The 115343-nt window shown below is 37.3% G+C and carries 112 protein-coding genes (2 of these 112 running past the window's edge); 10 read left to right on the forward strand and 102 right to left on the reverse strand.

Translation table 11 applies throughout. The annotated features are described in order from the left end of the window. Nucleotides 1-494, reverse strand: the 5' end (the start) of a protein-coding gene (locus tag ACMKPP_RS08370) for a branched-chain amino acid aminotransferase (protein ID WP_004697304.1). It extends 529 nt beyond the left edge of the window; the window shows 494 of its 1023 coding nt (coding positions 1-494); its start codon is at nucleotides 492-494; its stop codon lies off the left edge, out of view. A gap of 285 nt (nucleotides 495-779) precedes the next feature. Here ACMKPP_RS08370 and ACMKPP_RS08375 point away from each other — a divergent pair, with 285 nt between their 5' ends. After that, a complete protein-coding gene (locus ACMKPP_RS08375; protein WP_418369596.1) occupies nucleotides 780-1442 on the forward strand; it encodes a fumarylacetoacetate hydrolase family protein in 663 nt (220 codons plus the stop codon). 172 nt (nucleotides 1443-1614) lie between these two features. Here ACMKPP_RS08375 and ACMKPP_RS08380 read toward each other — a convergent pair whose 3' ends face one another. The 15 genes from ACMKPP_RS08380 to ACMKPP_RS08450 all read right to left on the reverse strand — a co-directional run bounded on the left by ACMKPP_RS08380 (nucleotide 1615) and on the right by ACMKPP_RS08450 (nucleotide 13412). Continuing rightward, the gene (locus tag ACMKPP_RS08380; protein ID WP_195394927.1) at nucleotides 1615-2112 is read right to left on the reverse strand and encodes a methylated-DNA--[protein]-cysteine S-methyltransferase; all 498 of its coding nucleotides are present in this window, start codon (nucleotides 2110-2112) and stop codon (nucleotides 1615-1617) included. A 102-nt stretch (nucleotides 2113-2214) separates the two neighbouring features. Next, nucleotides 2215-2994: a protein-ADP-ribose hydrolase gene (locus ACMKPP_RS08385; RefSeq protein ID WP_195213249.1), complete on the reverse strand. Its 780-nt coding sequence runs from the start codon at nucleotides 2992-2994 to the stop codon at nucleotides 2215-2217. A 108-nt stretch (nucleotides 2995-3102) separates the two neighbouring features. Then, nucleotides 3103-3870 carry a putative quinol monooxygenase gene (locus ACMKPP_RS08390; RefSeq protein ID WP_418369597.1) on the reverse strand — a complete coding sequence of 256 codons (768 nt, stop codon included), beginning with the start codon at nucleotides 3868-3870 and terminating at the stop codon, nucleotides 3103-3105. Nucleotides 3871-3884: 14 nt separating this feature from the next. Next, nucleotides 3885-4370, reverse strand: coding sequence for a prolyl-tRNA synthetase associated domain-containing protein (locus tag ACMKPP_RS08395; RefSeq protein WP_418369598.1), 486 nt, complete (start codon nucleotides 4368-4370; stop codon nucleotides 3885-3887). A gap of 123 nt (nucleotides 4371-4493) precedes the next feature. Then, nucleotides 4494-5516 carry a DMP19 family protein gene (locus tag ACMKPP_RS08400; RefSeq protein WP_118091496.1) on the reverse strand — a complete coding sequence of 341 codons (1023 nt, stop codon included), beginning with the start codon at nucleotides 5514-5516 and terminating at the stop codon, nucleotides 4494-4496. Between the two features lie 126 nt (nucleotides 5517-5642). Next, a complete protein-coding gene (locus ACMKPP_RS08405; protein WP_418369599.1) occupies nucleotides 5643-6221 on the reverse strand; it encodes a hypothetical protein in 579 nt (192 codons plus the stop codon). 196 nt (nucleotides 6222-6417) lie between these two features. Further along, entirely contained in the window at nucleotides 6418-7929 is a 1512-nt protein-coding gene (locus ACMKPP_RS08410; protein WP_418369600.1) for an SMI1/KNR4 family protein, read from the reverse strand. Nucleotides 7930-7972: 43 nt separating this feature from the next. Continuing rightward, nucleotides 7973-8431, reverse strand: coding sequence for a glycosyl transferase family 4 (locus ACMKPP_RS08415; RefSeq protein ID WP_278466704.1), 459 nt, complete (start codon nucleotides 8429-8431; stop codon nucleotides 7973-7975). A gap of 20 nt (nucleotides 8432-8451) precedes the next feature. Continuing rightward, entirely contained in the window at nucleotides 8452-8850 is a 399-nt protein-coding gene (locus tag ACMKPP_RS08420) for a bacteriocin (RefSeq protein WP_302010214.1), read from the reverse strand. A 28-nt stretch (nucleotides 8851-8878) separates the two neighbouring features. Further along, nucleotides 8879-9940 (reverse strand): ankyrin repeat domain-containing protein, encoded by a 1062-nt coding sequence (locus ACMKPP_RS08425; protein WP_418369601.1) that lies wholly within the window; start codon nucleotides 9938-9940, stop codon nucleotides 8879-8881. Nucleotides 9941-10063: 123 nt separating this feature from the next. After that, the gene (locus tag ACMKPP_RS08430) at nucleotides 10064-10708 is read right to left on the reverse strand and encodes a DUF4304 domain-containing protein (RefSeq protein ID WP_302010238.1); all 645 of its coding nucleotides are present in this window, start codon (nucleotides 10706-10708) and stop codon (nucleotides 10064-10066) included. Between the two features lie 398 nt (nucleotides 10709-11106). After that, nucleotides 11107-11586, reverse strand: a complete 480-nt coding sequence (locus tag ACMKPP_RS08435; protein ID WP_302010239.1) for a pyridoxamine 5'-phosphate oxidase family protein — start codon at nucleotides 11584-11586, stop codon at nucleotides 11107-11109. A 16-nt stretch (nucleotides 11587-11602) separates the two neighbouring features. Beyond that, complete coding sequence (locus tag ACMKPP_RS08440) at nucleotides 11603-12241, reverse strand: hypothetical protein (protein WP_418369602.1); 639 nt, start codon at nucleotides 12239-12241, stop codon at nucleotides 11603-11605. Between the two features lie 41 nt (nucleotides 12242-12282). Beyond that, nucleotides 12283-12837: a hypothetical protein gene (locus ACMKPP_RS08445; protein ID WP_302010241.1), complete on the reverse strand. Its 555-nt coding sequence runs from the start codon at nucleotides 12835-12837 to the stop codon at nucleotides 12283-12285. A gap of 8 nt (nucleotides 12838-12845) precedes the next feature. Further along, nucleotides 12846-13412, reverse strand: a complete 567-nt coding sequence (locus ACMKPP_RS08450) for a hypothetical protein (RefSeq protein WP_302010242.1) — start codon at nucleotides 13410-13412, stop codon at nucleotides 12846-12848. Between the two features lie 456 nt (nucleotides 13413-13868). On the opposite strand from ACMKPP_RS08450, the gene ACMKPP_RS08455 reads away from it, so the two are divergent. The 5 genes from ACMKPP_RS08455 to ACMKPP_RS08475 all read left to right on the forward strand — a co-directional run bounded on the left by ACMKPP_RS08455 (nucleotide 13869) and on the right by ACMKPP_RS08475 (nucleotide 18012). After that, entirely contained in the window at nucleotides 13869-14957 is a 1089-nt protein-coding gene (locus ACMKPP_RS08455; RefSeq protein WP_302010243.1) for a hypothetical protein, read from the forward strand. Nucleotides 14958-14970: 13 nt separating this feature from the next. Beyond that, nucleotides 14971-15174 (forward strand): helix-turn-helix domain-containing protein, encoded by a 204-nt coding sequence (locus ACMKPP_RS08460; protein WP_302010244.1) that lies wholly within the window; start codon nucleotides 14971-14973, stop codon nucleotides 15172-15174. Nucleotides 15175-15291: 117 nt separating this feature from the next. Further along, nucleotides 15292-15537: an NUDIX domain-containing protein gene (locus ACMKPP_RS08465; protein ID WP_302010245.1), complete on the forward strand. Its 246-nt coding sequence runs from the start codon at nucleotides 15292-15294 to the stop codon at nucleotides 15535-15537. Between the two features lie 117 nt (nucleotides 15538-15654). Continuing rightward, entirely contained in the window at nucleotides 15655-17190 is a 1536-nt protein-coding gene (locus tag ACMKPP_RS08470; RefSeq protein WP_302010246.1) for a hypothetical protein, read from the forward strand. Between the two features lie 12 nt (nucleotides 17191-17202). After that, nucleotides 17203-18012 (forward strand): LlaMI family restriction endonuclease, encoded by an 810-nt coding sequence (locus tag ACMKPP_RS08475; protein ID WP_302010247.1) that lies wholly within the window; start codon nucleotides 17203-17205, stop codon nucleotides 18010-18012. Nucleotides 18013-18139: 127 nt separating this feature from the next. Here the strand turns inward: ACMKPP_RS08475 and ACMKPP_RS08480 are convergent, their stop codons facing one another. The 7 genes from ACMKPP_RS08480 to ACMKPP_RS08510 form a co-directional block, all read right to left on the reverse strand. Further along, nucleotides 18140-18607 (reverse strand): hypothetical protein, encoded by a 468-nt coding sequence (locus ACMKPP_RS08480; RefSeq protein WP_302010248.1) that lies wholly within the window; start codon nucleotides 18605-18607, stop codon nucleotides 18140-18142. Between the two features lie 9 nt (nucleotides 18608-18616). Beyond that, nucleotides 18617-19774 carry a DNA (cytosine-5-)-methyltransferase gene (dcm, locus tag ACMKPP_RS08485; protein ID WP_302010249.1) on the reverse strand — a complete coding sequence of 386 codons (1158 nt, stop codon included), beginning with the start codon at nucleotides 19772-19774 and terminating at the stop codon, nucleotides 18617-18619. Nucleotides 19775-19797: 23 nt separating this feature from the next. Next, nucleotides 19798-20841, reverse strand: coding sequence for a DNA (cytosine-5-)-methyltransferase (gene dcm / locus ACMKPP_RS08490; RefSeq protein ID WP_418369603.1), 1044 nt, complete (start codon nucleotides 20839-20841; stop codon nucleotides 19798-19800). A gap of 65 nt (nucleotides 20842-20906) precedes the next feature. Further along, entirely contained in the window at nucleotides 20907-21101 is a 195-nt protein-coding gene (locus ACMKPP_RS08495) for a helix-turn-helix domain-containing protein (protein ID WP_302010251.1), read from the reverse strand. 329 nt (nucleotides 21102-21430) lie between these two features. Beyond that, nucleotides 21431-22915, reverse strand: coding sequence for a 23S rRNA (uracil(1939)-C(5))-methyltransferase RlmD (gene rlmD, locus ACMKPP_RS08500; RefSeq protein ID WP_418369604.1), 1485 nt, complete (start codon nucleotides 22913-22915; stop codon nucleotides 21431-21433). Then, a complete protein-coding gene (locus tag ACMKPP_RS08505; protein ID WP_101928184.1) occupies nucleotides 22915-23583 on the reverse strand; it encodes a TerC family protein in 669 nt (222 codons plus the stop codon). Before ACMKPP_RS08505 ends, rlmD begins: the two co-directional genes overlap by 1 nt. 200 nt (nucleotides 23584-23783) lie before the next feature. Further along, the gene (locus ACMKPP_RS08510; protein WP_287540622.1) at nucleotides 23784-24443 is read right to left on the reverse strand and encodes a TerC family protein; all 660 of its coding nucleotides are present in this window, start codon (nucleotides 24441-24443) and stop codon (nucleotides 23784-23786) included. 270 nt (nucleotides 24444-24713) lie between these two features. Here ACMKPP_RS08510 and ACMKPP_RS08515 point away from each other — a divergent pair, with 270 nt between their 5' ends. After that, entirely contained in the window at nucleotides 24714-26081 is a 1368-nt protein-coding gene (locus ACMKPP_RS08515; RefSeq protein WP_155086266.1) for an MATE family efflux transporter, read from the forward strand. Nucleotides 26082-26236: 155 nt separating this feature from the next. Here ACMKPP_RS08515 and uvrC read toward each other — a convergent pair whose 3' ends face one another. The 20 genes from uvrC to ACMKPP_RS08615 all read right to left on the reverse strand — a co-directional run bounded on the left by uvrC (nucleotide 26237) and on the right by ACMKPP_RS08615 (nucleotide 49382). Next, nucleotides 26237-28063: an excinuclease ABC subunit UvrC gene (gene uvrC, locus ACMKPP_RS08520; RefSeq protein WP_418369605.1), complete on the reverse strand. Its 1827-nt coding sequence runs from the start codon at nucleotides 28061-28063 to the stop codon at nucleotides 26237-26239. A gap of 134 nt (nucleotides 28064-28197) precedes the next feature. Continuing rightward, nucleotides 28198-31050 (reverse strand): excinuclease ABC subunit UvrA, encoded by a 2853-nt coding sequence (uvrA, locus tag ACMKPP_RS08525; RefSeq protein ID WP_155086267.1) that lies wholly within the window; start codon nucleotides 31048-31050, stop codon nucleotides 28198-28200. 134 nt (nucleotides 31051-31184) lie between these two features. Next, nucleotides 31185-33362 carry an excinuclease ABC subunit UvrB gene (gene uvrB / locus ACMKPP_RS08530; protein WP_418369606.1) on the reverse strand — a complete coding sequence of 726 codons (2178 nt, stop codon included), beginning with the start codon at nucleotides 33360-33362 and terminating at the stop codon, nucleotides 31185-31187. Next, nucleotides 33362-33745, reverse strand: a complete 384-nt coding sequence (locus tag ACMKPP_RS08535) for a hypothetical protein (protein ID WP_008600675.1) — start codon at nucleotides 33743-33745, stop codon at nucleotides 33362-33364. Before ACMKPP_RS08535 ends, uvrB begins: the two co-directional genes overlap by 1 nt. After that, nucleotides 33735-34670, reverse strand: coding sequence for a signal recognition particle-docking protein FtsY (gene ftsY, locus ACMKPP_RS08540; protein WP_004693455.1), 936 nt, complete (start codon nucleotides 34668-34670; stop codon nucleotides 33735-33737). The genes ACMKPP_RS08535 and ftsY overlap by 11 nt, the downstream gene beginning before the upstream one ends. Further along, nucleotides 34670-38224, reverse strand: coding sequence for a chromosome segregation protein SMC (gene smc / locus ACMKPP_RS08545; RefSeq protein WP_287529488.1), 3555 nt, complete (start codon nucleotides 38222-38224; stop codon nucleotides 34670-34672). Before smc ends, ftsY begins: the two co-directional genes overlap by 1 nt. Before the next feature lie 45 nt (nucleotides 38225-38269). Continuing rightward, entirely contained in the window at nucleotides 38270-39460 is a 1191-nt protein-coding gene (locus tag ACMKPP_RS08550; protein ID WP_039964890.1) for an elongator complex protein 3, read from the reverse strand. Nucleotides 39461-39561: 101 nt separating this feature from the next. Continuing rightward, the gene (gene rnc / locus ACMKPP_RS08555) at nucleotides 39562-40302 is read right to left on the reverse strand and encodes a ribonuclease III (protein WP_118091481.1); all 741 of its coding nucleotides are present in this window, start codon (nucleotides 40300-40302) and stop codon (nucleotides 39562-39564) included. Next, on the reverse strand, nucleotides 40302-41546 hold the full coding sequence (gene fabF / locus ACMKPP_RS08560; RefSeq protein WP_418369607.1) for a beta-ketoacyl-ACP synthase II: 1245 nt from the start codon (nucleotides 41544-41546) through the stop codon (nucleotides 40302-40304). Before fabF ends, rnc begins: the two co-directional genes overlap by 1 nt. A gap of 35 nt (nucleotides 41547-41581) precedes the next feature. Then, the gene (locus tag ACMKPP_RS08565) at nucleotides 41582-42538 is read right to left on the reverse strand and encodes an NAD(P)H-dependent flavin oxidoreductase (protein WP_008600668.1); all 957 of its coding nucleotides are present in this window, start codon (nucleotides 42536-42538) and stop codon (nucleotides 41582-41584) included. 77 nt (nucleotides 42539-42615) lie between these two features. Then, nucleotides 42616-42846 carry an acyl carrier protein gene (locus ACMKPP_RS08570; protein ID WP_004693441.1) on the reverse strand — a complete coding sequence of 77 codons (231 nt, stop codon included), beginning with the start codon at nucleotides 42844-42846 and terminating at the stop codon, nucleotides 42616-42618. A 51-nt stretch (nucleotides 42847-42897) separates the two neighbouring features. Then, nucleotides 42898-43641, reverse strand: a complete 744-nt coding sequence (gene fabG, locus ACMKPP_RS08575; protein ID WP_105086565.1) for a 3-oxoacyl-[acyl-carrier-protein] reductase — start codon at nucleotides 43639-43641, stop codon at nucleotides 42898-42900. Nucleotide 43642: 1 nt separating this feature from the next. Further along, nucleotides 43643-44584: an ACP S-malonyltransferase gene (gene fabD / locus ACMKPP_RS08580; RefSeq protein WP_004693437.1), complete on the reverse strand. Its 942-nt coding sequence runs from the start codon at nucleotides 44582-44584 to the stop codon at nucleotides 43643-43645. Nucleotides 44585-44595: 11 nt separating this feature from the next. Then, nucleotides 44596-45540, reverse strand: coding sequence for an enoyl-[acyl-carrier-protein] reductase FabK (gene fabK / locus ACMKPP_RS08585; RefSeq protein ID WP_004693435.1), 945 nt, complete (start codon nucleotides 45538-45540; stop codon nucleotides 44596-44598). Nucleotides 45541-45555: 15 nt separating this feature from the next. Further along, nucleotides 45556-46551 (reverse strand): beta-ketoacyl-ACP synthase III, encoded by a 996-nt coding sequence (locus ACMKPP_RS08590; protein ID WP_287529491.1) that lies wholly within the window; start codon nucleotides 46549-46551, stop codon nucleotides 45556-45558. Beyond that, nucleotides 46535-47563: a phosphate acyltransferase PlsX gene (plsX, locus tag ACMKPP_RS08595; protein WP_004693432.1), complete on the reverse strand. Its 1029-nt coding sequence runs from the start codon at nucleotides 47561-47563 to the stop codon at nucleotides 46535-46537. Before plsX ends, ACMKPP_RS08590 begins: the two co-directional genes overlap by 17 nt. Nucleotides 47564-47566: 3 nt before the next feature. Next, a complete protein-coding gene (gene fapR, locus ACMKPP_RS08600) occupies nucleotides 47567-48127 on the reverse strand; it encodes a transcription factor FapR (protein WP_004693429.1) in 561 nt (186 codons plus the stop codon). A gap of 305 nt (nucleotides 48128-48432) precedes the next feature. Beyond that, nucleotides 48433-48609, reverse strand: a complete 177-nt coding sequence (gene rpmF, locus ACMKPP_RS08605) for a 50S ribosomal protein L32 (protein WP_004693428.1) — start codon at nucleotides 48607-48609, stop codon at nucleotides 48433-48435. 25 nt (nucleotides 48610-48634) lie between these two features. Beyond that, nucleotides 48635-49147 carry a YceD family protein gene (locus ACMKPP_RS08610; protein ID WP_004697400.1) on the reverse strand — a complete coding sequence of 171 codons (513 nt, stop codon included), beginning with the start codon at nucleotides 49145-49147 and terminating at the stop codon, nucleotides 48635-48637. Nucleotides 49148-49247: 100 nt separating this feature from the next. After that, nucleotides 49248-49382: a rubredoxin gene (locus ACMKPP_RS08615; RefSeq protein WP_004693422.1), complete on the reverse strand. Its 135-nt coding sequence runs from the start codon at nucleotides 49380-49382 to the stop codon at nucleotides 49248-49250. A 548-nt stretch (nucleotides 49383-49930) separates the two neighbouring features. Between ACMKPP_RS08615 and ACMKPP_RS08620 the strand changes: the two genes are divergently transcribed. Both ACMKPP_RS08620 and ACMKPP_RS08625 read left to right on the forward strand, forming a co-directional pair. After that, the gene (locus ACMKPP_RS08620; RefSeq protein WP_287528658.1) at nucleotides 49931-50884 is read left to right on the forward strand and encodes a nitronate monooxygenase; all 954 of its coding nucleotides are present in this window, start codon (nucleotides 49931-49933) and stop codon (nucleotides 50882-50884) included. Between the two features lie 21 nt (nucleotides 50885-50905). Beyond that, the gene (locus tag ACMKPP_RS08625) at nucleotides 50906-51454 is read left to right on the forward strand and encodes a gamma carbonic anhydrase family protein (protein WP_004693416.1); all 549 of its coding nucleotides are present in this window, start codon (nucleotides 50906-50908) and stop codon (nucleotides 51452-51454) included. 92 nt (nucleotides 51455-51546) lie between these two features. Here ACMKPP_RS08625 and ACMKPP_RS08630 read toward each other — a convergent pair whose 3' ends face one another. The 58 genes from ACMKPP_RS08630 to ACMKPP_RS08915 all read right to left on the reverse strand — a co-directional run bounded on the left by ACMKPP_RS08630 (nucleotide 51547) and on the right by ACMKPP_RS08915 (nucleotide 112953). After that, on the reverse strand, nucleotides 51547-52785 hold the full coding sequence (locus ACMKPP_RS08630) for a chloride channel protein (RefSeq protein ID WP_287528660.1): 1239 nt from the start codon (nucleotides 52783-52785) through the stop codon (nucleotides 51547-51549). Nucleotides 52786-52787: 2 nt separating this feature from the next. Beyond that, on the reverse strand, nucleotides 52788-53285 hold the full coding sequence (nrdG, locus tag ACMKPP_RS08635; protein ID WP_004697282.1) for an anaerobic ribonucleoside-triphosphate reductase activating protein: 498 nt from the start codon (nucleotides 53283-53285) through the stop codon (nucleotides 52788-52790). A 248-nt stretch (nucleotides 53286-53533) separates the two neighbouring features. Further along, a complete protein-coding gene (gene nrdD, locus ACMKPP_RS08640; protein WP_004693410.1) occupies nucleotides 53534-55684 on the reverse strand; it encodes an anaerobic ribonucleoside-triphosphate reductase in 2151 nt (716 codons plus the stop codon). A 244-nt stretch (nucleotides 55685-55928) separates the two neighbouring features. Next, nucleotides 55929-56732: a tyrosine-protein phosphatase gene (locus ACMKPP_RS08645; protein WP_101928174.1), complete on the reverse strand. Its 804-nt coding sequence runs from the start codon at nucleotides 56730-56732 to the stop codon at nucleotides 55929-55931. Nucleotides 56733-57020: 288 nt separating this feature from the next. After that, complete coding sequence (locus ACMKPP_RS08650) at nucleotides 57021-57455, reverse strand: VanZ family protein (protein ID WP_024061190.1); 435 nt, start codon at nucleotides 57453-57455, stop codon at nucleotides 57021-57023. Between the two features lie 36 nt (nucleotides 57456-57491). Next, nucleotides 57492-58658, reverse strand: coding sequence for a nucleotide sugar dehydrogenase (locus ACMKPP_RS08655; RefSeq protein ID WP_101928173.1), 1167 nt, complete (start codon nucleotides 58656-58658; stop codon nucleotides 57492-57494). After that, the gene (locus ACMKPP_RS08660; protein WP_418369608.1) at nucleotides 58659-59756 is read right to left on the reverse strand and encodes an NAD-dependent epimerase/dehydratase family protein; all 1098 of its coding nucleotides are present in this window, start codon (nucleotides 59754-59756) and stop codon (nucleotides 58659-58661) included. A 22-nt stretch (nucleotides 59757-59778) separates the two neighbouring features. Then, on the reverse strand, nucleotides 59779-61233 hold the full coding sequence (locus tag ACMKPP_RS08665) for a lipopolysaccharide biosynthesis protein (protein ID WP_101928171.1): 1455 nt from the start codon (nucleotides 61231-61233) through the stop codon (nucleotides 59779-59781). Next, the gene (locus ACMKPP_RS08670; protein ID WP_418369628.1) at nucleotides 61233-62366 is read right to left on the reverse strand and encodes a CapA family protein; all 1134 of its coding nucleotides are present in this window, start codon (nucleotides 62364-62366) and stop codon (nucleotides 61233-61235) included. Before ACMKPP_RS08670 ends, ACMKPP_RS08665 begins: the two co-directional genes overlap by 1 nt. Continuing rightward, nucleotides 62350-63282 carry an ATP-grasp fold amidoligase family protein gene (locus tag ACMKPP_RS08675; RefSeq protein ID WP_101928169.1) on the reverse strand — a complete coding sequence of 311 codons (933 nt, stop codon included), beginning with the start codon at nucleotides 63280-63282 and terminating at the stop codon, nucleotides 62350-62352. Before ACMKPP_RS08675 ends, ACMKPP_RS08670 begins: the two co-directional genes overlap by 17 nt. Then, nucleotides 63260-64501: an O-antigen ligase family protein gene (locus tag ACMKPP_RS08680; RefSeq protein ID WP_101928168.1), complete on the reverse strand. Its 1242-nt coding sequence runs from the start codon at nucleotides 64499-64501 to the stop codon at nucleotides 63260-63262. Before ACMKPP_RS08680 ends, ACMKPP_RS08675 begins: the two co-directional genes overlap by 23 nt. Nucleotides 64502-64520: 19 nt before the next feature. Further along, the gene (locus ACMKPP_RS08685) at nucleotides 64521-65588 is read right to left on the reverse strand and encodes a glycosyltransferase (protein WP_101928167.1); all 1068 of its coding nucleotides are present in this window, start codon (nucleotides 65586-65588) and stop codon (nucleotides 64521-64523) included. Beyond that, nucleotides 65585-66634: an NAD-dependent epimerase/dehydratase family protein gene (locus ACMKPP_RS08690; RefSeq protein WP_418369609.1), complete on the reverse strand. Its 1050-nt coding sequence runs from the start codon at nucleotides 66632-66634 to the stop codon at nucleotides 65585-65587. The genes ACMKPP_RS08685 and ACMKPP_RS08690 overlap by 4 nt, the downstream gene beginning before the upstream one ends. After that, entirely contained in the window at nucleotides 66627-67349 is a 723-nt protein-coding gene (locus tag ACMKPP_RS08695) for an IspD/TarI family cytidylyltransferase (protein ID WP_418369610.1), read from the reverse strand. The genes ACMKPP_RS08690 and ACMKPP_RS08695 overlap by 8 nt, the downstream gene beginning before the upstream one ends. A gap of 9 nt (nucleotides 67350-67358) precedes the next feature. Beyond that, nucleotides 67359-68225 carry a LicD family protein gene (locus ACMKPP_RS08700; RefSeq protein WP_101928164.1) on the reverse strand — a complete coding sequence of 289 codons (867 nt, stop codon included), beginning with the start codon at nucleotides 68223-68225 and terminating at the stop codon, nucleotides 67359-67361. Nucleotides 68226-68236: 11 nt separating this feature from the next. Further along, on the reverse strand, nucleotides 68237-68923 hold the full coding sequence (locus ACMKPP_RS08705) for a sugar transferase (RefSeq protein ID WP_004693385.1): 687 nt from the start codon (nucleotides 68921-68923) through the stop codon (nucleotides 68237-68239). After that, nucleotides 68917-70116 carry a DegT/DnrJ/EryC1/StrS family aminotransferase gene (locus ACMKPP_RS08710; protein ID WP_004697277.1) on the reverse strand — a complete coding sequence of 400 codons (1200 nt, stop codon included), beginning with the start codon at nucleotides 70114-70116 and terminating at the stop codon, nucleotides 68917-68919. The genes ACMKPP_RS08705 and ACMKPP_RS08710 overlap by 7 nt, the downstream gene beginning before the upstream one ends. A 77-nt stretch (nucleotides 70117-70193) precedes the next feature. Beyond that, nucleotides 70194-70805, reverse strand: a complete 612-nt coding sequence (locus ACMKPP_RS08715; protein ID WP_101928163.1) for a CpsD/CapB family tyrosine-protein kinase — start codon at nucleotides 70803-70805, stop codon at nucleotides 70194-70196. Nucleotide 70806: 1 nt separating this feature from the next. Further along, nucleotides 70807-72252, reverse strand: a complete 1446-nt coding sequence (locus ACMKPP_RS08720) for a GumC family protein (RefSeq protein WP_418369611.1) — start codon at nucleotides 72250-72252, stop codon at nucleotides 70807-70809. 150 nt (nucleotides 72253-72402) lie between these two features. Continuing rightward, complete coding sequence (locus tag ACMKPP_RS08725; protein ID WP_287528667.1) at nucleotides 72403-74229, reverse strand: polysaccharide biosynthesis protein; 1827 nt, start codon at nucleotides 74227-74229, stop codon at nucleotides 72403-72405. A 37-nt stretch (nucleotides 74230-74266) separates the two neighbouring features. Next, nucleotides 74267-75010 carry a polysaccharide biosynthesis/export family protein gene (locus ACMKPP_RS08730; protein WP_287528668.1) on the reverse strand — a complete coding sequence of 248 codons (744 nt, stop codon included), beginning with the start codon at nucleotides 75008-75010 and terminating at the stop codon, nucleotides 74267-74269. A 408-nt stretch (nucleotides 75011-75418) separates the two neighbouring features. Continuing rightward, on the reverse strand, nucleotides 75419-76129 hold the full coding sequence (locus ACMKPP_RS08735) for an ABC transporter ATP-binding protein (RefSeq protein ID WP_004693374.1): 711 nt from the start codon (nucleotides 76127-76129) through the stop codon (nucleotides 75419-75421). A 1-nt stretch (nucleotide 76130) separates the two neighbouring features. After that, complete coding sequence (locus ACMKPP_RS08740) at nucleotides 76131-76892, reverse strand: ABC transporter ATP-binding protein (RefSeq protein ID WP_004693372.1); 762 nt, start codon at nucleotides 76890-76892, stop codon at nucleotides 76131-76133. An 11-nt stretch (nucleotides 76893-76903) separates the two neighbouring features. Beyond that, a complete protein-coding gene (locus ACMKPP_RS08745; protein WP_024061205.1) occupies nucleotides 76904-77917 on the reverse strand; it encodes a branched-chain amino acid ABC transporter permease in 1014 nt (337 codons plus the stop codon). Further along, nucleotides 77917-78798, reverse strand: coding sequence for a branched-chain amino acid ABC transporter permease (locus ACMKPP_RS08750; RefSeq protein ID WP_287528669.1), 882 nt, complete (start codon nucleotides 78796-78798; stop codon nucleotides 77917-77919). Before ACMKPP_RS08750 ends, ACMKPP_RS08745 begins: the two co-directional genes overlap by 1 nt. A gap of 16 nt (nucleotides 78799-78814) precedes the next feature. After that, nucleotides 78815-79963, reverse strand: a complete 1149-nt coding sequence (locus tag ACMKPP_RS08755) for an ABC transporter substrate-binding protein (protein WP_418369612.1) — start codon at nucleotides 79961-79963, stop codon at nucleotides 78815-78817. Nucleotides 79964-80084: 121 nt separating this feature from the next. Continuing rightward, nucleotides 80085-82004 carry an ABC-F family ATP-binding cassette domain-containing protein gene (locus ACMKPP_RS08760; protein WP_287525325.1) on the reverse strand — a complete coding sequence of 640 codons (1920 nt, stop codon included), beginning with the start codon at nucleotides 82002-82004 and terminating at the stop codon, nucleotides 80085-80087. A gap of 28 nt (nucleotides 82005-82032) precedes the next feature. Beyond that, nucleotides 82033-83331 (reverse strand): type II secretion system protein GspD, encoded by a 1299-nt coding sequence (locus tag ACMKPP_RS08765; protein ID WP_008600616.1) that lies wholly within the window; start codon nucleotides 83329-83331, stop codon nucleotides 82033-82035. Continuing rightward, nucleotides 83313-84161: a hypothetical protein gene (locus tag ACMKPP_RS08770; RefSeq protein ID WP_278466756.1), complete on the reverse strand. Its 849-nt coding sequence runs from the start codon at nucleotides 84159-84161 to the stop codon at nucleotides 83313-83315. Before ACMKPP_RS08770 ends, ACMKPP_RS08765 begins: the two co-directional genes overlap by 19 nt. 125 nt (nucleotides 84162-84286) lie before the next feature. Continuing rightward, complete coding sequence (gene galE, locus ACMKPP_RS08775; RefSeq protein WP_325305774.1) at nucleotides 84287-85276, reverse strand: UDP-glucose 4-epimerase GalE; 990 nt, start codon at nucleotides 85274-85276, stop codon at nucleotides 84287-84289. 9 nt (nucleotides 85277-85285) lie between these two features. Beyond that, the gene (locus ACMKPP_RS08780; protein ID WP_287525318.1) at nucleotides 85286-86722 is read right to left on the reverse strand and encodes a glucose-6-phosphate isomerase; all 1437 of its coding nucleotides are present in this window, start codon (nucleotides 86720-86722) and stop codon (nucleotides 85286-85288) included. An 83-nt stretch (nucleotides 86723-86805) separates the two neighbouring features. Continuing rightward, the gene (locus ACMKPP_RS08785; RefSeq protein WP_008600612.1) at nucleotides 86806-87084 is read right to left on the reverse strand and encodes a DUF1294 domain-containing protein; all 279 of its coding nucleotides are present in this window, start codon (nucleotides 87082-87084) and stop codon (nucleotides 86806-86808) included. Nucleotides 87085-87104: 20 nt separating this feature from the next. Further along, nucleotides 87105-88028 carry an NAD-dependent epimerase/dehydratase family protein gene (locus tag ACMKPP_RS08790; RefSeq protein WP_412198713.1) on the reverse strand — a complete coding sequence of 308 codons (924 nt, stop codon included), beginning with the start codon at nucleotides 88026-88028 and terminating at the stop codon, nucleotides 87105-87107. 22 nt (nucleotides 88029-88050) lie between these two features. Continuing rightward, complete coding sequence (locus ACMKPP_RS08795; protein WP_287525314.1) at nucleotides 88051-88776, reverse strand: ribonuclease H1 domain-containing protein; 726 nt, start codon at nucleotides 88774-88776, stop codon at nucleotides 88051-88053. A 9-nt stretch (nucleotides 88777-88785) separates the two neighbouring features. Next, nucleotides 88786-89277: a Cys-tRNA(Pro) deacylase gene (gene ybaK / locus ACMKPP_RS08800; protein ID WP_287525806.1), complete on the reverse strand. Its 492-nt coding sequence runs from the start codon at nucleotides 89275-89277 to the stop codon at nucleotides 88786-88788. 81 nt (nucleotides 89278-89358) lie between these two features. Further along, the gene (locus ACMKPP_RS08805) at nucleotides 89359-90357 is read right to left on the reverse strand and encodes a nucleoid-associated protein (protein ID WP_287525312.1); all 999 of its coding nucleotides are present in this window, start codon (nucleotides 90355-90357) and stop codon (nucleotides 89359-89361) included. 26 nt (nucleotides 90358-90383) lie between these two features. Further along, nucleotides 90384-91679 (reverse strand): AMP-binding protein, encoded by a 1296-nt coding sequence (locus ACMKPP_RS08810; RefSeq protein WP_123138046.1) that lies wholly within the window; start codon nucleotides 91677-91679, stop codon nucleotides 90384-90386. Nucleotide 91680: 1 nt separating this feature from the next. Beyond that, nucleotides 91681-92787 carry an acetyl-CoA C-acyltransferase gene (locus tag ACMKPP_RS08815; RefSeq protein ID WP_418369613.1) on the reverse strand — a complete coding sequence of 369 codons (1107 nt, stop codon included), beginning with the start codon at nucleotides 92785-92787 and terminating at the stop codon, nucleotides 91681-91683. Nucleotides 92788-92849: 62 nt separating this feature from the next. Beyond that, a complete protein-coding gene (locus ACMKPP_RS08820) occupies nucleotides 92850-93362 on the reverse strand; it encodes a biotin transporter BioY (RefSeq protein WP_004693338.1) in 513 nt (170 codons plus the stop codon). Nucleotides 93363-93370: 8 nt separating this feature from the next. Then, a complete protein-coding gene (locus tag ACMKPP_RS08825; protein WP_123138048.1) occupies nucleotides 93371-93937 on the reverse strand; it encodes a hypothetical protein in 567 nt (188 codons plus the stop codon). A gap of 173 nt (nucleotides 93938-94110) precedes the next feature. Next, complete coding sequence (gene galU, locus ACMKPP_RS08830) at nucleotides 94111-94974, reverse strand: UTP--glucose-1-phosphate uridylyltransferase GalU (RefSeq protein WP_060918985.1); 864 nt, start codon at nucleotides 94972-94974, stop codon at nucleotides 94111-94113. Nucleotides 94975-94987: 13 nt separating this feature from the next. After that, nucleotides 94988-96541, reverse strand: coding sequence for an LPS-assembly protein LptD (locus tag ACMKPP_RS08835; RefSeq protein WP_120054615.1), 1554 nt, complete (start codon nucleotides 96539-96541; stop codon nucleotides 94988-94990). Between the two features lie 37 nt (nucleotides 96542-96578). Then, on the reverse strand, nucleotides 96579-97691 hold the full coding sequence (locus ACMKPP_RS08840) for a hypothetical protein (RefSeq protein ID WP_004693331.1): 1113 nt from the start codon (nucleotides 97689-97691) through the stop codon (nucleotides 96579-96581). A 108-nt stretch (nucleotides 97692-97799) separates the two neighbouring features. Next, nucleotides 97800-98246, reverse strand: coding sequence for a hypothetical protein (locus ACMKPP_RS08845; RefSeq protein WP_004693328.1), 447 nt, complete (start codon nucleotides 98244-98246; stop codon nucleotides 97800-97802). Between the two features lie 261 nt (nucleotides 98247-98507). Next, nucleotides 98508-99515, reverse strand: a complete 1008-nt coding sequence (hypE, locus tag ACMKPP_RS08850) for a hydrogenase expression/formation protein HypE (RefSeq protein WP_077708299.1) — start codon at nucleotides 99513-99515, stop codon at nucleotides 98508-98510. A 1-nt stretch (nucleotide 99516) separates the two neighbouring features. Further along, entirely contained in the window at nucleotides 99517-100635 is a 1119-nt protein-coding gene (hypD, locus tag ACMKPP_RS08855; protein WP_024061220.1) for a hydrogenase formation protein HypD, read from the reverse strand. Further along, nucleotides 100595-100846, reverse strand: coding sequence for a HypC/HybG/HupF family hydrogenase formation chaperone (locus tag ACMKPP_RS08860; protein WP_004693324.1), 252 nt, complete (start codon nucleotides 100844-100846; stop codon nucleotides 100595-100597). The genes hypD and ACMKPP_RS08860 overlap by 41 nt, the downstream gene beginning before the upstream one ends. 233 nt (nucleotides 100847-101079) lie before the next feature. Continuing rightward, on the reverse strand, nucleotides 101080-103359 hold the full coding sequence (gene hypF, locus ACMKPP_RS08865; protein WP_418369614.1) for a carbamoyltransferase HypF: 2280 nt from the start codon (nucleotides 103357-103359) through the stop codon (nucleotides 101080-101082). Between the two features lie 35 nt (nucleotides 103360-103394). Next, on the reverse strand, nucleotides 103395-104804 hold the full coding sequence (gene scfB, locus ACMKPP_RS08870; protein ID WP_039964878.1) for a thioether cross-link-forming SCIFF peptide maturase: 1410 nt from the start codon (nucleotides 104802-104804) through the stop codon (nucleotides 103395-103397). Between the two features lie 166 nt (nucleotides 104805-104970). After that, nucleotides 104971-105114, reverse strand: coding sequence for a six-cysteine ranthipeptide SCIFF (scfA, locus tag ACMKPP_RS08875; RefSeq protein WP_004693318.1), 144 nt, complete (start codon nucleotides 105112-105114; stop codon nucleotides 104971-104973). Nucleotides 105115-105214: 100 nt separating this feature from the next. Further along, nucleotides 105215-105976 carry an ECF transporter S component gene (locus tag ACMKPP_RS08880; protein WP_418369615.1) on the reverse strand — a complete coding sequence of 254 codons (762 nt, stop codon included), beginning with the start codon at nucleotides 105974-105976 and terminating at the stop codon, nucleotides 105215-105217. A gap of 49 nt (nucleotides 105977-106025) precedes the next feature. Further along, nucleotides 106026-106868 (reverse strand): hypothetical protein, encoded by an 843-nt coding sequence (locus ACMKPP_RS08885; RefSeq protein ID WP_412198699.1) that lies wholly within the window; start codon nucleotides 106866-106868, stop codon nucleotides 106026-106028. Further along, on the reverse strand, nucleotides 106861-107265 hold the full coding sequence (locus tag ACMKPP_RS08890; RefSeq protein WP_008600576.1) for a hypothetical protein: 405 nt from the start codon (nucleotides 107263-107265) through the stop codon (nucleotides 106861-106863). The genes ACMKPP_RS08885 and ACMKPP_RS08890 overlap by 8 nt, the downstream gene beginning before the upstream one ends. A gap of 116 nt (nucleotides 107266-107381) precedes the next feature. Further along, nucleotides 107382-109520, reverse strand: coding sequence for a heavy metal translocating P-type ATPase (locus ACMKPP_RS08895; protein ID WP_418369616.1), 2139 nt, complete (start codon nucleotides 109518-109520; stop codon nucleotides 107382-107384). A 14-nt stretch (nucleotides 109521-109534) separates the two neighbouring features. Further along, nucleotides 109535-109795 carry a DUF6110 family protein gene (locus ACMKPP_RS08900; RefSeq protein WP_005376730.1) on the reverse strand — a complete coding sequence of 87 codons (261 nt, stop codon included), beginning with the start codon at nucleotides 109793-109795 and terminating at the stop codon, nucleotides 109535-109537. Nucleotides 109796-109899: 104 nt separating this feature from the next. Then, on the reverse strand, nucleotides 109900-110106 hold the full coding sequence (locus ACMKPP_RS08905) for a FeoB-associated Cys-rich membrane protein (protein ID WP_060918993.1): 207 nt from the start codon (nucleotides 110104-110106) through the stop codon (nucleotides 109900-109902). Nucleotides 110107-110337: 231 nt separating this feature from the next. Further along, entirely contained in the window at nucleotides 110338-112710 is a 2373-nt protein-coding gene (feoB, locus tag ACMKPP_RS08910; RefSeq protein WP_060918994.1) for a ferrous iron transport protein B, read from the reverse strand. A 9-nt stretch (nucleotides 112711-112719) separates the two neighbouring features. Continuing rightward, nucleotides 112720-112953: a FeoA family protein gene (locus tag ACMKPP_RS08915; protein ID WP_021147945.1), complete on the reverse strand. Its 234-nt coding sequence runs from the start codon at nucleotides 112951-112953 to the stop codon at nucleotides 112720-112722. A 537-nt stretch (nucleotides 112954-113490) separates the two neighbouring features. On the opposite strand from ACMKPP_RS08915, the gene ACMKPP_RS08920 reads away from it, so the two are divergent. After that, entirely contained in the window at nucleotides 113491-114789 is a 1299-nt protein-coding gene (locus ACMKPP_RS08920) for a DEAD/DEAH box helicase (RefSeq protein ID WP_412198692.1), read from the forward strand. Between the two features lie 212 nt (nucleotides 114790-115001). Here the strand turns inward: ACMKPP_RS08920 and ACMKPP_RS08925 are convergent, their stop codons facing one another. Further along, nucleotides 115002-115343, reverse strand: the 3' end of a protein-coding gene (locus ACMKPP_RS08925) for a DNA topoisomerase 3 (RefSeq protein WP_413085370.1). It continues 1968 nt past the right edge of the window; the window shows 342 of its 2310 coding nt (coding positions 1969-2310); the start codon falls outside the window, past its right edge — the gene reads right to left on this strand; the stop codon is at nucleotides 115002-115004.

Below are 115343 nucleotides of genomic sequence, written 5' to 3' on the forward strand. Positions count from 1 at the left end.
TTGATTGGTTTAGCACCACCTTTAAAGTAAGGGCCTACTGGTGTTGTAAACACACGGAATTGATATTCATCAGCAGGTTTTACACCGATAACGGAGTTTGTACCCATCATGTAAGGACGAATATAAAGGCTTGCACCATGACCATATGGAGGAACAAAGTCTTTATTTGCTTTTACAACTTCTTTTACAGCTTCGAGGAAACGACCTTCAGGTAATGTAGGCATTACAAGGCGTTCACAGGATTGATTCAAACGTTCTGCATTCAAATCTGGACGGAAGCATACGATGTGACCATCTTTTGTATAGTATGCTTTCAAACCTTCAAAAACAGTTTGAGCGTATTGGAATACACCAGCACATTCATTAAGGACAACGTTAGCATCAGTAATTAGACCACCTTCGTCCCATTTACCATCTTTATATGTAGTCAAATAACGGTAGTCGGTTTCTACATAACCAAAACCGAGATTATCCCAATCGATATTCTTGCTCATAACAATAACCTCCATTTATATTGATATACACTTAATCTTATCACTATCATCTTGTATTTTCAATAGATTCTATAGAGATGATAAATTATATATACAGATATAGTATCTATTAAGATATATCATCTATATATAGGTAACATATTAATAGATATGTATATTATCAAATAGGCCCCTAGCTATACTATCGTTGAATATAAAAATTGTTTTTTACAGTATAGCTACCGCCCTATTTATATTATAATAATTTCAGATATACATTATCTTATTTTACTAGAGGTCCCTATTATGAACGAAAATAAAAATTTTTTAATTCCTAATCCTAAAAGTATCATTTGTATCGGCCTTAACTATGCTGATCATATTGCTGAAACTAGTCTAGCTACACATAATTTTCCAGAAATCTTTATGAAAACATCAAATGCTCTTGCAGGTAATCATGATACAATTACTATTGAAGACGAAACTTTCCATTACGATTATGAAGGAGAATTAGTTATCATCATCGGTAAATCTGGTAAAAACATATCTCCTGAAAAGGCAATGGAACATATCTTAGGCTATACCATTGGTAACGACGTATGTGCCCGTACATTACAGTTTAGAGGTTCTCAATGGATCCTTGGCAAATCGCTTGATCACTTTGCTCCTATTGGTCCTAATATTGTATCTCCTGATGATTTTGACTTTGAAAGTGCTACTATTACGACAACAGTAAATGGTGAAATACGTCAACAAGCAAAGCTAGAACAAATGATTTTTAAGCCTTATAACATTATTGCCTTCTTATCAACATATATGACACTCCAAGAAGGTGACATTATCTTTACAGGTACGCCTAGTGGTGTAGTATTAGGTAAAAATGAAAGTAAGTATTCTTGGTTAAAACCAGGAGATATTGTTACAGTTTCCATAAGCGGTATTGGTACCTTAGAAAACAAATTTATTTAAAATAAGTACATTGTAAAAGTATTGTATTTGCTCATATTCTAATTATTACGATATCTATTTACATTACAACTAAATATATCTAAACACAAAAAAAGATTACTTCTATATATGTCTAACTATACATAGAAGTAATCTCTTTTATTATTATCTATGTTTTATATTTACTATTACTTTATTTATGCTCCGACTCTAGGTCTAGCATATATTTCTTGCGTTCAATGCCCCCTGCATATCCTGTTAACTGGCCATTACTACCAATAACACGGTGACAAGGAACGATGATAGAAATTGGATTATGCCCTACAGCCCCTCCTACGGCTTGAGCAGAAAATTTCTCTTTACCTTGTTGCTGTGCAATTTGTTTACCAATATCTCCATATGTTGTAGTTTCACCATAAGGAATTGTCTGTAATATAGACCATACGGATTTACGGAACTCTGTACCTTCTAACTGGATAGGCGGTGTAATAAAGGGCTTTTTACCATTAAAGTATTGATTTAGCCACATAATTGTTACTTCAAATGGACCTGTTAGTTGCTCTATATACTCCGCATCATCATAACTAGGTGCATGAGCTTCATCAATAAAAAATAAATCTGTTAAGTATGATAATGTACCAAGCATAATCATTGTCCCTAATGGACTTTCATAGGTATATTTATAGTTCATAGTACATTAACTCCTTCTTAAGATAACAAATCATTCAATACCTTTTGTATGTCATTATTAAATGATACAGCATTTTTATGAATTTCAAAAGGAGTATGTTAGTTATCCCAATAGTTTGTTGTAGATGTCATAATCTATATCCTTAAATACGTTAAATACCACTTGTATTTTACTATTTGTTTCTTTTAAATACCTACGTACCGTATCGATAGCAATTTGGGCCGCCAATTCATTAGGAAATCTAAACTCACCTGTAGAAATGCAGCAAAATGCAATGGACTTCAAACTATAAGCATTAGCTAGCTCCAAGCAAGATCTATAGCACGATGACAATTGTTCTTTTTCTAAGTCTGTAACAGTATCATAAACAATAGGCCCTACCGTATGGATAACATGACTGGCAGGTAAATTAAAACCATAGGTCATACGAGCTACACCTGTCTTTTCAGGCATATCCATATACTCAGTCATCCTAGCACAGGCCATACGTAACTCAATACCAGCAAAAGTATGAATGGCATTATCAATACATTTGTGATTCGGTAGAAAACAACCGAGCAACTGCTCATTAGCTGCATTGACTATAGCCTTTACCGCTAGACGCGTTATATCCCCTTGCCACAAATATATCTGAGGTTCTCGCTCTTCCATATCGTTAATCGTAACGATGCCTTTTTCATGAGCCAATGTATTTAAGTATTCATCCTGTATCTTCATCCATTCCGCGGGCATGGCTCCTGCTGGACGAATATTACATAGTGCTCTAAATAGAGTAAATTGTTCTTCTTCATTTACGGGAATATCTATATGTTCGTTATATTTCTCTTTATATTCTGCTACCAATCCCTCTAAAAGATAGCTCAATCGTTCTTGTTGTGTCATATATAACTCCTAAATAGAATTAACTAGATTATAACCTATTATATAGCAAAAAACTGCTAGCACATAATATGCTAGCAGTAACTTTACTGATTAGTATTTTATCAAAAACTAAGGTCTTACAAAAGCTTGTCCACCATGGTTAACGAGGATATCCCCATCTAATACTTTAGTAGTAACCCCTTGTAGACTACCTTGGATTTGGCTCATCATAAAGCGATAGCCTGGACTATTCAAGTGTTTAGTAAGGGCTTCTTGATCGCTATAGATTTGAATGACGTACCAGCGATTTTTTGCATTTCTTTCACGAAGCACATAACCAGCCTTATAACCCGCATCATCCCGAACGGCACGTTCCATATCGAGTTGATATTGTCGTTGTACCGTATCGATTTCATTGCTATCAACAGTAAACTCAGTTAAGGTCACCACTGCCTTACCATCATTTACGATAGATAATGCATCTTTCTTTTCAAATAAAAGAACAGACTGTACATCGTACATCTTACGATTTGTTAATTTAGAACCAACTTCATTAACAAATGCTTGATAATGGTCAGATTTGCGATGTGTTTCAATAGCTGCTAAATCTTTATAGATTTCAACTACATAAGACTCCGAAGGATTACCCTTTACATGCGCCACATTCATGGACAATGTATTAGGTTCTTTTTCCATAGATGCTGTCAGATTAGCTACACCTACACTATTATAAGTTCCTTGTAACTCTACAGGTACTTCGAAACGATACATACCTACGCTAGGTGCAGTATCTACAGATTGATCTCGTTCCATAACAAGAGCTGCAAAAGATGTGCTTACACCTAATACGGCAATAGCAGATGTTAATACAATACGTTTTAACAAATTTTTGTTCATAAAAGACTCCTAAATCACAATGTAATATATTCTAATATTGTACCATGCTCTTCAATGAGTTTAACTAGTTCTTTACCTTGAAGCCACACAGTCGCATCATTTTGGTTCGGATGTATGCCGATTAAATTATTCTCGTAGTCCGCGTCAATATAGTAATGGACCTTGCGTTCCTCATCATGGAGCAAGCAAAATGGAGATACGTGACCTGGTTTAATCTTCAATATATTCCATAGCTCTTCTTCAGAGCCAAAGGAAATCTTTTTCAACTTATGGTCCTTACGGAACTGTTTTAGATCCACACGCTTTGAACCACGAACGGTAATTAAATAGTAATGCTCTCGTTTATAATCTCGTATAAATAAATTCTTCGCATCCCACTCAGGATAGGGCAACTGCACATTTGGCTTATCGTCCATACTAAATAATGGTGCGTGATCTGTAATTTCAAAATCGATATGATGGTCACGTAAACAATCATATACGCCTTGTTTATCTAACATGTAATACCTCTAATATATCGTTTCTACTTGGTGAAAGTTACTACATAATAAAATCGATTAACATAGTGAAAGTACCAGTTGTACCGGTTACATCGATTATATCTTGTTAAATATATCCCAAGCTTATTCTGGAATCGTATAGGTACCATCAAATACAAATAATTCAGGATGTTCATGTACGAATGTATCTTCATAAATTCCATCATATTCATACACTACATCATCTTTTTTATCGAGAAAATCGAACAATTCCTCTTCATTTTCCCAGTCTTGTAAAATAGTCCATCGTTCAGCTCTATCAAATGGAACTGAACCACCAAAGTAATCGATAACTGATTGTAAATTATCTGCTAGCTCATCCATCTTGAAGAGGCGTAAGCCAGCAAGAGCATCTTCCCATACAATGCCTGTTGAGTTATATAAAAATTGATGATGACCACCATTATTGACCTCGGCAAAATACCAACATATTGCATTGAGGTATCGTTGCTCTAAAGTGAAAGGTTTTCCAGATTCTAAATAATCATCGTAAGAACCATATATATTGATAGACCAATACATGGGCTCATTAATGGTCCACATATCATCTGCAGATTGGATTTCTTCAATAGTAATGGTCCGATGACGAGGTACACCTTCTCGTTTCTTCTTTTTCTCTGCTACATAATTGCTATAAGCTTTACATAACTCAGGATACTCTGCTTCACACTGTTCAAAGTCCATCTGCATATAGCACATATCAATGACTTCAAAACAGTACGATTTTATATCATCCAGATTCTTTTCCTGAGCTAAACGTACGCCCTGATCTACTAATCTTAGCATCTGTTTCATAATATCTGATGTATACGATTCATTATTGTCTGAAGCAATGGCTCCATACGCATAGGCACAACGATAATACCACACCGCATCACGATATTCTTCATCAATAGACTCTAATACCTTAATTGCCTCTTTTTCATTGCCATTATTATTATAAGCTCTACCGAGCTCACCTAACAGAGATATAGATAAGTTTTCTATGCCTACACTAGTTAACACATCAATAATAGTTTTTACATTTCCAGTATCATTAAGCTCTTTAACAGTTTGTAATTGCTCACTTTCAGAAAAAGATAAAAACTGTTCAACAGTCATAGACATACAATACACTTCCCCTCATATTATCAATATGTATATGAACTCATCTTAGCATAATAATAACAAACAACACAAAACAATAAATTACAGATTTTAAAATAATAGTTTATGACAAAAAAGACTATTTAACTAGCTACCAAGCCATACAACAAATACAGGAATACCTTCATCATTATCGTCAATATCTTCAATTTCATCAGCTTCAAATTCGTGATCATCATAGACTAGATTTTCAAAGAATACATGATCACCGAGCTCTTTATTGGCCATTAAGTTATGTATCTTGAAAAGAAGCTCTTCAGTAGTAAAGTACTGACCATTATCTGCTTTAAGGCGAGCATAGATTTCAACTTGCCACATATCATCTTCTTTATCGTCTTCTAGTAATTCATCTACCTCGTATAAGTGTTCATTAGGGTGAAGCTGACTTTTGCTTTCAATCCAAGCTTCATAGCTTACAAAAATTTCAGGCTCTACTAATGGCGGTAAATTATCAGGATTAACTTTATGCTCTTCTAAGCATGTATAAAACTCCTTAGCAAACTCTTCTTTAGTATAGGTAGTTTTATTAAAAACCCAGGGAATTCCCTTAAACTCATGATAATAACCTTCATATATTTTATTACCATCTTTATCAACACCAAGATATTCAATCTTTTTCGTGTTCTCATTTTTGTTAAAAAGGTTTTTGATCATTTCAAAAATCATAATATAATCCTCCTTGTAATCTTTTAAACAATGCTTTGATTTTATTATACCTAACATATTTCTCAATATTCTACATTAATCCCCTATAAAATAACGTAGCCCGAAGCACAAAAGTATATAATTTCTACGTATATAGTAAAAGCCCCTCGCATAGCGAAGGGCTAATCTATTATTTTCTTATATTGTTTTATAATAACTAGCTACCACAAACAATGAAGAATACAGGTATGCCATCTTCAGTATCTATAAGTCCGTACCCCTCACATTCATGACCTTCGTATTCAATGCCTTCAAAGAATACATGATCTCCTAATTCTTTATTAGCCATCAAATTGTGCAATTTAAAGAGCAATTCTTCTCTAGTAAAATATGTACCATTATCCGCTACAAGATGAGCCATAATTTCTACCTGCCACATGCCATCTTCTTTATCTTCTTCCAGCAATTCTTCATCGGTAACACGTTCATTATTAAAAAGTTGGTCTTCACTTTCAATCCAAGCTTCATAGGTTACTAGAATTTCAGGTTCTTCTAATCTATCGTCGTCATCTGCTTCATTATCTACATATTTCTTTACATTTTCATTGTATTCTTTGGTAAACTCTTCTCTGCTATATGTTTGCTTATTAAATACCCAATGCACTACATCATATGTAGGATAGTTATCCTCTTCGCGTTCATTAATGTCTCCAGTAGCTTTACCTTCTGTAGTAATTTTACTATTTTTCTTATCAAATAGATTCTTAATGGTATCAAAAATCACAGGGTAATCCTCCTTGTAATCTTTTGGCTTGATTTGAGTTAATAAGTATTTTACAACTTCGCAACACCAGCCCAGCTGTTTATCTAAATGGGACTCTTTCGCCATTTTCATACCTGCTTCTATTAACTGTAATGCTTGCTGCACATGTTCAGATTCGTAGCTTTCACCACATCCCAAAAATGCATGAGCATAGCCACAACGATAATACCAAGACCAATCGCGATATGCCTCATCAATACGATTAAATAAATCAATAGCCTCTGCTGCGCGGCCATTATTGTTATACATACGTCCTAAGGTGCTTAACAGTATAGGAGACAAATTATCGATACCCATATTAGTTAACAGTTCCATCGCACGCTTGATATCAATACCCTCTTGTTCATTAAGGAGCTTAACCTTTTCCGCATCACTTAACGATTGAAACTCTTCATCCGTAATTTCTTCTATACTGATATATAAGTTCTTAATAAAGTCACCAAAATTATCTGCTAAGAGAGTAATTGAATAATCACCTTCTTGGTCTACACGTACAACCTTAGGTTCACCGCTAGGACCACAGTCACGATAATCAAGGAAAATCATATCGTGACCACCAGAAATCGTATCGGCTACAACGACACCGATAGGGGGATATTTTACTTTCGAAATCCAAAATTCATTCCCCATCTCACCTAAAAGAGAGTATTTTTTATCTCTATCGATGCCATATATTCCTGTTATATATACACAATCGTCATCATCATTAATAAAACAATTTTTCTTTACTACACCACCATTATGGTTTTTAAGTAGCTCAATATATGCAGCAGGCAATGTATAACCTAATTCTGCTTCAGCTGCTTTAATATCCTTATCAGTAACCGGTTTACCAATATAGGATTCAAATGCATAGTCAACATCGTTCCAAAATCCAGTCCAATCAAAGTCTTTCAGATTACTCATAATACCCTCTCCTAGTTTAAACCGATATAATCTAAATTCTTAATTACTCATTTATAGAATAAGTTTTGATTAAAGCTTTTACCTCATGTCGTATCAAAATAGTATCTACAATATAGGAAATAATGATATAAGGAGATGCATTTATAATCGCTATAGGCGCTAATATAATTGCTACCCATAATAGATCCAGAGGATATGCATACCACTTAATATCTATGGTATTTAAAATGGGTATCACATAGTCTATCACACTTAATTCCCATTGCATTAACGGATTTAATTCCTCACTTGTTCCTACTAGCCAAGCGAAAATAACCCCAAAAAGCAAAAAATATAATATGCCAACGGGAATTAATATCTTCGCCCTCTTTTTTAATAGATTACGACAAATCTCATCTTCTTCCTCCGGTGCTATATCATATAACATATTGCACTGAATCTGAATGCGTCTAAATCGATAGCGAATATACTTATACAAAATGTTATTCGGTGTATATAGCATAATAGGCTCCACAGTATCCTTTACAGGCTTTCCATCTTCGGTCTTAAATCTAGTACGACTTCCCAATCATCTAATGATGGAGCCTTATGATGTGCAATAAATTCTTCTATAATCTGGAATACCTCTTGAGGGCCTAGCTCATTTTTACCGTATATGATAGCGCCCTGCTCACCATCATTAGTTACACTAAGCTCTATATGTAATAAATCGGTATCTTGATCACTACAAACTTGCACAAAGTTATACATTTTATTATCTATCGGAATTGCATTTGATGGTGATATGACTACAAAATCCTGTTCTTGATCCTCAATAGCGTAGAGATTTTGCTCAACCTCATTCAAGGTAATCCCTTCATACTTATAGTCACCTACATCAATTGACCAATCTGTATAGGCTTTCTCAACGGCATCTACCATATGTATCTCCTCAACTTTACAATATACATTAGAATAAGGTTTCTAATTGACCTGACATATCTGCCATAAACTCATCAAACTTGCAAAGTTCTCGTAACTCTTGATGCTCTATATCATAACAACCAATCTTTTTAGACCTAGGATCCCATACAATTTGCCAATCGTTATACTCGCCTAGCTCTTTAGATAAACGCAATAGGTTACGACGACCTACTTTAAATGGAATTGTATTAATTAGAGGGAAAAATTCTATGGATATAAAATCAGAATCTGGCAATTCAAAATAGAGATTATCTCCCTCTAAAAATAATACTAACGCCTTTGGTAGTTTAAATGATTTTAATTGATCCATTTTATTCTGTAAATCATGATACTCAGCTGGTTCTAGATTTTTAAAATACTCAGCCATTTCCATATCGCCCTTTTCAACAACAATGCTATAGGGACGCATGCCATCCTTTTCCGTGATAGTCACATCAGCGCCATGTTCTACCAAGTATTTGCACATTTTTAAATCTACGTACCGAGCAGCTACACATAGTGGAGTTGGCTTAAAAGGATATACAGAATCTGGTTTATTATAATTAATATCTACACCATGATTGATAAAAAAATCTAGGACCTCATAATTTCTATCTGTAATAGCATTTCTAAAAGCTGGACCACCATATTTCTGAACTGTATGGCCTAAGTCATGAATTATCTGTAAGTGCTTATATTGCTTACCATATAAGGCAGCCTGAAAAGCATCTACTTTCACACAATTTAAAGCATGTATATTGGCCCCATGTGCCACAACGTATTCGATAATCTCTTTTGTTCCATATCGCACGGCTAATAAGAAACTTGGATTTTCTTCTTCATTTATATCTGCACCATGTTCAACTAACCATTGAACACTTGGTAAACAATTCATTACTAACGCCAACTCTAGAGGGGAATACTCACTGTACTTACCCAATTGTATAGGTTTATGAATATCCCAACCATCTACTAATGCGTTTTCTAAAGCTATAATATTTCCTTTTACGATATCTATTACTATTTCAGGCACAGCTTCAAATGTACCTAAATCTTTTAACTGTATCATGTCTCTCTCCAAAGAACTATATTTTTAAAATGATTATCACTAATTACATTATATTATATTATATTATATTTATAAGTATGAGTGTATAGTAAAAGCCCTTAGCATATACGAAGGGCTTAATTATTATTCTATTTCAATTCCATTAAGATATGCAAATTTAATCATAGCAGAGCCATAAAACTCTCTTTTATCTAATGAAATATTTTCTTTTGGCATGTCTTTCAACTGATTATAAAAGCCAATATATCTAGTTTTTAACTTATCCTTTTGAATTATTTTATTAAAATACTGTTGCGCTTTGGCTTTTCCACCAAAATGATAAATATAATACAGTAGATTATGATTGATTAAATCTCCATCTATAAGCTTTTCAATATTGCGTTCAATATCTTCAAAATCCTCAAATAATGGTATGATATGTTCTTCGAGCAATTTACTAACTTCATCAACCGTATATTGATAACTTGCACCTGCTAATTGATACCAGTGCCATTCATTTCGATTTAACAAACGCCCCAATTCTCCGCCATAAACAAAACCGTTATGAATTTTAGCTTTTGTCATGGATTTAGAGTGGATTGTAATATGTGGAACAAATTCTACGCTATATGCATAGTTATTTCTATTGGCCTGAAAGTATATCTCAAAAGTAAGGTCTTTATTTTTAGATGATTTCTTTAACTTCTGACCTTTACTAACTACCTTAAAATCAGGGAATTTACTTGCAATCTCTTGCCAAGCTTTTTCACATAATTCTCTAGGTTTCATGATTATAAAAGTACTCCCCCCATATTATATGGTTAATTATTTTATAGATTTCCCTCAACTACTATAACAGTGCCAATCCTTCCAACTTGCTGAAGAGTCAGATATATCAGTAATTTTTAGAGGATTATAATCTAATCGTATGTGCTCACATAATGGTGCATTAAGCCTAAGCTCCATATACTCTTGTTTTTTATAATCCACTGAATTTAGCCATACTATTATAGTTCACTCCATAAACTTATAAAACAAAATATTAAAGTGATGCTTCATTTCTGGTGAGCAAAGTCACTGCCTCAGCCGTAGGCTGTTTCCAATCATTCTTCACTAATTACATTATATTACATTTATAAGTATGAGTGTATAGTAAAAGCCCTTCACATAAGTGAAGGGCTAATCTATTATTTCTCTTGTACTTGTTTACCACTCATATGTTCAATGGTAATTTCAAACATTTGTGTTGCTCGCCCATTACGAACAATTTGTTCATCAGCTAAAGTTTCATCAGGATAATACTTCATAGCAAATTCTTTTAATCGATCTATAGATTCGGGTCCAGCCTCTAATAAACAACATCGCCCAAACACAACTACACTTTGTATATACGGCGCCCAAGATTCAGATTCATCAATTCGCTTATTACCATATATGGTAAAACATACCTTATCTGAAACTTTCAATGCATCTACTTTATGATTAGCTTTAGCTCCATGAAAATAAATTTTCTTCTTATCACAATCATAAAAATAATTAATAGGAATAGCATAAGGGTAACCATTATCGCTATTCATGGCTAGAATACCTCGACGATTAGATTGTAATAAAGCTTCTGCAGCACTATGGTCTATTTCATTTATCTTTTTGCGAACTGGTTTAAACATAATATATCTCCTAATTTTATTTATTAATCGTATTTACAAGATACATAAAAGTACCACTATTAGTATCATCAACTTTAGAGTATTCTTTCCAGTTTATGGGATACATACCACTTAATACTATAGGTGCTTCCATTCCACGCATTGTTCCTTTTCCTGTATTGGCATCCCAATTCATGCATCCAGTTTTAATAGAACCATCCTCAATAGAAAATTCAGCATATGTACAATTTATTTTTGTCGGAGGCTTTAGATAAGACATTTCACTAGTTATCTTAATAGCATAACCTTCAATAAATTTACTAGTTTTATTCCTGAACTCCTCTATACGCATTATATCTTTTAAGTAGTTATAACAACCTTGATCCTTAGCACCTTGCTCCTTTAACACATACACTTCATCATTTATAGTTTTAATACATTTTTTTGTCGTATATTTAAGCTCAATTGGAATCCATTTACCATCTAAAATAACAAGAATATCTAGATGTAAATTAGTATTAAAATCAGGAACATACTCTAGCCGTATTTCACAATCAGGATATATTTCTTTTATAATCCACGCTAAACTAAATTGAAAATCTGCCTCTGAATGAAAGATAGGTCTCCATAAACTCAAGCGATGCATTATATTATGAATATCAAAGTAAAAACACATAACACATTCCTCGAATCATACAATACAACCCTTTAATTTCATTATTTTACAACGACATCATCGAAGTGTACACCATATACACGTTCATATAAACGGTTAGCTAAAAGGTATCCTCCAAACCCAAAGTCTACAGGGACCCATGCCATTTGTCTGACTCTTGCTTCACTTTGTGTATCATAGCGATTACCATCTACATGGTATTGTTTGAAGTCAACAATACTAGATGCTATGCCTGAGTGCTTTTGTTTAGATAGCCATAAATCTTTATACGATCCTAATTGGTGGGTATCCAATTTCTTAATTAAATTAGCAAAGGACTGCTTCGTATCAAAGATGTACAGAACTTGCTTTTCTTGAATCGTGTCCCCTGCAGGCATAAGCACATACTGTGTAACAGCGATTTGCTTGGTTCCATTCTGTCCGTTAGAGGATTTAATGGAATCTTTATCTATATAGGTACCATCACCATTGCCACTTTCACCAAAGCCATGAAGCATTTCGTAACGGCTCGTATTTTGTAAATCCTGCATAGACATGCTATGTGCTGGCACCACACAAGATAGCCCCAATACCATTGCTATATATAGTACTTTCATCATCGGCCTCATTTCACTACCACATCTTCAAAATGCATACGATACACTTCATAGAATAAGGTGTCTGCTATCTCATAACGAGTCGTATTAGGTGCTGTGCGTAAAATAGCACGTGTCGAAGCTTTCACCTGACTCGGCAGGGACTGTCCGTCAAAAGAGAATTTACCCAACAGGTCCTCAGTGACCATCATACCTGTTTTCGTCTGTGCCACATCAATAACCGTAGTCAACGAAGCACCCTCTTGTTTCGTACGATATACCTGACTCGCTAGAGACAAACGCGTATCATAGGACACAATCCAAGACTCGCTATAAATAACTTTTTTACTAGGCGATTGATATGCATTGTATACAGTAGCCTTGATTTTATATATCGGCGGTGCATACTCTAGTACCTCAATAGAGTTCGTGTCTAAATACCACGTAGTATGCTCATTAGCATTGGGAACATCAGGCGTCACCTCATAAATCACCTTAAACTGCGGTGATGACGTGAGTTCATGTATAGAAATTGCTTGGCTAGGCATGGTGAAAGCTAGCATCAACACCATCATCATGAAAAATCGCTTTAACATACAGCTCTCCTAAAGCCTCATAAACTATCATGTAAACTATATTTATTATACACCATGCGAAGCAATACCATGGCATATATTATGATAAATGCAAAATATATAGCGTCTTAACAGATTCGTTTAATTTGATTCTAAATCATACTATTCATAATTCATTAAATATGTTTATATCTATTTTATTGCTATTATGAACAGAATAGATAATAATATGATTATAAATGAATTTTTTATGAATTTTATTATTTAGGGAGGCTATCTATAAAAAAAGTGGTTATTATTTGTAGTAGCATTTTGTTGTTTTGTATTTGGTGGGTTTAATACAGCTAATGCCAATTACCCCGTGCATTTAAATGGGGATCCTAATTTTATATTAGTTGATGGTCATATGGGAACAGCTTGGTATCTAGATTGTAGCTCACACTAGCACGCATCGACAACGTAGATGTCGATGCTAAAATGCAAGAAATAATTGACGATATAAAATTAACAGAAGAAAAAATCGACATAGCTTCTGATAAAAACAAAAAAATAATAAACCAAATACTAGAATTACAAGAGAAGGCTTCAGAATGCAATCTGTTAAAAGAACGGTATGCTACACTTCACGGACAATATATTTCTGACATCAAGCGCTTATCTTTTATCGTAAACGGCGAAGTCGAGATGGAAAACGTTGCCCCTAACGCTATATGTCCTTTTTGTGACGGAACTATTCCAAACAAAAACAAAAAATCCTATATAGAATCTGCACAAGCAGAACTACATAGGATTACAAACCAAATGAATGGATTATTCGAAACTGAAAAGGAATTAGCCGCAGAAAAAAACGAAATTAATACCCAACTTACTGAGCTAAAATCAGAACGCGACGATATTGATAAAATTATAAAAACAGAACTTCAACCAGAAGCAGAGTCTTTAAAGAAAATACTTAATGATTATAGGAACTACATACAAATACAACATGAACTAAATATTATTGATGACTTTGCATCAAGTTGGGAATGCGATCTTCGGGCTTTATCTAGTGAAGATGAATCGAAAGCTGAATATCATCCTAAAGAGCTTTTTGACAAAGACTTTTTAGTAGAAATCGATACGCTGATAAAAAATGTCTTAGTCGAATGTAAGTTCCCTAACTTAACAACTGCTCGCTTCAACCTTTCTACATTTGATATAGAAATAAATGGACACAAAAAGCAGAATTTTAATGGCCAAGGATATACCGCATTCTTAAATAGTATTATTGCCATGTCATTTAGAGAATATCTTTCTAAAAAAACAGCTTATGACCCTGGATTTCTCGTAATCGATACACCTCTTTTAGGATTAGACCAAGGCGTATCTGATTTATCTCCTGAAAGCATGAGAACTGCCCTATACACATTCTTCACTAATCATCAAGACTGTGGGCAAGTAATACTTCTTGACAATATGAATAATGTTCCAGATATCGATTTTGAATCTACTGGAACCAATGTTATCACCTTTACTAAAGGATTTGAAGAAGGTCGATATGGATTTCTTATAGATGTAACAGATTAAACGGAGACTAAAAATGCGAATCAGTTATAACAAATTATGGAAAATGTTAATCGACAAAGATATAAATAAAAATGATCTCAAGGAACCAGCTGGAATAAGTGCAACTTCCATTGCAAAACTTGGTAAGGGTGCAAATATCACTACCGATGTTCTACTTAAAATCTGTGAAGCTATGGATTGTAAATTAGAAGATATCATGGAAACAATAAAAGATTAGGAGCTGATAATACTGATGAATCGCAATACATCCGTGGAGCTTACCAATATGTGTATGATTTACGATAGCAACGGCAATGTCCTAGTCGAATAAAAAGTCGGTAAGAACTATTGTGGATTGATTTTCCCTAGTGGTCATGTTGAAAACAGAGAATCTATTGCTGATTCAATGATTAGAGAAATAAAAGAAGAAACCGGATTAACCATCTTCAATCTTGAGTTTTGTGGCATTAAAGACTGGGTTGAAAATGATGGCTCTCGATATATGGTGTTCTTATACAAAACCAACACATTTTCAGGAACTATCCAATCATCATCTGGGGGTGGTGTCTTTTGGATACCACTTGAAGAATTAAAACAATAAGATACCTTATAGCATTAAAATAAAATGCTTGAGATTTTTGAAGGCAATGGAGTAACAGAGCTATATTTCAATCGAAATCTCGATGCTCATAATCCGGAACTAAAATAGGAGTTTTTTATGTTTACATTAAAACACGAAACAATAATTGAGATTTGCGATTTACCTTTGCAATGGATTCCAAAAATAGAATTATATTATCCCGACTTACCACAGTTTCCAATAATGTATGTTCACTTTTTAATTAACGATGAACGTATTATTGCGTGTCCTGTTTCAGTTAGCTACAAGATACACAACGATAAATGCGATGCTGTTTTTTTGGTGCTACTTAATCAAAATCCTTCACAATCTGTAATAGATGCAATCACCGAAGAAATAGCGAATCGAATCGGATTTAGTGATCAGATAACACGCCAGACTGTCATTGATTGCTGCAAAGGAAATAACGACTACATTGGTATTTTAACCGATTTATGGCAATACATTGAAAAATCGTATGGTACTTCAATACCTTATGGAAGATTTTATGAAGAGATTTATTCAATTCCTCGTTTTGTTGCTGCGTGGCAACCTAAAACAGGCCGGCAAAGCGAAATGCGTATGCTGTATAACTTTATGAGTGCTTTTGGTGAAGAGGTTGTATTCCCAGATAACTGGAGTCATTTAGAGTACTATGCAATTCCTACATACAATGATGTTAAGAAGAAAGACTATTCTGATTTTCCAACATTTAAAAAACTACACCATTCAATGACAGAGTTGTTCCGTTTGGATTTTACTAATTCAGTTACCATTGATGGCATAACATTTAATGTAATGCCTAAAGCATGGAAGCAGAATAAAGATGACTTTATCACAAACGTATCCGGCAAGTATTATTCTGCAGAAGAAATTTCAGAAGAAGACAAATACTTTGCCGAGATTCTAGTTGATGCTTTCAATCGTCATGCGTGGCGAGCTGCTTATTTTATTAGTGCTTTTCTAAATATTGAGCAAACGGATTATCGTACTTGGAGTAAGGATTTCTTCAAAGACTTCTATAATTCTGGCAACAAACTAAAAGGTTATTCAGAAAAGGTTATGGCATGCTTCCTTCAGCAAGGATTTGCAAATGATGAAATCATCCCAATAGATACATGGATTGAAACCTTCTATCTATTCCCATTAGGAATCGAAACACGTTCAGATTTCTACGATGATTTTGATATGCTTGGAAAACTTGAAAGAGTTATTTGGTTAGCCAGCCAATCAAACAAAACAAACATGAAAAACTTCTTTGATATTCTTTGGTGTCAAAGATATGGAACTATCGGAAATGGTGAATTACGTGGGGTAAACCCATTAGCTTGTAGTCTTTGTAAACTTAAACATACCTGTGTAGGTTTATCTAAGAAGTTATTAGATAATGTACTTATTAGTAATACCCTTACCCCAAATGACTTCAAAACTGTCCCTAAATCTAAGATGGATGATGTCAGTTTCATTTGCTTATTGGAAAGTGATGTTCCTAAGAAGGTATATGCTAAATTTGGAAATAGTTGGTATTTGACAGATGAGTTCAGTGGTTATTTGATGACAAGTGACAATAGCTTTTCGGCATCTATCGTCTCTAAAGAAATTATTACTGTAGAAGAATTTATAAACAATTTTTAAGGAGGAGCTCTTATGACAGCAAAAGAACAAATTATTGATTTATTCAGAAAAAATGTAAAGGGAAAAAGACCCAATGTCGAAGAAAGAAATGAACGCCATGACGGAAGAAAAGGCCATTGGTTAGAACAGCAATTCGGAATTACAGCCAATGCTAATAATGAGGCTGATTTATGGGGATATGAATTAAAAAACGAAACCACTTCAAAAACCACTTTCGGAGATTGGTCAGCTAATATGTATGTATTCACTAACCCTCGTTACTCATCTCTATTCCACGGAACTACTAAATATGAAAAGCAGGACAGTTTTGTCAGAATCTTTGGTAATCCTAATGCAGCAAAGGGTGGTCGTTGTTCGTGGTCTGGTTCACCATGTCCTAAAATCGATTCTTACAACGATTTTGGCCAAATACTTGTTATTACTCCAGATAAGGACATTGTGGCGCTTTATTCATACTCTCGTGACGGCAGAGACAACAAAGCTGACATCATTCCACAACCTCTTCAAATAGAAAATCTGGAGATTGCAAGATGGTATGGAGAACATTCCCCTACATCCAAAAGAACTGATAAATGCTTAAAGGCAAAGCTTGAAGACAAATTTAACGATAAAGGATGGTTCACGTGCAAAACCAACTACGCAGGTGTTTATACAAGAATTTGCTTCGGAAAACCAATGAATTATGATGAATGGTTACGCTTGGTTAGCGAAGGAACTGTATTCTTTGACAGTGGAATGTATGAAGGAAATGCGAGACCATATTCTCAATGGAGAGCAAATAACAATTTCTGGGACAGCTTAATTATTGAAGAATATGAATAATAAAAAGCGGGGTGATTTTCAAGTCACCTCGCTTATTTTGGTTCTATAATAAATGTTGGGGTGACACACTACGGTGTCACTTCCAACATTATTGTACGCCCCAACATTTAACAGAGAGCCCTTATTTTTAATGAACACACACCTGATCTGAAGTTATCACAGAAAAATCATGTTTGACGTTTATCCCTTGTTCAACTATCCTATCTTCAATGTACTTTAATAAATCAGGATTATTATCTAAATAAATGTAACTTTGTGGAGCTACAAATCTCGGCAAATCTCTTTTTAAGTCATCTAAGCTAATTGTATTAGTTTCCTGAAATTCTGCTATTTCCATTGCATATCTGTATGATTTTCTATAATCAGCGATTCTTTGTAGTGCCTCAGAATCATGGTCGAAATCCTGCTCCCAATCAATTAATTCATGACGATTATTTAAATATACTATTCCTGTGATGGCTCTAACAGGTTTACTGACATACATATAAGCCATAATAGGTTCGTTTGGAAAATTTCTTCTATGTTCAAATATTTTTACCCCCGCATATATATTCTTATATACACTTGGTTTAAAACTTAATAACATCTTTCTCATCATCATCACCTATAAAATATTATACTCTCCGAGATACTCTAGCATTGCTTTAGCAACTGCCTCAATAACAGGAATACACACAGAATTTCCAAACTGCTTATAGGATCTAGCATTTGATACTGGAATGATGAAGTCATCTGTGAATCCCTGAAGTCTCGCACATTCTCTTGGAGTAAGCATTCGTGGATTTTTTCCAGGTTGTTCTATCAACGCCTCACTTCCATCCTTATAGTAACGTGCACTGATTGTACTTGTATATTTGCTATCTTCATTGAAGAGGCAGAATCCAAATCCATTACCTTTTTCTTCGTGCATCTTTTTTCTAGATTGATGACCTTGCCACAGTTTATCTGAAATAGTGAAACGGTCACCTACATTTGTTTCTAAAATATCACCTACCCTAACACTTTCATCAACGTGTCCTTCTGGGTATTTAAACTCTTTATAGTCTTCAGGAAGATAGTCTTTATTAAACCCCACAATAATTATTCGCTCTCTGTTTTGCGGAACCCCAAAATGGTAGGCGTTAAGCACTTGTGGGGCTGGAACATAATAGTTTAATTCATCCAACACTGATAAAATCACTCTTATAGTATTTCCTTTATCGTGTCCCTTTAATTGTTTAACATTCTCTAACATAAATGCCTTGGGTCTTTTAGCTTTAATAATTCTAGCCACATCAAAGAAGAGTGTTCCTCTTGCGTCTTCAAACCCTTTATGCAGTCCGGCTTGTGAGAACGGCTGACAAGGGAAACCACCTAAAAGAATATCATGATCAGGAATGTCATTTTCATTGACCTGCGTAATATCTCCGTCAGGTATTTCTCCAAAATTAATTCGATAGGTTGTTTGTGCAAATCTATCCCACTCAGAAGAATATACATTATATCCACCTTGTCTTTGAAATGCTTGGCGTATTCCTCCGATACCTGCAAACAAATCTATTTGTTTAAATCGGCATTCATCTAATGGCTTATTTTTAAAGGGTGTCTCTGTAGGAAAAGACATTATTTTCTCATAAACATCTTCTGGAACATCTAGCTTTCCGGTTTCCCATTCTCTTAAAAGTTTCTCTTGCTCCTTTGAAAAATAAAGAGCATCTGAAAATTCTTTTCGTGTTATCCCGAGTTTTTCTCTAATACCAGTAATATCTTCTGCTCTACTCATACTTTAATCACGCCTCATATGAATTATCGTAAAAACCACTTTGAAAAAACAGCTTCTAGCAGAGCTACCACAATACTATTTCCTGACTGTTTGTACAGACTAGTTTGACTGATTAATTGACTTACTTTTTCTATATCTTCTTCGTTTACACCCATCAGTCTCCATGTTTCTTTTGGCGTCAATCTTCTTGGAACATATTTTCCGTTTTCATCAATCTTATCCGTTACCAACTGTCTTCTGTGTTTTTCCAAGAAAGAGTTTAAGGTCACACCCTTCCAGTAGTTTGAATCTAAGCAATAGCTATAATCCTGTTCAATTGGAACATCCATTACTTGACCATTTCCAAGATAATATCTGTTATCTACATCTTTTTCTAAAATATCATACAACTTAAATCTAAGGTCAACTGGCTCTGGAAAATCAAAATCTTTCTCTCCGTGTAATTCGCTTATACAAAACACTCTTTCACGATTTTGAGGAATTCCGTAATCACGGGCATTTAAGATGTTCCAACTATTCTTATAGCCTAGAGATTCCAAGTAATCAAGGAATTTCAAAAAGTTTTCTTTATGATTGCAACCCACAAGATTCTTAACATTTTCCATCATCAGATACTTTGGTTTTTTTGCCTCGATAATTTTACAGCATTCCCAAAGTAATGATGATCTTGTACCAGAATCTTCGTTTAATCCATGCTGATACCCAGCCACTGAAATATCTTGGCATGGAAATGAATATGTAAATAAGTCAAAATCTGGTAATGATGCAGGGTCAATATTCTGAATATCACCATAATTTTTAATTAGTTTGTTTGCCAAATACAGATCTTTCAATTTGGGAAGTTTTAATTTTCTAGCTCTATTCTCAAAGTTCTTATAATCAAGCGGAACATTAATACTTTCCAGATAGCTTATCATTTCCTCTTTATCTTCAGGAACATATTTATCTATCTCTTTTCTTTTTTCCAAGAAATCACTATGGATTGCCGCATATGACAGTAAAACATCCCCCTCAATTTCTGAAATACCTACCACTTCGAAATCTATTCCTATATTTCGCAGAGCCATTCTCTGGCTCCCGTATCCTGCAAATGCTTCAAACACTCTCAACATATACTTATCAAAACACCTTTCTATTTTTCAGCACTTTCTCCGCTTTTAATCCAAGCATCTAATTCTGATTTTTTTAATTTCCATAGCTTTCCAATTTTATGAGCTGGGATTCCAGTGTCCTTTTTTATCCAATTACGGATAGTATCCTTATTAACCCCCATATAATTAGCAGCTTCTTCTATTCCTATCCATCTATCATCATTATTATTTTCCATATCGAATACCTCTCTTTAAAATCAGCCATAATTTATTTTAGCATTTTTCGCACCAATTTCCAATACGTTTTATATATTTTAATATGAATTCGTATGATTTTATATGAACACATATATCGTTTTGTAATTTTAATTATAATAAAGGTCGTGTACCAAAATACGGACAGCTAAAATCAATATTTTTGTCTACCCAACACCAAATCAATACTTCTATCTAGCCAACTATAAAAATCTTCCTTTTTGCAGCTCCTAAAACGCAGAAAATCCGAGGACTTGGATTCACGACCAAATCCTCGGAAAAGCCTTATATTTCAAGCATTTTCACACTATCAATTATGTACTTTAGTCAACAATACTACGCACTCAACATGCGCAGTCATAGGGAACATGTCTACAGGTTGTACTTCTTTTAGTTCATAGCCGTAGTGTGTGAGGATTTCAATGTCTCGTGCCATAGTTGCAGGATTACAGGATACGTAGACAATGCGTTTTGGTTCCATGCCAGCTGCAGAGGTTAGTACTTCTTCTTTACAGCCCGCTCGAATTGGATCGAATACGATGACGTCTGGTCGTACGCCAGCTTTATAGAGTTTTGGCATTTCTACGGCCGCATCAGCGACGATAAATTCTGTATTATCATAGCCATTTCGACGTGCGTTTTCACGAGCATTGATAATGGCTGGTTCTACGATTTCAATACCGATAACATGTTTTGCCTTATGGGCCAAAAATAGTGAAATGGTACCTGTTCCACAGTACGCATCAATCACTGTTTCATCCCCTTTTAACTCCGCATAGGCTAACGCTTGATCGTAAAGCACTGTAGTTTGTTCGGGATTGACTTGGAAAAAGGAATGAGGTGATAAAGTAAATCGTAAGTCTTTAATATGGTCTGTAATAGTCCCATCTCCATAAAGGATACGATTTTTAGGTCCAAGAATAACATTTGTACGTTTACCATTCACGTTATGAACGATTGTTTCCACCTGAGGCACACGTTTAGTCAGATTTTTAACCCACTTTTCTTGATGCGGTAAGTTATCTGTTGCGGTTACAAGAATAACCATCCATCCAGATTCCCCAATACGTCCAATGATATGACGCAACACCCCTTTTCCTGTATGTTCATCATAGGGCTCAACATCAAGCTCTTTAGCAATTTGATAACATGCTTGCGCAATGATATTATTGCCTTCATCTTGTATGGGACAATTCGTGCCTTGCACGATATCGTGAGAGCCCATCGCATAAAATCCCATTTGAATATCGCCTTTAGTCCCGCCTACAGGCATTTGCATTTTATTCCGATACGCCCATGGTTCTTTAGGTCCCAATGCTGGTTTTACAAATTCTGGATTTTGATGACCAATGCGTTCGATAACATCCTTCACCTTTTGTGTTTTAAGTGAAAGCTGACCTTCATAGGTAATGTGTTGTAGTTGGCAGCCTCCACAGAATCCATAAAGGTCACAATTAGGATCGATACGATTAGGTGCCATAGTAACAATGTCTAGGAGTTTACCTGTGGCATAAGTCTTTTTAACCATATTGATGGATACTTTCACGGTTTCTCCAGGCAAGGCAAAGGGAACAAAGACTGTAAACTCCTCTACACGACCTACCCCTTCACCACTACTACCGATACCATGAATAGTAACTAATACTTCATCCCCTAACTTAACTGGAGCATTAAGTATGGCCTGTTGCTTCTTAGATAATGTACTAGTAACTGATTGACCTGTATTCGCACGATTACCGTTTCTACGTTGTTGTTTAGATTTTTTCTTACGAGATGTACGACTTGTACCGTTCATTACGAGTCTCTTTTCTTCCAAATTTTAATCATGCCAGTTACGATAAGTACAAAAAATACAGTGCCAAATTTCACGAGTAATTCTTCACCTTGAATATATGGCATAAGAAGTGGATCTTCCACAATCATTTCACCAGCAACCCAACCTAATAACGCACCACCAGCCCAAAGAATGACAGGAAACTTATTGATGATACGAGCAAATAGTGTAGAGCAGAACACAATGATGGGAACAGTAATCAACATACCAACAATAACGAGCTCTAAATGTCCTTTAGCGGCACCAACTACGCCAATTACATTATCGATACTCATCATCGCATCAGCCACAATGATTGTCCAAATGGCTCCCATTAAGGAATTCTTAGCTTCGATATGTGCCTCTTCATCTCCGCCTTTTAAGAGTTGAATGGCAATCCATACAAGTACAAGGCCACCACCTAAGTGAATAAGAGGAATTAAAGTAAGTGCTTCCACTAAAAGAGTGGCAAATACAAGGCGCATTCCAATAGCCCCTACTGTACCCCAGATAACGGCTTTCTTTTGTAATTCTGGCGCCAATTTACCCGCTGCCATACCAATAACGACGGCATTATCTCCTGCCAATAAAATATCGATCAAAATAATTTTACTAATCGTTATCCACGTTGCAGCTTCTAAAAATTCCATTCTATACTTACCTCAATTCACTCTACTAATTCTATAACTATCCATTAACTATACCACAAATTCTCTATTTTCTCATCTAAAAGAAAGCACTTAGACTACCACAGTTATTCTTAAGATTAGCCTATGAGATTCTTTATAATAACTATACTTTTACAAAAAAATATCTCTCCTCCTATGACTAGAAGAAGAGATATATTACATTATTTTTTAAGTTTCTTTACTAACAAAGATGCCCCTACTACGAGGATAACGGCTCCGACTTTGATGAGTAATGCATATGGTTCTACGGTATGTGAAATTAATTTATCTTCCACACTCATCGCTGCCCCCACCCAGGCGAGAATACCGCCACCAACGTAAAGGATGATTGGAAAGCGTTCGATCACTTTTACAAATAAAGTACTACCATAAATAATAATAGGTACTGTAATAAGCATACCGATAGCAACTAATGTCATATCGCCACCAGCGGCACCAACTACACCAATAACATTGTCAATACCCATAATTCCATCTGCAATAACAATGGTCATGATAGCAGCGCGCAAGTTATCTTTAGCCTCAATGTTGTGCTCGCTATCATCATCAACAACAAGCTTGTAACCGATCCATAAAAGAAGGATACCACCTACTAACCGTAAAGCAGGAATATTGTTCAATGCCTCTACAAATAGGAATGCCATAACAAGACGTAAAATAATGGCGCCAGCTGTGCCCCAGAAAATCGCCTTCTTCTGTAAATGTGCGGGTAAGTTGCGAGCCGCCATACCAATAACAATGGCATTATCACCAGCTAATAAAATATCAATAACGATGATTTGAAGCATCGCTAATAAGCCTTGAATAGATAAGATGTCCAATGTATCCTCCTTAGAATAAAACAATAGTATATATATTATAATCGATATAGTTAGGTCGTGTAAAATTCAATTATCAACATATATATACGTTTTTATCATAATTCTATCTTATTAAATAAGATAGTTTATATAACTGCATTTCTCCCCTTACATAATCATAGTATACGCTCAATATTTTTATAAATTTAATTCCTCTTTTTCTTAGGTTTTAGCTATTAAAATAAGCTACTTTATGGTATGGTATAGTATATCGTTACTAGGGAGGTTAGTATGTATCAAACATATTCTATACTGCAAAAATTATGGTTGTTCATAAAACTATTTACTCCAATGTGCATCACTCAATTTTCCCTGATTGGGGCTACCTTCATCGCTATCTTTTTAACGGGGCAATATAGTACAACTGATTTAGCTGGTGTCGCTACGGGATATAATTTGTGGCTCCTCTTCTATATCTTTGCACAAGGTACATTAATGGGTATCACGCCAATCATTTCTCAACTATTAGGAGCTAAGAAAACAGATGATATTCCAATAATCTTTCATCAAGGCCTTTTCATCGGTACAGGACTAGCATTTTTAATTTTATTAATTGGTATATTCGGCTTACGCCCTTTATTGACATATTTAAATCTTGAACCCGCTGCCACCGAGGTATGTATTAGTTATCTGAAAGCCTTTGCACTTGGTTTATTCCCATTACTCTGGGTAAATACCTTGCGTAATACAGTCGATTCTCACGGATTGACGCATTACTCCATGGCCATTGTCTTTACAAGCTTTGTGATTAACGTATTCTTAAACTACGCACTCATCTTTGGTCATTACGGCTTTCCTGAAATCGGTGGTGTTGGTGCTGGCTATGGTATTGCCGGTGCCTGTTGGACAAACTTTATTCTATTTAGCTTAGTCATTCTATTGCATCCTAAGTTAAAAGGCTATCGCATCTATAAAGATTTCCATAGCCCGAATTTCCACTATATCCGTGAACAATTACAAGTTGGTATTCCCATTGGCTTCTCCATCTTCTTTGAAGCTAGTATCTTTAGCATTGCTGGGCTGTTAATGGTTCACTTTGGATCTGCTGTAGTTGCAGCTCATCAATCGGTTATTTCCTTTACTAATGTATTCTACTGCTTGCCATTAAGCATTGCCATGTCTTCTACCATTGCCGTTGCTTATGAACTCGGTGCAGGACGAAAAAAGGAAGCCATTCAATACTCTTATATTTCTCGTGTATTGGCCATCATCATAGCCGTTCTCATTTGCGCCTTTACGTTCACTCATATGGATAATATTGCTGATCTATTTACCAATGATGATGAAGTATATGAGCTTATTTATCACTTCCTTGGGTATGGCGTATTTTTTGCTGCCATCGATGCCATAGGTACTCCATTACAAGGTATTCTAAGAGCCTACAAAGATGTAAAAGTAGTTCTTTACATCTCACTCATTTCTTATTGGGGTGTATGTTTCCCAACGGCTTATACCCTTGCCAAAAATCCTAATTATGGACCATTTGGCGTATGGATTGGTTTGTTGGCTAGCGTAGTAGTTGCGGGTATATTATTTACACTTCGCACATACTACATACAACATTACAAACCTAGAACTATTGCAAAATTACAAACCTAAAACTATTGCAAAATAATAAAAGCACCTATTGATTACGCTTAAGTGTAATCAATAGGTGCATTTTTATTGTAAAAGATTCCAAATACATAATCTATTAGTATATGGGCCCTTTAAAATAGACTAATATTTTAATTAGGTATATGACTATGAAAGTCTTATTTTAAAGCTTCTTGTTTCTCTACTTTGGACATACGGAAAAAATTATATAGCGTTTCTGCCGTCTTATAATTCATAGATTCTACATTTGCAAGTTCATCAATAGATGCCTCTTTCATGGCCTCTAAACTATTAAAGTGAGCCCATAAGGCCTTACGGCGTTTAGGCCCGATTCCTTCAATATGGTCAAGAATAGATTCAAGATTTCGCTTACCGCGCAACTTACGGTGATAGGTAATGGCAAAGCGATGCGCTTCATCACGAATTTGTTGAAGTAATTGAAGCTCCGGCGTATGATGACTCAAAATGATACTTTCAGATTGTCCCTCTACAAAGACCTCTTCAATACGCTTAGCCAAGGAGATAACTGGCACATCTGTAACACCAACAGCACGGATTAACGGCAAAGCCGCATTGAGCTGACCTTTACCACCATCGATGATAATAAGATCTGGCATAGGCCAGTCTGTTTCATTACCGTAACGACGTTCCATAATTTCAGCCATCGATTTAAAGTCATCAGGTTTACCTTGTGTGGTTTTCAGTTTAAAGCGGCGATATTCCTTTTTTGCTGGCTTACCACCTTCAAAAACAACCATGGAAGCTACCGTTTCAGCCCCTTGTGTATGAGATATGTCAAAGCACTCCATACGTTCAGGTAAACGTGGCAAGTCGAGGATCTCGGCTAGCTTCTTAACCGCCCCGCCAGTCTTATCGATTTGGTGCTGCCACTGACGACGACGTTCTTCAAGGAAAGTTTCTGCATTTTCATGAGCCATCTTAATCATATCCATCTTATAGCCACGTTGTGGCACAGATACATCTACATGTTGGCCTTTGAGCTGTGTAAACCATTCTGTTAATAAGTCTCTATCTGTACTCTCCATAGGTAGTAACAACTCTTTAGGAATAAAGTTTGTATCTCCATAGTATTGCTTGATAAAGTCTGTCATAACGGTTTCTGAACTATCTCCATCATGTTGCACAAAGTAATTCTCACGGCCTAACAGACGACCACCGCGGATGAATAGCAACTGTACACAGGCCATCGATGTATCTACAGCCAATCCTAAGACGTCTAAGTCGCCACGTTGAGTAACCATGCGTTGCTTTTCTTGTATCTTTTCAATGCTAGACAATTGATCACGATAACGTGCAGCATCTTCAAAGCGCAAATCTTCTGCAGCAGCCTCCATCTTTGATTTAATTTCCTTTAGCAATGGTATAGGTTTACCTTCAAAAAGTTCTATGATTTCGTCAATATACTTTCGATAATCCGGTACAGATATTTTGTTAAAACACGGTGCCTCGCAGTAATGCATATGATACTGCAAGCATGGGCGTTCTACCTTCATAGACTTACAGGTACGCAATGGATAGTACTGTCGTATTAATTTCAGTACCACATGAACAGATGTGACATCTGTAAAAGGGCCAAAGTACTTGGCTCCATCACGCTCTAGGCGACGCGTCATATATACGCGTGGGTAATCCTCTTGCACTGATATTTTAACATAGGGATACGTCTTATCATCACGAAGCCTAATATTATATTTCGGTTCATGCTCCTTGATAAGTGTATTCTCCAAGATGAGCGCTTCCATCTCCGTTTTTGTTTGAATAACTTCCACATCGACGGCTCGTTTCATCATGGCCGTAACCTTTGGTGCGCGATTTGCATCGTTACGCACATAGGAACGCACACGATTTCGCAAGTTAATAGCCTTACCTACATAAATAATTCGGTTATATTGATCACGCCACAAATATACGCCTGGTGTAGTTGGCAAATGACTAACCTTTTCCAGTAATTCTTCAGACGGCATATTTCCTCCTTTCCTTGTAGATTACAAGAGAATAGATTACACACTTCTTTAAGTATTGACCTTTATAAGTTGAAGGATGTAGTCTATTCTCTTTATGATTTTTCTTTTATAGAAACTTAAATATATGTACTATTTTATTTCTTATGCTTCGCTGCTTTCATAAATTTCTTAGTCTGTTCCAATACAGGGCCTAAGAATTTCCCGGTATAGCTTTCTTTCACCTTAACAATTTCCTCAGGCGTACCAATTGCCACGATAGTGCCTCCGCGATTACCACCTTCAGGACCAAGATCAATAATGTGATCAGCCATCTTAATAACATCTAAATTATGTTCGATAACGACAACTGTATCGCCACCCTCTACGAGTTGTTGCAATACGTGTAATAACTTGCGAATATCCTCGGCGTGAAGACCTGTAGTAGGTTCATCTAGGATGTATAGCGTTTTACCTGTGCTGCGACGAGCTAATTCAGTAGCTAATTTAACGCGTTGTGCTTCACCACCAGATAATGTTGTAGCCGCCTGACCTAAACGAATATAGCCAAGACCTACCTCTTGCAAGGTAACCATTTTACGATTGATCTTCGGAATAGCGCTGAAGAACTCAACCGCATCATCTACCGTCATATCTAGTACATCTGCAATAGATTTACCTTTGTATTTAACCTCTAAGGTTTCTCGGTTATAACGGGCTCCCTTACAAACCTCACAAGGTACATACACATCTGGTAAGAAGTGCATTTCAATTTTAATGATACCGTCACCACGACAAGCTTCACAACGGCCACCTTTTACGTTAAAGCTAAAGCGCCCTTGTTTGTAACCGCGCATCTTTGCTTCCGGTGTTTGACTATATAGTTCGCGTATGGCATCAAATACACCTGTATATGTAGCTGGATTGGAACGAGGTGTACGTCCGATAGGGCTTTGATCAATATTGATGATTTTATCGATATGTTCAAGACCACGGATTTCTTTATGAGCCCCTACTTTGTGGTTAGAGCGATATAATTGATTAGCTAAACCTTTGTAGAGAATTTCATTAATCAAGGTAGACTTACCAGAACCGCTGACACCAGTAACAACATTAAACAAGCCAATAGGGAATTTTACATTTACATTTTGTAAATTGTTTTCCTTAGCACCGCGAATTTCAATGCAGTTCTTACCTGGTTTACGGCGTTCTTCCGGAAGAGCGATAAATTTACGACCACTCAAATACTGACCCGTAATAGAGTCTTTTACCTTCATAACTTCGTCAACAGAACCAGCGGCAATAATTTGACCGCCATGCTCACCTGCACCTGGACCAATGTCCACGAGATAGTCAGCCGCACGCATCGTATCTTCGTCGTGTTCTACAACGAGCAAGGTATTACCTAAGTCCCGCAATCCTTTTAAGGTATCGATGAGTCGATCATTATCTCGTTGATGTAGACCTATGGACGGTTCGTCTAGGATGTACAATACACCTACCAAACCAGAGCCGATTTGCGTAGCTAGACGAATACGCTGTGCTTCACCACCAGATAATGTGCCTGCACTACGGTTCATTGTTAGGTAATCGAGACCTACATTATTAAGGAAACCTAGACGAGCATTGATTTCCTTTAAAATTTGAGCACCAATCACTTGTTCACGTTCAGTTAACTGTAGATTACCAAAGAAATCGAGTGCTTCTTTAATAGTTAACTGCGTTACTTCGTTGATATTCTTATCCCCTACAGTAATAGCTAATACTTCAGGTTTAAGACGAGCCCCATGACATGTAGTACACGGCTTAATAGACATAAACTTTTCAAATTCTTCACGCATAGAGTCTGTAGAGGCTTCACTATGACGGCGCTTAACCATCGGTAAAATACCTTCGTACTCAGTAAAGAATTCCTTTATCTCACCTCTCATATTTTCATAGGTGAAATTTACCTTATCCGTCGTACCGTACATCACCTTTTTCTGTAATGCTTTCGGCAATTCATCATAGGTGGAGTCTAAGGAATATCCATTAGCTTTTAATAGACCTTCTACTTGACGCATAAACCAAGCATTAGGATTGGAGCTCAAGGCTTGCACGCAACCATCGGCAAAGCTAATAGATCCATCTGGAATAACGCGCTCCTCATCAACCTCCATAGTAGAACCAATCCCTAAACAAGATGGGCACGCACCAAACGGACTATTAAAAGAGAACATACGCGGTTCAATTTTAGGTAATGAAATATGACAATCTGGGCACGCAAAATGTTGGCTATACATGTGTTCAGGTCCGTCTACCTCTTGAATCACAACGATGCCTTCTGCCCATTTTGAAGCGGTCTCCATAGAGTCAGCCAACCGAGATTCAATGCCTTCTTTTACAACGAGACGGTCCACAACGATATCGATGGAATGCTTCTTATTTTTCTCTAATACAATTTCTTCGTCCAAGGTACGCACTACACCGTCTACTCGAGCACGAACAAAGCCTTCTTTGCGAAGTTGTTCAAACACCGATTTATGTTCCCCTTTTTTACCTTGAATCATAGGGGCCAGCACTAAAACCTTTGTACCTTCGGCAAAGCTCATTACATCGTCGGTCATTTGTTGTATTGTTTGCTGGGTAATAGGCTTACCACACTCTGGACAGTGTGCATGACCTACGCGTGCAAATAAGAGACGTAAATAGTCGTAAATCTCCGTTACGGTACCAACCGTAGAACGAGGGTTGCGACTCGTCGTCTTTTGGTCGATAGAAATGGCTGGAGACAAACCTTCAATATAATCGACATCGGGTTTATCCATTTGTCCCAAAAATTGACGTGCATACGCAGACAGGGACTCAACATAACGTCGTTGCCCTTCTGCGTAAATCGTATCAAATGCTAGGGATGATTTACCAGAACCACTGAGGCCAGTTAAGACGATAAACTGATCACGTGGCAAGGATATATCAATATTTTTTAGGTTATGCTGACGCGCACCTTTTACAATCAATTGATCTTTCATTATCTTTCCTATTTAAAGAGATGATACCAAACGGCATCATCTCTCCGATTACTAACATGAAATAATATATGTATATTATCGCACATATAGTCTATATAATCTATGTGTTTTCTTACAATCTTTTAAAATTGCTCCTAAGATTTACTTTTTGGACTCGTCCGCTTTCTAGATTTGGTAGAAGCAGGCTTCTTCAACTTGCTATCTCCTGCACTATGCATATCGGACCATTGTTGACGTAATACGCCCAATTGATCACGTAATTTAGCAGCGGATTCAAATTCAAGCTGCTTGGCGGCGGCCTTCATTTGACGATCTAGCTCTTCAATCTTATTGTACAATTCTTCCGGTGTTATATCTGCCACCTTAGGTGCTGATGTATCTTGAACATATGATTCGTGTCCATGGTCCATGCCCTCTGAGGATTTTTTTTGTTTTCCTTTTTTCGGTGAAAGTCCCTTTCCCTCGGTAACCATATCTTCTTCGATTTTCGTTAATTCGATAAGCTCTTTTACATCTTTAGATACAGATTTAGGCGTGATATTATGTTCAATATTATAAGCCTCTTGCACGGCACGACGACGATCGGTTTCATCGATAGCTCGTTGCATGGAACCTGTTACACGATCTGCGTACATGATAACATGACCATTCACATTACGAGCCGCACGACCTATAGTTTGAATCATGGCCGTATCGGAACGCAAGAAACCTTCCTTATCCGCATCTAAGATAGCAACCAAGGAAACCTCTGGCATATCGAGACCTTCACGAAGCAAGTTAATACCAACTAATACATCGAATACGCCAGCCCGCAAATCACGAATGATTTCAGCCCGCTCAATAGTAACAATATCGGAATGAAGGTAACGAACTCGTACGCCCATTTCCTTCAAAAATTCCGTTAAGTCCTCAGCCATCTTCTTCGTCAATGTCGTAACAAGAACCCGTTCATTCTTGGCAGCTCGTTTGTGAATTTCTCCAAGCAAGTCATCCATTTGCCCCTTAATAGGACGAATTTCTATAGATGGATCTAATAGGCCCGTAGGACGAATGATTTGCTCTGCAATATTCGTTTCTACTTCCATTTCGTATGGGCCAGGTGTAGCCGATACGTATACAATTTGATTGATACGCTCTACAAATTCATCGAATTGAAGAGGTCTATTATCTAATGCAGAAGGAAGACGGAAACCGTATTCGATAAGAGATTCTTTACGGGCACGGTCACCATTATACATAGCACGAATTTGAGGCATCGTCACATGCGATTCGTCCACCATGATAAGGAAATCATCTGGGAAATAATCAATCAATGTAAACGGTGCTTCCCCAGCCTTACGTTCAGACATATGACGGGAATAGTTTTCGATGCCCGAGCAATAGCCCATTTCTTGTATCATTTCTATATCGTAACGGGTACGCTGTTCTAAGCGCTGAGCCTCCAATAGACGGTCAGCAGCTTTTAACTTCGCCAACTGCTCATCTAATTCGGCTTCAATACGCTCTACAGCAATATTCATCTTCTCTTTCGTCGTTACATAGTGAGATGCTGGATAGACAGCAACGTGTTTTCTTTCCGCAATAACTTCACCCGTCAAGGAATCTACCTCTACGAGGCGGTCGATTTCATCACCAAAGAGCTCCACACGAATGGCTCTTTCACTATAAGCGGCAGGGAAAATATCAATTGTATCCCCTTGTACACGGAAGGTACCGCGGATAAAGTTCATATCATTTCTCGTATATTGAATATCTACGAGTTTAGATAAGATTTCATCGCGCGATTTAGTTTGACCTAAGCGCAAGGACAATACAAGATCAGAATAGTCCTCAGGGTCACCTAAGCCATAAATACAGCTAACAGAGGCAACGATAATGACATCGCGGCGCTCAAAAAGGCTCATCGTAGCACTATGTCGCAGTTTATCGATTTCATCATTAATAGACGCATCCTTCTCGATATATGTATCACTAGAAGGAATATAGGCCTCCGGTTGATAAAAATCGTAGTAAGATACAAAGTATTCTACCGCATTATTTGGAAAGAAACTTTTAAATTCACTACATAATTGAGCCGCCAAGGTTTTATTATGAGCAATGATCAAGGTCGGCTTTTGAACTGCTTCAATAACCTTAGCCATTGTAAAAGTCTTACCAGTACCAGTGGCACCGAGCAAAACTTGCGCCCATTCACCACGTTCAATACCTTCTGTTAAAGATTGAATCGCGGTAGGTTGGTCACCTGTAGGCGTAAAGGGCGCCTCCACTTTAAATGGTTGGCCCCCCTCGTAATTATATGTACTATGCTTCATTACTGTTCATCCTGATGTTTACGGATGGCTTTCATTTCTTCATCCGTCAAACGACGACCTACATTTTCCGCTTGATTCAACGTATCCTCACCTTCTAAGACTTCGATGAGCATAGCAATAGAAAAGCGATCTAGTGTAGGTGTGGTCTTCTGGATTTCATCAGCCATCATCCAATCTGATTCAGTATAGTTATTAATACGTTCTGTAATTTCTTCCCAGTTTGAAAGTAGCAATCTCGTAATGGGGCGATATAGTTCAATACCGAAGTACTCGATTAAGCTAACTATCTTATTCATATTTTCTAGGCTAACATTACATTCATTTTTTTTATTTTCAGATTCTACATATTCAAGTAAGAATTCCCGGTTATATTTATTTGTCACCTTGAATCATTCCTTTATTAAATAGTGCATTAGCAAATTCTTTTGCATTAAATGGACGCAAGTCATCCATACCTTCGCCAACGCCAATCCAGCGTACGGGTACGCCCAGTTCCTCTTTAATAGAGATAACTACGCCGCCTTTTGCTGTACCATCTAGTTTAGTTACTACAATACCATTTACTGGTACAGCTTGACCAAATAATTTAGCTTGGCTTACTGCATTTTGACCCGTAGTACCATCTAAAACGAGCAATGTTTGATGCGGCGCACCTTCTACGTGGTTATTCGCTACGCGCCCCATCTTTTTAAGCTCTTCCATAAGGTTAACCTTAGTATGTAGACGACCAGCCGTATCTACGATAACAAGGTCTGCATTACGAGCTTTCGCAGCTTCCATTGCATCATATACAACGGCAGCAGGGTCTGCGCCTTCTTTATGTTTAACAATCGGCACACCAACGCGATCAGCCCAAATGGATAATTGGTCAGCTGCAGCGGCACGGAATGTATCACCTGCAGCAATGATAACCTTTTTACCTTCTTTAGTATAATAGTTAGCCAATTTAGCGATTGTCGTTGTTTTACCAACACCATTTACACCAACTACGAGGATAACCTCAGGATGGTGCAAAGTAATTTCATCTTCTTGATCGATGAGCATTTCCGTGATGCGGTCTTCCATAAACGGCATTACATCGCCTGTATGATTAATGATACCTTCTGTTACACCACGACGAATTTCTTTCATCAAGTATTCTGTCGTCTTAGGGCCTAGATCACTAGTAAGCATAACTGCTTCTAAATCATCTAAAAAATCATCATCGATTTGCGCATAACCAATAACGATGCTTTCTACATTTTTTACAAAAGACTTACGAGTTTTTTCTAAACCGTCTTTAATTCTATCAAAGAATCCAAATGCCATTATGCTAGATCCTCCTTCACATCTTCAAATGCTACTGTTAATAATCGCGATACACCGCGTTCCACCATTGTTACCCCTTGAAGTACTTCGGCAGCTTCCATCGTCTTTTTACGGTGAGATACAACGATAAATTGTGTTTCTTTATTTACTCGATTTAAGTAGGAACTAAATCGTTCAACATTGGCTTCGTCAAGCGCCGCGTCAACTTCGTCAAGCACGCAGAACGGAGCTGGACGATAATCGAGGAATGAGAACAATAAAGCGATAACCGTAAGAGCACGTTCACCACCCGATAAAAGTGTCAATTGTTGACGCTTTTTCCCTGGTGGTTGAATATAGAAATCGATACCACCCGTCAAAATATTATCTGGATCAGTCAGTACAATTTGCGCAGTACCACCGCCAAACAATTGGCTGAATACCTCTTGGAATCTACGGCCTACCACATCCAATACATCGTATAGCTGTGTACTCATAGCCTTATCCATTTCGGCAATAACCGCCTGTAATTGCGTCTTTGCCGTATCTAAATCAGCTAATTGTGTGGTTAAGAAATCATATCGTTCTTTAGTCTCTTCATATTCCTCAACGGCATTTGGATTGACTGGACCCAATTCGGCAATTTCGGCCATCAACCGAGCTTGCTCATCCTTCCAATCATTAACGGAACCTTCAATGCGAAGGACTTGAGCATCTTCCAATGTAAAGCCTAGCTCTTGTAATTCTTCTATAAAGCGCTCACAATCCATGCGATGACGTGTAATTTTACCTTCCATATCAACAAGACGACCTTGCACCACTTTATAGCGTTGATTCAATCGGTCTTGCTCACTGAGGATAGATTCCATTTCCTCGCGCCCCGTAGATGTTTTATCATAGGCTTCATCACGAAGAGCACGTAATCGTTCAACCTCAGCCGTAGCAGAGGCCAACTCTTGTTCTGCAACTTCCTGAGCCTTAGGTATTTCCTCTTCATAGCGTTGTGTAGTACTAACTAACAAATTACGAAGTGGTGTTAAGCGCTCAATAATACTAGAAATAGACTGATTACGCTGTTCACGTTGTGTTTCCCGTTCCTGAATGGTATGTCGCAAGGTATCACAAGTAAGGCGAACTTCTGTAAAAGCTTCATACGCCTCTTGTTGCACCTTTTGCAACACAGTCAATCGATCCATCAACGCCCCTTGATTACCATCCACACCATGATTCTCTTGCAAGGAAGCTAATGCTGTTTCTTGCTCCTTCAAGTTAGCAGTTGTAGTAGCCAAATCAATATCAATTTGTACTAAACGTTGCTCTTCTTCTGAAAGAACACGTTTCTTACGATCTATCTGATGTTGTATATTTTGTACCTTTGTTTCACTAGCCACATGGAGTAAGTTCGTATGTTGATAGATTTCATCAAGGGCAACTCGTTCTTTTTCAGCCTCTTCAACCCGTTTTTCTAGATTTTCTAAGCTAGCTGTTAAGGAACGGATTTGTTCTTCAATTTGTACAAGCTCTTGTTCAAGACTAGCTGCTTCTTCCTTACGGCTCAATACAGAGGCGCGCTTACGCTTCGTAGCACCACCCGTTAAAGAGCCACCCGGTTGGAACTGTTCACCCGTAAGGGTTACAATACGCAATTGCTGATTGTATTTTTTCTGTAATCCAATAGCATCATCCATGGAGGATACTACTAAGGTACGGCCCAATAAATACTGGAAAATATGGACGTACTTATTATCAAAGGAGATACAGTCAACAGCCGTACCTAATACACAGCTTTCATTTAGAGCCGGTGTATCATAAGGTTTTCCTTTTACAGAATCCATAGGCAAGAAGGTTACGCGACCACCTTGGATAGATTTCAAGTAATTTACACCCTCAGCCGCTGCACGAGCCGTAGTAGTTACAACGTGGTTAACACTGCCACCTAAGGCCGTTTCGATAGCCATAGTATATTTGTCCTCTACCGTAAAGAGATCGCCAACAGCGCCTGTGATTTGTTCGCGCCAGGACCCTTTACCGTTGAGGATGTTCTTAGTACCTTCTAAATAGCCTTCATGCTGCTCTTCCCATTGAACTAAGAGCTCTAAACGACCCTTTGCACGTTGTTCTTGAGTACGCAGCTTTTGTAATTCCTTACGCTCTTCACGCACTTTCATAGCCGCATCCTTAGCATCATCAACGAGGGCTTGTCGTCGAGCAGATAAGGCATTAAACTTTTGGCCTAGCGCTTCAAATTCAGAACGAGCGACTTGTAGTTCACTATCTACCTGTGCTATTTCAGATTCTAGAATAGCACATTGATTTTTGCTTTCTACCTTGCGAGCTTCTAAGCTTCGAATACTAGCCTTAGCCGTTTCAATAGCACTCACAACTTCTAATTGACGTTGCTCAAAAGCCTCTCGATTGGATTGCAAGGATTGGAACTTAGCTTGTTCTGCCCTTACATCTTCAACAGCCTTTTTGTAGGTTCCTTCTAATTCTTCTAAATTAGACTCTTTCTCTACTAATTGAGCACTTTCATCTTGAATCAATTGATTTAAGATGCGCAATTGTTGCTCCTCGCCCTTTTGCGTAGCCTCTAGCTCGCTAATGCGCATAGAAGTTTCATCTAATTCACGGCGCGCTGTTTTTAGTTGCTCTTCTAAGAGACGTAAATGGCCAGCTAAGCGTTCTTCATCACGTTGCTTTTCAGTATACTGAGCCTCCCACAACTTAAGCTGTTCCTGCTCTTTTGACGAGGACGATTGCAATTCGTGACGACGAGCCTCTAATTTAGACAATTCAGTTTGAAGCTCAATTTCTTCATCTTTAAAGGCAATATTATCATTTTCAAAACGCGTCAAAAGACGATCAGAGGTCTTATAATTGTGAAAGCCTAATGCCCCATCATAATCGCGCTTTGTGCGGCTTAAGGTCATATATTTTTTAGTCTTTTCCGCTTTTTCAGACAAAGGTCCTAATTGCTCTTCAATGGTAGCCATTACGTCTCGTACACGCTCCATATTACGGTCTGTGCTAGCAATACGACGCAACGCATCTTCTTTATTGATCTTAAAGCGAGAAATACCTGCTACATCTTCAAAAATCAATCTCCGTTCTTCAGGCTTAGAATTCAAGATAGCATCAATTCGATTTTGACCAATGATGGCCATAGAATCTCTACCAAGACCGGTATCTGCTAGTAAAAGATGTATGTCCTTTAAACGACAAGATCGCTTATTGACAAGAAACTCACTTTCACCAGTGCGGTATATACGGCGTGTAATGGCTACCTCAGCCATATCTATATCTAATTGTTGGTCACTATTGTCAAACACAAGTGTAACCTCAGCAGCGCTCATAGGTTTGCGCTTTTCCGTACCAGAGAAAATAATATCCTCTGCTTTTTGTCCGCGCAAATTACGCACATTGGATTCCCCTAAAACCCATTTCATTGCATCCGTAATATTACTTTTACCACTTCCGTTAGGACCAATAACGGCAGTCATTCCTGGTGAGAATTTTACAATCGTTTTATCCGCAAACGATTTAAAGCCCTTTAATTCCAACCGAAGTAATTGCATGACTGCCTCCTTTCTACCAACAACCCTAAATAATCATATCTTTTATTATAACACATATTGCAGGCCATCAATACAGCAACGAACGGTATTTCTCGTGCGTTCTTCACACCATTCAAATGCATACTGCGGATACTGAATCTGAAAGTATTTAACGTTTCGATTATTAAGGCCTCGCACCTTAGATGTTAAGCATCTCGGATAAGAAATAACAATATTATGCTTTACAGGAATACCATTAGTCCTAATATAATTTGTTCTATCATTATTAGTGTTATCTATACATCCACTATTATCAACATTAACTCTACTTAATTTTAAGCTTCCATAAGTAGCATCTTCAATTAAACTAAAACAATCATTACTTATTAAGTACTTAAACTGAGATACATGCTCATCAATACAACGTTCAATTCGCTGCTTATACTGTTCGTTCACAACCAGCTCTCCCATAGCGGGCTCATATGGACCTGCCACTAAGCTATTGCCGGAATCTAATTCTTCTGTACTTTGTAACCCCGTGCGAATGACTTCAATACCATGCTGTTCAAACCAATCTTTTAAAAATGAACAATACTGTATAGCTAGCTCAGTACTTAGTGGTTCATATTCTCCAGCTCTATACTGGTCGGCTAGCTCTGTATTTTCTATAACTAGTACGGGATAGATACGTACAAAATCAGGTCGTAATGCGGCTACTGCAATGGCCGTTTCTATTATGGTTTGCCATGTCTCTCCTTTTAGTCCTGGTAAAAGTTGAACCCCAACGGTCATATCACGATGTTTTAATCGTGTAACAGCCTCTACTACCTCTTGTGCCGTGTGCCCCCTCTTAGCATCGACTAAAATACCATCATTCATAGACTGCACACCAAGTTCTACAGTTTTTACTCCATAAGACTGTAATAATGTAATCGCTTCATCACCTACAGCATCAGGTCTTGTAGAGCAACGTATGCCATCAATGAGGCCCTGTTGAAGCATTTCATAGGCAGGCATTAATAATTTATGTTGTAAATCTTTAGTAATAGCCGTAAATGATCCACCATAAAAGGCAACCTCCCAAAACTTTTCATTCCGCTTTGTTCCTACATAGTCTTTGATTGTTTGTTGTATATATTCTGGAGTTAGGTGACTAATACCAGATTGGCCTGTAATACGAGATTGATTACAAAATGTACACACATAGGGACAACCTACGTGAGGTATAAAAAAGGGGATCATACCAAATGGTTTCATAAACACCTCCTCTTCTTATGTAAAAATTATTACTCATCTACTATTATATAAATTATTACTCACATACTATTATACAGAAAAAAGCGCCATTCGGCGCTTTTCTATTTATCAGCCATCAACTTTTCTAAAGTCAATTGAGCCGCATGTTGTTCTGCAATTTTTTTACTTTTACCAGAGCCGGCCTCGTAAGTAACACCATTGATTTCAACCTCCATATGGAAGGTTTTAGCATGGTCGGGACCACTTTCACTGAGCAAATGATAGACAATATGTTTATCCCCATCTCTTTGCACATATTCTTGTAATAATGTCTTATAATCTTTGCCCCGCTTACCTTCTAAGGCTTGCATGATATAGGTAGTTAAATGCTTTAAAACAAAGGCCATAGCCGTTTGATAATCTGTAGAAATATAAATGGCACCGATGAGAGACTCAAAGGTATCCGCTAATATAGAGTTTCGATCGTTACCACCGGAAGCGCGTTCTCCATGACCAAGCAATAAATATTGTCCTAGTTCTAAAGAACGGCTCACAGATGCTAAAGAATCCTCACACACTGTAGCGGCCTTAATTTTCGTTAAATTACCTTCAGCCATATCTGGATATGTCTTAAATAGGTATTCCCCAATAATAAGATCCAAAACAGCATCGCCTAAAAACTCTAATCGCTGATTGTGATGAATATGCTTTGATTTATGTTCATTCGCATAAGAAGTATGTGTAAAAGCACAATCTATAATGGATATATCTGACACAGGTATGTCTAAACGAGCAACAAGCTCATGAAGAGATTCTTCACGAGCTTGTGTTATCTTACTCTTATGCGTTTCGATAGTAACCATTAAGCTTCATAACGGCGAATGCAAAGTGTACCGTTATGACCACCAAAACCGAAAGAGTTAGAAAGTGCACATTTTACTTGAAGTTCACGTGCGCCTTCACGAACATAGTCCAGATCCAAACCTTCATCAGGATTGTCACAGTTAATTGTAGGGTGAACTTTACCAGTTTCAATCGCCATCGCCATTACGATAGTTTCAATAGCACCAGCAGCCCCCAATAAGTGACCTGTCATGGATTTAGTAGAGTTAACAGCGATATTTTTAGCGTGATCGCCGAACAATTCTTTAATAGCCAATGTTTCATTTTGGTCATTAAGGCCAGTAGATGTACCATGAGCATTGATGTAGTTAACGTCTTTAGGATCAATACCTGCATCTTTAATTGCTAATTCCATACATTTACGAGCTTGAACACCACCTGGAGCTGGTGCAGTGATATGGTAAGCATCACCATTGCTACCATAGCCCACAACTTCAGCATAGATATGCGCACCGCGTGCTTTTGCGTGTTCTAATTCTTCAAGAACTACGATACCAGCACCTTCACCCATTACGAAACCATCACGGTCACGGTCAAATGGACGGGACGCCTTTGTTGGCTCATCATTGCGTGTAGACATAGCTTTCATAGCCGCAAAACCAGCTACAGCAGCCGGAGATACCGCAGCCTCAGTACCACCAGCAAACATCACATCAGCATCTCCACGTTGGATGATACGGAATGCATCGCCAATCGCATTTGTACCAGAAGTACAAGCAGTTACGTCTGTAATAACTGGACCTTTAAGACCAAGGCGAATAGATACGCGTGCAGATGTCATATTTGCAATCATCATAGGTACTGCAAATGGACTTACACGGCCAGGACCTTTTTCGAATAATGTTTCATACACCTCATGGATAGAGTCAATGCCGCCTATACCTGTACCAACTACAGTACCACAGCGATCTAAATCTGCTTTATCTAAATCAAGATCAGCATCTTCACAAGCAAGAACAGCTGCACCGATAGCAAATTCTACAGAACGGTCCATACGACGAGCTTCTTTCTTGTCTACCCCATAGTTTGTAATATCAAAATCTTTTACTTCACCCGCAATGCGTGTTGCATAGTTAGATGCGTCAAAGCGTGTAATCGGCCCAATACCAGATTGACCTGCCAATAACGCATTGTAGAAGTTCTCTTTACCGATACCTACAGGAGTCACTGCCCCTAAGCCAGTAATTACTACACGTTTTTCCAATTATTCCACCTCTTATAGCTATACAGCCCTTTAAATTAATCGATCTCTGCTACTTGCTGTTTTAATTGAGCAAAGATATCTTTAACTGGCATAATCCTATCGACTTTTCTCATATTATTGCCAGAGAACACCAACCCCGTTTCCACATCACCTTGTTGTGCGCGAGAAAGAGCACGGATAATGCAGAATTTATGGGAACAATGTTTTAAACAGTTATCACACACCGTTGGAGGCGCTACAGTACCATCTAAAACAGATTCAGCAAATTTGTTTTTTATTGCTTGACCAGGCAAACCAACAGGACTTTGAATCAATACTATATCCTCAGGGTTTGTAGCTCGTACATACATTTTTTTCAATTCATCAGATGCATTACATTCATCAGAAGCAGCAAAACGGCTACCCATTTGAACACCACTAGCACCGATTTTTAACATTTCAACGATATCACGGCCATCTAGAACACCACCAGCAGCAATTACTGGAATGTTTTTTACCGCTGCTACAACTTCGGGAACGATTTCTCGAGCGGAACGATCCGTCCCCAAGTGTCCACCAGCTTCACAGCCTTCTACGATTACAGCTGCAGCACCTAAACCTTCAGAAATGCGAGCTAATTTTGCGGACGAAACAATTGGTACAATAGGAGTACCAGACTCTTTGCCCATTGCGAACATATCTCTTGAAAAACCAGCACCTGCTACTACAAGATCAATGCCTTCTTCGATGGCAGTCTTTACTAAGCCAGCAAATTGAGTTGCTGCTACCATCGCATTTATACCAATAATACCCGTAGGTGATAATTTTCTAGCTAATTGTATTTCGTATCGTAATTCATCGAAAGGCAAGCCCGATGCCGCAATAAGGCCGATACCACCTTCATTTGCAACGGCTGCTGCCAAGCGAGCTGTAGACAATCTAATCGCCATACCACCTTGAATAATAGGTACTTTGGCCACTAGATTCCCAATGCGAAGTTCAGGGAGCTTCACTATCAAATCCTCCTGTAAATAAAACCGGTTGGGAGGCCACTCGGCCTCCCGTTCGGTTGAATTGTTAGCTTTACAGCTTATTTAGCAGAATCAATATATTCTACTGTATCCTTAACGGTTTTAATTTTTTCTGCAACGTCGTCAGGGATTTCAACATTGAATTCTTCTTCAAATGCCATGATCAATTCAACGATATCTAAGGAGTCAGCGCCTAAGTCGTCGATGAATGTAGAATCAATGGTAACTTCAGCTTCATCAACGCCTAATTGTTCCACAACGATTGCTTTAACTTTATCGAAAGTGTTCATTAGTGGTTCACCTCCTTTCAAAGTGTATTTATATATAGTCTAATTTTACAACTACATTACCATGCCACCATCAACATTGATGACTTGACCCGTAATATAATTAGCAAAATCGCTAGCAAGGAATGTTACTACTGTTGCTACTTCTTCAGCATCAGCCATACGGCCCAATGGAATTTCAGTAACCATAGCTTCTTTAACTTTTTCTGGTAATACATCGGTCATATCTGTGTTGATAAAGCCTGGAGCAATAGCATTAACTGTAATACCACGGCTAGCCAATTCTTTAGCACAGGATTTAGTAAAACCAATTACGCCCGCTTTAGAAGCAGCATAGTTAGTTTGACCAGCATTACCCATAACACCTACAACAGATGTCATGTTAATAATATGACCAGAACGTTGTTTCATCATGATTTTAGATACTGCTTTAGTTACCAAGTAAACACCTTTTAGGTTGATATCGATAACAGCATCAAAATCTTCGTCTTTCATTCGCATTAACAAACCGTCACGCGTAATCCCCGCATTATTCACGAGAATATCAATGTGACCAAATTCTTTATGAGCTTCTTCCACCATGGAAGCAACTTCATCTACATTGGCTACATTGGCTTTAATTTTAATGGCTTTGCGGCCTAACGCTTGTACAGCTTCAACAGTTTCTTGCGCTGCACCTTCGCTACCGCTATAGTTTACTACAACATCAGCACCAGATTGTGCTAGATTGATAGCTACAGCGCGACCAATGCCACGGGATGCGCCAGTTACAATGGCTACTTTACCCTCTAAATGCATTTTATCGAACCCCCTTCAAAAATTCAAGCGTTTTCTCTAAGGATGCAATGTCTTCAACATTGGCTAATTCCATATCTTTGTTAATCTTTTTAGTAAAACCTGTAAGTACTTTCCCAGGTCCCACTTCAACAAAGCGAGTAACACCAAAGTTTACCATTTCAGCTACACAATCTTCCCATAAAACAGGGTTAGCGGCTTGAGTAACTAAGGACTCTTTAATGTCATTGGCATTAGTCAAAATCTTACCAGTAACATTTGCAACTACAGGAATTTGTGCATCACTCACTTGGATCTTATCCAATTCTTCCTTTAACCGAAGAGCTGCTGGTTCCATCAAACGGCTGTGGAATGGAGCACTCACAGGAAGCATTACTGCGCGTTTCGCTCCTGCTTCTTTCATTTTTTCAGCTGCTGTTTCCACCGCTGCAGTTTCACCGGCAATAACGATTTGTCCAGGGCAATTGAAGTTAACTGCTTGTACAGAACCTACAGAAGCATTTACTTCTTCACAAATTTCTACAACTTGCTCACGAGGTAATGCCAAAATTGCCGCCATAGCGCCTTTACCCAATGGCACAGCTTCTTGCATATATTCACCGCGTTTATGAACTACATATACTGCGTCTTTAAAGTTCAATACACCGGCTGCTACTAGAGCACTATACTCACCAAGACTATGCCCGCCTACGATATCAGGCGTAAAGCCTTGTTCTTTTAGAATTTCATAACAAGCTACGGATGCAGTCAAAATAGCTGGTTGTGTATTTGCTGTTTTAACGAGCTCTGTATCAGGACCTTCGAAGCATAATTTACTGATGGAATAACCAAGTGCTTCGTCAGCCTCTTCAAAACGTTGTTTTACAATAGGATACGCATTATACAAATCTTGTAACATGCCTACTTTTTGAGAACCTTGACCAGGAAAAACAAATGCCGTTTTCATTAGGGGCCTCCTTATTTACTAAGACCTTGAAGATTCTTAATCACTGTTTCAGCTTCAGTCATGATATCTTTAATGATAGTTTCACATGGTTTAACATCTGTTAACATACCAGAAATTTGACCGATCATTACAGAACCTTCTTTTATATTACCATCAATAGCAGCTAAACGAAGTGTGCCAGCGCCTAATGCTTCCAATTCCTCTTTAGAACCACCACTAAATTCAAGGGATTTATATTTATGAGCTAACGCATTATCTATAATACGTACAGGATGACCTGTTGTTAAGCCAGTCATAACTGTAGCACGATCTTTTGCTTTCAATACAGCATTTTTATAATTTTCATGGGCAATACATTCTTCGGATAATACGAATCGTGTCCCCATTTGTACCGCTTTAGCACCTAATGCAAATGCCGCAGCCATACCACGACCATCTGCAATACCACCAGCAGCAATAACTGGTACATCTACAGCATCAACTACTTGAGGAATTAATGCCATAGTTGTAATATCACCTACGTGACCACCAGACTCTGTACCTTCAGCAATAATTGCATCAATACCGCCACGTAATAAGCGTTTTGCTAGTAATACTGATGCAACTACAGGAATAACTTTTGTACCAATCTCTTTCAAAGCGGGAACATAAACACCAGGATTACCTGCACCTGTAGTGATAACAGGAACACGTTCTTCCACAACTACTTCCATAACCTCTTTTACAAATGGAGACATGAGCATAATATTACAGCCAAAAGGCTTGCTAGTGCGCTCTTTTAATTTATGGATTTCATTACGGAAAATATCAGGAGGCATATGACCAGCACCAATAATCCCAAGGCCACCAGCTTCAGAAACGGCTGCCGCTAATTCTGCAGTACCGAGCCAAGCCATACCACCTTGAAAGATTGGATACTCAATCTGCAATAAATCACAAATGTCAGTCTTAATCATCTTGATGTGTCCTCCTTAATACCATTTCAAGACCAGGCTTGCCCATGTTAGGCCTGCACCAAATCCTGCAAACGCAACATTATCACCGCGTTTGAAACGTCCCTCGCGATTAGCTTCATCAAGTGCAATCGCTACAGACGCGGCAGATGTATTACCATACTTATGTAAATTAACAAAAACTTTTTCCATCGGCAGATGTAAACGTTTGGCTGCCGAATCAATAATACGAATATTCGCTTGATGAGGAATGAAGTAATCTAATTCGTTTAACTCCATACTAGCGCGTTCTAAGGATTTTAAAACCGTACGCCCCATCGTTTTAACGGCAAATTTATATACTTCAGGGCCATCCATATGAATAAATGTTAAGCCCTCTTCTACGCGTTGATCATTTGCCACCACAGCAGTGCCGCCTGCAGGAATGCAAAGAGCTGATCCTCCAGTGCCATCGGCGCCCATGTCAATACCTTTAATGCCATAGTCTTCAGGTACTTCAGATACTACTGCAGCCCCAGCACCATCACCAAAGAGGATACATGTACCACGATCATTCCAGTTTACTCGACGGGAAAGAATTTCCGCCCCCACGACGAGTACTTTTTTATAAATACCAGAACTAATATAACTAGCGGCAGTAATCAATCCATATACAAACCCAGAGCATGCCGCTTGTAAATCATAGGCTGCAGCGTTTTTAGCGCCTAAGTTCGCTTGCAATACACAAGCTGCCGAAGGAATAATCATATCTGGTGTTAAGGTAGCAAAGATAATCATGTCGATTTCCTCTGCAGTGACATTAGCCATTTGCATAGCTTTTTTTGCTGCCTCGGTCGCCATATAGGATGTATTCATACCTTCCGGTGCAATGCGTCGTTCTTCTATACCCGTACGCTCTCTAATCCATTGATCATTGGTATCAACCATTTTTTCAAGATCAAAGTTTGTTACTACATTGTCAGGAAGGAAGCTCCCAGTACCAATGATTCCTACAGGTTTATTCATCATAGTCATACTTTAAGGCTCCTTCAATATCCATCGTTTCTCTTATGTGTTGAATAATTTTACGCTCTACTAAATCACTAGCAATTTCAATAGCAGTTTTTATTTCTTTTGCTTTAGAACTACCATGAGCAATCATGAATACCCCATTAACTCCTAAGAGCGGAGCACCACCATTTTCTGTGTGATCCAAACGTTTTGCCATCTTTTTCAAAGCTGGCTTTACAAGCATAGCTCCTATCTTGGCGAAAATACTTCCTGCCATGATGCTATCCTTTACTAATTGCGTAAGACCTGTTACTAAACCTTCCGCAAATTTAAGTACCACATTGCCTACGAAGCCATCACATACGACAACATCAACGGCACCTTTAGGAATATCGCGACCTTCAATATTTCCTTTAAAATTGATAGTCTTCATACCCTCCAAAATCGGATACGTCGCCAATACGACATCGTTCCCCTTTGTGGCCTCTTCACCAATATTTAACAATCCCACAGTAGGATTTTCTTTTCCTAATAAAAGCTTAGCGTATTCAGACCCCATTAAAGCACCTTGTACAAGATGTTTAGGTTTACTATTAGAATTTGCACCAGAGTCTAACATAACTGTTATACCACTTACCGTTGGCATTGGAGTTGCAATGACAGGGCGATCAATGCCTTTAATGCGACCGAGCCCAAACAAAGCCGCTGCAACAGCAGCTCCCGTACTACCTGGAGCAATTACAGCATCACAACGATTATCGCGAACCAACGAAGTAGCGACCACAACAGATGCATCTTTTTTCTTGCGCAATGCTTGACCTGGATGTTCATCCATGCCGATTACCTGGCTAGCATGATGTACAGAAATACGTGGATTCTTAGCTTCATTATTAGCTTCTAATATATCAAAAATTTGCTGCTCATCGCCGACGAGCACCACTTCAATGTGTTGATTTGCTCGTACGGCTTCAATGGATCCAAGTACAGTCTCCATTGGAGCAAAGTCGCCACCCATGGCGTCTATTGCAATTTTCATAATTTACACCCTATTCTCTACGGATTCCATAATAAATTTTGCGCGAAACACTTCTTTTATTTTATCTCTTATTATAACCCAAATAAAGAACTTATTACCTCGGCGACGAACAATTTCTGCTTTCGCTACCAAATTAGTACCAGATCCTACCGGGTTCTTATATTTTATATTTCCAACTTCCGCAGAGCAAACAGTCGTCCCCATAACCACTTTTGCAAGGGAATTTGCTTGAGCATATAAATACTGCGGTTCTACATATCCGAATTGATCTTCCATATCAGCCGTAGTACGCAACATAGATAATGCTTGGTGCCCCTCGGTGACATCAATCAATTCGCCAACCACTTCATATGATACATGTTCTGCCATTTCATGTGATTGACCTGTAGCCATAACACGAATGCGTTCACGCAATTCAGGAATACCCAATTCTAGTCGATCGAGACGAATTGTTGGCACACTTACACCAAAGTGTGTTGCCAATTCTTCATCAGTAAGAAATGGCGTAATATTCAGTTTTTCTTGTAACTGCTTCTGGCGCTCTTGCTTCTTTAACCGACTCATGGGACCACCTTTTATGACCTAGTATTAATATTACATCCTAAGTATATACAATAATTCCCTTATTGGCAAGACTTTTCATACATATAGTAAGATATTTTCATAGCATATACAAAATATAGTTGTTTTTTTATATTTTAGTATTATTGTTTATAAAAAATAAAAATGTGTCACCATTTTATAGAATAATCTTACTATAAAATAGTGACACATGCTATTGATAACAAAACATATAAAAATATGAGTGTATATTTTGAAAGCATATAAAAAAGACGCCTACAAAGTAGGCGTCTCTCTCTGCTCACATATTAAGCATTAGCTACTACTTGTTCACCTTTATAGTGACCACATGTAGGGCAAACACGATGAGGCATCTTAGGTTCGTGGCATTGTGGACATGCTACATAACCAGGAGCTTCTAATTTCCAATTAGCACGACGACGATCGCGACGGCATTTAGACAATCTACGTTTAGGTACTGCCATTATCTGCACCTCCTTAGTACAATCATTAGGATAATCTATCATCTTTCTCATCAAGCAAAGCACGTAACTCTGCAAATCGAGGATCCACCACAAAGGATTCACAAGAACAAGGTGAAACATTTAAATTTGCTCCGCAATGAACGCACAATCCTTTGCAATCATCCTGACATAACACTTGAGAGGGCTCATTGATGATTAATGTATCCCTAATTAGTTCAGTTAAGTCAATTTCTTCTCCATCAAAAGAATTCACATCATCTGCAGCATCTCGACAATCACTAAAGATTTCCTGAAAGAAATCTTTTCGATAATGTTCTGTGGTATTTAAACAACGGGAACAATCATAATCGCCTTTAGACTGAATCGAACCTTGAACGATGTAATTTTGACCATCAAACCAAAACTCACCACTAATGGTTATATCATGACGGCTCCAAGGAAAAGCAGTTACGTCACCAAGCTCAGAGGCTGATATCGTATAGCTATAAGGAAATTTCTTTCCTATATGTTCTTTTGCTTGCTCTACTTGCAGTTTCATAATCTTACCTCGACTCATAATATTATAAACATGACATTGTGCTTTGTCAAATAAAAAAGACTATCTCAAGTGGACTCAAGATAGCCTTTTGGTAAGTCAATTACATTTTTTCGAATTGGTCTTTACCAACACCGCAAATTGGGCAAACATAATCAGCTGGTTGATCTTCGAATTTTACGCCTTCAACAGCTTCGTCATAAACCCAACCACATACTACGCATACATATTTTTCCATGTGTATTTCCTCCTTCACTTGAAAATTATTGTTTAATGTTTATCTTTAATTAATTCAGATACTCTATCTGTAATGTAGTATATCAAAGACATCGAAACTTTTCAATACTCATTTTCTTATTTTCTCATTTTTTATAATATTTAATAATCATAGATACTATGCGGTTTTCTACTACTTAACTCATTTGAAATATATTATCATTTAGTTTTTTTATCTTTAGACTACTGCTAAATATTTTATTTTAATCCAATAATTGGAAATTAATTTTGAAAGCATATTGTTTAAATAAATAACTATAATAACCTTATCTAAGGTGTACATAATTACTATATTATACTATTATATAGAGAAGAGATTATGTGATTACATATAATCTCCAAATAATATTACGCTTAATCTCTTTAGTATATAAGTATATACTGATGAATATTCTTGACTTTATTAATACTCTAATTTTATATAAGAAAATAAAATCATTCTTATATAAAATTCTCGCATAAAGGTATAATAAAGTTTCAGTAAATTTAATTGTTATCATAGGAGGCTTTATGAGAACAGCGTTAACACAACTTTTACAAATCGAATACCCTATCATCCAAGGTGCTATGGCTTGGGTATCTGAACACAAACTAGTTGCTGCCGTAGCTAATGCAGGTGCTACAGGTGTAATTGCTCTCGGTGGTCGTGATGCAGAATGGACGCGCAACGAGATTCGTGCCTGTAAAGACTTAACGGATAAGCCTTTCGGAGTCAATCTCATGTTAATGGCTCCCAATAAAGACGAATTAGTGGATATTATCATTGAAGAAAAGCCTGCATTTGTAACACTTGGAGCAGGCAATCCTGTACCATATATTAAACCATTGCAAGATGCAGGCATTAAAGTTATCCCTGTTGTCCCATCTCTAAAACTTGCTAAACGTATTGAAGAAGCTGGTGCTGATGCAATTATTATTGAGGGTATGGAAGCTGGTGGACATATTGGTAGCCAAACAACCATGTCCTTAATGGAAAATATTTTACCTGAGATTTCCATTCCTGTTGTTGTAGCGGGCGCTATCGTAGATGGTCGTGGTATTGCAGCAGCATTGTTGATGGGTGCTGAGGGTGTACAAATGGGTTCCCGTTTTTTGTTAGCTGAAGAATGCCAAGCCCACATAAATATGAAAGAAGCAATTATCAAAGCCACAGATACAGACTCTGTTGTAACAGGTCTCCTCTCCGGTCACGGTGGAGTACGTAGCTTGAAAAACGAATTCACTACACGTTACTTAGCTGCCGAAACAGATGGTGTTACTACCCCTGAAGAACGTACCAAAATGTCCCAAGGCACTAACAAACGTGCTGCTATCGATGGCGATGTTGTAAATGGTGCTGTACAAGTTGGACAAGGTTTAAACCAACTTACTACTATTGAACCTGCTCACACTATAGTACAAACAGTAATGAACGAAGCTATCATGTCTATTCGTAAAGCACAACGTCTTATTGAAATCGTATAGTTAATAAATTAGGAGTTCCTTATGTTACCATTTCACGGAAAATACCCCAAATTAGATCCCAAAAGTTGTGTTATGCCTGGTGCAGAACTTGCAGGTGATGTTGAACTAAAAGAATATGCTTCCATTTGGCAAAACTGTGCACTTCGCGGTGATGTAAATAAAATTGTAGTAGGTCGCTATTCTAATGTACAGGATAACTCTGTATTACACGTTGATGACGACAGGGCTTGCATTCTTGGAGATTATGTAACAATTGGCCATGGTGCAATAGTACACGCTAGTACTATCGAAGATAATGTATTAGTTGGAATGGGCGCTATTGTATTAAGCGGTTGTCATATTGGCTCTGGTTCTATTATTGCTGCTGGTGCAGTCATAAAGGAGAACACTGTAATCCCACCTAATTCTTTAGTTGTTGGAATCCCAGCTCGCATAGCTCGTACAGATGAAACGCAAATCGAACGTATTCACAATCAAGCACTAAAATATAAACACTTGTGGACTGTAGAATATGGCATGCTTCCTGATGCGGGTGGCGAAGAATACGATAAGAACGCAAAAATCGTATAATTACATATACATTAAAAGCGGATAGTTGATTAATTCAACTATCCGCTTCTTTTCTATATATTATATTTACTTTTATTAACTATTATTTATTGCTACTTAGCGCTATTTAATTTTGATTGAATGATTTGCTCTACCATAAGAGCTGTCCCCATTGTTAAAGCTATAGGAAACAACATTTCTACAGAGAAACGAGATAATTCAAGCATAAATACACAAGATGTCATAGGCATTTTTTGTGCAAGGCCTAAGAATACTACGGCCCCCACAAAAGCAGACATTCCCAAAGATACTGGCGCTATAGCAATAGCCCATACGGTACCAAATACGATTCCCAAAGTACTACCTAACATCATAGATGGTGTAATACGACCACCATATGCACCAGCGGTCAAAGCAAGTAAAACAGCTACCCATTTGGATCCAAATAAACCCAATGCATATGTCCATGTGATATCGTTCGTAAAAGTCAACTCATTGCCTGCTTTACCATTTCCAAGAATTTCAGGAAAATACATAGCTAAAACACCAATTAGTGTAAATGCTACGATAGAAATAGGAATCATTATGGGACTACTACGGTGAATAGCTGGTAATTTACTTTGCGTTAGATTAAATAACACTACACCAATGGCAATAATGACACCTAGTGCAATAGAAAACTCAACATAATGACTCCCCAAACTGGGTTGTGCCATTGTATATTGTATAACATCTCCTACACCAGCTTGTCGCGTCACAAATGTAGCTAAACCACAACATAAGAGGGCTGCACTCATAGCCCGTATATTCCAAGTAAGAAGCAAAGTTTCTAATGTAAAAATTGCCGCAGATAATGGTGAATTATAAACTGCAGCTAAACCAGCGCCTGCAGCACATGCAATTAATAATTGACGGTCTTCTTGTTTTATATCAAAATGTTTAACTAAAAAGGTAGTAATACCAGCGCTAGCCTCACGTGGTGCAACTTCTCGACCTAATGGAGAACCAATACCTACCGTAATTATTTGCAGTGTTGCATGTAAAACAGTAGTAATTGGATTCATATCCATTTTACCAGAAACTGCCGTTTTTATATCCACAACGCCTTTACCATATCTGTGAATCAAAACCCAACCTACGCCACCTATCGCGCCACAGACGATTAAGGGTATTAATCGTTCTATCGGTGATACTCGGGCCACAGCTGCACCAAAGCTCAGATGATCAGCGGAGGAGTAATTATATACGAAATGTTGGATTCCATGTAATAAATGCGTATAGGAAGCCCCTACTAGCCCCGCTATAAAGCCAACTATAATAATAAGTCCTATAAATCGTTTATCATATATCATATTTACTCCATCGCTAATACAATTTCCCCAGCCGCTAATGTCTTTTTAACATCAATGATACGCTGATTTGAGGAACCTCTGAAGCGCAAAGCAGGGTCCTTAAGTTCATCTACAAAGCGGCCATCTACGAGAATGTCAATTTCTTGTAATAAGGCACTTCGTAACTCATCTTCTAAGATATCATCTATTTCATAGCCTGAATAGGCCCAAATCTTCTTTTCTGGCGCCGCTGCACGAACAGCTCTCACCACCGGTAATAAGCCTTGTACATTTTGAAATGGCTCCCCACCTAATAATGTTAAGCCTGAACATGTAGGATTCTTCACATAGGAAACTACTAAATCTGTCTCAGCTTGCGTCCACACCTTACCGGCATTAAAATCTTGGTATTCTTCGTTAAAACAATTATAACAACAATGTGTACACCCTGTTACAAATATAGATGTACGAATCCCTTCTCCATTGGCAATATCATATTGTCTTATTTGCCCATATCTCATCATAACCTCCATAGTAGTGCCTATCAACTTTGATTAACACTATATAGATATATTTCAATTTCTCATATATACAGTAAAAGCTGTGCCTTAGGCACAGCTTTTACCATTTACAGAACTATCGTATTTAGAATTAAAATCGTATCTATTAAAATATCCACATCATTAGATATCTATGATAATTATATTAATCTATATAACAGTTTATCTTAATATATAGAATAATTATTAAAACTATACCTCTAATAATCTTAAATGTGCATTACACGATCTTTAATTTCCTTTGTGCGCCCTTCATTCCAGAAGTTTTCACCAAGATATCCACAAGTACGACGGATAACAGTTAATTTATCGCGATTTGTATTGTGACAACGAGGGCATTCCCACTCGTTATGTTCATTTACCTTAATTTCTCCATCAAAGCCACATTCGTGACAATAGTCAGACTTGGTATTAAATTCAGCATAAGAAATATGATCATAAATATATTGAATCATCGTCAAAACAGCTGGAATATTATTAGTCATATTAGGAATTTCCGCATAGGAAATACAGCCACCTGTAGATTTCTTTTGAAACTCAGATTCAAAAGAAAACTTGTCAAATACATTAATCTCTTCTCGTACGCTTACATGATAACTATTAGTATAATAACCTTTATCCGTAATATCCTCAATAATACCAAAACGAGCGCGATCCAAAGAAGAGAATCGATGGGTTAAACTTTCAGCAGGTGTACCATATAATGCGAACCCCATGTTATGTTTAACTCGCCATTCATCAACAGCTGCATTTAAACGATCCATAATCTTCATCGCAAAAACGCGACCTTTCTCGCCCGTATTCGATTCACCGGTAATTAAGCGAGTTGCTTCATAAATACCAATATATCCCAAGGAAATAGTCGCATAGCCGCCAGTCAAGAATTTAGCAATTTTCTCGCCTTTTTTAAGTCTTGCAATGGCACCGTGTTGCCAATGGATTGGCGACACATCGCTCACTACGTCCTTAAGTAATTCATAACGAAGCATTAGAGCTTTTTCTGCTAACTCAAGTCGTTTATCTAAAATTTCAAAATATCGTTCTTCACTACCTCGGGCTAGAATGCCGATTTGAGGTAAGTTCAAGCTTACTACACCAATGTTAAAACGTCCATCAAACTTGTATTCACCATTTTCATCCTTCCAAGGAGATAAGAAGGATCGACAGCCCATAGGACTAAAGACATTACCTGAGTAGTTTTCCTTCATTTTTTTCGCAGAAATATAATCAGGGTACATACGCTTAGCCGTACATTGTGCTGCCAATTCAGTTAAGTAATAGTATGGACTATCTGGTGTTACATTATGCTCATCAAGAACATAAATCAACTTAGGAAAGGCTGGTGTAATATATACATCGGCTTCGTTTTTTACACCTTTAATACGTTGGCGCAAAATTTCTTCTGTAATAAGAGCCGCTTCCTTCGCGTATTCATAGTCTGGTTGGAAATACATAAATAATGTAACAAATGGAGATTGACCATTTGTGGTCATCAATGTATTGATTTGGTATTGAATAGTTTGGATACCATCTTTAACCTCTTTACGCGTACGTTTCCACGCTATTTCACGAGCCTTTTCCATATTAGGCTCCATGCCGTAAATCTCAACTTGCTCTTCAATAACATTATTGAGGATTTTTTCATAAGATTTACGTACAAATGGTGCCAAAATACGGTCAATACCATTAATACTTTGACCACCATATTGACCAGATGCTACTTGTGCAATGATTTGTGTTGTTACAGTACAAGCAACTTGGAAAGACTTAGGTGTATCGATTTTCTTACCATTGATTACTGTGCCATTTGTAAGCATATCTTCCAAATTAATCAAGCAACAGTTAAACATAGGTTGAATAATATAATCCATATCATGGAAGTGGATAGCTCCACTATCATGGGCTTCCAAAATATCGGTAGGAATCAATTTACGACGAGCAATATCCTTAGATACTTCACCAGCAATTAAATCCCGTTGGGTAGATACAATAGCAGCATCCTTATTAGAATTTTCATCAAGAACACTGATATTACTACGATCTAATAAACCAATTACATCATCATCAGTTGTATTTTGACGGCGTTTAAAAGCTTGAACAGCTTTGTAACCTTCATAGGCACGTGCCGTTGCAGGATTATGATACTCAATCAACTTATAATACACTTGATCTTCAATAGCATAAATTGTCATGTCTTTTTGAAGCTTAGTAGCATATTCCTCAATTTCATTTGCAATACGCTGTGCCAAGCCCTCTTCGTACAACCCAGTACTACTATGTTCAGCTTTTTCAATAGCCAAAGCAATCTTGTTTTTGTCGAATGGTACCTTCGTGCCATCACGCTTAATGACCTGCAACATATTGGCAACCTCCCCATCTTGTTACTGCCAAAATATATGTTAAGAAGTATAAAAAGTATGTCTAATCACACTTTTTATAAATTTATATGTAAAAATGTAAAGAATTATTAGAAAACCCCTCTATTTTTACTGCCCTCTCAGTATACTATATATGGTGGTTGTTTTCAACCCTAAATACAATATAAAGTAAAAATAGGTTCCTCTATCTATGCCAATATGACATGGATAAAAGAACCTATATAAATTATAATGCAAAGCCAAATAGACGAGTTAAGAAATTACCCTTTTTCCCCACCCAACTAGATGGGACAGAAGGATAAAATGTGCGATTAGCTAAGAGGTCGCGTTCATTAAGATGGATATTTGGCAACAAATCTTTTTTATACGTATTGTCTAATTCAGAAATTGCTTCCACATAACCTTGGTACGCCTCAATATCACAGCCATCGCTGTAACCAGTACCAAAGAAATGAATTAAACCATTTCGATATAATTCAATGGCCCTATCATAGTTAGCGTTACCATGATCAAAAGATGCCATATTACATTGAATCAAAATACCTCTATCAACCCATGCTAGTAATTGTTCAGGTTTAGTAAATAATTGTCCATAAGTTTCTACTTCACTAATAATAGGTACAAGCCCCATATCTAGTAGACTTAATAACCACGCATTAATATGATGCACTTTGCTATTTTGTGGAAGAGCAACTAATATAAAATGGCTATCTCCCAACGTATATTGATTGCGATGAGAAGCTATATATGCAACCATTTCATCACAAAGCATTACGCGAGCTCCACTGTGAATAGTTATATCTACTTGTTGCTCCTTAACCATAACTTTTACTTCATTAACTAAAGAGTTCATAGCATTCCATGTGTTCAGATCCATAGATACTGTTACATCAGGCGTACTAAAAATATCTGTAATACCTTGTTCAGACAAGGACTTAATCATTTTTACTGATTCTGCCATTGTTTGAGGCCCTTGTGGACCTAACACAGCTGGCAAAATGCAACCATGTAAATCAACCACGCGACTCATAATCTTTCCCTTCTACTTTCGATTTTCTTTTCAAAACCGACCTCTTTTATAAAGTTCATGTTCTTCTCATTTAAGTTTATAATTCATTTTATATTCACGATTATAACAAGGGACCAGTCGCTTGTATAGTGGTTTTTCTATAAAAATAAATAAATTATTATATGTTCATTTAATACAATTTTTATATATTCATTTATTCTTCATAAAATATGACCCATAATCTCTACAATTATGAGTCATATTTTACACATTATTATATTAATAATTATTTAATTTTTAAATGTACTTTTATCTTTTATCATGACTAATATAATAAGTTAATTTCACTACCGATATACCGATGATTATACCAACTGTATCAATCAGTACATCAGACAGTTGAGAGCTGCGTCCTAGAGAAAATAATTGTATAAATTCATCTAGACTAGCTATTACTATACCCACTCCTATAGTTTTTACTACTGTGCCATATTCAATATAGCGGCGTAGAATTACATATAAAATACCACCAAGAATTGTAAATTCTGTGAGATGGGCTAGCTTTCTAACAACCCTATTTAAGGCCCATATATTTCCATGAAAGCCTAATTTATGAGCTACAGGGGTAAGCCACTCTGCAAAAATAAGACTAAACCCATCAGAGTTCCCTCCATTTTGCAAGGAATTATCCCATATAAAAAACACAATTAGACATAACACAATATATAGTATCCAACGTTTCATACTACTCTCCTAAACGCCACAATACATACAGCTGCATCAATCTCTATCAAAAATATCTCTTGTATAAACTTTATCTTTTACACCTTCTAAGCTACTATCCCAGCGATTAGCTACAATGACATCACTAACACGCTTAAAATCTTCAAAATTACGTATAACTGGCGAATTAAAGAAATCTTCTGCATCTAGTGTAGGTTCATATACTACCACAGCAATCCCTTTCGCCTTAATACGTTTCATAACACCTTGAATGGCTGATGCTCTAAAATTATCAGAGTTCATCTTCATGGTCAAGCGATAGATACCAACAATTTTCGGATTTTTAGCAATAATAGTATCTGCCACATGATCTTTACGTGTTCTATTCGCATCAACAATGGCAGAAATTAAATTTTGTGGTACATCATTATAGTTAGCTAATAATTGCTTTGTATCTTTTGGCAAGCAATAACCACCATAACCAAAGGAAGGATTATTATAAAAATCTCCAATACGAGGATCTAAACAAACCCCCTTGATGATTTGACTTGTGCTAAGGCCACGTACTTCAGCATAGGAGTCTAACTCATTGAAATACGCTACACGTAATGCTAAATACGTATTAGCAAACAATTTAATTGCTTCCGCTTCCGTAGAATCAGTATATAATTGTGGAATATTTTCTTTAATAGCACCTTCTGCTAATAATTGGCCAAAACAACGTGCTCTGTCAGAATCCTCGCCCACAACAATACGGGATGGATGTAAATTATCGTATAAGGCTTTACCTTCACGCAAGAATTCTGGCGAGAAAATTAAATTCTCCGTATTAAATTCTTTGCGCATTTGTACCGTATAGCCTACTGGTACAGTTGATTTAATAATCATTACTGCATCAGGATTAATCTCTAGCACAGTTTTAATAACTTGTTCAACAGAAGATGTGTCAAAGAAGTTTTTTTGTGGGTCATAATTTGTAGGTGTCGAAATGATAACATAATCTGCACTGTTAAAAGCTTCTACTGGGTCAAGTGTAGCTTTGAAGTTTAACTCCTTAGTAGCTAAATACTCTTGCAATTCAGCATCTACAATAGGCGTCTCTTTGCGATTTAACATATCTACTTTTTCTGGGATGATATCGAGGGCTACTACTTCATTATGTTGAGCTAACAACACACCATTGGAAAGGCCTACATAGCCTGTACCAGCAATTGCAATTTTCATTTATTTGCCCTCCATCATATAGAAATCTTTATACCATATGGCAAAACGCTTTAACCCTTCTCGTAAGCTTGTATTAGGTTTAAAGCCAAAATCTGCTTCTAACGCACTTGTATCAGCATATGTAACAGGCACATCCCCTGGTTGCATAGGCACTAATTCTTTATGTTCTTCAAAATTATAATCCTTTGGTAAAACACCAGCAGAAACCAATTCCTCTGAAAGAATGCGCACAAAATCAAGTAAATTTTCTGGGTTGCTATTGCCGATATTATAAATAGCGTACGGTGGAACCGGCAAGCCATCCGCACCATTGCGACGCTCTGGTGCAGTAGACATAACCTTAGAAACGCCTTCTACAATATCATCGATATAGGTAAAATCACGCTTACAATTGCCATAGTTGAAGATTTTAATTGTCCCACCATTACGTAATGTATTTGTAAAACCAAAGTATGCCATATCTGGACGACCTGCAGGACCGTATACAGTGAAGAAACGAAGCCCTGTGCTAGGGATGTTATATAATTTAGCATACGAATAAGCCAATAACTCATTTGATTTTTTTGTAGCTGCATAAAGAGATACAGGATTATCTACTTTATCCTCTGTAGAGTATGGAATTTGTTTATTTGCACCATATACAGAAGAAGATGATGCATACACTAAATGCTCTACACCTCTTTCACCATCATCATAAGAATGACGACAAGCTTCTAGAATATTATAAAATCCAATAATATTAGACTCGATATAGGCGTCGGGGTTAGTAATAGAGTAACGAACCCCTGCTTGAGCTGCTAGATTCACTACAACTCGTGGTTTATAGATAGCAAAAATTTCATCAACAAAGAACTTATCTGCAATATTCCCTTTTTTAAAAATCCATATATTCTTATTATTTTTGCTAAGTTCATCAATCTGTTGCAATCGATACTCTTTCAATGCTACATCATAGTAATCATTAACAGAATCTATGCCAATAATTTGAGTCCCTTCTGCTTCAGATAGTAAGGACATAACTAGATTAGCCCCTACAAATCCAGCGGCACCTGTTACAAGGATTACCGTGTTGTTTAAATCTACATTTTTTGAAAGCATATGTACTCCTTTCATAGTTCTGTTAATTATGTCGTTTTACTTTACTTAAGACTTTTTTATAGCCAGAAGCAATAATTATGCGCTCAGATGGAATGACGTATAAAATAGCCACATATAATACAACACATAAAAGCATACAGACGACGGTCCACCATACTGCATCATAGAGATGTAAAATACTATAGGCAATTAACCCAACTATAGATGCTGTAATGAGATATACACTGATATTAGATATTATGCGAAATGTACTCATATTGACAAATAAAGCTAGTAGCAACATAGAAGCTGCTAGCATTTCCATTCTTACTAACGATCGAGCATATACAAAGGTACTGAAATCATATTGAATACAAATATAAATAACTGGTATTAAAACTACTAGATGTAATATTTGAGTCCAAAATGATAGATTAGGCATCCCTTTTGCACGAAATATTTCGGAAATCAAATTAGCTGTTACAGTCATAATAGCCGAACTCAATGCCCAGGAACCTAATACAATGCCCGCTAACGTCCATTGTGGTCCTAGTAAAAGCTGAACAACAAAGTCTTGAAATACAAATAAGCCTACACCTAGAGGTACCAAAAATAGAGCCATATAGCGTTGGAATGTAAAGAATGTATTCGAAAAGGCCTGTTGATTATTTTGCACACGACTTAAAGCCGCGAATAATACAGGAGCCAAAGATGCTGTAGCCATAGCCATTACAGTCGTAACAATAGCCATTGGCATCTTATATATACCCAAATAATAAGCATCTAAAAAACGGCTAATAATGAATGTATCCACCCAAGCAGTGAGCCATATAGAAAATGCTTCAGCTAAAGACCATGCACTATAGTTAAACATATTCATAAAGACGCGACTACTAAAAAACAGATGAATTTGATTCTTCCGACTCTTTAATAATGCCAACGCCGTAAATAGCTGAGACCCTAGCATACCAGCAATTAAAGACCAATAATCGTACCCCATAAGCGCCATTGGTATAGATATCAATATAGGTGTAAGAATTGTTATGAGCCTAATATTTAAAAGAAACTTGAAATTAAAATCTCTTCGATACAATGCCATTTGGACACTACTAAAAGCAGATAAAGGAATCATAGCGCCCATCACGGCTAAAGGTATACCTAAGCCATCATTACCTACTAATACAGCCAATTCATCACGACCGATTATGATAGCGCTCCATAAAACTAGAGAAAACACTAGGTTGGCAATAAAGGCCACATCTGTAGCCTCTTGCTTATCTTGGGCACTTTCAAACTCATGCTGAACAAGAAATTTTTGAAAACCCGCATCAGCAAGCATTTCCGCAAAAGATATAACCATCATAATCGTCGCCAATATGCCGAATGCAGTCGGTGCTAACATATGAGCCAATATTATATTTGTCAGTGGTGTGATAAGCTTTGCCAAAACCTCTGTAATAACAGACCATTTAGCAGCAGCTACGATTTTAGTATCCATTATTTCTTATTGATATTCTTAATGCCTCTCAAGAATAGTTCATGATGAGCTTCACATTCCAAATAATTTTGTATTGCTAAATAACTCGTTTTGCCCAAAATAAGTTCTACCAATTTTCGGCCCAATAAAGTATTAATAGCGCGTACAATAAATGATCTACCTAAAAACTCACGCAAATAACGTTTTACATGTGTATCAGCAAAGACCTTATAAGCTTGAGTCACAAAGTGAGGGTCTTTAATTTCTTCACTACGTTTTCTATAATCCTCTAATGTTTCTGTAGCTTCAACTTCTGTGGCTAATCGTGTACCATTATCGGTTCTACGAATAGGCAATTCAGACACCACAAAATCATCCTTAGTTACGTCTACAGTAACTAGTATTGAATCTTTAATAAACTCTTGATGGTTTACAAAAAAATCGGAATTAAAGATAAAGTTGCCTTGTCCATAAATGATAGTGCCTCCCTGGTAATCTTCACGAGACCCTACACAATGATTATGTTGACAGATAACGAGATTCGCTCCACTATCGACAAATTTACGGCAATATTTCTGTAGCATAGGAGATGGATAGCGATAGAATTCCTTGCCGCCGTGATATAGAACGATGACATAGTCGCATTGTGCCTTTAAAACTTTCACTTCGTCAAAGCTTTCTAGCACATCAAAAGGATTAGCCCCCATTGTATGACAAGTAGCCATAGTAAACTCGTTCTCTGTACAAAGATAGAATCCAATACGTATATCATCTTTTTCAAAGATAAATGGCTTCTTAGCCTCTTTCAAATTAGCTCCAGCTCCAGCATGAGCAATCTTATGCTGCTTCAACAAATTTAATGTTGTCGTCAACCCTTCCACCCCTTGATCTAAGGAGTGGTTATTAGCCAGTGTTAAAAATAACGGCTCTAACACCTTATATCCATTAATTGTTTTTGTAGGCGCAATTAAATTATTACCAAATTTTACGATGGGTGTCTCTATATCAGTAAGAGGAACCTCTAAATTGAAAACATTTAAATCCGATTGCTTCAAAATTTCATAAAGCTCTTTTCCTAAAAAAGCTTCTCCATTACCGTTTTCAAATAATATTTTATTAATATCCGTAGGAACTAAATCAGCCCCGATGTACATTCTCAAGATGTAACCACTCTCCTAATTCATAATCCTTTGACATAGGACGAAATCTTTCAAATCCAGCACCAGGAAAAAATGTTAATTCTCCAATAAATAGATGCCCTTTAATTTCATAAAAATCAACACGCAAAAATGGACACCCTTTGCTAAGCTCCATCGCAACCTGTTGCATTTCACCATATGTGTCTGGCTTTGGAAACTCTGTAGGTAACGGTGGATAATGTCCAAAATGAATTCCCATAGGATTCCAATCGATATCATAGAAGTTCATACGCGTTCCTGTTTTAGAAAAACGATTAGAACATACTACTGTTAACTTTGGTTCACCATGAAAGCAATACATCTTATAATCTAATATGTCATTGCTACCTAACTCCGACAAATATTCCTCTCCGATAATACGTCGAGGAACATTCTTATAAGGCCACTCTCTAGCAATACGTGAATAATCCTGTTTTAAGAATGTTCTTAATTTAGCTTTTGCTGCTTCCCAATCAAGTGTTGATTTATCTTTACAAATAACGATGCCTCCACTATCATGTGTACATTTCAAAACGAATTGATTAGGCAACCTATCAAGGTCAATATCATCTACAGAGTTCCATACGGAAATCGTAGGTATTATATACTGATTACCTACACGTTGAGCAATAAGATGTTTAGCTTCATGTTTATCAACCATCACTGTTTGTATTGGGTCTCTAAAATTAACCTTAAGCCATTGTAACTTTTCGCTGAAAGTTTTTGGATTTTCTAGATCTAAAGGGTATCCCATATACTTAGGAAATACCTTCTTCAAAAAGTCTTCATCAGACAAAGAGTCATAATAACCCGATTTAATTAATACCCTCGTACGATAGTAAGGTTTTGTTAGAAAGGACATACCAACATTACACAATTTTCTGAACTTCATGTTTTCGTCCTTTCCGAAGCAGTTGCACCTCTAAATAAAACAACATCATATAAAAATAAGTACTTTTACTTTCATAAGAAACCATCCCCATATCCATAACAATCTGTGAAAGAAATAGAATAAGTACCATTATATATTCATTACTATGGATATCACGATAGCGAATTAAATTATAAGCTACATAGAGATACATTGAATAATAGGCTAGTAAACCAATGACACCCGTGCCAGCTAATAACTCAATATAATTGTTATGCAAGTAATAATTATCTTTACCATATACGAAAAAAGTATATACAGATGGATTATTGATACCTACACCAGTTATGGGAGATTGATAAAATAAGTCCCATCCAATATCTACCAAAGCTAACCGAATAATAGTGGATGAGTCCCCCCCTGTGCCTGTAAAGGCTTCTACCATGTTAGACATTCGGTCTAATACTTCAGAGAACATCGGCAATTGCAATACCGCAATACCTATAATGGTAAGACCTAATAAGGAACCAATAACTTTTACAATAGAATTGACCGCATTAGTACTACGAAAACTTTTAAAAATAAAGAGTAATACTGTACCAACACCGACAAAGACTAAGGCCTTACGACTACCTGTAGCCGCTAAAATACCAAGTGTTGGTAATGCAATAATATGCCACCAACGAGGACGGTCATATAGCATATAATACAAGGTCATAACAATAGCATTGGCCCCCAATAACCCTACCGTATTCGCATTCAATGCATCATTAGCAATACGTGCTGAGGATGATAAAACAGTAATAAAATAATCTAAACCGTAGAAATAAACAGTATAGAAACAAACTATATAGCCTGTCCACATGCCAATCTTTAATAATGTATCCACCGATTTCTTATCTTGATAACACATGTATAAAATGATGAGCATAAAGAATATCTTGACCATATCAAAACTTCGGCTCATAGCTACGGAAACATCTGTGGCATTAATCGCACTTAGATAACAAGCACCAATAAAAAGTAACATATAAGCATGCATCCAATTAAACCGCAGTTTTATAACACCCTGTTCTCGTATAAGATAAAAAATGATGAGACCAAATAAGCATACAAATAATACATACGCACCATAGTTCGCTTCGCCAAGGGCAAAGGAAATGGTCAACGACAACACTAAAAAGATTAGAGTTATGAACCATATCATGCGATCAGCAAGAGCCGTAATATTTAACTTCAATGGTTCTCCTCCTTACAACTCATAAAACTTCTAACCAACGTTTTGCGATTTTCCATAATGGAAATTCATCGCGTACTTTGATGGCATTCTGTGAAAGTTTAGCCGCTAGTGCAGGATCTTTTAATATACTGCGCATAGCTTCATACATAGCCTGCGTATCACCTACAGGCACAAGGATACCATTCTCTCCACTTTTAATTACCATACGAGCACCGCCTACAGGACAGTCTGTAACTACTGCCGGCAGACCCATGCCCAATGCTTCCAACATAGAATTTGAAATGCCTTCAAAATCAGAAGATGATACAAACATGGAACAAGGGGCTACCTTTTCTAAAATATTACTAGCAAATCCAGGCAATAAAACGCGATTCTCTAAATTAAGAGACTTAATTTGAGCTCGTAGTTCATCCTCTAATACACCTTGACCATAAATGACGAGTTTATATTCTGGAAACTCATCTGCCAACATACTAAAGGCATTGATCATCATAGGCAAATTCTTTTGCGGATGCAAACGACAAGCTGTAACGATTGTCTTTTCTCGTTCCCCTTCTATGGGTGACGGCAATTTACCATTAATAGGATTGGGGATAATAACACCGCGATTTTGGACATATTTTGGGAAATAAGAACGAGCATCTTCCGTTTGAAATACTAGTGCATCTGCAAATCGAAAAGCAAAATTGCGCAACGCTTGTTGATGCCACCCAATAGGTACCATACGCGGGTTATTGCGTTCAGAAAAAACAATGCGATTTTTTATAAACCAAGAACTAATCGATAAGATAAAACTCGATGCAGACAAAAAAGATAAGCATGTCGCATTTGGCCTAGTCTTTAAGATTTTGATTAGTTCTTTTATTTCTTGCATAAAGCGAATAACTTTATTAGAGCTTGTAGTATGAATTTCGATTTGTTCAATACCTTCCTCTAACGCATATTCATTACCATATCGATTAGGGCTTGTTTGGATAACTGTAATATGATGACCATCATGTACCCACTGACGAGCCAACTCTGTTAAGATTCGTTCAGCCCCATCATTACCAAGGGAGATGGTGACAATTATTATTTCCTTTTTCATAAGCCTTCCTCTTGGATATATTCAGCTAGTCTTATATAAGCTTGTGCCATTGATACCTTAGGTTGCCAACCTAGGGATTTTAACTTCTTAGAACTTAAGAACATATGCACTGTCGGCGCATAGCCAAGCCCTTGTACATCTTTTGGAATATCAAAGATGACTTCACTCTTATCATTGCTAACATGAGTTGCCACTAAATGAGCAATGCTTGCAATAGAACGCGTCTCCTCATCATGACAAACATTATATGCTTCACCAGGTAGTCCCTCTTTTAAAAGAGTTAAAAGCCCAGTTAAGGCATCAGTAATATAGCAATAATTCGACATAGAATCACCCTTTGTATGAAGTACAATAGCTTCTTTTTTAATAGCACTCTTAGTAAACTGCATAAAAACGCGATTATCAGCTACTGGAACACCTGGACCAAAGGTTTGAGCTAGTCTAGCTATTACAGCAGGAACGCTATATTCCACAGCATAGGACTTACAATAACATTCACATAGTCTCTTACTTTCAGAATATGAACTACGAACATTTAGATGATCAAGATACCCTAATCGGTCTTCAGTCATAACTTGACCAGACTCATAAGGTACACCATATTGTTCCATACTAGATAAATAAACTACTTTTTTTACCTTTTTTCGACGGCCTAACTCGAGCATGGCCTCCGTACCATAAATAGAGGTACGGATAGTTTCTACTGGATGTTCTACAAAAAACTTAGATTGTGTTGGTGCGGCTCCATGCAAAATATAATCACATGGCACATCAATAGATTCTAATGAGCCATCTACTAGGGTTAACGACTTATTGTCTAAATACTCACCGAGAATGGTTTTTGCCTTTTCATGGCTTCGCACATGACCAATCACTTTTAAATCCAGGTCATGAGTCTCATTGGCAAGTATAAGTAATTTTATAAACATCGATCCAATAAGCCCCGTTGCACCTGTTATAAGAATGCGTTGATGACGGAGGAAATGAAAGTAATTTTTTTCATGTACTAAAGCCGTTAACTCACGTTGAATAACGGAATTACTCATCTTTTAATCCTCCTAGCTCACGATTTTTAATAATCCCTGTGAACATATAATAATCAGATGGAGTTGTAATCTTTATATTTTCAGTTTCCCCTAATACAGGATATAGAGTATATCCATAGTGCATCATCATCGATGCGGAATCAATAAAGTCATGAATGCCCTCATCTTTTGCACGATTATGAACTGATATAATATCATCTAATCTAAAACTCTGAGGAGCTTTAGCCATGAGACATTCATTACGATTTAAAATGCGGTTAATAGAACCATTTTGGGTAACCATAACCGTTTCTATAGCTGGAGTAACAGTAATGGCAGACCCCTTTGATTCAACAGATTCTATATTTCTCTCTATAGTAGAATTATCTACAAGTGGACGAACCCCATCATGAATCAATACAGTCACCGCATCATCAGGAAATAAACGCTTAGCCTCTACTAGCCCATTATATTGGGATTCCAAAGCACTTTCACCACCAGGCACAATGGATAATACCTTTTGTAGCCCCGCCTTTTCTATGAGTTGCTTTGTATAATCAATCCATTCTACTTTACAGGCAAGAACAATCCCATCAATAGTCTCCGTTTGTTCAAATACATCTAAGGTTTGAATCAAAATCGGTCTACCGTTCCATTCTAAAAATTGTTTTGGCGTCTTGCTATTTTTCATACGAGCACCTACGCCACCCGCAAAGATTACTGCTATTCGTTTCATAGGCCCTCCTTATGGTTGAGCTTCTTTTTTGGCATAATGTATGCCTTTATACTCCTTGTAAGGTGTATGTAAATCAGCAAATACTGCATCATGTTTTGCTACACGTTGCTCTACAGGTGGTAATTGCATATAGTCGCCCCAAATAAGGCGCAAATATCTCTCATACCCTTTCATAACAGGTATTTGATGACCTTCAAAGTCTTTATATACAACAGAAGCAAAGTCCTCTCTAGGATGACGTAGCTTCATACCTTTTAAGCTACCGATTAACTCCGTACACTCATCACTCGTATCAAAGTCGTATTGAGTCATTCTCTTTTCTGCAAATCGCCAAATATGATAGCGTATAGATTGACTTGAAAAGATTTTATAAATATAACCCGCTAAAGCGCGATATGTTGGTCCCTTATTATCAGGCAAACGCTGTGCATTAAAGAGTGCAAAAGTCATGGCCCACATCAACTGCAATGCACGACTAATTTTGCCGGGTGCACAGCCATCGATAGGCATAATTTCAAGTGCCAAACCATGACAAACATCTTCATGCATACTATGACGATTGATAAAAGTCGTATTATTGTCTCTAATAGAAGCTCCTGCATCATGATAGATATGATTGCGATCAGTACGACAATACGTAAATCGTTCAGTATCAGCATATTTTGGCCATAATTTAGCTAACTTTTCATAATCTGGACGAGGCATGAAAAGATCTAAATCATCATCCCAAGGGATAAAGCCGTTATGACGTATAGCCCCAATGAGACCACCGCCGCAAAGATAAAAGCGCAAATTATGTTTATCACAGAACTCTTTAAAGTACAGTAACATATTCAGCTCTTTTTCTTGTATTTCCTTTGTCATAGATGTACTCATAGGGACCTCTTTCAACGTAATACAGCTAATACTGTATCAATCATCGTTTTTATATCTTGTAAAAAAGAAAACTCCTTAATACTCCTTAAATTCCAAGCCATCTTACCCGGTAAAACCTCATTTATATAGACTTCATCAACATTCTGAGCATTTTGTAAAAGTTGATCTTCATCTTTATAAGTAATACTGGCAACACTGGTAACACCAGCAGGTAATAATAAGGTAGCTTTCATTTCATCTGTATAAGCAGCCACATAACGTGGAACCTCAGGTCTTGTACCGACAAAGCTCATATCTCCTAAAAGGATATTAATAAGCTGAGGCAATTCATCGAGACGACAGTTGCGAAGCATATTGCCTACCTTCGTAACACGCATATCATTTTGTGATGTCACTTGTGCACCTAAAGATTCCGCATTCTTTACCATAGTACGGAACTTATAGATGCCAAAGGTACGACCGTACTGTGTCACTCGAGTTTGACGAAAAAAAACCTCTCCCTCACTATCTCGTTTAATCATGATGGCTAGTACCAAGAATATAGGGCTTAATGTAATAAGCATTCCCGCTGCCATTACGCGGTCAAAAATGCTTTTGCAAAGAAGGCTTATACGCCTTTGATTTAATATTTCAAAATAGGGACGAACCGCTTCACACTGAAGCTCTTTTGGTAGATCATGAAAGTTCTTTACTAGCATTCGGTAATAATCCTTTTAAACTGTTTAATGATATATTGCACTTCTTCATCTGTAAGGAGCGTATGAAGTGGCAATGTAATTTCATTTTTAAATTGGTCATAAGCATTTGGATAATCATCGATTGTAAAGCCTAAGTTTTTGTAAGCCGTATGCATTGGAATTGGCTTATAATGGACATTCGTCGCAATGCCAGCCTCAGCCATAGCTTCAATAACCTTGTTGCGGTATTGCGCATCACGGCCGTCTAAACGGACTAAATACAAGTGACCACTACTTTCATGCTCATTTGTATAATGGTTCAACAATGTAACAGGTAAATCCTTAAATGCTGTATCATAAGCTTCAATAATTTCTTTACGACGTGCCAAAAGTTTTGGGTATCTTTCAAATTGAGCTAGTCCAATAGCCGCCATGATATCCGTCATATTACATTTATAATAGGTACCTTTAATATCATATTCCCAAGCACCTGCTTTTGTTTTTGCAAGAGCATCCTTATCTTGACCATGCAAAGATAGCAATTGGAATTGCTTGTAAATAGTTTCATCATCAATACCATCTATATGACGCCATGTAGCACAGCCGCCTTCAGCAGTAGTAAAATTTTTTACTGCATGGAAGGAAAAGCTACTAAAGTCTGCAACATTACCTGTTTGTACCCCTTTATATGAGGCCCCAAAGGAATGAGCACAATCAGCCACAATAGGAATATGACCTACTGCTTTTTGAATATCATTAGCAGGTGTAAAGAGAGATTTCTTTTCATCCACAATGGAGCGTAGTCGATCATAATCGCAAGGTACACCTGCAACATCAACGGGAATGATTGCTTTTGTTTTTGGTGTAATAGCGCGAGCTACTGCATCGTAATCCATTTCATAAGCATCTTTCTGTGTATCAACAAGCACTAATGTGGCGCCCACATGAACAACAGGACTTGCACTAGCTGTATAGGAATAGGCACTAGTTATGACTTCGTCTCCAGGTCCAATCCCCAATACGCGAAGAGACATTTCAAGCGCTGCCGTAGCAGAGTTTAAACAAACGGATTTAGGTGTACCTAACTGATGAGCAATCTTTTTTTCTAATTCTTTAGTACGAGGACCTGTCGTAATCCACCCACTTTTTAAGGCTTCAACGACTTCATTGATTTCTAACTCTGTAATATCTGGAGGAGAAAAATTAATTCTCATATAAATCACCTCAATACTTTCTGTACCATATTGATACGCTTGATTTATCACATAGAATGTTAATCAAAACAGTTATATTACGCGTCAATCGCGATGGATCCTAAAAGAGGAATGCCTACTTGTGAAAGCCGTTTCTTAGCTTCAATCAAATCTTTTGGACTAACTACTTCATTTTTAACAACTAACACTACACCATCTGATTTTTCGGCCAATACAACGGCATCTGTAACAGACAATACGGGTGGTGTATCGATGATAACCACATCATATTCATCACGTACATACTCAAAAATCGTAGGTAATTTGCTAGAATCTACAATATCAGATGGATATTCAACAACTTCACCCGCCGTAAGCACATCCAAATGAGGCACTACATTACGATGAATCGTCAAATCTTCATCCATCATCACCGCATTGGTAAGACCTTTATTTTGTACATTAAAGGCTATATGTTGTGCTGGATTGCGTAGATTACCATCTACTAGAAGAACTTTATTATTATTTTTAGATAAAGCTAATGCTGTATTAGCTGCCACTTCAGAAGTTCCTTCACCACTAGTAGCCGCAGTAATACAAATAAGTTTACATTTATGTTGGTTACATACATATTGAAGATTGCTACGCAATGTACGGTATGCTTCCACAAGTGGTGTATCACCACGTTCATTAGAAATTAGTCTAATCATATTAACCTCTTACTTTGCGCAACAATACTACGATACGATTACTAGGCTCTTCGTATTCTTTTTCTTTATGATTTGGAATTACGCCCAAGTTTTGAATACCAAGAATATCATTAATTTCTTGTACAGATTGAACTTTGCGATTACCGAAGAATTGGCCCAATGTATAGAGGCAACCAAAGATGAGGCCTAAAATGGCAGAGCCTAATATAATAAGAATCTTACGTGGTGCAATCGCCTTTTCTGGCAATGTAGGAGAATCAACGATTTGAACTTCATTCGGTACCATAACCTCTGCTACCTTCGCTTCTTCTAAGCGAGTAGATAACATTTGATAGATATCTTGTGCCACATCTACATCACGTTTTGCTTGAATATAACCACGTTCTTTTTCAGGTAGTCCTTTTATAGCTTCTTCGTTTGCTTTATCTAGCTCAGCTAATGTAGATTGTTTACCTTGAGCTACAGCTAACGCAGCTTCATTTTTAAACTTATCCGCTAGCAAGCCTTGTTGTGCAGAATTGCTTGAAGGTGCTTGTTGAGATGCAATAGCGTTGATTTCAGCATTTAGACCACTTTTAGCTTCTTCAATTTGTTGATTAATTTCTTTCATCGCAGGATGTTCATCAGTATATTTACCAATATAAGAAGCTTTACGAGATTCTAAATCTGCTAACTGACCCTTGTAGGCTTGAACCGTAGCACTATCAGCGATGCTTTTACCTGCAGAACCTAATTGCTCATTGATACTGTCAAGTGCAGCTTGTGCCGTTTCTAAATCGAGTTGATTTTGAGCCTTCTCACGATCAATTAGAGTAATCTTATCAGTTAAGCCTTTCATTTGATCTGCTGTGGAGTACACCTTATTATCTATTTGAAATTGTTGTAATTTCTTTTCTGCTTGCTCTAATTCAGATTTCGCAGTAACAACGCGTTTCTGTAAGAATTCACGAGTAGTTCGTTGTTCAACATGAGAGATTTCAGCAAGGCGTTTCAAGAAGGTATCAATAAGTAATTGATTAGCTTCTTGTGCTTGCTCAGGAGACTTACCTGTTACACTTACTTGCAATAACTCGGTTTCTTTATACGGTTTAGTTTCAATGCGAGTTTTAACAAAATCTTCATATGTTGGCGCATTACCGGTACCTTCAGGATCTTCTATAGCAGTAATTACTGGCTCTACTACATTACGACTTTTTAAAATTTCTGCATCTGTGTTCATCAATTGACGAGACATAGAATCAGAATAGGCATTAGCACTAGATAATACAGAATTGCTCAAACCTTGAGCTTGTTTAATGCGCAACATCGATGTAGATTGATATGTAGATGGTGCAAGAAAGGCATACGCACCACCTAAAACCATACATGCTACCGTAATATTAATAATTTTACTGCGCTTTTTAATGAGGACTCTGCCTACCTCTTTTAAATCAATAATTTGTTCCACCCATATACCCCTTTCTGTAAAAGTATACAAACAACAGGGTCTCTCCCACTTAGAATATTAACTGTACCTAACCCTCTCAATAAAGGCACAATGTATCAAAATTAAAATAGTCTTATACATATATCGGGTAATAAATGTATCATCCACGACCTATACATTATGATTTGGATCGTATGTAGGAATGATATCCTGCAATACATTAATCACATCTATATCGGTTTTACATGTATCAAAGCGCTCTATTTCACGACTCAGCCATTCTTGATCAACATCTTCTAGAGCTGCTTCAAAAATTTTCTTATGCGTAGTAGTATTCGTACCTTCTCCGGCAGTTAATAGTTCTTCATATAACTTTTCACCTGGACGTAAGCCAGTAAATTCAATACGAATATCCTTATTAGGCTCAAAGCCAGAAAGGCGAATCATATTCTTAGCCAAATCGACAATTTTAACCGGTTCACCCATATCCAAAAGGAACACTTCTCCTCCATTCCCCATGGCACCAGCTTGAAGTACTAATTGACTGGCTTCAGGAATAGTCATGAAATAACGTGTCATTTCTGGATCTGTAACGGTTACAGGACCACCTGCTTCAATTTGTTTACGGAATAAAGGAATAACCGAACCACGGCTACCAAGTACATTACCAAAACGAACTGTTATAAACTTAGTATCATATGTGTGATTCATACCAAGTACAACTTTTTCAGCAACCCGTTTTGTAGCGCCCATAACGCTAGTTGGATTCACCGCTTTATCCGTGGAAATCATAACAAATCGATCTACCCCATGAGCTCCGGCTACATCCGCAACATTACGAGTACCATAAATATTATTTAATACCGCAGCAATTGGCTGGATTTCCATAAGAGGCACATGTTTGTGAGCTGCCGCATGAAATACTACATCAGGATTATAGTTTTTGAAAATTTGTTCTAATTGATTCTTATCGCGAATATCTGCAATGATTGGAACCAAGGTATCTTGGGGCGCAATATTGCGCAATTCTTGATGAATAAGATAAATACTATTTTCACCATGACCTAGAAGCAATAGCTTTTTAGGCTTTACACGTAAAACTTGACGACAAATTTCAGAACCAATAGAGCCCCCTGCACCAGTAACTAAAACCACTTTATCCTTAAGATATGTTTCAACCTTGGACGTGTCGAGCTGAATCTCATCACGCTCCAACAAGTCCTCGATTGAAACAGGATGTAAATGAGATACAAGAACTTCATCATCAAGTAATTGATACATCCCCGGTAAAATATTGATTTTACATTTTAAGGGAGAACAGATTTCCATGATTTCTTGAATAATATCTCGCTTCACGGAAGGCATGGCAATAATAATTTCTTCTACCTTATATTTAGCAACTAATGCTGGAATATCTTCACGATTACCGAGAATTCTAAAACCATTCATAAGACGATTATGTTTAAACATGTCATCATCAACATAACCAATCACTCGACGAGAACGCTTATGATATCGTTCAATTTCACGAGCTATAGTTGCACCTGCATCACCGGCGCCTATGATCAATGTATTCACTTGGCCACTTTCACCATCATCCCCACTGCTATAGTGAAGTGCCACATAATGAAGCAACATACGTCCCATACCAACAGCACCTGTAGTAAGGAACCATGTAATAAAATAGATGGAACGTGGTAATGACTTACCAAATACAAACATAGAGGAATAGAATAAAGCCGTACCAATTGTAGTCGCTACAAATACTGCTAATACCTCTCGCATCCCTGCATAGCGCCAAATACGTGTATATAAATGCATTATCAAGAACATCAACATATACGAAATAAGTAATAACGGAAGTGCATTTACCATTTGATTAATATATTGAGGTTCTATGTGTCCATCAAATCGAATAAAAAGACTGATAAAAGCAACGATTACAATCGTCACAATATCGGTAATAAACAATATGGATGGTAATAAATATGAACGCAAAAAAACGCCCCCTTATATGATAGATATCGCCTTATCTTTAATCCTTACCTATTCGTGATACCATATAAGCCCCTGTTAAGATTGGAGCAATATCACGAGCAAAGTTGATACGACTATTCTTAGTTAAGTAAAGAATATCACCTTCACGCATGATGTAGTTTTCAGACATATCTCCTGTTTGTAAAATACGATTCAAATTGATAGGAATCGGTTTCTCTGGATTATCTTGATGAATCAAGTAAATTTTCTTCTTTGCTGTATCCCAGTTAAAACTACCTGCAGCCCCAATCGCATCAATAACTGTACTAGATTTAGTCAACGTATAGGCGCCAGGCTTGTTAATTTCACCAAATACATATACTCGAACACCGCCCAATTTCGATACATTTACTGTGATATCAGGATTAATGATATAACGAGACAAACCTTGCTGTAATTCAGCTGTAAATTCATCTACAGTTAAGCCATCTGCTTTTACAGCACCAACCATAGGAAACGATACATATCCATCTGGTCTGACGGTATACACAATGTCATTACCATTACGCGTACCAAGCTCTGCCTGCTGAACCACTTGAATATTCAGTTCATCGCCTTGACGCAGACGATATTCTTTATCAGAGCTAATTACAGATGCGCTAGTTTCCAATGGTGCATGGCCTTCCATTTGTACATTCTTAGCATTATAAGGCTGATTAGTATTTATATTAACTGGTGCAGCCATAGCCATTGTTGTAGTACATAAGAATGTAGCCATCATCATATACTGTTTCTTCTTCATACTTACCTCTTTTTTATTCAACTTATTTAATTCATCACTTAATTATTGATGTATCTTATATCTAAAAAATCAGTCATGCTATTTTATCATTTTTTTAAATATACTTCTACAAATCTAGTATCCTCCAGGTGAACTTCATAAAATCTTCAACAACGATTCCTTAAAAATACAGTATTTTCAATATATGTTCATTAATGATTATTTGCTTTTTTCATTCCTAATTCACTAGATTTATTATTGATTTTCTCAAAAATAATAAAAATTTTATAAACTCACTTCATTATCAGCTCACATAGTGCTCCTATTTATATCAGAATTAGTGATAAAAAATAAGGTGTATATACTAGAAATCTAGTATATACACCTTATTCAAAGTTTTTGACACTAATGATCGCTTTATATAATTACTTATTCAACACGACCGCCTAAATAAGCTTCCATAACACGAGGATTATGGCGAACTTCATCAGCAGATCCAGATAATACCATTTTACCAGTCTCCAAAACATACGCATAATCAGCAATCTTTAATGCTTGACGTACATTTTGTTCTACTAAAAGAACTGTTGTTCCATCGGCACTAATTTCTTTAATGGTTTCAAAGATCTCATTTACTACTAAAGGCGCAAGGCCCATAGATGGTTCATCTAGTAATAACAACTTTGGACGAGCCATAAGTGCACGACCAATAGCTAACATTTGCTGTTGACCACCAGATAAAGTACCACCCAATTGATAGCTTCGTTCGTCAAGAATAGGGAATCGTTTAAATACCTTTTTAATATCTGCTTCGATTTCTTTATCTTTACGTGTATAAGCACCCATTTCAAGATTCTCATAAACACTCATATCTTGTAGTATTTGACGTCCTTCAGGAACTAATGAGATACCATTTTGTACAACTTGATGAGTTTGACGACCTGTAATATCTTGACCTTCAAAAATCACTCGACCAGATGTGGGTTTTACAAGTCCCATAATAGTCTTCATCGTAGTAGTCTTACCGGCACCATTAGCACCAATAAGAGATACAATCGAACCTTGTGGAACCTCTAGGCTTATATCTTTTAAGGCTGTAATATGTCCATAACCAGCCACAATATTTTCTAGTTTTAACATATTACACCTCTTCTTTTCCTAAGTATGCTTCAATTACAGCTTCATTATTTTGAATTTCTTGAGGTGTACCTTCGGCAATTTTCTTGCCAAAGTTAAGTACTACCAAACGATCGCAGATATTCATCATTAATTCCATGGCATGTTCAATAACCACAACAGTAATACCTAGGTCACGAATCTTGCCAATCAATTGACGCAGAACTTCAGTTTCACTATCATTCATACCGGCTGCCGGTTCATCAAGCAAGATTAACTGCGGATGTGTAGCTAAGGCACGAGCAATTTCAAGACGACGTTGCTTACCATACGGTAATGATGTGGCAACCTCTTCCGCATCATCTTCAAGCCCTACAAGCTTTAAAAACTCATAGGCAATACCACGGCAACGTTCTTCTTCAATACGTTGACGTTTTGTTTTCAAAAAGCTAGATAGGAATCCAGAGCCGGTGCGACAATGCATACCAGTTAAAACAGTTTCAAGAGCTGTCATATTGCCAAAGAGACGAATATTTTGGAATGTGCGAGCAATGCCCATTTCAACAGTTCTATGAGGCTTAATCCCTACAGCAGACATACCATCAAAAACAATTTCGCCTGAACTTACTGGGAATACACCTGTAATCAAGTTGAACAGTGTCGTCTTACCAGCACCATTTGGACCAATAACACCAAATACTTCACCTTGTTTAACGCCAAAAGATACTCCTGTGAGGGCTGCAACGCCACCAAAGCTTTTACTTACGTCATTTAATTCTAATAGCATTCAGTTCCCTCCTATCCTTGTTTTTCTTCTTGTTGTTTGCGTTTATATGCTTCAAAGCGTTCTGTTAATACTTGTGATTCTGGAATATATGGAGCTTTCTTAAAGCCTAATTTACGGCTAATTTTATCCACCATGGATTCTGTTAAAATACCATCTGGGCGAACTGCCATCAAGATAACGAGTAATGCACCATAGATAATATCCCGATAATCGGATAAGAAGCGCAATACTTCTGGCAATAATGTAAGAATAAAGGAACCTAATACGGAGCCCCATACTACATTAGAACCACCAAATACAGGGAATAATAAGATTTGTACTACCTTATGGTAGCTAAAGTCTGTAGGATTTATAAAGTTTGTAATATGAGCATACAAACCACCGCCAATACCAGCGATGAAAGCACCAATGATAAAGGCCATCATCTTGTAGTATACAACGTTAATCCCCATCAATTCTGCTGCATGATCATCAGCCTTAATCGCTGCAAAGGCACGACCCACACGGCTATTATTGATTCGTACGCAAAAGGCGATAATCAATACTAAAATAGCTAACAAAATAATGATAGCCATTAGATTGCCCCATGCAACAGCATCAATACCCATTAAACCATCGATATCAAGTTCATAGGCTAAGTTTGTTAATTCTTGAGGAATGGATGGAATACCAGAAAGGCCTAATGCACCATTAGTAATATCCAAATTCAAGAAAATAACACGCACAACTTCGCCAAAACCAAGAGTAGCAATGGCAAGATATAATCCGCGGAGACGTGTTGTTGGTAAACCGATAATAACGGCTACAAGACTAGCAACTAAACCACCAATGATAATGCCTAAAACGATAGGCAAATCAGCTTTCAAAGAAAGGATAGCGCCTACATATGCACCAACGCTCATAAAGCCAGCAGCCCCTAAAGAAAGCTGACCACTTGCAAGTGTAAAGTAAATAGAGATACCCATGATAGCATTGATGATGAAGAACATCACGATCTGTAGATAATACGGGTTCAATAAATCCATTATGGTCTCCCCCCTTTATCTTTAGATCCAAACAAGCCTTGTGGGCGCCAGAATAATAATAGGATGATGAGACCAAAGGCCACAGCATCACGGAATGTAGATGCGCCATATGCAACAGAGAAGATTTCTGCTACGCCTAAAATGAAGCCACCAACCATGGCGCCTGTAATATTACCAAGACCACCTAAGATAAGTACTGCGAGGCCTTTAAAGCCGATAATAACGCCCATTGTAGGCTCAATAGCATTAAAGGACAAACCTACTAATACGCCTGCAGCAGCACCTAAAGCAGATGCAATCATAACAGTAACAGATATAATCATTGTTGGATTAATACCCAAAAGAGCTGCCGTTTCTGTACTTATGGATACAGCGCGAATGGCCTTACCAATTTTAGTTTTCTTAATAACTATATTAAGAATGAGCATTAGCACAACAGAAACGCCTAAGCCAATAATTTGTACCATGGAAATTTTGAAAGCTCCAAAGTCGATTAGGCCACCAATATAGTCTGGTGGGAACGATCTAGTTTGAGGGCCCCAAAGCAATAATGCCAAACTTTCAAGGAAAATAGAAACACCAATGGTACTAATAAGTGGTGCCAAGTGAGACACCTTTTTCTTACGAAGTGGACGAAGCGCCACAAACTCTAAAAGATAACCAAGGATAGCACCAACAGCCATAGCTACGATAAGGGCTACAAAAATGTTAACGTTAAAAACAGTTACCATAAAAAGACCAACGAAGGCACCTATCATAAAGATGCCTCCGTGTGCCATGTTGATGATATTTAAAACGCCAAACACAAGTGTTAAGCCAATAGCGAGTACAGCATATAAGCTACCGAGGGTTAACCCGTTAACTAATTGTTGTAAAAACACTATACTACCTCAACTTTTATTTTTTTAATGCGTCAAATTGACCGTTTTTAATTTGTAAAACTTGAACTTCCATGGAAGGGTCGCGTTTTTCGTTGAACTTGAATTGACCAGTTACACCAACGAAGTCAGCAATATTTTTCAATGCTTCCCGGAATTTTTCGCGATCTGTTGTGGACCCTGCTTTTTTCAAAGCTGTTTCATAGAGATATACTGCATCATATGCTTGAGCAGCGAATTGGTCAGGTTCTTTACCGTATTTTGCCACATAGGCTTTACGGAAATCTTTAACCTTTTGGTCTTCTTTGTTAGGGAACCATGGCGTACCAACAATAACACCGTTAGCAGCATCGCCAGCAATTTTAATGAATTGTGGGCTGTTGAAACCATTGGAGCCAACTACAGGTTGATTCATACCCATTTCACGCATTTTTTTCATGATTAATGCGCCTTCTTGGTAAAGAGAAGCAACTACAATTACATCAGGTTTTGCTTGTTGAATTTTAGTCAATTGTGCAGAGAAGTCAGTATCTTTATCTGCAAATGTTTCAGTATCAACGATTTGTACACCTTCAGATTCCAATGCTTTACGAGCTGTATTATTTACAGATACCATTTGGTCATTGTTGTTAGAGTACATGATAGCTGCAGTTTTGAAGCCTAAAGTTTTATGTGCTTCTTTAATTGCAGTATCTACTGCCAAGGATTCAGGTACAGCATTACGGAAAATGTAATCGCCGATATCCGTAATACCTTCAGCCGTTGTAGATGTACCAAGCGCTACTACTTTACTTTTGTTTGCTACAGGCCCCGCAGCCATCATTTCACCAGATAACATAGGTCCAATAACTGCTACCACTTTATCTTTTGCAATTACTTTGTTCATCGCATTGATAGCTTCGTTTTTATCACCTTTAGTATCTTCTACTAATAAGTTAATTTTTACAGCATTTGCATCAGCATTGATTTCGCTTACTGCCAATTCAGCACCAGCTTTAATGGATTCACCATATGCTGCCGCACCACCAGTTGTTGTTGTTAATAATGCAATTTTAGCTTCATTGCTATTTGCACTACCTGCATCTTTATCGCTACCACAACCAGCAGCAATTGCCATTACACCGGCAAGGCCAAAAATGGCCGCTTTTTTTAACATGGATTTATTCATGTTACACCCTTCCTTCAAAACATAAAACTTTAAATCTATACCTATATTATGAGAATATAAAATAGTTTGTCAATTAAAAGATAATGATTTTAATTCCCTAATAATATATACATTAAATAAGTTATTCAGATAGACGTTCCCACTTCTTATACAAGGATTCCAACTCTGTCTGAGTCTCTTCGATTTGTGTGGAAATTTTGGACATTTCATCTAAATCTTGTTGTACTACAGGATTAGCTAATTGCACCTCATACATCTTCATCGTCGCCTCTAAACGAGCAATTTCAGCTTCTACCTCAGCCAATTGTTTTTCTACCATATAAGCATTTGGCTTCTTCTGATTTTCCTCCGTAGTTTCTGATACTGAAAGCATTGACTCATTAATAGGAGTAGCTTTACTATCACGCTTACTGCTATCAGAGTTTTTCCCATTAGCCAATGCTAATAAATCTTCTTGCTCTTTCAGCTTTTCCTTATAGTATGAATAATTACCGAGATACTCTGTAATTTTACCTTCATCTAGAATTACTGTTTTTGTAGAAACTTGATCCAAGAAGTATCTATCATGAGAAATAATAAAACAAGTCCCTTCAAATTGTTGCAATGCTTCCTCTACAATTTCTCGTGTAGGAATATCTAAATGGTTTGTCGGTTCGTCTAAAATTAGAAAATTATCTCCTTGAAGAAATAATTTAAGCAAAGCTAAACGAGCGCGCTCACCACCAGATAATTCACCTACTAGCTTAAATACATCGTCCCCTTTAAACAGGAAAGCCCCCAGCACATTACGAGCCTTATCCTCGCTGTAGTTAAAGTGATTCATGATCTCTTCCACTACCTGCCAAGAATCATGCAATTCTTCGTGTTCTTGTGAGAAGTAACCGACTTGTACGCGATTGCCAATATCCACATGACCAACTTCAGGGAATAGTTCTCCTACAATGGTTTTCACCAGTGTAGACTTACCCGCGCCATTAGGTCCAATAAGCGCTACTGATTCACCTCGTCGAACAACTAGAGAGATATCATCAATAATGCGACTTTCACCATATCCGACAGATAAGTGATCTAAGACTAAAACCTTATCAGCACTCATCGCAGCAGGAGGAAAAGAAAATTGTAAATGATGTGAAGTAACAGGTGCCTCTAGCCGCTCTAATCGATTTAGTTGAGACTGACGACCACGAGCCATTTTAGACTTGATACCAGCGCGGTATTTATCTATATAAGCCTCTGTTTTCTTAATATACTCCTGCTGTTTTTCATAGGCCACCATATCAGCCTTTAAACGTTCATCACGTTGTTGAATATAGCGACTATAGTTACCACGATAGGTTGTAGCCTTGTGATTATCTAACTCCACAACACCTGTGACGATACGATCTAGAAAATATCTATCATGGCTGACAATGAGAATACCACCTTGATAGGCAGATAAGTACCCCTCTAACCACTCCAGCATATCCATATCTAAATGGTTAGTCGGTTCGTCTAAGAATAAAAAATCAGGACTACGTACTAACGCTTTAGCTAAATTGATACGCGTTTTTTGACCACCTGAAAAAGCATTAGCCGGCTTATCTAAGTCATCATCAGTAAAACCAAGACCATAGACTATGCGCTTTGTCTTTTGCTCGTAGTCATAACCACCTAGCCATTCTAGACGATTCTGTAAATAATCTAAGCGTTGTAAATCCGATTCGCTAGCCTCTTCGGTTTCCAAGCGACTAGTGAGCTCTTTTAATTGTTTTTCCAATGCATGAACATCAGCCCAAGCCTTTTCGATTTCCGTAGCAAGGCTATCATCTCCAAGATTTACATCTTGTTGTAAATAGCCAATACTAGCAACAGGCGACTTGACTACATTACCTTCATCGAGTTCTTCATACCCTAATATGCACTTTAACAAGGTAGATTTCCCAGCCCCATTAGGGCCTACCAATGCGAGTCGATCCCCTTCTTTTATCTCAAAAGACACATTGGAAAATACTTGGCGCACTCCAAATGATTTTCCAAGGTCTATCATTCGAATGCGTTCCATTCACAACCTCCTAATCATTTACTCTTCATTATACCACAGTTGCCCTCACTAACATTAACATTTCTATAGAATCTTTTGTTTTTCGACTATGACGGAATAATTTTCCTAACAAAGGAATATCTCCCAAAATAGGTATTTTTTGTATTTGATGTTGATCTCGATTATCCATGAGTCCACCAATAACTAGCACTTCTCCTGGTTGTAATCGTACTCTTGTATGTGCTTGACGTGTGCTTATTTTGTAGGCTTTCATTTCAGATACCATAATAGGTGTACTCACTTCTGCATGTATTTTAGCATCTACACCACCATCAGCGGTAATGATAGGAGTGTAATTCAACTTAATGCCCACCTCTTCATAACGAGTAGAACGCTTTCGTTCGCCATTCACTTCTGACTCCTCTATAACAGGTATTCTTTCACCTATCAAGATATGCGCAGTCTCACCATTGAGAGCCATGATAGATGGTTTTGCAATTAGAACGGCCTTACCTGAGCTTTCCATAAGACTTAGCTCTGGCTTTACAAAGAACTTATAGGCTTCCCCAGTCGGTGTTTTGCCAAAGGTAACGGCACCATAGGAATGTGTTTTATCTTCTCCATGACCGGTCAAGCTAAGCCAAGACCATCTAAAACCTTGTTCCTTAGCATAGGATTGTTCCATAGCAATGATGGTAGCTTCCAATTGCACTTGTTTTGGTTCCTTGTCGATAGCACGTACTAAGGTTTCTACGCGTCGCTTTTCTCCGCTCGTCAAATGCATAATTACTTCATTTTGTTCTGAAAGCACTGCCATTTTATCGTTTTTTACCACTGTGCCTACCACATTTTTCAAAGACTCAGCCGGTAAATGTTCAGGTGATATAACATATAGTTCTCTTTTTTCAAGTGTTTCATCATCAGAATCAATAAGAAGTGTGTTATGCTCCTTCAATACGGAGAAATGATATAACTTACCTAGTTCATTAATAATCCCTTCTGGGGATTCTCCCGTTACAGTGGCCGTAACAGTCCCTTTTAACGACTCTACACCAATTACGGATATACCGTAACTACGACAAATTCCTAAAACGGTTTCCTTTAAGGATGCATTGCGTACAGAAATCGTTATGAGTTTGTTCTCAATATTTTTTTCATTTTTAGCTACTTCACCACTAATTACGATGTTTTCAGAACTACTAGTAGTTATCCTATCAGTACCATTAGCAAATACCATGAAGGGAGTTACAAGCATTACGACCATCCATAAGCTTATTTGCAATATAACTGTCACTATAATCTTATCTATACATTTTAGACCTATAAAGCTTACTCGATTCTTAGCCACCGTGATGAACCTCCTTCAATAATTTCTACACCACTTGCAGTTATCTTAGATACTGATATTTCTTTCCACACACTTCCTATACTAACCATTTGTTCCTCTGTACCTTTTCGTAAAATAGCAATATTCTGTTGTCCCTCAATAATACCTATAAGCTCTATGGGATGTTGTTTGGTAGGATTACTTATAGAAGGTTGTATACTAGATTCAACTCGTCTAGCACTAATATCTTTAGCTTTTAATTCAATATAATTACCACTATGCTTTTTATTATTTCTTATTTGTTGATATTTTTCATTTCTACGACTTTCATCTACCTTTTTCTCAAAAGTCTTCATTGAATCATCTGACTCATGTAAATCATTATTTATATCAACGAAATTGCCATTGCTATCTTTAGTTATCTTATTCTGACCAAGTAATTCATCTATAGGAATATCTTTAAAAACCTCTCGCCAAGGATTTGCTCGCTCAACACCGGTAATATCATATAATAATCGTCCATGAACATCGCTTTTTACCTCTCTATCCTTTACATTTTTTATATCACTTTCATCTTTAAAATAGTTCTTTCCTTTCCCATTTCTATTATCATGTGTTGTTTCTTTTGATAATTTTTCTGAGCCTCGTTCAATTTGATTAGCATCTCTACCATTAGATTGATCTAAACTAATATGAATATTTTCCTCCTCATGTGGATAAAAAATACCAATGCCTAAAAGGGCAACCGTAATGATAAAGAAAATACCAAGTGCAAACTTATAGTGGCGCATAATAAAATGCTGCTTATCAATCCACATTTTCATACGTTCTATATAGTCTTGTAAGTTCATAATCCACCTCCTGCTGACATATTCTAGGAGGCTCTTTTAAAATCCTACAAAAAAATGACTCTACCAGTCACCAAGGTGACTAATAGAGTCATTCATTATATTGACAAATCAAAACAATTTGTTCTTTATTTACTATTAAATCCATCTGGATGAGATGTATGCCAATGCCATGCATCTTTGATAACATCAGCAACATTACTAAATTTAGGATCCCAACCAAGTAAATTTTTGATTTTTTCAGAGGAAGCAATTAATGTTCCTGGATCACCAGCACGGCGATCACCATATTGAACAGGAATATCGATACCCGTAACCTCTTTTGCAGTCTCGATGATTTCCTTTACAGAGAATCCATTACCACTACCAAGATTAAATACTTGAGATTCTCCGCCTTTACGCAAGTAGTCCATAGCCAATACGTGAGCAGCTGCTAAATCATTGACATGAATATAGTCGCGTACACATGTGCCATCAGCTGTATCATAATCAGTCCCAAATACAGTTATATGCTCTCTTTTACCGCGAGCCGCATCTAACACAAGTGGAATCAAATGAGTTTCAGGATGATGGTCTTCTCCAATCATACCAGACGGATCCGCACCGGCCGCATTGAAATAACGCAACGCAACATATGTAGAACCATAAATCGAACTATAATCAGATAACATTTTTTCTATCATCAATTTAGTACGACCATATACATTTGTTGGTTGTAGCTGAGCATCCTCACAAATAGGAACTACCTTAGGCTCACCATACACAGCAGCCGTACTAGAAAATACAAAATGCTTTATACCTGCGGTACGAGCAGACTCAATAAGGTGATAAGAACCAACTACATTATTTTCATAATAAATAGCTGGATTTTGCATGGATTCACCAACTTGTGAGTGAGCAGCAAAATGCATTACACCTAGGATGTTATGTTCTTTCATAATACCTACTAGTTCAGGATCAGCAATATCCATATTGTAGAACTTTACCCCCTCAGGAATAGATTCTACATGCCCACGAGATAAATTATCTACAATAATTGGTGTATATCCTGCTTGTTGTAAAGCACGTACAGTATGACTCCCAATATAACCAGCACCACCTGTTACTAAAATATTCATAGTTCCCCCTCATGAATTATGTACTTCCTTTGCTCGAGCCAATTTGGGTCCGATGAGACGCTTATAAACCTCTACCCCTGGTTGATCAAAAGCATCAACACCCGCAAAAATGGACTCAAAATAAACGGCCCAACAATGCATAAACATAATTTCTCCTAAATGGAATGCGTTTAATGTTGGTACAGTTATAGTCATGTTAAAACGATTGTCACTAGACAAGGCTTCTCTATTAGCATCTAAAGCAATGTTTAAAATATCACAAATGCCTACATCAGATAGAGAGTGTAAACGTTCATATTGACTATAGGAATCTGGAACAATGAGATTATGTTTCCAATCCTTAACCTTAATAAATTGAACTACCTTATTTAGGCGCCCCTCTTGATGCTCTTGAACTTGAGCATGCATATCCATAGTACCTACTGCAGCAACTGGCGTACGACCATATGGTAGACAAGTATTACTCATTTTTCCAAGAGACTCGGATAAGAGCTGCACATACCAATCAGATAATGAGTGGAGTGCTTCACTATAAGGCATAAACACCTCTATAATACGACCATATCGTTCAGATGCAATATATTTCAATAATGCACTTAAAAGGCCTGGATTTTTAAAAATGTCTTCTTCTTGACATGCTGCATCCATAGATGCAGCACCAGATAAGAATCCTTCAATATCAAATCCTACAAGAGCGGCTGTTACAAAACCAACTTCTGTAAATACAGAGAAACGACCACCTACACCATAAGGAATGCTATAGGTCTTCCAATTATTTTCTATCGCCATAGATCGTAAAATTGTAGGATGTTCATCATCAGATACATCTGTAACAGCTATCACTTCGTAGTTAATATTACGATCTTGTAAAGCCTTCTCCAAAATCATGAAGTTAGCCATTGGTTCAATGGTAGATCCAGACTTAGAATTAATAACGAGCATCACCTTATAATCAGGACCTTTTTTCTGAGCTTGACACTCTAACGTACGAATTAGCCCTACTAAGTAATCACCATCCACATTAAAGCCTGCAAAGTACATCCTAGGATAGCCGTCGCGTTCCTCTGCACTGTAGTTATTCCAAAATGCTCCACACTGCACATCAAAAATAACTTTGCTCCCCAAATAGGAGCCCCCAATACCTACGGATACAACTGTATCAATATTATGGCGTGCATAGTCACGTAATTCGTAAAGCCGCTCTAACATATCTGGTGTATTGATACCATCTTCTGAAATATATGGAAGTTGGTAAAACAACACGGGTTCAGGTAAACCATCTTTAGAAACATGACCTTCTTCGAAGCCTGTAGAACGCAAAATATTTGTATGACGCCATACATTTTGTATAGCCCGTTCAAAATTATTCACATCACGTTCTTGTATGCAACTTTCATTATATATATTAGCATAATCTAACTCAAAACCTGATTGTAATCGCAACATCAAATATCTCCTTCACTGACATTTTATGTACAATATTTTTTTATTATACCATAAAAGAATGAATAAAATATTAGTTTATACAATCATTTTACCCACAAACCATAACCGAATCCAACTGCATATACAGACCAAAGTAATGCAAAAGGAATGGCTAATTTAAATTTAATTTTTAATGTCTTATGACGCCATAGGACCATGCCTAATAAAGCACCAACACCGCCAAAGGCAAACGCTAAAAATAATAATGTAAACTCTGAAATTCGATCATATCCATTAATGGCACATAATTTATCATATCCATACAGACTAAATACGATAAGATTCCAAATACCTACGGTCACCCAAAATTGCGTATCACTCATATCCCCAAACCTTATTTTTCTTACTTATGATGAGCTTTAAAATATTCCAATGTCTTTTGTAAACCAGCTTCTAATGTTGTAGTGGCAATAAAATCAAAATCACGTTCAGCTTTCACATTACTTAAGCGCGAATGTTTAATATCCCCTATACGTTCATTTTCATAATAAACCATAAAATCTGTCCCACTAATAGCCCGGAATCGCGTAATCAACTCATTCACAGATGTTCCCATATTGGTAGATACATTATAAATACCTGTGCATTGACCATTCTCCATAGCCTTAATATTAGCATCTACCACATCATCTACATAAATGAAATCTCTAGTTTGCTCACCATCACCAAATACAGTTAATGGTTGCCCTTCGACAATCAAGCGGTTGAAAATACTGATAACGCCACCTTCACCGCCATCACCTTGACGTGGTCCATATACATTAGCATATCTAAAGCATACTGTATTTAATCCAAAAGCTTCATGATAAATACGCAAATAACCTTCTGCAGTAAGCTTTGTCAAGCCGTAAAAAGACGAAGGCATACCACTCAAGTCTTCAGTCAATGGCAATACTGCCAAGTCACCATATACAGCAGCTGATGAAGGCATTAAAAATTGTTCAACTTTCACTTTACGACAAGCATCGAGAACATTAATAAGCCCTATAAGATTTACATCACAGTCATAACTTGGGTTCTCCATGGAGGATTGAACCATTGTTTGCGCCGCTTCATGAAATACGATAGCCGGCTTAAACTCTTCAAATACAGATAGTAATTTTGGATCTCGTACATCCATCTCAATAAATCGAGCATCTTCATGTACAAAGGAGCGCATACCTGTAGATAAATCATCTATAACGAGTACATCGTGCCCTAATTCAATTAATCTATCAACTAAATGGGACCCAATAAATCCGGCCCCACCAGTAACACATATATTCATAGCGCCCTCCCTTCTAATATCTTTAAATACCTGCACCTTGTTTTGCTAGTGCATCAGCTATTTCATTATATGTATCGCCTGTATGAGCAGCCACCTTGTGAAAGTATACTCGCACATGATTTTTTATAGAATCATAAAATGCTGAATACTCTTTGGTTAGCTCATTATTACGTTTCCATCTCTTAGTAGCCCACATTTCTATGCCCATATAATCATAGTAAAGTGAGCATTCAGAAATTCCATTATCAACAGCATATTTCATAACATGCATAGCCGCCAACAACTCGCCAGCTACATTCCAAAACGATGTATATCGTTCATCAGTAGAGGGAAAAGAAAAAGTTTTCCTCTTGCCATTCAAAAAGATAACCCCACCTGCCCCAACAGTATTGGTCTCTTTATTATAACTACCATCGATATACGCAACCATATAGTTTGGAGTAGTAAAATCTGGTTTCACAACACTTGCTGATACTTTACTTTGAATACTAGAACTAGAAACTATAGGCCTAGAATTTATAGATTTAAACTTCACTTCTTGTGGCAATTTAAGTTCACTCTTTTTAGCGCTCATAAAATCACTTAAAGACAAACCTGAATTCTCTACAAAAGCACGTGCTTCTACTTCTGTCGAAAATGATTTGTAGATAGCACCACCATAGCCCTTTACTTGTTTCTCACAGTCAGACCATGTAGTATAAACTCCTGGTACACGGCCCTGACGAACAGCATAAAACTTTTTTGCCATACGTCCCCCTTAATGGTCCATTGTCAGTTCAACAAATTCAGCATTTACGACAGATGCCAAATTCTTTGGATTTACCTTCATTTGCATACCGCGTAAACCTGCACTTACATATACAAACTTTTGGGGTTCCATAGTAGCATCAAAATAGGTAGGAAATGCTTTTTTCATGCCTACTGGAGAACATCCACCGCGCAAATAACCTGTAATACCTAACAAATCCTTAACATGAACAAGCTCTACAGACTTATTATGACTAACACGTGCTGCCTGTTTCATATCTAACTCTTCAGCTACAGGAATACAGAATACTACATATCCAGTTTTGTCACCTTTACCAACTAATGTTTTAAAGACTTGTTTCTCATCGAGTCTTAATGCTTCTACTACATGAAGGCCAGCGGCACGCTCTTCAGACCACTCATATTCGCTAATACTATAAGGTATCTTATGAGTATCTAAAATACGTAATGCGTTTGTTTTTTTATGTTTCTCTTTACTCATCATAACCTCCATATACTAGCATAACAAATAAATTTAATCATTACATAATATATTTCTATAGATAAATATAATTTTCCATTGCTATTTATTTACAATTTTATTAATATTTTTTAATTCAATGCGCAAGGTGCCATCATCATTAGTTTTTATCTCAATAAACTCACGATTCTTCATATATTCCACAGGAAATGAAATCTCAATACCTGTATCTGTTTTAATCTTATGATGTTCACCAATTTTTGTGGCGAACTCACGATTTACTGGCAACGGACGCAGCATATCCGCATCAGCTAATTCTTTCTTTGCCGCCTCTTGTTGAATAGGATTCGCTTTAAATACCTCTTCTACAATACGAACAGGATCAACGGTATCTGATACTTCTGCATTTTTAGCAATCATAGATTTAGCCGTTGTCAACTCAACAACGCCATCAGACTCATGAGCTTGAGCCACCTTATCTACGATAGTCTTTACCTTTCTCACCGTATCTCGCGAGGATTGATTAGTCCCTAATTGCAAGACCTTATCTGCTAGGATATAGGATACCTCACCATCAAATTCACCTTTAGGTTCAAAAATACGAACACTAAAATTAGAGAGATTAATAGATGCAAAGGCCCGTAATTTTTGAGATGGCATAGGTAGTACTGCCTTATGAGAAACGAGTTCTGTAGCCAATGTACCATCATCTTCACTGAATAGTTGATGGGTAAAAGCATCATGAGCTTGGCACAGAAGAATACAAACATAGGACGTATCTGTAACGGCTTCACAAATAATCGTATCAATAACAACGGAATCCGTAGCTTGTTTCATATATGTAAACAAGCTTTCACCTAAATTCTTAGATAAATCAATAAACTTAAGCGCTCCATTTTTATAGTCTACTAATTGTTTGCCTACAGGGCTCGCATCATGTAAGGTTCCGGTTCTAGCCCCTGGATCTTTAAAAGCCTTAACTACATGATTTGCTATATAATCTTGTATAGCTTGATCCCCAACCTTTAATTCATGTTCAGAATATACAGCTAACGAGGATGTAAAGTCGAAAATCTCTAGCGCTGCCTTATTAATCTGCATGATGCCTCCTTGTGGTACTAAAATGTTTACCCTTTATTATACCACTCTTTTAACTTTCGTTTATCAACTTTTGAACATTCCGTAAGGGGTAATATCGGAATTTCTATTATAGTTTTGGGCCACTCTACAGAAGGCCTTTCATTATGAATATGTTCTATAATTTCACCCAATTTATCCTCACCATCTAGCACCATATAAGCTACATAGTCTTCTCCTCGTATCTCATCAACAATATCAATAATAGCAACCTCGGACACACCATCTAAGGATTGTATATATGATTCCATCTCTGGGATAGAAATTTTATATCCCCCTTTATTGATTACGTCACCTTGTCGCCCATTAAACATAAGATAGCCATCGCTATCGATATATCCACAATCATTTACAGTATATGTATCGAGAATCCCTTCAATATGATATTTTGTGGTCACATAAATAACGCCATCATTCTCTGCTATCTGTATGGTTGGGAATGGTCTCCCCACCGTACCTTCTCGCTCTAGCCATTCCTTACCTGTACAATACGTTATATAGTTAAGTTCTGATGCGCCATAGTACAAGATAAACTCCATATCAGGACATATATGTTGTAACTGTTCCATTAATTGTTGATCTAGAACTTGAGATCCTGCAATGATATATTTAATAGATGATAAATTACTTTTACAGTGTCGTACCAATAATCGTAGTTTTGTTGGTAATGCATATATATGATCTACATTGTATTCCTCTATGAGCTGTATCCATCTACTAGGACGCAATGAACTCGTAGTAACAACCGTCCCGCCAGCCCATAAAGCGGCAATGACCATATTGCTAACACCTGTAAAACTAAAGCTTCCCTGTAAAAAGATTTTAACATCTTTGTTTATATGAAAAATATTATTTTGAATATCAAAAAAATCACGCCAAGACCTCTCTCGTCTCCACAAAGGTTTTGGTCGTCCCGTAGTCCCCGATGTAAGTACCCCAAAATCAGCTAATGGCGGTACACCTTCATAGGTTATAATACGAGCTAGCTCATCTACATAAACCTTATCCATCTCATTGTGACATACCATGGGAATATTACCTTTATGCAATGCCCCAAGCCACTGTGTAAGTTGTTCAACAAACGACAGTTCCTGAATTAAAAGAACCTTAGTTTTTAAATGCTCTTTAGACTGAGTAAGATTTACAATGCGGCTTGTATTATTAATATCTACCGCTAGAATAGCATCATATAGTTCACCATATGTATATTCTATATCATCTACGATTAGAGCAATTTTATGAGGCTCTAATTCTTTATACTGTTGTAAGCGTTCAATAATTGTCATATTACATGCGTTCCATAATTAAAGCCGTTCCTGTGCCCCCTGCACCAGCAATAGCGCATAAACCATATCGACCACCACAAGATTCTAAAGCAGCCATACAGTGAAGCACTAATATAGCGCCAGAACATCCATAGGGATGCCCGTAAGCTAACGCTCCACCAAACATGTTATATTTCCCAATATGATTAGGATAAGTCTTATCAAAAAGAACATCAATAATGGCAAAGGCTTCATTCCATTCCACTACGTCAATATCATCCATAGTTAAACCTGTACGTTTTAAAATAGCTTCTGTGCTTTCAAGGGCACCCTCTGGACTAAACTGAGGATTTCCTGCCCACGGCATGACGTTATGAATTTTAAAAGGCCCTTTTTCATTAGATAAATATACAAAGGCCGCTCCATCATGAGTTAAACAAGAGTTACCAGCATTTGTAATAGAATCAGCTCCCAACAAAGGTTTCATCCTAGACAAGAGTTTTTCGTTCATCGTAGGTCGAATACATTCATCTATACATCTTTTACCATCTATAGTAATAGGCATAATATATGACTGTAAATATGGGTTATCTAAAGCGGCTGATGCTCTTTGATGACTGCCAATAATATGCAGATATAAATCTTCCTTTGTTACATTGTGTTTATGAATAGTCCGCTCGGCCCCTTCGAGCATGGCTAAAGGCGATTGATCTTGGGGCGTAAATTGAGCGACCTTATAGGCACCTTCTCGGTCATCCCCAAATGCATACACCCGCTCTGGCTGTAACGACGAACTTTCAATACCGCCTGCAATAGCAGAATCCATAATACCAGACACAATATGTGCATATGCTATCTCAATACTCATCAAAGCTGAGGCACATTGCATATCAACGGTGATAGCAGGCACAGAATTTGGTAAATTACACATAAGACCCATGAGACGGCCAAGGTTACCACCAGTACCAATTGCATTACCACAGAAGATTCCATCTATATGTGAAATAGAATAACGATTAATTATTTCATCAATTACTTGAGAGCCCAAAATCTCGGGTCTCATATGTTTATATTGTCCATTTAAAACGCCGATAGGACTTCTAAGCCCACCATGAATATATACTGACATATATACTCCTTCTATTAAAAGCAAAAAAGAGGCATCCCGCAGAATGCCACTTTAATTGTATTCTAAATTTTAACTTTAGTTGCTAACCAAGAAGCAACAAGACATTTTACGATATCTCCAGGAATAAATGGGAACATGACTACAGGCAAGGCCGCCCAAAGTTCTGTTTTTGTAACAATCATAAAACCTGCTACACCAAAAAGGTACACTACAGGAATGGTAATCACAAGAGATCGCCAGGCATAAGAGAAAAAGCTTTTTTTAGAACCTTTAAATATACTTAGTAATGTATATGCAACTGGCCAAGAAAAAATAAAGCCACCTGTTGGTCCCAACAATTTGCCAAGACCAGCCGTACCGCCAACAAATACTGGTAACCCAACTGCACCAAGCAAAATATAAATGATAAATACGATAAGTGCATCCTTAGGCTGTAACAATAAGCCGATTAATGTGGCTACCAAAGTCAAAGCCGTTACCATAGCGGGACTAAATGGCAATGGGAAAGAAATATATGCTGAAATACATAATAAGGCTGTTAATAAAGCCATTTTTGTTAAACGTCTTGTTTCCATAATTACCTCTAACTAATACATCTTTGTTTCAAAGATGATGAATCTTCATTTTCACCGAAAAACGTAGCCGAAAATGCCAATGTATCACCAATGTAACCTTCTACATGAGCATCTTCAGAATATTCCACCAAAGTTACCTTGTCATCTGCAATAACTGGTGCATGAAAATAAATCGCCATTTGCAGAGCAGATTTACTAATATTCCAAAAATCCCACATCGTTTCTAAAATCATGCAGCCAGGAACAACATAAGGATTCTCACGATGGATTGGATTCGTATCATTAATATCATTTACAAATCGTATGACCTCTTCCTTAGAAAAAGATATAGCACCATCTGTTCCCTGTTGGTTTATAGTAGAACGAATGTTAAATTGTTTTGGCACTGGTCGTAAATCGACCATTAAGAAGCCAGACGTATCCATAATACCAATTGTGGTTGTTTTAGCTACTTTCGATACAATTTCACATACGGTTCTATCACTACCTGAGGAATCATAATGCATATGTTTAATAACGCTATGTCCCGGTAGGTTCAAATCATTATTACATAATGCTTTAAATAATGTTCTCATATAATCACAGTCCTTTTATTTATTCAATATCTTGATTATAATCAACATTATTTCATTCGTCAACAAAAGGCATTATTCATATGTTAACAAATATCAAATGAGTTTGAAACTATAAACAAAAAGAGCCTATGACACATATCATAGGCCCTTCACGTGGAAGTCTCATAGATTATCTATTTTAGATCCAATTCCTTTAGGTAAGCTTTAAAGCTTTCACCCAATTCTTCGTTGCGCAATGCATACTCAACAGTGGCTTTTAAATAGCCCAATTTATCCCCTGTATCGTAGCGAATACCTTCATATGCTAATGCATACGTATCCGTTTTAGAGGCTGCCAATGCATCAGTTAATTGGACTTCATTACCTACACCAGGCTTAGTAGCTTCTAAGATATTAAAAATATCTGGTGTTAAAATATAACGACCTAATACAGCGAGTTGAGATGGAGCATCCTCTTTCTTAGGTTTTTCCACCAAGTTATCAACGCGATATAAATTATCAGCCAATGCTTCACCAGATACAATACCATAAGAACTAACTTTATCTTCCGGTACAAATTGAGCGCCTAAAATAATACCAGGATGCTCATTATAGCAATCAATCAACTGTTTTAAGCATGGATTTTCTGGATTGTAAACAATATCATCACCAAGTAATACTGCAAATGGCTCATCACCAATAAATGCTTTTGCACACAATACAGCATCACCAAGTCCACGAGGTGCTTTTTGACGAATAAAGTGAACTTTAATGTCCGCCAAATCCTTGATCATAGCCAATGGTTTATTTTTACCTTGACTTTGTAATAACAATTCTAATTCAACACTACTATCAAAATGGTCCTCAATAGCACGTTTATTACGACCTGTAATAATTAGAATTTCTTCAATCCCAGAATCTAAAGCTTCTTTTACAATGTATTGGATAGCAGGTGTATCGACAATAGGAAGCATTTCTTTTGGTTGTGCCTTGGTAGCTGGTAAAAAACGTGTACCAAAACCAGCTGCTGGAATTACAGCTTTTCTAATGCGTTGCATAGTATTCTCCTAACTAAAAGTCTTTACCTACAAATTTAATTTTCCATTGATCATTTTTATTTTTATGTCCATCTTTATATGTTAAGTACATATCGAAGGAGTGTAAATCACGATGCCATGTATAATAGACAGAATCAATATCCCCACTCATCATGTTATTCTTAACACTTACAGAAATATCATCAAGGCGAGTCAATTTATAGGTACCACCATAAATAAGCTCTTTTGGAAGCTCTGTCGTATCAAAACGATAAGGTGAATTATTGTAGGTAATATTTCGTTGATTATAGCTAACCCATACATTAGCACGATTACCAACTTTAGATTGGAATCTAGCCCCCCAATAAGGCATGCTACGGATACTACCATCATAGCCATAGTAGTCACGTTGGTAACCACCTAAGAAGCGCAAATCAGCATTTTTGCCAAGCTTAATCGGATCATGAGAAACTTCTGCATAATATTCTTTATGAGAACCTTTTACAGACCCCTCTTTCCAATAACCAGCATTAACACCACCACGTACAGTAATTGGAGAATTTCCTACATGATATGTATGAGTATCCAAACGAGCTTCACCTATTTTTTCAACCCATACTGTTTCATCATTATATTCATTAGACTCCTTGCTATAGCCAACAGAAGCAGTCCCCCAAGGTAAATAATGACGATATCCCACCTGTGGTTTAAAACCAGATTTAGAATACCAACGATAGTCAATATAAGCTTCACCGTTTTTACCGATAGGATATTCTGTACTACCATGTAAGCCAATACCATCATCGTTACTATACGTAGGTTTTGGTATTAAGGAAAAAATACTAAATTTGCCTTCTTTGTCATGACGCAATGAAGTCGTATAAGATGGCAAGGATAATACTTTAAAGTTTTTAATATAAAAGGATGGTTTTTTAATAACGACTTTATCACCAGGATACACCTGAATATCTTGACCCTCCACACGATAATCTGGAGTATGAACAAAAGCCATTGCATGTTTTGTAGTTACCATGCCCTTTTCCATATGGCCTATTTGTCCATCAAAAGTGGCGTTATTGCCTTTTACATAATAGGGATCGCTCCATCCCATGGCTTGGTCCGCCTCAAAGTGACGATCGCTAGTGCGATACGTCATATTTTGACCTGTAATATCTTTTGTTTTACCGCCATCTTCCAAATAGCGATAGCCCCCAACAGTACGATACTCTGTAGTTTTAGTATTACCTTCAATACGTGGAGCCATCAAAGTTTGATTACCTTGAGACACCACAACATCGCCTTGAGCATATACATCACCTGTAGAGCCAGTATAAGACATTTTGTTAGCATCGATACGTGTAGGCAACTGTTCAGCAGGAGTAGCAGATTTCGCTTTTTCACCACGACGTACAACACGGATATTACTATATTCAGGTGTAGATGCTTTAGAAATTTCTCCTGCATAGGATTGACCTACGCTATCCAATGTATCTTGATATACAATAGTTGACTCAGTAGCGGCCCATACAGGTTGTGCTAAACAAATAACACATGCCGCTGCCAGCCATTGTACTTTACGTTTCCTCATGGTTACTAGAACTCCTATTACTTTAAGAATTTGTTAATTATTGATTACGCTTTACAACAACGATAGGTTGAGAAACATTTTCTACAGGTTCTTCTGGCTCCTCAACTGCTGTAGCATCTTCAGCTACAGCTGCATTTTCATCAGTATCATTATTTTCTACATATTCTTCAGATTCACCTGTTGTATTAGGTACAGTTACAGCATCAGCTAATTCATCATCACTATGAGCTAAACCATCACCACCAATAACAAGACCTTGAATTGTTACGGAATCTTGAGGTTGTACATATACAGTAGCACCAGCTGGGTACTCAATATTTTTACCTTTGATGAAAGCGCCCCCTACAAGCCCAACAGGACCGAGTAGAACTGCGCCCGCCACAGATGCACCTGCTGCTTTAACTTCACTACGAGTTTTATCCTTAGCCTCTTTACCTTGTACAGCAGTAAATTCTGTACCATCAATAGCTGGGATTGTATCAAATGTAATATCTAACGCACCATTACGACCAAAGGAACGAGCCTTTTTCAAAGAAGTAATTGTTCCGGAACCTACAGTGCCCGCAGGTACTAATAAGACATTGCCATCCATTACATTTTCTGCAACAGTAAAGGATACAGTATCACCTTCACGACTAGTTTTAGAAGAAACCGCTTCATTTAAAGTCACTTTGAACACTTGGTTACCAGACAATGTGCCTACTTGGTTAGTAAGAGACACATTGCTACCATATACCTTTGTCTTCAAAGAAATAATACGTTTTTGTAAGGAACCACTACCAATGCGACCATTAACGCTACGTTCCATCTTTTCTACACGGTCTACAAGAGATCCTGCGTTAATGCTATTTTGATATGTATATTCCAATGCATCCATTTCTTCGCGCAAAGAAATATTAGTACCACTGCCTTCTACAGAATTGTAGAGGGAGTCAACACGTTTGCTCAATGTTGCGGAATTACCATTGAAACCAGTACCATACACGGTTTCATCAAGTTGATTAATGCGGTCCACAACAGCACCATCTTGTACAGTTCCATATACAGTAGTTTCTAAAACATTTGTTTTTTCAGTTACTGTACCAGGAGCGGCAAATGCAGTGCCTGAAATTAGGGATGCCATTAAAAGTGTAAGTACTTGTTTCTTCATAAATTCCTCCACAATGTATCTAATGTATAACTGTTATACAACAGAATAAGCACGGGCCTAAGACCGTGCTTATTCCCTGAGTCTATCAATTTATATGCTCAGTGGCCATTAAATTTTCAAATCAATAATAGCAGATACACCTACGCCTTGAACACGAGATGCACCAACTGGGTTTGTGCTATCAACAGGAACTAAGCCTTTTACACGAACCATACCATTAAAGCTACCTTCTACTTGAGCAACAGCTTTAACTTCTTCAATGCTAGAAGCAGGCCCAGTAACTTGAGCAGCACCGATATAACCTTTTGTACCAATACTGATAATAGGAACTACTTTAGTTGTATATTCAGTACTCAAGTTATTTTGTTTCAATAATTTATTTAGGAAAGAGTCAATTTGTGGACCAAATTTGTTAACAACAATGCCGATACCACCAATTTTAGCTGCACCACCAAGAATGCTGCTAAGTCCACCAGCTTGAGTTGTCAAGATACCACCAAATGCAGTTGTAGTTAAACAAATCCCTAGAACAGCTGTAATAATCTTCTTTTTCATAATAAGCCTCCTATAGATACTTATATTTTAACAAATTCTATACATAGATTCTAGTGAAAGTATAAGAACTTACACATAAAGATACTAACATAATATAGATTTTCGATGAATTCTTAATGAATTTTACGCAACTTAATTTAATGCTATCATCAATGATAAATCGTGTCAACATCTAATACGAGCTACATCTAGAAAGCTCAAAAATTGAAATAAAAAGATTAACAAAATGATATAGTTTAATTACTTTTATTAATTATAAATTTAACAAATTCGTGGAACCTGATCTTCACCTAATAAATCAATTAAACGAACACCTCCAATAGCCGTTTGTAGACCAACCTTACCAATATTTTTATCTAAAGTTTTACCAATTAGAACAGCTTCGCTTCCCTCTTCAAAACTATGAAGAATCTTGAGAACTTCGTCCGTAACAGATGGTTCAACGATAAGAACTACTTTCCCTTCATTCGCTAAATATAAAGGGTCATACCCCAATATATTACATACTGACTGCACTTCTTCATGAATAGGTATGGCCGTTTCTTCAACTTTAATGCCTACTTGACTCTGATCAGCGATTTCTTTTAAAACGGTACCTAGGCCACCACGAGTGGGATCTCTCAACAAAGCAACTTGAGTTCCTACTTTATCTAATACTGCTTGAACCATCTTATTTAGTGGTGCACAGTCAGTTGTTAAGGAGTCAGATAAATCTAACCCAAACCGTTGCCCCATAACGGCAATGGAGTGATCTCCAATAGCACCTGACAAAATGATATCTAGCCCTGCTTTCACACGATGTGGACCAATATCTATTCCATCTGGAATCATGCCAATACCAGCAGTATTAATGTAGATTTTATCTACTTCGCCCTTTTTAACGACCTTTGTATCACCTGTAACAATTTGAACATTTGCGGCTTTTGCCATTTCTGACATAGTGCGAAGAATTTCATCTAGCTCTTCAAAGGCCAAACCTTCTTCTAAAATAAGACCACAACTTAAATATTGAGGTATCGCGCCATTCATGGCTAAATCATTCACAGTTCCACAAACAGCCAACTTGCCAATATTACCACCAGGAAAGAACGCAGGTTGCACCACATAAGAATCTGTAGAGAAGGCCATGCGCCCGGCTGTAACAGGAAACTGGGCACCATCGTGTAGGGGCGCCAATAAATCATTTGTAAAATATTTCAAAATAAAACGGTCCGTCAACTCATGACTAAATCGTCCACCATTACCATGGACTAAGCGAACTCGTTCCATATTAATCCTCCCACGTCGATCCACCACTAGAATAACCATATTTATACCATGCAGCACAGCTACCCTCTACAGATACCATACAGGCACCCACCGGATGATCTGCGGTACAGCTTTTACCAAATAACGGACATTCACTCGGTTTAATAAGGCCTTGCAAAACACGTCCACATTGACAGCCTTTAGGATCAAGAGATGGTTTATCCAAGTTAATAGGAAGGGCAAGCTCTACATCATAAGCTGCATACTCCCCCTTTAATGCTAAACCAGAGTTAGGAATCACACCAATACCACGCCATACATCATCGCATACTTCATACACTTCCTCGATCATAGCTTGGGCTACAGGGTTTCCCTTCTGCATAACTACAGAATGATACGTATTGCCCACCACAACATTACCAGACTCACGTTGCTCTAAAATATTAGCTATAGCAGACAATATTTCTAAGCCATCAAAGCCAGCGATACAAGATGGAATACCGTATTCTTTGGGCAAAAATCGGTATGATTCTTCACCAATAATAACACTCACATGGCCAGGTAAAATAAATCCATCGATATGACCTTCTTGTTTATCTAATAGTGCACGCAATGCTGGAGGCACTAATTTATGAGATACTAAGAAGAATACATTCTTAAGTCCTGCTGCGTGAACGGCTTTCACAGTAGCACATATAATCGCAATAGTCGTTTCAAAGCCAATAGCTAAGAATATTATTTTCTTTTCTGGATATTTTTTGCTAAGTTCTATTACCTCTAAAGGCGTATAAATAACATGGATATGAGCTCCTTTTGTTTGAGCTTCATTGAGACTACTATAGCTACCTGGAACCTTTAACATATCCCCAAAGGTAGCAATAATAACATCCTCACGTTCTGCATAGGCTAAAGCCTTATCCATATAGGTTTGATCAGTTACACATACTGGACATCCTGGTCCACTAACAAGTTCTATGCCACTTGGCAATAATTGACGAAGACCTTCTCGGAAAATCGATACTGTATGCGTACCACAAACCTCCATAAGCCGCACAGTTTCACCGGGCTTATGAAGCGCATTGATGCGCCTTAACAAAGCATCAGCTGTGTGCTGCTTTTCCTGCAAAGTAAGCTTCTTCAAGTTCTTCTAACTCCTTAAAGGCCTCTAATGTTTTTTGAGCCTCTTCTTCATCAACAATTTGTACAGCAAAACCTGCATGAACTAACAACCAGTCCCCGACCTTTGCATCTGGTACGAGGAGCAAGCTGCAGTCACGGGTAGCACCTGTCAATTCAACGGTACCAATAGCATCATTCACAGCAATCAATTGCGCTGGTACAGCTAAGCACATATTATCTCCTTATCTATATCATTTATAACAAGTTTTATATACATTTACTTCAATAAAACAGCTCCGAAATATATGAATAAAATTAATATTATTGTATCACAGTTACACTCATTATTTAGTGATAGTATGCACAAACAACTAGAACTTAAACTAGCTATGGCACTCACATAGATTAAACAATATTCAGGACATTACTAAATAAATTTATCTAAGAATAAGAGCTATATGACAATTTATAATTGATTTCCTAACCACAGTTGTCCTAAAGCAAGTCCACCATCATTAGAGGGAACCGCTTCATTCATATATAAATTACCTATATGCCACGTCTTATATATAAATTCTAATAGTTTACGATTTTGAAATACACCACCAGACATAGCCACATCACTAATATTATATCGCTCCATCAAGTCTGCAGCCGTTTCGCATAGTGCGATTGCCATTGTTTTATGAAATGAAGCGGCTAAATGAGCTCGACATTCACCACGAACAACGCCATCCATAATAGATTGAACTGTAGGTGTAAAATCAAGAATATGTCCGTCATAATTGTAAGCAAGTAGTGATCCTTTTTCATCACCACATAGAGTTTCTAAGGAAATGGCAATTTGTGCATCATAACTATGCACCATACCAAGACCTAATAAAGTACCTACAGTATCAAATAATCGCCCACAGCTTGTAGCTTGAATCATGGGCATCGTAGATTGTAATGCTTTATCTAAAATTTCCCATCCCTTTGGAAGTTCTTTCATCCATTCTTGATATACAAAAGGGATATCATCGCCATAATAATTACGAATATACCATAAGGCTTGTCGCCAGGGTTCAGAAACAGCCTTTTCTCCACCAGGCAATGGAGCCGCATGAATATGTGCCAATCTCTGATATTGATTGCCTTTACAAAGGAGGAATTCTCCCCCCCATATAGTCCCATCTGGTCCATAGCCAGTACCATCCATAGCAATTCCTAGTACCAGCCCCCTTAAATTGTGTTCTGCCATAACAGACGCTATATGAGCATGATGATGCTGAACAGGTACAACAGAAAGATGGAGACTTTCACCTATTCTTTCACCTAACCGAGAAGAGAAAAACTGGGGATGACTATCTATAATAATCTTTTCTGGTTGTATAGAAAATAAATTTTTATATCGTTCAATGGTCCATTCTAGGGTTTTATGAGTAGATGCATTCTCTAAATCTCCAATATGGGGTCCTACAAGAACTTCACTACCTTTATTCACAGCAAACGCATTTTTCAAATCACTGCCCATAGCTAATATCGAAGTTTGTTCTAAACCGTCACAATGAATTGGCTCAGGTACATAGCCACGACTGCGACGAATAAATCGAGGTTTATTATTGATGACCACCACCACAGAATCATCAAGAGGAGCATAGATTTCACGATTATGAACGAGGAAATAGTCTGCTACCTCACCTAGTTCATTAAACGCTTGGTCGTCGTTATATAATACGGAATCACCACTTCTGTTACCACTGGTCATAACCCAAGCTGCATCAGAGGGCAATAACACCTCATGCATCGGTGAATAAGGCAACATCACACCCAACATATGATTGTCAGGTGCAACGTGAGGACTTAACCGAACAGAACTATTATGATTTCTTTCTAATAACACAATAGGACGTTCCATCCCCGTTAATACATCTAGTTCTACATCGTTAATATGTACTAACTCAATCGCCATATCTAGAGATCCCACCATTATTGCTAATGGTTTATGCGGTCTATTCTTCCGCTTACGTAATCGTTGTACAGCAGCATCATTTCTAGCATCGCAAACAAGATGATACCCTCCTACACCTTTTATGGCGATAATATTACCTTCATTAATCAATTCCCGCGTAGTATTCCATACATTTACCGTATCTACAGCCGTGCGATTTGGCTTGTATAAAGTATAACGAGGCCCACAATAAGAGCATGCATTTGGTTCAGCTCTATAACGACGCCCCTCTATATCTTCATATTCAGCCTTACAATCTTCACACATGGGGAACTCATTCATCGTCGTCCGTTCTCGATCATAGGGCAAAGATTTAATTATCGTATACCTTGGTCCGCAATTTGTACAATTGATGAAAGGATATTCCTTTCTACGTTTATCTTGTTGTAACTCTTTAAGGCAATCATTACAAGGCGCAGTATCAGCACTAATAAAGGTACTCACGGATTCACCTAAAGGGGATGTCTGCACAACAAAATCACTTTCATGCATATTAAGTGTAAGATGCTGTACAGTTTGACTAGTAATACGACATAAACGAGGTTGCTCCTCTTGAACAGCATCTAAAAATAACTGCAATTCACCTAGAAAACCTTGAACTTCAACATACACGCCTTGACTATCATTATATACAAAACCTGTTAATCCTAGAGAATGGGCCAACATAGAAACAAGGGGTCGGAATCCGACCCCTTGAACTATACCGGTATAGCGAATTCCCCAGCGTTCTGTAGTTTGATTACTATTTTGTTTCATATAAACTCCTACTATACTCGGAGAATCAAGTGTAATTAACCTAATGCAACAGGAATACTGCCATCAATACCAGCTTGTTCTAATTCAGCTTGAATCATGATAGCACATTCAATACGTTTCTTCTGTAAACGACAACCAAATTCATAAGGTGTCTCTAGATCGCCACCCAATGTAATGTTGTTAGCATGACAGCCACCGGAACAGAAGAATTTCGCCCAACATTCAGCACAAATTGGCTTAGAGAATACATGTGTATTGCGGAAATCTTTAGGAATCTCTGTATTTTGTAAACCATCATACACATTACCAAGCACGTATCCATCTTTGCCTACAAATTGATGGCATGGATAAATATCACCATTTGGTACAATCGCCATATATTCATGACCTGCCCCACAACCTCGAAGGCGTTTCGCCATACATGGCCCACGATATAAATCCATGCGGAAGTGGAAGAAGTTAAACTTCTCACCCCAGCCTTCTAACTGGCGTTGTAAATAAATATCTGCTAGTTTTTCATATTCTTTCTCTAAAGCTGGCCAATCTTCTTCACGAAGTACATAGTCCCCTTCTTCACCGACAACAGGCTCCATGGACAAATGCTCAAAGCCAAGATCAGACATTGCCATAACGTCTTTAGTAAAGTCTAAGTTTTTATGTGTATACGTACCACGTACATAGTATTCAAGACCGTGACGCTGTTTTACAGCATTGACAAGATTCTTTGCAATATATTTATAGGATTCAGCACCACTACCCGCTACAGGTCGCATCGCATTATGAACGGATTCACGACCATCCAAAGATAATACAAGACTCATCTTATGCTCATTCACATAATCAATTTTATCTTGTGTTAAAAGCATACCATTCGTGGTCAATGTAAGTTTGAAGATTTTGTTGTGCTTTTCTTGAATAGATTCAATGTATTCAACCGTTTGTTTAACTACATCCCAGTTCAATAATGGCTCGCCACCAAAGAAATCAATCTCACAATGTTGACGAGATCCACTCATTTTAATAAGAAAATCCACAGCCCGTTTTGCTACATCAAAGCTCATTAATTCTCGTTTAACACCGCCGTAATCACCTTGACTAGCAAAGCAATATTTGCATGCTAAGTTACAATCATGAGCAATATTTAAGCATAATGCCTTAACAATAGGTTTCTCACCTACTACAAGTTTAAACTCTTTACTCATCGGCGCAAATAATTGCTCCGCTTTGATGAGCTCATCTAACTCGTCCATAATCTCATCTAGTTCTACTGCATCTTCTTTAGCATCTAACGCAGCATGTACAGCATCGCGATTAGTGCCATCATATATGTCAAGAACTCTATCGATGAGTTCGTCGATAACATGGATAATACCGCTATTCACGTCTAAGCAGTAATAGTTATCCTTCATCCGAAACTTATGGATCATTGGTTTTAATTCTAACATGGTACCTCCAATTAATTTGTATGGTAAAAGCCCTAGTATATAGAACTTTCTAGATAATTGTACCACATTTCCACACTAAACGTTATAAAAAGAGTCATAAAGATATACCATACAATGTATGTCTTTAAAACATAAATAAAAAAGGCCCGCTAAGCGAGCCTCTTCATTATTTTTGTTTGCAAACTTGGTTACCAACTGTGCAGCTTGTTTTACAAGCGGATTGGCAAGATGTTTGACATTCCCCACAACCGCCAGTTTTAGCAGTTTTTTGTAAGGATTCAGTGTTGATAGTACGAATACGTTTAGCCATGATTATCCTCCTCAATACTTATCGAATGATATTTATTTTATCATATTTATAAAAAGCCTGTAAAATACTATTTCGTTATATTTTCGTCTACAACTTCAACTTATTTAGTTTCTACCGCTTCAGTTTCTGATAATTGAGGATCTGCAACTTTTACTTCTGTTATAGCTTCACCTTTAGTTTTCTTAGGAGCATCTTTGCGCAAGACTTTACGTAATGCCATTGCTACAGGTGTTACAATTACAGCAGCAAAAACGGCTTCTGGAATACCATGTGTAACAGACAAGAATACGATAGAGCCTAATACTTGATCTGGACTAAGATTCATTTTAAGAGCAAACATATCTGCATAGAGTAAGAAGATTAATCCCATAACCATGATCGTATGGAATACGGTCCCCATAAAAGCAGAAACAATAATACGTGGACCTTGCGGTGCTTTCCACAATAATAGATATACCAAATATGCTAATACTGGGAAAAGTATACGTGGTAATACGGAAATAATTGGATTAATAAATAGTGGGGATAAAATATTAGGAGCTGTAATATTTTGCCACAAACTATAGCAACCAAAGATAAGGCCTACAAAGGCCCCCACTTTTGGTCCTTCTACAATAGCACCAATTAGAGTTGGTACGTGTAAAGTTGTTACATTTAGCGGACCTAATGGAATAATACCATATCCAGAAAGGCCTAATGCAATAGTGATACCGGCTAGTAAACCAATAATCGTCAATTCTCGAATCGTAATGCCACTTTTCTTCTCTTTTTTGGCTTCTTTACGTTCAACTTGCTTCAGTTTTTCATTGTCGTGGATTGATACAGTTGAGTTATCATCCAATGGACGTTCAATGTTGTTCATAGATCCTCCTTCGCTCTCATTCCTTACGGATATAAGTCGAAACTAGAAATTAAATACGTTCACGGCATCGTGAAATAATACCACGCTCTACCAATGCACCTATAATCACTGCTACACCTGTCACACCAGCTTCTAATAAAGCTGGAGTTACAAACACTAGTGGATTACCTTGGTACGTTGGAAAAACGGTGGGAACTAAAGATAAAATAAATTCTGGAATATAACCACCATACAAGATATGAGCGTTCATAGCAAGCCATATACCTGCAGTAATAATGATACGCAACAAACGTACACCCTTATATGCTAAATCTCTTGGATACAAATAGAATACAAAGACCAATAAAGAAACTAGTAATAATACAAGTTCAGCAAATAATATATTTACATTCATAGATGATGCATACATAAAATATACCATCGGATCCTGTAAATCTATATATAGGATTGAGCCAATATACAAGAATGGAATCGGTATAGTATAGACAATTATATCTAATGCTTCATCAATCATACCCCATCGATGAGTACGATTGAAAAACTTTGTAGCTAATAAGCCACATAGCTCAATAAGAACTTGAACGATAAAATATACTACAAATAAAAGTAGTACTTTTGCTAATCCATTATCTACATTAAAGCTAAATGGTGTATGAAGAAACGAAAATACCGTCCACCAAGCCCAACTATAAGCATGATAGCCCATGCTTAGCGGTAAATCATCGTTAAACTTGGTATTCTTTAGTCGTCGCACCATAATTGGTATGACTAGCGACAAAACGGGGAACACTAAAATGGGTAATGATAGTGCCCCACTTAATGAAAGTACTGTCGTAATAGCACTTACAAAAAGTGAACAAATTAACGTAAATAACCAAAAACTTTTATTCATTACGGTCTCCCACCAATCGAGTTAAGCCATAAGCTATAATCAAGCTAAATGTGACACTAAAATACATAGCTAATAAAAAGGCTATATCACGACCTACTGTTGGCCATCCCCACAACATGGATAAATCAATACCTAAGAAAATTCCTTTATAGCTGATACCGTGAACGACAACCCAACTCACTACATAAGCGATACGACTTATAGATTTACCCTCACCAAAGGTACTGCTTTTAAATGATAAATAGGCCCAAGGCATACACAAGGATAACAACAAATACCATACTAGTGCTACTGTCGCACTCGATCCATTATGAATCATATATGCAATAATGGGAATTACCACAATAAATAGATTCAAATAGAAGGAGCGTCTGCAAATATCTATCAAAATGTTCATATAAATCTCCTACGATATGTAATCTCCTTGTATTTTACAATAATCATAGATAAATGTCATCAAAAAAGAAAAACCTCCATATAGGTAAATCAATACCTATATGGAGGTTCCTTTGATTAAGCTACTACAGAATCAGCTGTTACATCAATTGTAGGAACAGTTTCCTTTGGTTCTTCTTTTTTCAACAATGGTGTCATGCTTTCAAGCCCGATCCCCAATGTGAATAGATTATGCAACCAAGCAGTTTGACTTGGTGGCATAAAGCCAAGTACACCGCCACCAACAAGAGCACCATTGAAACCAACGATACCATTGTAATTTGCTTTGATACGTTTCATCAATGCAATAGAAATGCGGCGCAAATCTACAAGAGCTTGTAGATTATCGGAAGAAATAGTAACATTCGCAATCTTTTGAGCAATTGGAGCGCCTTCATTCATAGCGATACCAACATGAGCCTCAGAAATTGCTGGGGAGTCATTGATACCGTCCCCTACCATCATAACAGTATAGCCTTCAGCTTTGGCTTGTTTTACATAACTTGCCTTATCTTCTGGCAATACTTCTGCATGCACTTCATCAATACCAAGTTCATCAGCTACGCGTTGTGCATTACGCTTAGAGTCACCAGTCATCATGACAACCTTTTTAATGCCTAATGCATGCAAATCAGCTATAACTTGTTTTGCCTCTTCACGTACAGGGTCTTTAATGCAAATAACCGCTGCTAATGTACCACCAATAGCGAGGTAAATATGTGAAGATGTATTTGGTAAATTATTGAATTTTTCTTGTTCATCAGCAGGAATCTTTGTTTTTTCATCATCAAAGATATAATGAGCACTACCAATGCGTACACGATAGCGACCAACCTTAGATGCAATACCATGAGCCACAACGTATTCTACGTCAGAGTGCATTTCCTTATGAGGTAATGCATGATCCTTAGCAGCACGTACAATTGCTTTTGCCATGGAATGAGGGAAATGCTCCTCAATACATGCAGCTAATTTCAACATTTCATCTGCATCATGACCGTTAAATGGAATAATTTGTTCAAACTCAGGTTCAGCTTTAGTAAGAGTGCCTGTTTTATCGAACACAATCATATCTGCTTGTGCAATTTGTTCTAGGAACTTACCACCTTTAACAGTGATACCGCGTTTAGATGCTTCTTGCATAGCGGAAAGTACTGCTAATGGAATGGATAATTTAAGAGCACAAGAGAAGTCAACCATTACGAAAGACAATGCTTTCATCACATTACGAGTCAACAAGTATGTTAAACCAGCACCAATAAAGCTTATTGGAACTAATTTATCAGCCATGCGGTATGCTTGTTGTTCCATACCGGATTTCATTTGTTCAGACTCTTCAATGAGGTTAACGATTTTTTCGTAACGAGATGTTTTGGATGTGCTACGTACTTCTACAATAGCTTTACCGTCTTCAACAACAGTACCTGCATATACAGAACTGTCTTGATCGCGACGAACCGCTTCTGGTTCCCCTGTCATGGAGCTTTCATTAACGAGAACAACACCATCTATAACAACGCCATCCAAAGGAATAACTTCGCCTTGACGAATGATAATTTGATCACCAGCTACAACCTCATTAACAGGTTTGCTTACTTCAATATCATCCACCAATACCCATACTTTATCTACGTTCAAGGACATGCTTTGAGCGAGATTCAATACGGATTTACGGTGAGTCCATTCTTCTAAGATATCACCAATACCCAATAGGTACATAACGGCTCCAGCTGTAGGATAATCTTTTTGAAGTAATGCAGCACCAATAGCTACACCATCAAGTACTTCTACAGTTAACTTACGTTGCCACAATGTTTTAATCGCTTTACCGATAAATTTAATCCCATCAAACCATGCCCATGCAGCCGCAATTGGTGCAGGTAACACTGCTTTTTTACCTAAGTAAACTGCTGTGCGGTTAATCATCATTTCACGGTATTTTTTATTTACCAAGCGTGGAGAGTATTCGTTCAAAGCTAGTGCTTCGGACAAATCTAAATCGCGTAGACCAAGTACTGCATCACGCACAGCATCAGAATCACCATTATGTTTAATGGCGATTTGACTGCTACGAGTGTAGAAGGTTACATCTACAATTGCATCATTAAGGAGCAATGTATCCTCTACATAAGCAGCTTCTGCTTCTGTAAAGCGATGCCCAGACACCTTAACGTGTAAGCGATTTCTGAGTTTTCGTACAACAGAAAATTGTAACATAGTTAAATCCTCAATTATTTGTTTTCTTCAAAGATTTCTTCGTTGCGTGCTTCGTTGATTTCTTGAGCTTCTGCCAATACATCAGATGCGGATGCTTGTACTTTTTCAGCTGTTTCTAATACAGTTTCTTTAGCGCGAAGACCAGCTGCTACGATACCAGCATATACTTTTTTAGCGTCTTTAGAAGTTAACACTTTAAGACCTACAGTACCCAATGCAAGACCTGCTGCGAATAAATTAGCGTTTTTAAGATTGTTTTGGTTGAAGTTGAACATAATAATATTCCTTTCTACTGAATATATATAAAAATTACTTACTATATTTGAAAAGAGGAGCCTATTATAGAGACCCCTCTTTCAAATTCAGAATTCGTATTAGCTTACTTAGCGGTACGTTTAATGCCTAATGCCTTATTGGAACCATCACAGCTGCAGCTACCACCACAACCAGAAGATTTTTTAGAGCCAGAATCGGAGCCACCGCCACTACAGCCGCAGCCACCTTTACCAGACATTTGTTTGTAAAATTTATTACCGATATAAGCTAATGCTAATACAACTATGAGTCCTATAACAAGATTATCCATTACTATGCCTCTTTCTCAATATCTACTAAATTACAATATCTGTCTTAGTGATAAACAAGATAAAAGCAATATCTAAAGGATATTTCCCTTTTCTCATTATCATTTAACCACGAATATTGATAATTATCAAGTATTATTTTTAAATTACTTATAACAAAATCGCAATGTTTTAATTCATTTTTGTTCAAAGTATCTAAAAGTGGCTAAACTCTCCTATTTAGCGATTTTAGATTAGAAACCTAATGCGCGACCTATGTTATAGAAGATGAAACATGCAATCCAAGCAAATGTATTTTCATAGAAGAACATGAAAGCAACCCATTTCCAAGAACCTGTTTCACGTTTGATAACAGCTAATGTTGCCAAACAAGGTGGGTAAATTAAGATAAACAACATCATTGTCAAACCAATTAATGGTGTAAAGTGAGAGTCGTTTTGTAGGTACTCAGTCAACGGTGCTGGATTTTGATCATCACCACCTACAGCATAGATAGTACCCAATGTAGAAATTACTACTTCTTTAGCCGCTAAACCAGCTACTAATGATAGGCCCATTTTCCAATCAAACCCCAATGGTTCTAGCACTGGGTTAATAGCTTTACCAAAAGATGCTGCATAGGATTGTTCAATTTTTTCAGAAGCTTGTTCTTTATCAAGTTTGTCATTTTCAGCATCTAAGTTAGCACTGTTTTTATACATTGCCCATGCTGCTGGGAACAAGTCTTTATTTTCATCTTTAATATCATTGAATAATTCAGGTGCTTCAGAATCTTCTTCTACTGCTACTTCAGGTTCATCTTCTCCTGCGTCCTTAGCAGCATTAGTAGCATCTTGTACAGTAGATTTCATATCTTCAACAATTTTATCAACTGCATCTTTTTGGTCATCTGTAGCGATACCGAATTGAGCTAATGTAGCTGCATCTTTTACTTCATACTCTTGAGCAACTTGTTCTTTCATTGCATCATAGTCTTTAGAGTATTCTACATCCATTGGGTACGCTGTAATGAACCAAATCAAAATAGATGCGGCCATGATGAATGTACCAGCTTTAATGATGTACAATTTAGCACGTTCGTACATGTGCATCCAAGTAGCTTTCAATGTAGGTAAATGATATGGAGGTAGTTCCATTACAAATGGTTCAGCTTCACCTGCAAATAAGAACTTACGGAAGATCTTTGCAAAGATAATACCGAAAATAATGCCCAAGAAATATACAGAAAATACAACAAATGTACTATCCCAACCATTTGGGAAAAATGCATTTGCAAATAAGATATATACCGGTAAACGAGCAGAACAACTCATGAATGGTGTAATCAAAATAGTAACCATTCGATCCTTATAGTTATCAAGGATACGAGCACCCATTACAGATGGCACGGAACAACCAAATCCCAATAACAAAGGAATAAAGGATTTACCATGCAAGCCACATGCGCGCATTACACGGTCAATTACGAAGGCTGCACGAGCCATATACCCTGTATCTTCCAAGAAAGAAATGCCAAGGAAGAGTAATAAAATTAATGGCAAGAATGAAAGTACTGCACCTACGCCGGCAATAATACCATCAGATACGAGTGACTGTAATTGGCCCTCTGGAATAGTCTGAACCACATAAGCCTGTAATGCAGCGAAACCATCTTCAATCCAACCTTGAGGTATCCCACCTACAAAGTTAACAAACGCGAATAATAAGTACATAACAACCATGAAGATTGGTAAGCCCCAAATTCGATGCGTTAAGATTTTGTCATAACGGTCAGAGCGTGTTTCCAATTGAGTTGGCGCTTGTGTTAAACATGCATTGTATACTTCTACAGCAAAGCGGTGACGATATTCTTGGAATACAATATCAAGATCAACTTGATCCTTAATTTCTTCACGAATAGCTTCAGCCTTTTGAATAACAGCTTCCGTATTATCAAAGCGCATAACTTTGCCAATAACGTCAGCATCTTTTTCTAACAACTTAACAGCAATCCAACGAAGTGGATATGTAACAGTGCCAGCTTGTTTTAGTTCTTCTACAAGCTCACTAATTTTGCCTTCTAACAAATCACCATAATTAATTGTTACACCAGGAGCTTTTTGAGAAGCAGCTACACTAATTGTTGCTTCTAACAAGTCTTTTGTACCAATATTTGTACGACCTACAGTACTAACAATGGTAGCCCCTGTCATTTCTGCCATTTTTTTTAGGTCGTATTTGATGCCCATTTCTTCAGCAACGTCAGCCATGTTTAGAGCAATAACCATTGGCTTTTCAAGTTCCAATAATTGTGCAGCTAAATATAAGTTACGTTCCAAGTTAGATGCATCAAGAACATTAACAATTACATCTGGGTTATCATTTACGATAACATTACGCGCTACTAACTCATCCAAGGAACGTGCAGTTAAGCTATATGTACCTGGTAAGTCAATAAACAATAACTCATGGCCATCAAATTTCGTATGGCCTTCCTTTTTTTCTACTGTAACGCCGGCATAGTTACCAACGTGTTGCTTCGCCCCTGTGATATTGTTAAACATTGTAGTCTTACCACAGTTTGGGTTACCTGCTAAGGCAATGCGAATTTGCCCATTTTCTGCCATGTGAACCTCCTATTGAACATCTACATCAATCATGCCAGCTTCGCTTGTACGAAGTGCTAATTCAAAGTTTTTTACTTTGATCTCCACCGGATCACCCAAAGGGGCAAACTTCATAACATGGATTTTTGTACCATGTACGAGACCCATGTCGATTAGACGATGCTTAACATTGCCACTGCCATGTAGTGCAACAATAAGACCAGACTCACCTGGCTTCATGTCTTTCAACTTTTTGATAGCCATACGACACCTCCTAATTATTGTACCTAACAACCTCATATTAACCACACAAAATAATAATGCGTATTAATATCTTAAATTATTATATCAAATCAAGCATTAATTTCAACAATTATTATCATTTTTATGGTTATTTTTTATCTCATATCTATATTTTATTATCATATTTAATATGAGATTATCTATATAATTATCTAATAAAATACTGAATACTAGCTGAAATTTAATATTTCATAGCTATATATTTAGATACTGTAATCAATAAACTCTATTAAGATTATCATTTACAAATACTCTCACATTCTCAATTAATAGTTTATAAACAGTTTAAATGTAGCTATTTTAATATTTTCATTTCTCATTTTACTTAGTTATATCAGTATTTTTCCATATATTATCAAAAAAATATACCCAAAATACTATAATATTTATTGAGCCTAGAGTATGTTAAGACTATACATCTTCCAAGTTCAATTCATTTGCCCCTAATATGTGCATACGTTATAATTAATATAATATGTATTATAGAAAGGACGATTCATGAAATCTTTTAAATCTTTAGGTGTTTGTGATGAACTTATCCAAGCCCTACAAAAACAAGGTATAAAGGAGCCTACGCCAATTCAAGAACAATCCATTCCTGTCGTCTTTAAAGGGAATGATGTCATAGCCAAAGCTCAAACCGGCACGGGGAAAACACTAGCATTCTTACTGCCAATTCTACAACGTGTACATACTGATGTTCATCAAGAACAAGTGCTTATCATTGCGCCTACACGAGAACTAATTAAACAAATTTCCGATGAAGCGAAGGTAATAGGTTCTATTTTAAATGTAGATATCCTCCCTCTTATCGGCGGCAAAACAATCGAGGCACAGTTACAACAGTTAGGCCGCCGACCTCAAGTCATCTTAGGTACACCTGGTCGTCTATTGGATCATGCAAAGCGCGGTTCTCTCCATCTAGACTGTATTCGTCGTGTTGTACTAGATGAAGCAGACCAAATGCTTCACATGGGCTTCTTACCAGATATCGAAAATCTCATCGGCCAAACAGATGCCAATAGACAACTATTACTATTCTCCGCTACAATTCCAGATAAAATCCGAAATCTCGCAAAGGCATATATGTCTAAACCCGTTTCAGTAACGGCAGAAGGAAAACACATCACTCTCGAATCAATTGATCAACGAGTGTATATGATGAATCCTGAAGAAAAAACACAACGGCTCATCAAAATGATTGAAGATGATAATCCGTTTTTAGCTATAGTTTTCTGTAATAAACGGGAAGGTGCCATTCGTTTATCCTACGAATTAACTGCAGCGGGGCTCAATATAGCAGAAATGCACGGTGACTTGACACAAGGTCGTCGCACACAAATTCTGCGAGACTTTGCAAAAGCTAAAACACAAATCTTAGTGGCTACCGATATTGCGGCTCGCGGTATCGACATCGAAGGTATCACACATGTATATAATTACGACGTACCTCGCGATGTAGATTACTACATCCACCGCATTGGCCGTACAGGTCGTGCTGGTAACTCTGGCGTGGCTGTAACCTTTGCGACACCACAAGACGAATCATGGTTACGACGCATCGAACGAGCTATCCAAGCTACACTTACAAAATATACTAAGGATGGTCAGATCAAAACTAAGGGCAATGCTAGCACTGCTCCAAAACGCACAAAATTAGCTAGTAAACCTAAGATTACAAGCACTTACCAATCCACTAAGGCTAAAGCTCACAAAGCACGAGGCCATAAAGGCTCCAATACACGCCAACGCCGTGCTTCTACCTCCCAAACTGGTCGTCGTGGCAAACGCAGATAAAATTCAGCTTAATATCCTAAACTAAATGAAGCAATTTTTCTTCTACAAGAACAGTTTCAAAAAAAGACGCGCACAGCTAAGCTGTACGCGTCTTTTTATTATCACTGTAAAAATAGTTGTTTCTTGGTAATCTTAGATAACTAAAAACTTTACAATAATCTATATTCGATTATATATATTTACCGATAATAAGTTACCTTTTATTGGTTACTTTATTTGTTGGCATAAATGCTCGGTACCCCATCTACATCAGAACATTGGGTCTTACATTGAGATCGATTGCTACAAATCCAGTTTGTTCGACCTCTCACCTCTTGTTTCACAAAGTAACCTACGTTACATCTAGGGCATTTATATTGTTTATCTTCATCAGATACTTCAATATTACCTTCAACACTAGAAGTATCCCCTTCTACTGGCTGAGTATGTTTACACGTAGGATAATTCGTGCACCCTAAAAAGGCACCAAATTTACCATTCCGCTGTTGCAAACGTCCTTTTTTACATTTAGGACATACAGGTAAGGAAGACAAGTCTACGCTTTCACTATCCAT

Origin of the sequence: Veillonella parvula (genome assembly GCF_048309325.1) — a bacterium.
Taxonomy (GTDB): Bacteria; Bacillota; Negativicutes; order Veillonellales; family Veillonellaceae; genus Veillonella; species Veillonella parvula_T.

What these genes read in the sequence shown, in the direction of transcription:
- ACMKPP_RS08375 (WP_418369596.1), top strand. Translation starts at nt 780, where the DNA reads ATGAACGAAAATAAAAATTTTTTAATTCCTAATCCTAAAAGTATCATT.
- ACMKPP_RS08380 (WP_195394927.1), bottom strand. Translation starts at nt 2,112, where the DNA reads ATGAACTATAAATATACCTATGAAAGTCCATTAGGGACAATGATTATG.
- ACMKPP_RS08385 (WP_195213249.1), bottom strand. Translation starts at nt 2,994, where the DNA reads ATGACACAACAAGAACGATTGAGCTATCTTTTAGAGGGATTGGTAGCA.
- ACMKPP_RS08390 (WP_418369597.1), bottom strand. Translation starts at nt 3,870, where the DNA reads ATGAACAAAAATTTGTTAAAACGTATTGTATTAACATCTGCTATTGCC.
- ACMKPP_RS08395 (WP_418369598.1), bottom strand. Translation starts at nt 4,370, where the DNA reads ATGTTAGATAAACAAGGCGTATATGATTGTTTACGTGACCATCATATC.
- ACMKPP_RS08400 (WP_118091496.1), bottom strand. Translation starts at nt 5,516, where the DNA reads ATGTCTATGACTGTTGAACAGTTTTTATCTTTTTCTGAAAGTGAGCAA.
- ACMKPP_RS08405 (WP_418369599.1), bottom strand. Translation starts at nt 6,221, where the DNA reads ATGATTTTTGAAATGATCAAAAACCTTTTTAACAAAAATGAGAACACG.
- ACMKPP_RS08410 (WP_418369600.1), bottom strand. Translation starts at nt 7,929, where the DNA reads ATGAGTAATCTGAAAGACTTTGATTGGACTGGATTTTGGAACGATGTT.
- ACMKPP_RS08415 (WP_278466704.1), bottom strand. Translation starts at nt 8,431, where the DNA reads ATGCTATATACACCGAATAACATTTTGTATAAGTATATTCGCTATCGA.
- ACMKPP_RS08420 (WP_302010214.1), bottom strand. Translation starts at nt 8,850, where the DNA reads ATGGTAGATGCCGTTGAGAAAGCCTATACAGATTGGTCAATTGATGTA.
- ACMKPP_RS08425 (WP_418369601.1), bottom strand. Translation starts at nt 9,940, where the DNA reads ATGATACAGTTAAAAGATTTAGGTACATTTGAAGCTGTGCCTGAAATA.
- ACMKPP_RS08430 (WP_302010238.1), bottom strand. Translation starts at nt 10,708, where the DNA reads ATGAAACCTAGAGAATTATGTGAAAAAGCTTGGCAAGAGATTGCAAGT.
- ACMKPP_RS08435 (WP_302010239.1), bottom strand. Translation starts at nt 11,586, where the DNA reads ATGTTTAAACCAGTTCGCAAAAAGATAAATGAAATAGACCATAGTGCT.
- ACMKPP_RS08440 (WP_418369602.1), bottom strand. Translation starts at nt 12,241, where the DNA reads ATGTGTTTTTACTTTGATATTCATAATATAATGCATCGCTTGAGTTTA.
- ACMKPP_RS08445 (WP_302010241.1), bottom strand. Translation starts at nt 12,837, where the DNA reads ATGAAAGTACTATATATAGCAATGGTATTGGGGCTATCTTGTGTGGTG.
- ACMKPP_RS08450 (WP_302010242.1), bottom strand. Translation starts at nt 13,412, where the DNA reads ATGTTAAAGCGATTTTTCATGATGATGGTGTTGATGCTAGCTTTCACC.
- ACMKPP_RS08455 (WP_302010243.1), top strand. Translation starts at nt 13,869, where the DNA reads ATGCAAGAAATAATTGACGATATAAAATTAACAGAAGAAAAAATCGAC.
- ACMKPP_RS08460 (WP_302010244.1), top strand. Translation starts at nt 14,971, where the DNA reads ATGCGAATCAGTTATAACAAATTATGGAAAATGTTAATCGACAAAGAT.
- ACMKPP_RS08470 (WP_302010246.1), top strand. Translation starts at nt 15,655, where the DNA reads ATGTTTACATTAAAACACGAAACAATAATTGAGATTTGCGATTTACCT.
- ACMKPP_RS08475 (WP_302010247.1), top strand. Translation starts at nt 17,203, where the DNA reads ATGACAGCAAAAGAACAAATTATTGATTTATTCAGAAAAAATGTAAAG.
- ACMKPP_RS08480 (WP_302010248.1), bottom strand. Translation starts at nt 18,607, where the DNA reads ATGAGAAAGATGTTATTAAGTTTTAAACCAAGTGTATATAAGAATATA.
- dcm (WP_302010249.1), bottom strand. Translation starts at nt 19,774, where the DNA reads ATGAGTAGAGCAGAAGATATTACTGGTATTAGAGAAAAACTCGGGATA.
- dcm (WP_418369603.1), bottom strand. Translation starts at nt 20,841, where the DNA reads ATGGCTCTGCGAAATATAGGAATAGATTTCGAAGTGGTAGGTATTTCA.
- ACMKPP_RS08495 (WP_302010251.1), bottom strand. Translation starts at nt 21,101, where the DNA reads ATGGAAAATAATAATGATGATAGATGGATAGGAATAGAAGAAGCTGCT.
- rlmD (WP_418369604.1), bottom strand. Translation starts at nt 22,915, where the DNA reads ATGAACGGTACAAGTCGTACATCTCGTAAGAAAAAATCTAAACAACAA.
- ACMKPP_RS08505 (WP_101928184.1), bottom strand. Translation starts at nt 23,583, where the DNA reads ATGGAATTTTTAGAAGCTGCAACGTGGATAACGATTAGTAAAATTATT.
- ACMKPP_RS08515 (WP_155086266.1), top strand. Translation starts at nt 24,714, where the DNA reads ATGTATCAAACATATTCTATACTGCAAAAATTATGGTTGTTCATAAAA.
- uvrC (WP_418369605.1), bottom strand. Translation starts at nt 28,063, where the DNA reads ATGCCGTCTGAAGAATTACTGGAAAAGGTTAGTCATTTGCCAACTACA.
- uvrA (WP_155086267.1), bottom strand. Translation starts at nt 31,050, where the DNA reads ATGAAAGATCAATTGATTGTAAAAGGTGCGCGTCAGCATAACCTAAAA.
- uvrB (WP_418369606.1), bottom strand. Translation starts at nt 33,362, where the DNA reads ATGAAGCATAGTACATATAATTACGAGGGGGGCCAACCATTTAAAGTG.
- ftsY (WP_004693455.1), bottom strand. Translation starts at nt 34,670, where the DNA reads ATGGCATTTGGATTCTTTGATAGAATTAAAGACGGTTTAGAAAAAACT.
- smc (WP_287529488.1), bottom strand. Translation starts at nt 38,224, where the DNA reads ATGCAATTACTTCGGTTGGAATTAAAGGGCTTTAAATCGTTTGCGGAT.
- ACMKPP_RS08550 (WP_039964890.1), bottom strand. Translation starts at nt 39,460, where the DNA reads ATGAAACCATTTGGTATGATCCCCTTTTTTATACCTCACGTAGGTTGT.
- rnc (WP_118091481.1), bottom strand. Translation starts at nt 40,302, where the DNA reads ATGGTTACTATCGAAACGCATAAGAGTAAGATAACACAAGCTCGTGAA.
- ACMKPP_RS08570 (WP_004693441.1), bottom strand. Translation starts at nt 42,846, where the DNA reads ATGAACACTTTCGATAAAGTTAAAGCAATCGTTGTGGAACAATTAGGC.
- fabG (WP_105086565.1), bottom strand. Translation starts at nt 43,641, where the DNA reads ATGCATTTAGAGGGTAAAGTAGCCATTGTAACTGGCGCATCCCGTGGC.
- fabD (WP_004693437.1), bottom strand. Translation starts at nt 44,584, where the DNA reads ATGAAAACGGCATTTGTTTTTCCTGGTCAAGGTTCTCAAAAAGTAGGC.
- fabK (WP_004693435.1), bottom strand. Translation starts at nt 45,540, where the DNA reads ATGATTAAGACTGACATTTGTGATTTATTGCAGATTGAGTATCCAATC.
- ACMKPP_RS08590 (WP_287529491.1), bottom strand. Translation starts at nt 46,551, where the DNA reads ATGACTATGATGAATAAACCTGTAGGAATCATTGGTACTGGGAGCTTC.
- plsX (WP_004693432.1), bottom strand. Translation starts at nt 47,563, where the DNA reads ATGAAAATTGCAATAGACGCCATGGGTGGCGACTTTGCTCCAATGGAG.
- fapR (WP_004693429.1), bottom strand. Translation starts at nt 48,127, where the DNA reads ATGAGTCGGTTAAAGAAGCAAGAGCGCCAGAAGCAGTTACAAGAAAAA.
- rpmF (WP_004693428.1), bottom strand. Translation starts at nt 48,609, where the DNA reads ATGGCAGTACCTAAACGTAGATTGTCTAAATGCCGTCGCGATCGTCGT.
- ACMKPP_RS08610 (WP_004697400.1), bottom strand. Translation starts at nt 49,147, where the DNA reads ATGAAACTGCAAGTAGAGCAAGCAAAAGAACATATAGGAAAGAAATTT.
- ACMKPP_RS08615 (WP_004693422.1), bottom strand. Translation starts at nt 49,382, where the DNA reads ATGGAAAAATATGTATGCGTAGTATGTGGTTGGGTTTATGACGAAGCT.
- ACMKPP_RS08620 (WP_287528658.1), top strand. Translation starts at nt 49,931, where the DNA reads ATGAGAACAGCGTTAACACAACTTTTACAAATCGAATACCCTATCATC.
- ACMKPP_RS08625 (WP_004693416.1), top strand. Translation starts at nt 50,906, where the DNA reads ATGTTACCATTTCACGGAAAATACCCCAAATTAGATCCCAAAAGTTGT.
- ACMKPP_RS08630 (WP_287528660.1), bottom strand. Translation starts at nt 52,785, where the DNA reads ATGATATATGATAAACGATTTATAGGACTTATTATTATAGTTGGCTTT.
- nrdG (WP_004697282.1), bottom strand. Translation starts at nt 53,285, where the DNA reads ATGAGATATGGGCAAATAAGACAATATGATATTGCCAATGGAGAAGGG.
- nrdD (WP_004693410.1), bottom strand. Translation starts at nt 55,684, where the DNA reads ATGTTGCAGGTCATTAAGCGTGATGGCACGAAGGTACCATTCGACAAA.
- ACMKPP_RS08645 (WP_101928174.1), bottom strand. Translation starts at nt 56,732, where the DNA reads ATGAGTCGCGTGGTTGATTTACATGGTTGCATTTTGCCAGCTGTGTTA.
- ACMKPP_RS08650 (WP_024061190.1), bottom strand. Translation starts at nt 57,455, where the DNA reads ATGAAACGTTGGATACTATATATTGTGTTATGTCTAATTGTGTTTTTT.
- ACMKPP_RS08655 (WP_101928173.1), bottom strand. Translation starts at nt 58,658, where the DNA reads ATGAAAATTGCAATTGCTGGTACAGGCTATGTAGGCCTTTCCAATGGT.
- ACMKPP_RS08660 (WP_418369608.1), bottom strand. Translation starts at nt 59,756, where the DNA reads ATGCTTTCAAAAAATGTAGATTTAAACAACACGGTAATCCTTGTAACA.
- ACMKPP_RS08665 (WP_101928171.1), bottom strand. Translation starts at nt 61,233, where the DNA reads ATGGATACTAAAATCGTAGCTGCTGCTAAATGGTCTGTTATTACAGAG.
- ACMKPP_RS08670 (WP_418369628.1), bottom strand. Translation starts at nt 62,366, where the DNA reads ATGTACATCGGGGCTGATTTAGTTCCTACGGATATTAATAAAATATTA.
- ACMKPP_RS08675 (WP_101928169.1), bottom strand. Translation starts at nt 63,282, where the DNA reads ATGAAGTTCAGAAAATTGTGTAATGTTGGTATGTCCTTTCTAACAAAA.
- ACMKPP_RS08685 (WP_101928167.1), bottom strand. Translation starts at nt 65,588, where the DNA reads ATGAAAAAGGAAATAATAATTGTCACCATCTCCCTTGGTAATGATGGG.
- ACMKPP_RS08690 (WP_418369609.1), bottom strand. Translation starts at nt 66,634, where the DNA reads ATGAGTAATTCCGTTATTCAACGTGAGTTAACGGCTTTAGTACATGAA.
- ACMKPP_RS08695 (WP_418369610.1), bottom strand. Translation starts at nt 67,349, where the DNA reads ATGAAACGAATAGCAGTAATCTTTGCGGGTGGCGTAGGTGCTCGTATG.
- ACMKPP_RS08700 (WP_101928164.1), bottom strand. Translation starts at nt 68,225, where the DNA reads ATGAGTACATCTATGACAAAGGAAATACAAGAAAAAGAGCTGAATATG.
- ACMKPP_RS08705 (WP_004693385.1), bottom strand. Translation starts at nt 68,923, where the DNA reads ATGCTAGTAAAGAACTTTCATGATCTACCAAAAGAGCTTCAGTGTGAA.
- ACMKPP_RS08710 (WP_004697277.1), bottom strand. Translation starts at nt 70,116, where the DNA reads ATGAGAATTAATTTTTCTCCTCCAGATATTACAGAGTTAGAAATCAAT.
- ACMKPP_RS08715 (WP_101928163.1), bottom strand. Translation starts at nt 70,805, where the DNA reads ATGATTAGACTAATTTCTAATGAACGTGGTGATACACCACTTGTGGAA.
- ACMKPP_RS08730 (WP_287528668.1), bottom strand. Translation starts at nt 75,010, where the DNA reads ATGAAGAAGAAACAGTATATGATGATGGCTACATTCTTATGTACTACA.
- ACMKPP_RS08735 (WP_004693374.1), bottom strand. Translation starts at nt 76,129, where the DNA reads ATGTTAAAACTAGAAAATATTGTGGCTGGTTATGGACATATTACAGCC.
- ACMKPP_RS08740 (WP_004693372.1), bottom strand. Translation starts at nt 76,892, where the DNA reads ATGCTATTAGAATTAAATGACGTAAGTAAAAGCTTTGGTGGCGTTGCA.
- ACMKPP_RS08745 (WP_024061205.1), bottom strand. Translation starts at nt 77,917, where the DNA reads ATGGATTTATTGAACCCGTATTATCTACAGATCGTGATGTTCTTCATC.
- ACMKPP_RS08755 (WP_418369612.1), bottom strand. Translation starts at nt 79,963, where the DNA reads ATGAATAAATCCATGTTAAAAAAAGCGGCCATTTTTGGCCTTGCCGGT.
- ACMKPP_RS08760 (WP_287525325.1), bottom strand. Translation starts at nt 82,004, where the DNA reads ATGGAACGCATTCGAATGATAGACCTTGGAAAATCATTTGGAGTGCGC.
- ACMKPP_RS08770 (WP_278466756.1), bottom strand. Translation starts at nt 84,161, where the DNA reads ATGAACTTACAAGACTATATAGAACGTATGAAAATGTGGATTGATAAG.
- galE (WP_325305774.1), bottom strand. Translation starts at nt 85,276, where the DNA reads ATGAATATTTTAGTAACAGGTGGTGCTGGTTATATTGGGAGTCATACT.
- ACMKPP_RS08780 (WP_287525318.1), bottom strand. Translation starts at nt 86,722, where the DNA reads ATGTTGCGATTACAATCAGGTTTTGAGTTAGATTATGCTAATATATAT.
- ACMKPP_RS08785 (WP_008600612.1), bottom strand. Translation starts at nt 87,084, where the DNA reads ATGAGTGATACGCAATTTTGGGTGACCGTAGGTATTTGGAATCTTATC.
- ACMKPP_RS08790 (WP_412198713.1), bottom strand. Translation starts at nt 88,028, where the DNA reads ATGAATATATGTGTTACTGGTGGGGCCGGATTTATTGGGTCCCATTTA.
- ACMKPP_RS08795 (WP_287525314.1), bottom strand. Translation starts at nt 88,776, where the DNA reads ATGGCAAAAAAGTTTTATGCTGTTCGTCAGGGCCGTGTACCAGGAGTT.
- ybaK (WP_287525806.1), bottom strand. Translation starts at nt 89,277, where the DNA reads ATGAGTAAAGAGAAACATAAAAAAACAAACGCATTACGTATTTTAGAT.
- ACMKPP_RS08805 (WP_287525312.1), bottom strand. Translation starts at nt 90,357, where the DNA reads ATGCAGATTAATAAGGCAGCGCTAGAGATTTTCGACTTTACATCCTCG.
- ACMKPP_RS08810 (WP_123138046.1), bottom strand. Translation starts at nt 91,679, where the DNA reads ATGACAATTATTGAACGCTTACAACAGTATAAAGAATTAGAGCCTCAT.
- ACMKPP_RS08815 (WP_418369613.1), bottom strand. Translation starts at nt 92,787, where the DNA reads ATGTCAGTATATATTCATGGTGGGCTTAGAAGTCCTATCGGCGTTTTA.
- ACMKPP_RS08820 (WP_004693338.1), bottom strand. Translation starts at nt 93,362, where the DNA reads ATGGAAACAAGACGTTTAACAAAAATGGCTTTATTAACAGCCTTATTA.
- ACMKPP_RS08825 (WP_123138048.1), bottom strand. Translation starts at nt 93,937, where the DNA reads ATGAGAACATTATTTAAAGCATTATGTAATAATGATTTGAACCTACCG.
- galU (WP_060918985.1), bottom strand. Translation starts at nt 94,974, where the DNA reads ATGCAACGCATTAGAAAAGCTGTAATTCCAGCAGCTGGTTTTGGTACA.
- ACMKPP_RS08835 (WP_120054615.1), bottom strand. Translation starts at nt 96,541, where the DNA reads ATGAGGAAACGTAAAGTACAATGGCTGGCAGCGGCATGTGTTATTTGT.
- ACMKPP_RS08840 (WP_004693331.1), bottom strand. Translation starts at nt 97,691, where the DNA reads ATGAAGAAACAAGTACTTACACTTTTAATGGCATCCCTAATTTCAGGC.
- ACMKPP_RS08845 (WP_004693328.1), bottom strand. Translation starts at nt 98,246, where the DNA reads ATGAAAAAGAAGATTATTACAGCTGTTCTAGGGATTTGTTTAACTACA.
- hypE (WP_077708299.1), bottom strand. Translation starts at nt 99,515, where the DNA reads ATGGAACGAGTTCGCTTAGTCCATGGTAATGGTGGACGATTTAGTCAT.
- ACMKPP_RS08860 (WP_004693324.1), bottom strand. Translation starts at nt 100,846, where the DNA reads ATGTGCTTAGCTGTACCAGCGCAATTGATTGCTGTGAATGATGCTATT.
- hypF (WP_418369614.1), bottom strand. Translation starts at nt 103,359, where the DNA reads ATGAAACAAAATAGTAATCAAACTACAGAACGCTGGGGAATTCGCTAT.
- scfB (WP_039964878.1), bottom strand. Translation starts at nt 104,804, where the DNA reads ATGTTAGAATTAAAACCAATGATCCATAAGTTTCGGATGAAGGATAAC.
- scfA (WP_004693318.1), bottom strand. Translation starts at nt 105,114, where the DNA reads ATGGCTAAACGTATTCGTACTATCAACACTGAATCCTTACAAAAAACT.
- ACMKPP_RS08880 (WP_418369615.1), bottom strand. Translation starts at nt 105,976, where the DNA reads ATGAACAACATTGAACGTCCATTGGATGATAACTCAACTGTATCAATC.
- ACMKPP_RS08885 (WP_412198699.1), bottom strand. Translation starts at nt 106,868, where the DNA reads ATGAATAAAAGTTTTTGGTTATTTACGTTAATTTGTTCACTTTTTGTA.
- ACMKPP_RS08890 (WP_008600576.1), bottom strand. Translation starts at nt 107,265, where the DNA reads ATGAACATTTTGATAGATATTTGCAGACGCTCCTTCTATTTGAATCTA.
- ACMKPP_RS08895 (WP_418369616.1), bottom strand. Translation starts at nt 109,520, where the DNA reads ATGTTACAATTTTCTGTTGTACGAAAACTCAGAAATCGCTTACACGTT.
- ACMKPP_RS08900 (WP_005376730.1), bottom strand. Translation starts at nt 109,795, where the DNA reads ATGTTCAACTTCAACCAAAACAATCTTAAAAACGCTAATTTATTCGCA.
- ACMKPP_RS08905 (WP_060918993.1), bottom strand. Translation starts at nt 110,106, where the DNA reads ATGGATAATCTTGTTATAGGACTCATAGTTGTATTAGCATTAGCTTAT.
- feoB (WP_060918994.1), bottom strand. Translation starts at nt 112,710, where the DNA reads ATGGCAGAAAATGGGCAAATTCGCATTGCCTTAGCAGGTAACCCAAAC.
- ACMKPP_RS08915 (WP_021147945.1), bottom strand. Translation starts at nt 112,953, where the DNA reads ATGGCTATCAAAAAGTTGAAAGACATGAAGCCAGGTGAGTCTGGTCTT.
- ACMKPP_RS08920 (WP_412198692.1), top strand. Translation starts at nt 113,491, where the DNA reads ATGAAATCTTTTAAATCTTTAGGTGTTTGTGATGAACTTATCCAAGCC.